Origin of the sequence: Bradyrhizobium sp. 521_C7_N1_3, assembly GCF_052075975.1 — a bacterium.
GTDB lineage: Bacteria > Pseudomonadota > Alphaproteobacteria > Rhizobiales > Xanthobacteraceae > Bradyrhizobium > Bradyrhizobium japonicum.
In genome coordinates this window covers 7,655,378-7,770,425 of the sequence record NZ_CP197232.1, presented here as the reverse complement: position 1 = coordinate 7,770,425, position 115,048 = coordinate 7,655,378, and the positions used below count along the sequence as shown (strand labels likewise).

General features: G+C 61.2%; 103 protein-coding genes and 1 pseudogene (2 of these 104 cut by a window edge). 54 read left to right on the top strand and 50 right to left on the bottom strand.

All coding sequences use genetic code 11. The features are described 5' to 3' along the window. Positions 1-49, bottom strand: partial view of a cyclase family protein gene (locus AB7008_RS36570; protein WP_369525490.1) — the 5' end (the start) only. Its footprint begins 260 nt before the window's first position; the window shows 49 of its 309 coding nt (coding positions 1-49); it begins with the start codon at positions 47-49; its stop codon lies off the left edge, out of view. A gap of 665 nt (positions 50-714) precedes the next feature. Here AB7008_RS36570 and AB7008_RS36565 point away from each other — a divergent pair. Then, positions 715-2,178 carry a catalase gene (locus tag AB7008_RS36565; RefSeq protein ID WP_304490944.1) on the top strand — a complete coding sequence of 488 codons (1,464 nt, stop codon included), beginning with the start codon at positions 715-717 and terminating at the stop codon, positions 2,176-2,178. Between the two features lie 19 nt (positions 2,179-2,197). Next, positions 2,198-2,650 carry an MFS transporter gene (locus AB7008_RS36560; RefSeq protein WP_304490943.1) on the top strand — a complete coding sequence of 151 codons (453 nt, stop codon included), beginning with the start codon at positions 2,198-2,200 and terminating at the stop codon, positions 2,648-2,650. Between the two features lie 151 nt (positions 2,651-2,801). On the opposite strand, the gene AB7008_RS36555 is transcribed toward AB7008_RS36560, so the two are convergent. Further along, a complete protein-coding gene (locus AB7008_RS36555) occupies positions 2,802-3,059 on the bottom strand; it encodes a DUF3551 domain-containing protein (protein ID WP_441261271.1) in 258 nt (85 codons plus the stop codon). A gap of 1,900 nt (positions 3,060-4,959) precedes the next feature. Between AB7008_RS36555 and AB7008_RS36550 the strand changes: the two genes are divergently transcribed. The 5 genes from AB7008_RS36550 to AB7008_RS36530 all read left to right on the top strand — a co-directional run bounded on the left by AB7008_RS36550 (position 4,960) and on the right by AB7008_RS36530 (position 8,471). Further along, complete coding sequence (locus AB7008_RS36550; RefSeq protein ID WP_441260366.1) at positions 4,960-5,703, top strand: gluconate 2-dehydrogenase subunit 3 family protein; 744 nt, start codon at positions 4,960-4,962, stop codon at positions 5,701-5,703. 12 nt (positions 5,704-5,715) lie between these two features. Further along, the gene (locus tag AB7008_RS36545; RefSeq protein ID WP_441260365.1) at positions 5,716-6,345 is read left to right on the top strand and encodes a hypothetical protein; all 630 of its coding nucleotides are present in this window, start codon (positions 5,716-5,718) and stop codon (positions 6,343-6,345) included. Continuing rightward, complete coding sequence (locus AB7008_RS36540; RefSeq protein WP_441260364.1) at positions 6,308-7,471, top strand: GMC family oxidoreductase; 1,164 nt, start codon at positions 6,308-6,310, stop codon at positions 7,469-7,471. Before AB7008_RS36545 ends, AB7008_RS36540 begins: the two co-directional genes overlap by 38 nt. A 49-nt stretch (positions 7,472-7,520) precedes the next feature. Next, positions 7,521-7,901 carry a c-type cytochrome gene (locus tag AB7008_RS36535; protein ID WP_248879250.1) on the top strand — a complete coding sequence of 127 codons (381 nt, stop codon included), beginning with the start codon at positions 7,521-7,523 and terminating at the stop codon, positions 7,899-7,901. A 96-nt stretch (positions 7,902-7,997) separates the two neighbouring features. Then, complete coding sequence (locus tag AB7008_RS36530) at positions 7,998-8,471, top strand: GlcG/HbpS family heme-binding protein (protein WP_304490940.1); 474 nt, start codon at positions 7,998-8,000, stop codon at positions 8,469-8,471. A gap of 528 nt (positions 8,472-8,999) precedes the next feature. On the opposite strand, the gene AB7008_RS36525 is transcribed toward AB7008_RS36530, so the two are convergent. Both AB7008_RS36525 and AB7008_RS36520 read right to left on the bottom strand, forming a co-directional pair. After that, the gene (locus tag AB7008_RS36525) at positions 9,000-9,509 is read right to left on the bottom strand and encodes a cupin domain-containing protein (RefSeq protein ID WP_304490939.1); all 510 of its coding nucleotides are present in this window, start codon (positions 9,507-9,509) and stop codon (positions 9,000-9,002) included. A 20-nt stretch (positions 9,510-9,529) separates the two neighbouring features. Beyond that, entirely contained in the window at positions 9,530-10,405 is an 876-nt protein-coding gene (locus AB7008_RS36520; protein ID WP_248879248.1) for an SDR family NAD(P)-dependent oxidoreductase, read from the bottom strand. 59 nt (positions 10,406-10,464) lie between these two features. On the opposite strand from AB7008_RS36520, the gene AB7008_RS36515 reads away from it, so the two are divergent. The 3 genes from AB7008_RS36515 (at position 10,465) to AB7008_RS36505 (ending at position 13,375) form a co-directional block, all read left to right on the top strand. Then, complete coding sequence (locus AB7008_RS36515) at positions 10,465-11,730, top strand: Rieske 2Fe-2S domain-containing protein (protein WP_304490938.1); 1,266 nt, start codon at positions 10,465-10,467, stop codon at positions 11,728-11,730. A 68-nt stretch (positions 11,731-11,798) separates the two neighbouring features. Continuing rightward, the gene (locus tag AB7008_RS36510) at positions 11,799-12,155 is read left to right on the top strand and encodes a Rieske (2Fe-2S) protein (RefSeq protein ID WP_304490937.1); all 357 of its coding nucleotides are present in this window, start codon (positions 11,799-11,801) and stop codon (positions 12,153-12,155) included. Continuing rightward, positions 12,152-13,375, top strand: coding sequence for an NAD(P)/FAD-dependent oxidoreductase (locus tag AB7008_RS36505; RefSeq protein ID WP_304490936.1), 1,224 nt, complete (start codon positions 12,152-12,154; stop codon positions 13,373-13,375). The genes AB7008_RS36510 and AB7008_RS36505 overlap by 4 nt, the downstream gene beginning before the upstream one ends. 18 nt (positions 13,376-13,393) lie before the next feature. On the opposite strand, the gene AB7008_RS36500 is transcribed toward AB7008_RS36505, so the two are convergent. After that, positions 13,394-13,987 carry a MarR family winged helix-turn-helix transcriptional regulator gene (locus AB7008_RS36500; protein WP_304490935.1) on the bottom strand — a complete coding sequence of 198 codons (594 nt, stop codon included), beginning with the start codon at positions 13,985-13,987 and terminating at the stop codon, positions 13,394-13,396. A 217-nt stretch (positions 13,988-14,204) separates the two neighbouring features. Here AB7008_RS36500 and AB7008_RS36495 point away from each other — a divergent pair, with 217 nt between their 5' ends. Further along, entirely contained in the window at positions 14,205-15,389 is a 1,185-nt protein-coding gene (locus tag AB7008_RS36495) for an ABC transporter substrate-binding protein (RefSeq protein ID WP_304490934.1), read from the top strand. Positions 15,390-15,888: 499 nt separating this feature from the next. Here the strand turns inward: AB7008_RS36495 and AB7008_RS36490 are convergent, their stop codons facing one another. After that, on the bottom strand, positions 15,889-16,305 hold the full coding sequence (locus AB7008_RS36490) for a hypothetical protein (RefSeq protein WP_441260363.1): 417 nt from the start codon (positions 16,303-16,305) through the stop codon (positions 15,889-15,891). A gap of 692 nt (positions 16,306-16,997) precedes the next feature. On the opposite strand from AB7008_RS36490, the gene AB7008_RS36485 reads away from it, so the two are divergent. Then, positions 16,998-17,624 (top strand): response regulator, encoded by a 627-nt coding sequence (locus AB7008_RS36485; protein ID WP_248879240.1) that lies wholly within the window; start codon positions 16,998-17,000, stop codon positions 17,622-17,624. A gap of 246 nt (positions 17,625-17,870) precedes the next feature. On the opposite strand, the gene AB7008_RS36480 is transcribed toward AB7008_RS36485, so the two are convergent. From AB7008_RS36480 to AB7008_RS36465, 4 genes are read right to left on the bottom strand one after another with little or no spacing between them, the layout of a single operon-like run. Further along, on the bottom strand, positions 17,871-18,356 hold the full coding sequence (locus AB7008_RS36480; protein WP_304490932.1) for a DUF992 domain-containing protein: 486 nt from the start codon (positions 18,354-18,356) through the stop codon (positions 17,871-17,873). Beyond that, positions 18,357-18,956: a hypothetical protein gene (locus AB7008_RS36475; RefSeq protein ID WP_441260362.1), complete on the bottom strand. Its 600-nt coding sequence runs from the start codon at positions 18,954-18,956 to the stop codon at positions 18,357-18,359. Then, positions 18,953-20,089: an AI-2E family transporter gene (locus AB7008_RS36470; RefSeq protein WP_441260361.1), complete on the bottom strand. Its 1,137-nt coding sequence runs from the start codon at positions 20,087-20,089 to the stop codon at positions 18,953-18,955. Before AB7008_RS36470 ends, AB7008_RS36475 begins: the two co-directional genes overlap by 4 nt. 51 nt (positions 20,090-20,140) lie before the next feature. After that, entirely contained in the window at positions 20,141-20,377 is a 237-nt protein-coding gene (locus AB7008_RS36465; protein ID WP_248879236.1) for a hypothetical protein, read from the bottom strand. A 503-nt stretch (positions 20,378-20,880) separates the two neighbouring features. Between AB7008_RS36465 and AB7008_RS36460 the strand changes: the two genes are divergently transcribed. Next, positions 20,881-21,591 carry a Bax inhibitor-1/YccA family protein gene (locus tag AB7008_RS36460; RefSeq protein ID WP_014493396.1) on the top strand — a complete coding sequence of 237 codons (711 nt, stop codon included), beginning with the start codon at positions 20,881-20,883 and terminating at the stop codon, positions 21,589-21,591. A 90-nt stretch (positions 21,592-21,681) separates the two neighbouring features. Here the strand turns inward: AB7008_RS36460 and AB7008_RS36455 are convergent, their stop codons facing one another. Genes AB7008_RS36455 through AB7008_RS36430 form a run of 6 tightly spaced genes read right to left on the bottom strand, consistent with a single transcriptional unit; the run spans position 21,682 to position 25,827 of the window. After that, positions 21,682-23,454: a complex I subunit 5 family protein gene (locus tag AB7008_RS36455; RefSeq protein ID WP_441261270.1), complete on the bottom strand. Its 1,773-nt coding sequence runs from the start codon at positions 23,452-23,454 to the stop codon at positions 21,682-21,684. Further along, complete coding sequence (locus AB7008_RS36450) at positions 23,454-23,795, bottom strand: NADH-quinone oxidoreductase subunit K (protein WP_028156575.1); 342 nt, start codon at positions 23,793-23,795, stop codon at positions 23,454-23,456. The genes AB7008_RS36455 and AB7008_RS36450 overlap by 1 nt, the downstream gene beginning before the upstream one ends. Then, positions 23,792-24,736 (bottom strand): Na(+)/H(+) antiporter subunit B, encoded by a 945-nt coding sequence (locus tag AB7008_RS36445; protein WP_441260360.1) that lies wholly within the window; start codon positions 24,734-24,736, stop codon positions 23,792-23,794. Before AB7008_RS36445 ends, AB7008_RS36450 begins: the two co-directional genes overlap by 4 nt. After that, entirely contained in the window at positions 24,733-25,026 is a 294-nt protein-coding gene (locus AB7008_RS36440) for a cation:proton antiporter (protein WP_441260359.1), read from the bottom strand. Before AB7008_RS36440 ends, AB7008_RS36445 begins: the two co-directional genes overlap by 4 nt. Further along, positions 25,023-25,313 (bottom strand): monovalent cation/H+ antiporter complex subunit F, encoded by a 291-nt coding sequence (locus tag AB7008_RS36435; RefSeq protein WP_441260358.1) that lies wholly within the window; start codon positions 25,311-25,313, stop codon positions 25,023-25,025. The genes AB7008_RS36440 and AB7008_RS36435 overlap by 4 nt, the downstream gene beginning before the upstream one ends. Then, the gene (locus AB7008_RS36430; RefSeq protein WP_028156578.1) at positions 25,306-25,827 is read right to left on the bottom strand and encodes a Na+/H+ antiporter subunit E; all 522 of its coding nucleotides are present in this window, start codon (positions 25,825-25,827) and stop codon (positions 25,306-25,308) included. Before AB7008_RS36430 ends, AB7008_RS36435 begins: the two co-directional genes overlap by 8 nt. A 366-nt stretch (positions 25,828-26,193) precedes the next feature. On the opposite strand from AB7008_RS36430, the gene AB7008_RS36425 reads away from it, so the two are divergent. Together AB7008_RS36425 and AB7008_RS36420 are read left to right on the top strand one after the other, a co-directional pair. Then, a complete protein-coding gene (locus tag AB7008_RS36425) occupies positions 26,194-27,297 on the top strand; it encodes an efflux RND transporter periplasmic adaptor subunit (RefSeq protein ID WP_439711324.1) in 1,104 nt (367 codons plus the stop codon). Continuing rightward, entirely contained in the window at positions 27,294-30,359 is a 3,066-nt protein-coding gene (locus AB7008_RS36420) for an efflux RND transporter permease subunit (protein ID WP_304490925.1), read from the top strand. Before AB7008_RS36425 ends, AB7008_RS36420 begins: the two co-directional genes overlap by 4 nt. A 6-nt stretch (positions 30,360-30,365) precedes the next feature. Here AB7008_RS36420 and AB7008_RS36415 read toward each other — a convergent pair whose 3' ends face one another. The 7 genes from AB7008_RS36415 to AB7008_RS36385 all read right to left on the bottom strand — a co-directional run bounded on the left by AB7008_RS36415 (position 30,366) and on the right by AB7008_RS36385 (position 42,097). Continuing rightward, entirely contained in the window at positions 30,366-32,195 is a 1,830-nt protein-coding gene (locus AB7008_RS36415) for an SLC13 family permease (protein ID WP_441260357.1), read from the bottom strand. 52 nt (positions 32,196-32,247) lie between these two features. Next, positions 32,248-34,077 carry an SLC13 family permease gene (locus tag AB7008_RS36410; protein WP_441260356.1) on the bottom strand — a complete coding sequence of 610 codons (1,830 nt, stop codon included), beginning with the start codon at positions 34,075-34,077 and terminating at the stop codon, positions 32,248-32,250. A gap of 54 nt (positions 34,078-34,131) precedes the next feature. Beyond that, positions 34,132-35,514 carry a M20/M25/M40 family metallo-hydrolase gene (locus tag AB7008_RS36405; RefSeq protein ID WP_304490922.1) on the bottom strand — a complete coding sequence of 461 codons (1,383 nt, stop codon included), beginning with the start codon at positions 35,512-35,514 and terminating at the stop codon, positions 34,132-34,134. A 94-nt stretch (positions 35,515-35,608) separates the two neighbouring features. Continuing rightward, entirely contained in the window at positions 35,609-37,267 is a 1,659-nt protein-coding gene (locus tag AB7008_RS36400; protein ID WP_441260355.1) for an MFS transporter, read from the bottom strand. 72 nt (positions 37,268-37,339) lie between these two features. Beyond that, the gene (gene glsA / locus AB7008_RS36395) at positions 37,340-38,338 is read right to left on the bottom strand and encodes a glutaminase A (protein ID WP_441260354.1); all 999 of its coding nucleotides are present in this window, start codon (positions 38,336-38,338) and stop codon (positions 37,340-37,342) included. Positions 38,339-38,541: 203 nt separating this feature from the next. Continuing rightward, positions 38,542-40,101, bottom strand: a complete 1,560-nt coding sequence (locus AB7008_RS36390) for an AbgT family transporter (RefSeq protein ID WP_441260353.1) — start codon at positions 40,099-40,101, stop codon at positions 38,542-38,544. 409 nt (positions 40,102-40,510) lie between these two features. After that, a complete protein-coding gene (locus tag AB7008_RS36385) occupies positions 40,511-42,097 on the bottom strand; it encodes a DcaP family trimeric outer membrane transporter (RefSeq protein ID WP_441260352.1) in 1,587 nt (528 codons plus the stop codon). A gap of 522 nt (positions 42,098-42,619) precedes the next feature. On the opposite strand from AB7008_RS36385, the gene AB7008_RS36380 reads away from it, so the two are divergent. The 3 genes from AB7008_RS36380 (at position 42,620) to AB7008_RS36370 (ending at position 45,658) form a co-directional block, all read left to right on the top strand. Beyond that, entirely contained in the window at positions 42,620-43,837 is a 1,218-nt protein-coding gene (locus tag AB7008_RS36380) for a sensor histidine kinase (RefSeq protein ID WP_441260351.1), read from the top strand. Between the two features lie 313 nt (positions 43,838-44,150). Next, positions 44,151-44,786, top strand: a complete 636-nt coding sequence (locus tag AB7008_RS36375; RefSeq protein WP_028152046.1) for a response regulator transcription factor — start codon at positions 44,151-44,153, stop codon at positions 44,784-44,786. Between the two features lie 338 nt (positions 44,787-45,124). Beyond that, entirely contained in the window at positions 45,125-45,658 is a 534-nt protein-coding gene (locus AB7008_RS36370; protein ID WP_304490916.1) for a methyltransferase family protein, read from the top strand. Between the two features lie 237 nt (positions 45,659-45,895). On the opposite strand, the gene AB7008_RS36365 is transcribed toward AB7008_RS36370, so the two are convergent. Genes AB7008_RS36365 through AB7008_RS36350 form a run of 4 tightly spaced genes read right to left on the bottom strand, consistent with a single transcriptional unit; the run spans position 45,896 to position 49,874 of the window. Next, positions 45,896-46,903, bottom strand: a complete 1,008-nt coding sequence (locus AB7008_RS36365; protein WP_304490915.1) for a Gfo/Idh/MocA family protein — start codon at positions 46,901-46,903, stop codon at positions 45,896-45,898. Then, complete coding sequence (locus AB7008_RS36360; RefSeq protein WP_304490914.1) at positions 46,893-47,939, bottom strand: Gfo/Idh/MocA family protein; 1,047 nt, start codon at positions 47,937-47,939, stop codon at positions 46,893-46,895. The genes AB7008_RS36365 and AB7008_RS36360 overlap by 11 nt, the downstream gene beginning before the upstream one ends. 10 nt (positions 47,940-47,949) lie before the next feature. After that, entirely contained in the window at positions 47,950-49,098 is a 1,149-nt protein-coding gene (locus AB7008_RS36355; RefSeq protein WP_304490913.1) for an N-acetylglucosamine-6-phosphate deacetylase, read from the bottom strand. Beyond that, complete coding sequence (locus AB7008_RS36350) at positions 49,095-49,874, bottom strand: glucosamine-6-phosphate deaminase (RefSeq protein WP_304490912.1); 780 nt, start codon at positions 49,872-49,874, stop codon at positions 49,095-49,097. Before AB7008_RS36350 ends, AB7008_RS36355 begins: the two co-directional genes overlap by 4 nt. A gap of 128 nt (positions 49,875-50,002) precedes the next feature. Between AB7008_RS36350 and AB7008_RS36345 the strand changes: the two genes are divergently transcribed. The 5 genes from AB7008_RS36345 to tenA all read left to right on the top strand — a co-directional run bounded on the left by AB7008_RS36345 (position 50,003) and on the right by tenA (position 55,223). Beyond that, the gene (locus AB7008_RS36345; protein WP_028156896.1) at positions 50,003-51,040 is read left to right on the top strand and encodes a LacI family DNA-binding transcriptional regulator; all 1,038 of its coding nucleotides are present in this window, start codon (positions 50,003-50,005) and stop codon (positions 51,038-51,040) included. Positions 51,041-51,153: 113 nt separating this feature from the next. Continuing rightward, complete coding sequence (locus AB7008_RS36340) at positions 51,154-52,497, top strand: extracellular solute-binding protein (protein WP_304490911.1); 1,344 nt, start codon at positions 51,154-51,156, stop codon at positions 52,495-52,497. Between the two features lie 65 nt (positions 52,498-52,562). Beyond that, the gene (locus AB7008_RS36335; RefSeq protein WP_304490910.1) at positions 52,563-53,450 is read left to right on the top strand and encodes a carbohydrate ABC transporter permease; all 888 of its coding nucleotides are present in this window, start codon (positions 52,563-52,565) and stop codon (positions 53,448-53,450) included. Next, positions 53,447-54,307 carry a carbohydrate ABC transporter permease gene (locus AB7008_RS36330; RefSeq protein ID WP_014493426.1) on the top strand — a complete coding sequence of 287 codons (861 nt, stop codon included), beginning with the start codon at positions 53,447-53,449 and terminating at the stop codon, positions 54,305-54,307. Before AB7008_RS36335 ends, AB7008_RS36330 begins: the two co-directional genes overlap by 4 nt. 241 nt (positions 54,308-54,548) lie before the next feature. Continuing rightward, positions 54,549-55,223 (top strand): thiaminase II, encoded by a 675-nt coding sequence (gene tenA / locus AB7008_RS36325; RefSeq protein ID WP_248879216.1) that lies wholly within the window; start codon positions 54,549-54,551, stop codon positions 55,221-55,223. A gap of 178 nt (positions 55,224-55,401) precedes the next feature. Here the strand turns inward: tenA and AB7008_RS36320 are convergent, their stop codons facing one another. The 5 genes from AB7008_RS36320 to AB7008_RS36300 all read right to left on the bottom strand — a co-directional run bounded on the left by AB7008_RS36320 (position 55,402) and on the right by AB7008_RS36300 (position 57,713). Next, on the bottom strand, positions 55,402-55,782 hold the full coding sequence (locus AB7008_RS36320; RefSeq protein WP_244464182.1) for a hypothetical protein: 381 nt from the start codon (positions 55,780-55,782) through the stop codon (positions 55,402-55,404). Between the two features lie 8 nt (positions 55,783-55,790). Next, positions 55,791-55,964, bottom strand: a complete 174-nt coding sequence (locus AB7008_RS36315) for a hypothetical protein (RefSeq protein ID WP_193375691.1) — start codon at positions 55,962-55,964, stop codon at positions 55,791-55,793. Positions 55,965-56,210: 246 nt separating this feature from the next. Next, positions 56,211-56,615 (bottom strand): baeRF12 domain-containing protein, encoded by a 405-nt coding sequence (locus tag AB7008_RS36310; RefSeq protein WP_014493429.1) that lies wholly within the window; start codon positions 56,613-56,615, stop codon positions 56,211-56,213. Positions 56,616-57,053: 438 nt separating this feature from the next. Continuing rightward, a complete protein-coding gene (locus AB7008_RS36305; protein ID WP_038958464.1) occupies positions 57,054-57,467 on the bottom strand; it encodes a cupin domain-containing protein in 414 nt (137 codons plus the stop codon). 105 nt (positions 57,468-57,572) lie between these two features. Further along, complete coding sequence (locus tag AB7008_RS36300; RefSeq protein ID WP_441260350.1) at positions 57,573-57,713, bottom strand: hypothetical protein; 141 nt, start codon at positions 57,711-57,713, stop codon at positions 57,573-57,575. Between the two features lie 659 nt (positions 57,714-58,372). On the opposite strand from AB7008_RS36300, the gene AB7008_RS36295 reads away from it, so the two are divergent. From AB7008_RS36295 to AB7008_RS36265, 7 genes are all read left to right on the top strand, one after another. Then, positions 58,373-59,014 carry an ATP-binding protein gene (locus AB7008_RS36295; protein WP_441260349.1) on the top strand — a complete coding sequence of 214 codons (642 nt, stop codon included), beginning with the start codon at positions 58,373-58,375 and terminating at the stop codon, positions 59,012-59,014. Positions 59,015-59,169: 155 nt separating this feature from the next. Then, positions 59,170-59,856, top strand: a complete 687-nt coding sequence (locus AB7008_RS36290) for an antibiotic biosynthesis monooxygenase family protein (RefSeq protein WP_441260348.1) — start codon at positions 59,170-59,172, stop codon at positions 59,854-59,856. A 420-nt stretch (positions 59,857-60,276) separates the two neighbouring features. Next, on the top strand, positions 60,277-61,212 hold the full coding sequence (locus AB7008_RS36285; protein ID WP_304490907.1) for a LysR family transcriptional regulator: 936 nt from the start codon (positions 60,277-60,279) through the stop codon (positions 61,210-61,212). Next, complete coding sequence (locus AB7008_RS36280; protein ID WP_304490906.1) at positions 61,209-61,946, top strand: peroxiredoxin-like family protein; 738 nt, start codon at positions 61,209-61,211, stop codon at positions 61,944-61,946. Before AB7008_RS36285 ends, AB7008_RS36280 begins: the two co-directional genes overlap by 4 nt. A gap of 260 nt (positions 61,947-62,206) precedes the next feature. Beyond that, positions 62,207-62,782 carry a cytochrome P460 family protein gene (locus AB7008_RS36275; RefSeq protein WP_212097329.1) on the top strand — a complete coding sequence of 192 codons (576 nt, stop codon included), beginning with the start codon at positions 62,207-62,209 and terminating at the stop codon, positions 62,780-62,782. A gap of 178 nt (positions 62,783-62,960) precedes the next feature. Next, entirely contained in the window at positions 62,961-63,494 is a 534-nt protein-coding gene (locus AB7008_RS36270; RefSeq protein WP_304490905.1) for a DUF1993 domain-containing protein, read from the top strand. Between the two features lie 233 nt (positions 63,495-63,727). Next, complete coding sequence (locus tag AB7008_RS36265) at positions 63,728-65,068, top strand: MFS transporter (RefSeq protein WP_441260347.1); 1,341 nt, start codon at positions 63,728-63,730, stop codon at positions 65,066-65,068. A 203-nt stretch (positions 65,069-65,271) separates the two neighbouring features. Here the strand turns inward: AB7008_RS36265 and AB7008_RS36260 are convergent, their stop codons facing one another. Beyond that, complete coding sequence (locus tag AB7008_RS36260) at positions 65,272-66,627, bottom strand: MFS transporter (RefSeq protein ID WP_304490903.1); 1,356 nt, start codon at positions 66,625-66,627, stop codon at positions 65,272-65,274. Positions 66,628-67,177: 550 nt separating this feature from the next. On the opposite strand from AB7008_RS36260, the gene AB7008_RS36255 reads away from it, so the two are divergent. The 6 genes from AB7008_RS36255 to AB7008_RS36230 all read left to right on the top strand — a co-directional run bounded on the left by AB7008_RS36255 (position 67,178) and on the right by AB7008_RS36230 (position 72,090). Continuing rightward, a complete protein-coding gene (locus AB7008_RS36255) occupies positions 67,178-68,107 on the top strand; it encodes an NADP-dependent oxidoreductase (RefSeq protein WP_041958926.1) in 930 nt (309 codons plus the stop codon). A 90-nt stretch (positions 68,108-68,197) separates the two neighbouring features. Beyond that, entirely contained in the window at positions 68,198-69,634 is a 1,437-nt protein-coding gene (locus tag AB7008_RS36250; protein ID WP_441260346.1) for an MFS transporter, read from the top strand. A gap of 88 nt (positions 69,635-69,722) precedes the next feature. Beyond that, entirely contained in the window at positions 69,723-70,136 is a 414-nt protein-coding gene (locus AB7008_RS36245; RefSeq protein ID WP_304490901.1) for a cupin domain-containing protein, read from the top strand. 93 nt (positions 70,137-70,229) lie between these two features. Further along, on the top strand, positions 70,230-71,183 hold the full coding sequence (gene egtD / locus AB7008_RS36240; RefSeq protein WP_304490900.1) for an L-histidine N(alpha)-methyltransferase: 954 nt from the start codon (positions 70,230-70,232) through the stop codon (positions 71,181-71,183). 68 nt (positions 71,184-71,251) lie between these two features. Next, positions 71,252-71,710, top strand: coding sequence for a DUF3788 domain-containing protein (locus AB7008_RS36235; protein WP_304490899.1), 459 nt, complete (start codon positions 71,252-71,254; stop codon positions 71,708-71,710). Positions 71,711-71,823: 113 nt separating this feature from the next. Beyond that, on the top strand, positions 71,824-72,090 hold the full coding sequence (locus AB7008_RS36230) for a hypothetical protein (protein WP_304490898.1): 267 nt from the start codon (positions 71,824-71,826) through the stop codon (positions 72,088-72,090). A gap of 66 nt (positions 72,091-72,156) precedes the next feature. Here the strand turns inward: AB7008_RS36230 and AB7008_RS36225 are convergent, their stop codons facing one another. The 4 genes from AB7008_RS36225 to AB7008_RS36210 all read right to left on the bottom strand — a co-directional run bounded on the left by AB7008_RS36225 (position 72,157) and on the right by AB7008_RS36210 (position 75,222). After that, complete coding sequence (locus tag AB7008_RS36225; RefSeq protein ID WP_041959139.1) at positions 72,157-72,702, bottom strand: carboxymuconolactone decarboxylase family protein; 546 nt, start codon at positions 72,700-72,702, stop codon at positions 72,157-72,159. 34 nt (positions 72,703-72,736) lie between these two features. Further along, positions 72,737-73,372: a nitroreductase family protein gene (locus tag AB7008_RS36220; protein ID WP_028150422.1), complete on the bottom strand. Its 636-nt coding sequence runs from the start codon at positions 73,370-73,372 to the stop codon at positions 72,737-72,739. A 171-nt stretch (positions 73,373-73,543) separates the two neighbouring features. Beyond that, a complete protein-coding gene (locus AB7008_RS36215; protein WP_304490897.1) occupies positions 73,544-74,461 on the bottom strand; it encodes an NADP-dependent oxidoreductase in 918 nt (305 codons plus the stop codon). A 269-nt stretch (positions 74,462-74,730) separates the two neighbouring features. After that, entirely contained in the window at positions 74,731-75,222 is a 492-nt protein-coding gene (locus AB7008_RS36210) for an OsmC family protein (RefSeq protein WP_304490896.1), read from the bottom strand. A 464-nt stretch (positions 75,223-75,686) separates the two neighbouring features. On the opposite strand from AB7008_RS36210, the gene AB7008_RS36205 reads away from it, so the two are divergent. Beyond that, positions 75,687-76,220, top strand: a complete 534-nt coding sequence (locus AB7008_RS36205) for a peroxiredoxin-like family protein (protein ID WP_304490895.1) — start codon at positions 75,687-75,689, stop codon at positions 76,218-76,220. A 57-nt stretch (positions 76,221-76,277) separates the two neighbouring features. Here the strand turns inward: AB7008_RS36205 and AB7008_RS36200 are convergent, their stop codons facing one another. Continuing rightward, positions 76,278-76,508, bottom strand: coding sequence for a hypothetical protein (locus tag AB7008_RS36200; protein ID WP_441260345.1), 231 nt, complete (start codon positions 76,506-76,508; stop codon positions 76,278-76,280). Positions 76,509-76,667: 159 nt separating this feature from the next. Here AB7008_RS36200 and AB7008_RS36195 point away from each other — a divergent pair, with 159 nt between their 5' ends. The 3 genes from AB7008_RS36195 (at position 76,668) to AB7008_RS36185 (ending at position 87,737) form a co-directional block, all read left to right on the top strand. Then, positions 76,668-77,891 carry an efflux RND transporter periplasmic adaptor subunit gene (locus AB7008_RS36195; protein WP_441261269.1) on the top strand — a complete coding sequence of 408 codons (1,224 nt, stop codon included), beginning with the start codon at positions 76,668-76,670 and terminating at the stop codon, positions 77,889-77,891. Continuing rightward, on the top strand, positions 77,888-81,067 hold the full coding sequence (locus tag AB7008_RS36190) for an efflux RND transporter permease subunit (protein WP_441260344.1): 3,180 nt from the start codon (positions 77,888-77,890) through the stop codon (positions 81,065-81,067). Before AB7008_RS36195 ends, AB7008_RS36190 begins: the two co-directional genes overlap by 4 nt. A 784-nt stretch (positions 81,068-81,851) precedes the next feature. Continuing rightward, on the top strand, positions 81,852-87,737 hold the full coding sequence (locus AB7008_RS36185; RefSeq protein ID WP_304490893.1) for an AAA family ATPase: 5,886 nt from the start codon (positions 81,852-81,854) through the stop codon (positions 87,735-87,737). On the opposite strand, the gene AB7008_RS36180 is transcribed toward AB7008_RS36185, so the two are convergent. Further along, a complete protein-coding gene (locus AB7008_RS36180) occupies positions 87,732-88,124 on the bottom strand; it encodes a response regulator transcription factor (RefSeq protein ID WP_304490892.1) in 393 nt (130 codons plus the stop codon). The genes AB7008_RS36185 and AB7008_RS36180 overlap by 6 nt on opposite strands. Positions 88,125-88,346: 222 nt before the next feature. On the opposite strand from AB7008_RS36180, the gene AB7008_RS36175 reads away from it, so the two are divergent. The 5 genes from AB7008_RS36175 (at position 88,347) to AB7008_RS36155 (ending at position 94,100) form a co-directional block, all read left to right on the top strand. Then, on the top strand, positions 88,347-88,982 hold the full coding sequence (locus tag AB7008_RS36175) for a response regulator transcription factor (protein WP_304490891.1): 636 nt from the start codon (positions 88,347-88,349) through the stop codon (positions 88,980-88,982). Positions 88,983-89,345: 363 nt separating this feature from the next. Further along, positions 89,346-90,236 (top strand): LysR family transcriptional regulator, encoded by an 891-nt coding sequence (locus AB7008_RS36170; RefSeq protein WP_212454043.1) that lies wholly within the window; start codon positions 89,346-89,348, stop codon positions 90,234-90,236. A gap of 382 nt (positions 90,237-90,618) precedes the next feature. After that, complete coding sequence (locus AB7008_RS36165) at positions 90,619-91,020, top strand: SPW repeat domain-containing protein (protein WP_038935461.1); 402 nt, start codon at positions 90,619-90,621, stop codon at positions 91,018-91,020. Between the two features lie 242 nt (positions 91,021-91,262). After that, positions 91,263-92,858 carry a GMC family oxidoreductase gene (locus AB7008_RS36160; protein ID WP_441260343.1) on the top strand — a complete coding sequence of 532 codons (1,596 nt, stop codon included), beginning with the start codon at positions 91,263-91,265 and terminating at the stop codon, positions 92,856-92,858. Between the two features lie 84 nt (positions 92,859-92,942). Then, positions 92,943-94,100, top strand: a complete 1,158-nt coding sequence (locus tag AB7008_RS36155) for an adenylate/guanylate cyclase domain-containing protein (RefSeq protein WP_304490889.1) — start codon at positions 92,943-92,945, stop codon at positions 94,098-94,100. 49 nt (positions 94,101-94,149) lie between these two features. Here AB7008_RS36155 and AB7008_RS36150 read toward each other — a convergent pair whose 3' ends face one another. The 4 genes from AB7008_RS36150 to AB7008_RS36135 all read right to left on the bottom strand — a co-directional run bounded on the left by AB7008_RS36150 (position 94,150) and on the right by AB7008_RS36135 (position 98,547). Beyond that, positions 94,150-95,166, bottom strand: a complete 1,017-nt coding sequence (locus AB7008_RS36150; protein ID WP_304490888.1) for a helix-turn-helix transcriptional regulator — start codon at positions 95,164-95,166, stop codon at positions 94,150-94,152. A gap of 236 nt (positions 95,167-95,402) precedes the next feature. Then, positions 95,403-97,610, bottom strand: a complete 2,208-nt coding sequence (locus AB7008_RS36145) for a molybdopterin cofactor-binding domain-containing protein (protein WP_441260342.1) — start codon at positions 97,608-97,610, stop codon at positions 95,403-95,405. 4 nt (positions 97,611-97,614) lie between these two features. Further along, positions 97,615-98,070, bottom strand: a complete 456-nt coding sequence (locus tag AB7008_RS36140; RefSeq protein ID WP_014493466.1) for a (2Fe-2S)-binding protein — start codon at positions 98,068-98,070, stop codon at positions 97,615-97,617. A 132-nt stretch (positions 98,071-98,202) separates the two neighbouring features. Continuing rightward, positions 98,203-98,547, bottom strand: coding sequence for a hypothetical protein (locus AB7008_RS36135; RefSeq protein WP_304490886.1), 345 nt, complete (start codon positions 98,545-98,547; stop codon positions 98,203-98,205). Between AB7008_RS36135 and trpC the strand changes: the two genes are divergently transcribed. Beyond that, positions 98,537-99,382, top strand: a complete 846-nt coding sequence (gene trpC, locus AB7008_RS36130; RefSeq protein WP_304490885.1) for an indole-3-glycerol phosphate synthase TrpC — start codon at positions 98,537-98,539, stop codon at positions 99,380-99,382. The genes AB7008_RS36135 and trpC overlap by 11 nt on opposite strands. A gap of 588 nt (positions 99,383-99,970) precedes the next feature. On the opposite strand, the gene AB7008_RS36125 is transcribed toward trpC, so the two are convergent. Together AB7008_RS36125 and AB7008_RS36120 are read right to left on the bottom strand one after the other, a co-directional pair. Further along, positions 99,971-100,231 carry a hypothetical protein gene (locus AB7008_RS36125; RefSeq protein ID WP_028156861.1) on the bottom strand — a complete coding sequence of 87 codons (261 nt, stop codon included), beginning with the start codon at positions 100,229-100,231 and terminating at the stop codon, positions 99,971-99,973. Positions 100,232-100,413: 182 nt separating this feature from the next. Then, a complete protein-coding gene (locus AB7008_RS36120) occupies positions 100,414-101,202 on the bottom strand; it encodes an SGNH/GDSL hydrolase family protein (RefSeq protein WP_304490884.1) in 789 nt (262 codons plus the stop codon). A 116-nt stretch (positions 101,203-101,318) separates the two neighbouring features. On the opposite strand from AB7008_RS36120, the gene AB7008_RS36115 reads away from it, so the two are divergent. The 6 genes from AB7008_RS36115 (at position 101,319) to AB7008_RS36090 (ending at position 107,272) form a co-directional block, all read left to right on the top strand. Further along, the gene (locus AB7008_RS36115) at positions 101,319-102,551 is read left to right on the top strand and encodes a hypothetical protein (protein WP_441260341.1); all 1,233 of its coding nucleotides are present in this window, start codon (positions 101,319-101,321) and stop codon (positions 102,549-102,551) included. A 5-nt stretch (positions 102,552-102,556) separates the two neighbouring features. Continuing rightward, positions 102,557-103,141, top strand: coding sequence for a protein-S-isoprenylcysteine O-methyltransferase (locus AB7008_RS36110; RefSeq protein ID WP_441260340.1), 585 nt, complete (start codon positions 102,557-102,559; stop codon positions 103,139-103,141). A gap of 209 nt (positions 103,142-103,350) precedes the next feature. Further along, entirely contained in the window at positions 103,351-103,548 is a 198-nt protein-coding gene (locus AB7008_RS36105; RefSeq protein ID WP_014493472.1) for a hypothetical protein, read from the top strand. 88 nt (positions 103,549-103,636) lie between these two features. Then, positions 103,637-104,323: a hypothetical protein gene (locus AB7008_RS36100; RefSeq protein ID WP_441260339.1), complete on the top strand. Its 687-nt coding sequence runs from the start codon at positions 103,637-103,639 to the stop codon at positions 104,321-104,323. Positions 104,324-104,992: 669 nt separating this feature from the next. Further along, complete coding sequence (locus AB7008_RS36095) at positions 104,993-105,439, top strand: Rap1a/Tai family immunity protein (protein WP_441260338.1); 447 nt, start codon at positions 104,993-104,995, stop codon at positions 105,437-105,439. A 216-nt stretch (positions 105,440-105,655) separates the two neighbouring features. Beyond that, positions 105,656-107,272 (top strand): B12-binding domain-containing radical SAM protein, encoded by a 1,617-nt coding sequence (locus AB7008_RS36090; protein ID WP_441260337.1) that lies wholly within the window; start codon positions 105,656-105,658, stop codon positions 107,270-107,272. Here AB7008_RS36090 and AB7008_RS36085 read toward each other — a convergent pair. The 5 genes and pseudogenes from AB7008_RS36085 to AB7008_RS36065 all read right to left on the bottom strand — a co-directional run. Further along, a pseudogene (locus AB7008_RS36085) lies at positions 107,252-107,794 on the bottom strand (lipid A biosynthesis lauroyl acyltransferase); the annotation flags it as partial. The gene AB7008_RS36090 and the pseudogene AB7008_RS36085 sit on opposite strands and share 21 nt — an antisense overlap. Before the next feature lie 340 nt (positions 107,795-108,134). Beyond that, positions 108,135-109,109 (bottom strand): HlyD family secretion protein, encoded by a 975-nt coding sequence (locus AB7008_RS36080; protein ID WP_441260336.1) that lies wholly within the window; start codon positions 109,107-109,109, stop codon positions 108,135-108,137. Continuing rightward, the gene (locus AB7008_RS36075; protein ID WP_304490878.1) at positions 109,096-111,426 is read right to left on the bottom strand and encodes an ABC transporter permease; all 2,331 of its coding nucleotides are present in this window, start codon (positions 111,424-111,426) and stop codon (positions 109,096-109,098) included. The genes AB7008_RS36080 and AB7008_RS36075 overlap by 14 nt, the downstream gene beginning before the upstream one ends. Further along, a complete protein-coding gene (locus AB7008_RS36070; RefSeq protein ID WP_304490877.1) occupies positions 111,423-112,484 on the bottom strand; it encodes an HlyD family secretion protein in 1,062 nt (353 codons plus the stop codon). Before AB7008_RS36070 ends, AB7008_RS36075 begins: the two co-directional genes overlap by 4 nt. Before the next feature lie 203 nt (positions 112,485-112,687). After that, entirely contained in the window at positions 112,688-113,716 is a 1,029-nt protein-coding gene (locus AB7008_RS36065; RefSeq protein ID WP_304490876.1) for a hypothetical protein, read from the bottom strand. Between the two features lie 373 nt (positions 113,717-114,089). Here AB7008_RS36065 and AB7008_RS36060 point away from each other — a divergent pair, with 373 nt between their 5' ends. Both AB7008_RS36060 and AB7008_RS36055 read left to right on the top strand, forming a co-directional pair. Further along, complete coding sequence (locus AB7008_RS36060) at positions 114,090-114,656, top strand: hypothetical protein (protein ID WP_304490875.1); 567 nt, start codon at positions 114,090-114,092, stop codon at positions 114,654-114,656. A 116-nt stretch (positions 114,657-114,772) separates the two neighbouring features. After that, positions 114,773-115,048, top strand: the start of a protein-coding gene (locus tag AB7008_RS36055; protein WP_441260335.1) for a hypothetical protein. Its footprint extends 627 nt past the window's final position; only the first 276 of its 903 coding nucleotides appear in the window; its start codon is at positions 114,773-114,775; its stop codon lies beyond the right edge, outside the window.

Below are 115,048 nucleotides of genomic sequence, written 5' to 3'. Positions count from 1 at the left end.
CGAAACTGCCCCCGGGCACGCGGCCGTTCTTGCGCTCCCATGCGCGCAGATCATCTAGCGAGAGGGCGTGGTTGGGATCCTTAGCGAAATATGACGTGTCGTCGAGCCGATGAGTGGCAGGATCATCTGCTTGAGCGGGTTCTTGTCCATCGTGGCCTCATGCTCGTCAAAATGTGTGTGCCGTATTGCCCGACCATCTCGTAAAAGGTGGTTCGAAAGCCGTCGCTGGGAATGGTGTATGGCCGCTTGGTCGTGGGACCGACCGCTGGCGTCATCTTGGCCTGGCCGAACCCGGCCCAGACCGGAGTGTCCGTTCCAAAGCTGTGGGTCAGATCGACGAAACGTGCATTCGAGATCGTCTTGTAGATTGTGTCGAGCGATGCGGCCGTCGCACCCGTGGTTGTGACACAGCGGATGCAAGCACCAGCGAGCAGGCGAAAGATGATGGTGGGTGAGCTTGGCTGCATGGTCGGTTCAAGAATTGCGCTTTGAGAAAGGTGCCTCGAGTAGATCGGGGATCTTGTTGCGGATTCGCAAGAAGCGCGATCCGGCGACTGCATCCCGTTCATCCGGCGACTGAAAGCATTTCACTTCCGCATTTGCTCGAAGCTAAGCACACTGATGTCAACGCGATTGGTGCACGGCGGGCCCGGACGCACGCAGGGTATTGCATCATGCAGCCAATCCGCGTCACCATAACCAGCGAGGCTGCCAATGACCGACCGCGCACACCCTTTAACTCATGCCACGGGGTCACCCGTCGTGGACAACACCAACATCCAGACGGCTGGTCCGCGCGGGCCCGCTTTGTTGCAGGATATCTGGCTGATCGAGAAGCTGGCGCATTTTGACCGGGAGGTGATCCCGGAGCGTCGAATGCATGCCAAGGGATGGGGTGCCTACGGGACCTTCACCGTTACCCGTGACATCACCCGCTACACCAAGGCCAAGATATTTTCCAAGATCGGCAAGACGACGCCGATGTTCACTCGCTTCTCGACAGTGGCTGGAGAGCGAGGCGCCGCCGACGCCGAGCGGGACATTCGCGGCTTCGCGCTCAAACTCTATACGGAGGAAGGTAACTGGGACATCGTCGGCAACAACACGCCGGTCTTCTTCTTCCGCGATCCGCTCCGCTTCTCCGATCTCAACCACGCCATCAAGCGCGACCCACGCACCGGTCTGCGGTCGGCGGACAACAACTGGGATTTCTGGTCGCTGCTCCCGGAGGCCTTGCATCAGGTTACGATCGTCATGTCGGATCGTGGCATCCCGAAGAGCTTTCGGCACATGCACGGCTTCGGAAGCCACACCTTCTCGATGATCAACGCTGCCAATGAGCGGGTCTGGGTCAAATTCCATTTCCGCACCCAGCAGGGCATTGCTAATCTCACCGATACCGAGGCAACCGATCTGGTTGGCCAGGACCGGGAGAGCCACGGCCGGGATCTGTTCGAGGCAATCGAACGCGGCGACTTCCCGCGCTGGACTTTATTCATCCAGGTGATGACCGAGGCGCAGGCCAAGGCCTTTCGTTTCAATCCGTTCGACCTAACCAAGGTGTGGCCGAAGGCCGAGTACCCGCTGATCGAGGTCGGGGTCATGGAGCTCAATCGCTATCCCGACAATTATTTCGCCGAGGTTGAGCAGGCCGCCTTTTCGCCGGCCAACGTGGTACCCGGCATCGGCTTTTCGCCCGACAAGATGCTGCAGGGGCGGCTCTTCTCCTACGGCGACACCCAGCGCTACCGGCTCGGGGTGAATTTCAACCACATTCCGGTCAACGCGCCAAGGTGCCCATTCCTCAGCTACCATCGCGATGGTGCGATGCGCACCGACGGCAATCTCGCTGCTACGCCGACCTATTGGCCGAACAGCAAGGGCGCATGGATGGATCGCGATGTGAGCTTGATCGAGCCGGCCCTGCCGATCGAGGGTGACGCGACATACTGGGACCATCGGGTCGACGACGACCATTACGAACAACCGGGAAACCTGTTCCGGAAGATGAGCCCGGTCCAGCAGAAGCTTCTGTTGGCGAACACGGCGCGCGCCATGGGTGACGCCCGCATCGAGGTGAAGCGGCGTCATATCGCGAACTGCACGAAGGCGGACCCCGCTTATGGTGACGGCGTTGCACGAGCGCTCGGTTTGACATTAGATCCCGCGGCCGGGTGAACGACGCATCCGCACCGCCATGATGGAGACGATGGATCGCTCGGAATTGACGGCTCCTGCATCTGATGCGTTCGGCGGAAAGCGTTTCCGCGTCATCTTCGCTGCGACGATTGGCAATCTGTTGGAGTGGTACGACTATTTTCTCTACGCAGTGCTCGCCATCACCATGGCGAAGCTCTTCTTTCCTGCCGAGAATGAACTTACCTCGCTTCTCTTGTCTCTGGCCACCTATGGGAGCGGACTGGCGATGCGGCCGGTGGGAGCGGTTGTCCTCGGAATCTGCGCCGATCGTGCTGGCCGTAAGGCCGCGCTGTGGCTGGCGATGGCTTCCATGGGGCTCGGTACCGGCTTGATCGCGTTTGCTCCGACCTACGGGTCCATCGGAGTTGCCGCGCCGCTCGTAATCCTGCTCGCGCCAATACCCGGCGTCGCCATAGGTTCGCGATCGCGGGTGTTCGCTCAAGAGCCCTAGCCAGGGGCGAAGGACAATCCGCCAGTTCGGTATCCTTGAACAGCGCGGGCAGCGCCAGAAAGCGCGGCGATGAGACGGCATTCGCGGAGGATGGTCGTTTTCGGAGAGCGCTCGTTCCTGGGCAGCGCGGTCATACAGCTTTGAGTCCATTCTACCTGCGCCAGTGACCCATCACCATCGTGCGCGACGTCCATGGCGCAGAGGCGGAAGACACGGCGAAAAAAGGATCGCGCCGACAGTAGCCGCCGCGTCCTAACGCCGCAGCTGAGCATTGCTCCATGTTCGAATAGCTACAGTTCCACATGTCACTAGAGGCGTCCCTGCGGCAGTACTCCGAGCCGTTCGCTGCGGATGAGGCAGCGGCTACAAAGAGGATTGAGAATAACATCGCGGTTGCATACGCGGCCATGATCGTCTGACGGTGCTTCATATCATTCTCTCTACTTTGGCCTCTGAGTGCGATTGCTATGGCTCGGAGCGCGATCAAAGTCGGGGGGTGGGGATCACCTACGAGCTTGCGACTTCCGATATATATTTGGCTTGGTCGAGCAAGCGCGGAAGTGAAACGATTTCAGCCGCAAGATGAGAAGGCTGCAACTCGAGTGTCGACATGTTCGCTCTCGAAGAAGTTCTACTTTAGACAGGTGATCCGCATCTGCCGAGCGATGTGGCCGAGCAAACCGTCTCGATCGCCGCGCCGTCGTCTCCAGCCTTTTGAAGGTTCGCAAAGGTGCGATCGCAATTGGTGGATGGTGCGCATCCACTTACGACATGGCAGCTGCTGGCGGTCATCCGAGCAATTTCGACCTCTGGCGCCGAATGGGCGGCGCCGTGATGATTGGGCTCGCGTGATGCTGATGGGGATCGAGAGCCTTGCCATCCGTCGGCCTGTAGAAGCCCGCCAATCTCACGATCGTCGTCCTCGACAGCTAGGCCTATGGCGAGACCGCCGAACAGGCAAGCCACACGGCCTCCGTGGCCGATCTGGCCGGCGTCGCGAAATCCTGCGGCATTGCGAACGCCCAGACGCTCGAGATCATGTCAGAGATCGATGCGTGCGCCGTACCCGCAGGACGTCTCAGTCGGTCCGCGCTTCGCCAGCGTCAAAATCGCCGCAGCGAATCTTGAGGGCGTGCTTGCGAACCGTGACGGGGCGTTCATCCTGAACCGCGTGCGCGGGGACCTCGGCTTCGGTCCGGCATGCCGAAAGCGAAGACGGACGGCACCGGGTTCGACTTTATCTGTCCTTCTTGTTACGTCGCTCGCAGTCGCAACGCGATCCTGGGCAGGTGCGGACTTCTCGTCGTTGAGTTGCCGTTCCAAGTCCATCCCGAGATTCCCGCCGAAGGCGTCGCCATCGGGCCGCGGTCTGGTGAGGTGTACTTGTGCCCCTCGAGCAAGAGGAGCGCGACGCGAGCCTGCCAGCTCCGCTGGCCGTCACGGTTGCCAAATAGCCGTTACGCGGTGGCGGTCGTTGAATGGGGCCGTCGCCATCATCTGCTCGGATTTGATGCTCTCTCTCGCCAGCTTTTCAAGAGCCATTTCGAATCGGGAGAGGACATTGGCGACGTTGCTCTCGTCGACCGCTACGCGGCGCTGGTTGACGCCGATACCGCGTTGATCCCTCAGGCCACGTCGCGCGGAACGCGAACGCCGCACTCGAAGAGTCCGAGTTCGCCGCCCGTCTCGCCGGCATTGAGGGAACACCGGCCTGGCTTGTGGAAGCCCGGTTGATCGAGGGGTTGCAGCCGAGGGCGTTGTTTGAACGGATCGGAAGTGGGATCGCGCACGGCGCCCAATAGTCATCATGGACACGACATTTAACGATGAAGTTGTGCAGCCATGAGCAAGCGAGGACATGACGGCGTTGTGTAGCGACCGCAAGAGTGGCCGGGCACTGCTTAAGCATCGAATTTGATCATCGCCATAGTGATGATGCAGACGATGCACTTACAGCGCGACCACTTAAGTGGTGATCAATAAGTGCCCAGTTGGGCGTTTTCTCCTTGACTTAACTGCTCGCCGTGCTCTGCGCGGCGGGCATTTTTGAGCATCGCGATGCGGTGTTTCCGTCAGCAATCGAAAGTGCAGGAGCTGTGCTGAGCGATGTGGTGGCTATGGGTGTCGCGGAGCCGGCGCGGTTGGACTCAGCGAATGTTCGAAATGCAGAGTGCTCATCTGGAAATTGAAATCGTTTCACTTCCGCAGACGTTGTTGGCTGTACAGGATGCGATTAGTTGCAGACGACGCGCTGCGATCGACGCCGAGTCTACCTCGCGATCATCAAGCCGAATGCTTCGGAGAAATCAATGAACGATAACGCTCACAACAAGTTCGGTCGGCGCGGATTTCTGCAAGGGGTTGCTGCGGTTACAGGTGCTCTTTCCTTGTCGCCCCCCTCGACCGCGGGCGCCGGGCACGGCATGCCGGCGGCCGGAGCAAGTGATTTTCGGAGCCCGCCAGTGCCGGAATCGGGCTATCAGTCTCTTGGCCCCGATGAAGCCGGGTTCGTTGAGGCACTCGTAAATGTGATGTGTCCGGCTGACAGCTTCACTCCAAACGGGGTCGACTGCGGGCTTGCGATTTACATCGACCGCCAACTCGCCGGCGGCTTTGGGAAGGGCGAACGTCTCTACATGCATGGCCCGTGGAAGGCAGGAAAACCTGAGCACGGCTACCAGTTGCCACTAACTCCCGAACAGTTCTTCAAGGCTGGAATCGCCGCCGCCGACGAGGCGGCGCAACAGAAACTCGGTCGCGGCTTCGCCGATCTGAAGTCGGAAGAGGCAGACACATTCCTGCAAGATATTGCCGCCGGCAAGATCCAGGACGCGCGTTTGCCGCTTGATTCCTGGTTCAACGAACTGATCTATCCGCTGTTCGTTCAGGCCTGTTTCGCCGATCCGATGTACGGCGGCAACGTAGGCAAGGTGTTCTGGCGGATCATCGGCTACCCCGGCCTGCCCGCGGTCCACGCCGACGATATGGTTCAGTCTCGCGGCAAGCCATATCCCGCTGCCGGACATCCGAAATCAATTGGCGATTTCAGCTGAGGGGAGAAGCTGATGGTCAAAATATTGAAGTCTCGTACGGTCGTGATCTGCGGCGGCGGATTTACAGCAGGCCTGATCTCGAGGCAACTGACGGCAAAGGGAATTGACGTCCTCGTCCTCGAGCGGGGAGGCGATCACACCGGGGCCGCGGAGGCCAAGTTACCAAATCAGCGCGACGAGTTGCGATGGGACGTACACGCGGGACTGGTCCAGGACTGGTCGATCGAGACCTATTCTCTGCGCCACGCGAGCAGTGAAGAAGCCCTTCCGGTTCGGCGCATGGAGGCATTTCTTCCGGGCGAAGGAATGGGCGGTGCCGCCAATCATTGGAATGGCCAGACTTGGCGCTGGGCTGAATATGATCCGGTCCTTCGGACCAGACTGGAGTCGAGGTATGGCAAGAAGGCGATTCCAGCAGAACTGACCGTGCAGGATTGGGGCGTCACCTATGGCGAGCTCGAGCCATATCACGCGCTGTGGGAAAGATTATTCGGCATTTCGGGAAAGGCCGGAAATATCCGAGGCCGCATCCAGCCAGGCGGCAATCCATTTGAGGCGCCGCGCCAGGATGAATATCCGCAGCCCCCCTCCCACCGAGGCCGGCTTGATCTTTGCGAAAGCTGCCGAGAGTCTCGGCTATAAGCCGTTTCCGATGGCGGCAGCAAATTCGCCGAGCCCGTACACGAACCCAGATGGTATGCAGCTCGGTCAATGCCAGTTCTGCGGCCACTGCGAGCGCTTTATCTGCGAGGCCAATGCCAAGGCAAGCCCACAGGTTTTGCTCTATCCGATGCTGCAGAAGCGGAAAGGGTTCGAGCTCAGGCTCCATTCGCATGTGACCAGGATCGACTACGATAAGAAGGCCAGGCGAGTTAGCGGCGTTCGCTATATCGATCGGCTCAGCGGCGAGGAGTACGTGCAGCCGGCCGATATCGTCATTCTCGGATTGTTCACGATGTCCAACACCAGGCAACTGCTTTTGTCGGGTATCGGCAAGCCATACGATCCAAGGGCCGGTACGGGCGTTGTCGGCAAGAATTTCTGCCATCAGACGATGTCAGGAGTGAACGTGCACTTCAAGGATCGGTGGATCAACCCGTTCCTCGCCGCCGGTGCCTCACAGACCTGCATCGACGAGTTCAACGAAGACAATTTCGATCATAGCGGCCTTGGCTTTTTCGGCGGTGGATACATCTATTCAAATATCACTAGTGGCCGTCCGATCACCAAGCGCATCGTGCCTCCCGGCACGCCGCAATGGGGAAGAAAATGGAAGCAGGCAAACGCGGACTGGTACGCGCACAGCTTCAATATCTACGTCCACGGGAGCTGGTATCCCCATCGCGAGAACTATCTCGACCTTGATCCGACATATCGGGACGCCTACGGCCAGCCGTTGCTGCGCATGACCTTCGATATCCGCGAGAATGAATTACGTATGTCGGAGTATCTCACGAAAAAGACCGTGGAAATCGCGCGTGCCAGCGGCGCCACTATCGTGGGAACGCCTTCACCGCGGAAAGGGCCCTACGATTCGCGAGTTTATCAGACCACACATGTTACTGGGGGGACCATCATGGGCGCCGACCCCCGCACCAGCGTGGTATCGCCGCATCTTCAGCATTGGGATGCGCAGAATCTGTTTGTCGTGGGCGCGTCGGTTTATCCCTTCAACGCCGGATACAACCCAACAGGTCCCTTAGGAGCGCTTGCACTCAAGCTTGGGGACGATCTCGTCCGCTACGCACAGCGTCCACAGATGCTTTAGGCACTTGAACCTGGGCCAAATCCCGCCAGAACTTCAAAGGAAGTCGAATATGCGTGTCGTCGATCGAATGCTCGCTACAGCAACTATGATCCTCCTGATCACCATGCTCATCAATAGCGCCAATGCGGCCGGCGACCCGGCCAAAGGCGAGGTGGTGTTTGCCAAATGCGCGTCCTGTCACGCTAAGGACAAGAGCAACCGGATGGGGCCAGGATTGCTCGGAGTCGTGGGAAGGCAGGCGGGTTCGGTGCAGGGATTCCACTATAGCCGGGCAATGAAAGGCGCCAACATCGTTTGGGACGATAAATCCCTCGATGCCTTCGTTGCCGCACCGCAAAGAGCCGTGCCGGGTACGGTAATGCCCTTCGCCGGAATTGCAGATCCACAGCAGCGAACCGATCTCATCGCCTATATCGAGACGCTGAAATGACCGCGCAGCTCGAACAATCAGTGCCACCGAACTTGGTCAGACCGATCGGTACCTGCGTTATAGCAAGGCGAACCACTGACTTGAGGAGACTATTCCATGAGGAAATCGATCCGACTTGCGTTGGCGGCGGTTCCAGTCGCGGTTGCGCTTCAGACCCAGGGGGTGATCGCCCAATTCCTGGAGAAGAAAGTTCTGACGTTGGCGACCGCTGAGAGAATCGTAGCGGCCGGTATAGCGGAAGCTGAACGCAATCGACTAGCTGGCGTAATCGCCGTCGTCGATGATGGCGGCTGGCCGATCCTGCTGGTGCGGATGGACAACGCGGCCTATATCGCGAGCGTCGAACTGGCGCAGGGGAAAGCGCGGACGGCCGCGCTGTTCAAGAAGCCGACCGAAGCGCTGGAGAACGCAATCAATCAGGGCCGGTTCGAGAACAGGGCCCGCGCCATGGGTGATGCTCGCATTGAGGTGAAGGAACGTCACCTCGTCAACTGCACCAAGGCGGATCCAGCCTACGGTGCCGGCGTGGCGCGAGCGCTTGGTCTGACATCGGATTCCGGAGCTTTGTGAACGGCGCATGCGCTCCGTCATGGTAATTCCTGGGTGGCACATCTAGGCCCTGCTCGCCATCACTACGGCAACGCGCGGACAGGCGAGCCGTTTCCTCAGCGAGCGACTATCTCAGCTGAAAAGATCACTCGCCTTGCGTCTCAGGACTAGGCTTGGAGGGGAGCCACCGCGCTAGCTTGGCTGGCGCGGTGCATTTTATTGCCGGGACATGTTCGATCTAATGATTGCGGCGTGATACGTGATTGGCCCTGCTCGGATGCCGAAAGATTACAAGGGATCTCGACGATAGCCATCTTGTAGATCACGAAGAAGCTTGATGCCGTCGCGTCAGCGGAATCGGTTGTCCCGGCTAGCCGCGGTTCTACGAAACAGATTCGTGTCCCCGCGCAGGGCTTCCGGTTAAGGCGATCGGTCCTAACAAATCCTGCAACTGGTTTGCTCCATGTTCTGTGTTGGCCGGTCGCACATGCAGAAACGGGCGTTCGGATGCTCTATCGTGATCGAATCGGCAACATTGAACGCTCGCAGCTAACGGGCGAGGAGAGTCGTCAGCTCCGCACCCTCGTCGGCGACGAAGACAGCTATCAGTTCGGCAGGTTCGGTGTTGCTTGCGTTGGCGGAAACGAGATGCGTCGCTCCTGGGGGTTCAAAGAATGATTGCCCGACCTCGAATGTCTCTAGCGGGCCGTTCTCGAGCTGTGAGCGTACCTGGCCCTTGGTGATGTAGGCCGTGACCGATCCGCCGTGGCGATGCGGTGGCGTGAAGCCACCTGGGCCGTAGCTCACGCGGACCACCGTGACCCTCTTGCCCGGGACATTAGGCAGTGCGTGCGAGGTGATCACCTCGACTCTGTTGAGCGATGAGTCCGGCGTATTGTCGGCGCACAGCGGCGCTGGAACAGCCGATATCGCGTCCATCGCAACCGGCAAAGTTCTCGCGATGGCTACCGCGCAGGCGAGACCGGCCACAACAGCCAGCGACAGCCGGCGCCAGTTGTAATCCGCAAGCTGCGTCATCGTTTCCAATGCAACGGTCATTGGCGTCTCCTGTTTGATCTTCAAGTGGCCGCCGAAGGGACGAATACTGAAAGCGGCGTAGGATCGCGGCTCGGCGGAGGTGGGACTTTCCCATCGATGTCGGTGAAGCCATATTCTTGGGCCAGTTCCGAGGCGAGCAGGATCTGACCGGTCTTGGTGATCACATCTGGATCGGCGGCCAGTGCCGCAATCGCGCGACCGACAAAGACTGGCGTCTCACCTCTCTCGGCAATCAACTTGGCGAGCGCCGCCGGCACCCGGTCGGGCTGCGCCGAAAGCTTCTCGCTCTTGATAAAGCCGGGCCAGATCGAGATGGCGGAAATGCCGAACGGCTTCAATTCATGCGCCATGTCGCGCGCCATTCTGTCGACACCCGATTTCTGTACGCCGAACGGAACGTTGAACGTGTATCGGACGCCGCCGCCTGACGATGTATTGACGATCAGGCCGCGCCTCTGGGGCAGCATCAGCGGGACGGCTAATTGGCTGGCCACGAAGTGCGAGCGCAAGCCGACGTGATGCAAGGTGTCCCACAGCGAGGTCGGGAGCTGCCAGAAGGGCACGTTGACCGGCATGACGTTCGGGGCTGCGAACACATTGTTCACTAGCACATCCAGACGTCTGTAGTTGCGCCGGATCAGATCGTAGACATCCCTGACCGAAGCGTCATTAGAATGATCGCAGAGGATGCCGACGCCATTGCCGCCAGCGGCGTCGATTGCCGCCGTGGTCTCGTCGAGAGAACCGGGCCATTCCGCGCCGCTGCTGCTACGGGTGCGTGCGGTCACTATAACGGTGGCTCCAGCCTCAGCGAGGCCGATGGCCACGCCCTTGCCGACTCCGCGGCTTCCTCCCGTCACCAGCGCAACACAGTCCTTCAAGCGTCGCTCGGCCATATGCCCTCCATTATATCTTTCTTGGAAGATGTATTGACAACAATCTTCCTAGGAAGATAATGGGCCTGACGACGAAACGTGTCAACCAGGAATGGATCGCCATGGTCACCAGGGAAGAGAATGAATTACTGTGCCGCGTCACCGGTGACGCGCCGATGGGACGCATGCTGCGCCAGCATTACTGGCTGCCGGCCGTCCTCTCGGTGCGCGTGCGTAAGGGCGAGGCGCCGGTGCGCGTCAAGCTGTTCGGCCGCAACTTCGTGGCCTTCAGGGGCGGGGATGGGATTGTCGGCTTCCTCGATGAAGCTTGTCCGCACCGGGGTGCCTCGCTCGCGCTGGCTCGGGTCGACCATTGCTCACTGACCTGCCTGTTCCATGGTTGGAAAATCAGTGCCGGCGGCGAAGTACTTGACGTTCCCAACGAGCCAAACAACCCCAAGGAGTTCGCAAAGACCGTGAAGGCGAACGCCTATCCGACGCGCGAAGGCGCGGGCCTGATCTGGGTCTGGCTCGGCGAAGGCACGGCGCCACCCGCGCCTGACTTTGAATGGATGGATCTACCGCCGGACCAAGTCTACGCGGCCGGCATCGAGCTCAACGCGAACTGGTTGCAGGGCGTCGAAGCGACTATCGATTCCTCACATGTCGCTCTCCTGCACCAGAGCTGGACCGCAAGCTCGGCAACGGACTTCGGGGCAACACGGGTCAATACCGAAGTCAGCTACCAGTTTGACAAGAAGCCGTATGGATTTCGGGCTGCCGCGCTTCGCTCGGGCCCCGAGGGATCATGTCTTGCGCGCGTGACCGAGTTCGTGATGCCCTACTACGGGTTGATCGCGCCAATTTTCTCTGGGCCGCAGCAGGATCGCACTGCGATCATTGCCGTACCGATCGACGATGAGAACCTGATCCAGTGGTACATCTACTACAATCCAGAGAAGCCAGTGGATTCTTGGCGCAAGGTGCAGCGGGCCAATCAGTGGCCGATGGCCGGCGGTCTCCTGGGTGATCAAGCCAATAATTGGGGACAGAACCGCCAGATCATGGATGCCGGCAACAGCACCGGCTTCCACGAGATCGTCATCGAGGATTTCGTGGTGATGGTCAGCATGGGCCCGATTGTCGACCGGTCACAGGAGTACCTCTGTTCGGCGGACCAGGCGATCGTCAGGGTGCGTCGCCAGTTGCTTGAGGAAGTACGCGGCTTCATGGACGGTAAGCCGCCGAAGAGCGGCCAGAGCGAGACCATGTCCTATAAGGACATCCGTGCAGTCGGCGGCCGGCTGGCGTCCGCTGCCGAAGATTGGCGGCAGATTCCCCGCTGATGGGATTCGAGGCGTCGGGCGTGGACGTCCCGTCCGCGTCCGTGCGCCGGTTCTGGAGATATCGTGGCATGACCTGGAAGCATTTGTGCGCCGCCTCGAAACTGTCGGACGGAGAGCCGCTGGGTTTCGACGTCGGTGACCAGCGTGTCGCGCTCTACAAGGTCGACGACGACATTTACGCGACGGACGATGTCTGCTCGCATGCCTTCGCGCTGCTCTCGACCGGCTTTCTCGAAGGCCATGTCGTCGAATGTCCGCTGCATGGTGCGATGTTCGATGTTCGCGACGGAAAGTGCCGTTCCGGTGGTTACATGGACATAAGGGCATTCAAGGTCGAGATTCGCGATGGCGAGGTTTACGTGAATCTCGACGAGAACGCTGCGAATGGGAGAGCCCCCGATCAAGCGCTGGATGCCGAAGCGTGAGCGGGCTCGTCATCATCGGAGCATCTTATGCCGGTGTTCAGGCGGCGCTGAATGCCCGCCAAGCCGGTTATTCCGAGCCGGTGACTATGGTCGCCGACGAATATTCGCTTCCCTATGAGCGGCCGCCGCTATCGAAGGAGTTTTTGCTCGACGCGGCCGGCGAGCAGAATCTCGTCCTGCGCGACGGTGCGTTCTTCGCGCGCGAGCAAATCGATCTGCTGTTCGGGTACAGCGTAATCAAGATTGACCGGGGGGCAAGGCGGATCGCGCTGGCGGACGGCACGCGGCTGGGCTTCGACAAGCTTGTGATTGCCACGGGATCGCGAGCGCGGCGGATCTCAGTCCCCGGGGCTGAGCTCGATGGGGTCTGCTATCTCAGAACAGTCGCCGATGCCATCGATCTCAAGGCTCGCTTGGGGCGGACGACTGAAGTCGTCATTGTCGGCGGCGGGTTCATTGGACTTGAGGTTGCTTCGTCGGCGGCGAAGCTCGGCAAGAAGGTCACGTTGGTCGAGGCCGCCTCGCGGCTGCTGGAGCGGGCGGTGTCCCCAATCGTCTCGCGCTTCCTGCTCGATGTTCATGCGCAAGCGGGCGTCGATGTGAGGCTTGGCGAGACGGTCGTTTCGATGACCGGCGATGCCGGTCGAGTTGCGGGAATTGATCTTGGCCGCGGCGATCGACTGAGCGCGGAGCTCGTTGTCGTCGGCATCGGCGGAATCGCAAGCGATGGACTCGCCAGTGACGCCGGGCTGAACTGCTCGAATGGAATCGTTGTGGATGAGCATGGCCGCACCGACGTGCCCGGCGTCTATGCGGCTGGCGACTGCGCAAACCACTACAGTCGGTTTGCGGAGGGGTGGCTTAGGCTAGAGTCGGTCCAGCACGCCCAGGACCAAGGCAGGGCGGCGGGGCTCGCGATCGCGGATCGCCATCAGCCCTACGACAGTGTTCCCAGATTCTGGTCGGATCAGTACGACCTCAAGCTCCAGATCGTGGGGCTCTCCGGTCGTTGCGACCAGATGGTGACGCGTGGCTCGATCGATGAGGGCAGATTTTCCGTGTTTCATTACAGGCGGGAGAGGCTTGTCGCGGTCGACAGTATCAATAAGTCGGGCGACCAGATGGCGGCGCGCCGCCTGATCGCGGCGGGCATTTCGCCGACGCCGCAACAGGCGGCAGACGGCGCGTTCGATATCAAAGCACTGCTGAAGACAAGCTAGTCTGGCTGGGCCGCGATCCTAGCCTGTCGCCGCAAGCCGGCTCGTTTTCTTCGTCGCCTTCACCGTCTTCACAGACAAAAGCTTGCGCAAGCATCGGTCGAGCATCGCAATCTCGACCTTGGTCAGGCCACTGGCCTCGGTTACGCTTTCCACGACCTTCGCGATCTCGGTGATGCCGCGGTCGGCGGTCGCAAGGCCCTTCGCGGTCAGGCGGACCAATTCGGAGCGACCATCGTCGTTCGCGGAGACGCGGAGGATAAAGCCTCCCTCCTGCAGCCGTGCCACGCGCTTGGTCATGGCACCGGACGTGACGAGCAGGGCACGAAACAGATCGGTCGGGCGCAATTCATACGGCTTTCCCGAGCGCCGCAGCGCGAGCAGGACGTAGAGTTCGCCGGTCTGCAGGCCAATAGTCTTGGATATCTCCTGCAAGCGTACTTCATGTAGCTGGTTGGCCCGTTCCAGTCGCAACAGGGTGCAGGCTGCGGCCAGGTCCAGGTCGGGGCGCTGCTCGAGCCAGGCGGCTTCGATATCGTCGTAGAGGCCATTATCGAGCTTGGACGTAGCTCTGCCGACAGGCACTGCGCCGCCCGGCACGTTCTTCTTCCGCATTCCTTCCTACTCACCTTGGTCCGCGCCAGAAGGCGCCGCATCATACGCTGGTTCAATCTAACACTCTCGACGTTACGTGTCGCGCGGCAAGTTCCCGCGATTGGTCGAATATCTGCTTGCGGCGCCGATACGGGGCCATTTGCCGCCGCAGTACGATATTGACAATTATCTTCCTAGGAAGAATATTCTAGGTAAGAAATAGAGATGGGAGGACAATATGCGGGGACTTGGCTCGGCATTCCTTGTCGCAGCTTCACTGATTGCCTCAAGCGCAGCCCTGGGTGGTGAAGAGGAACTTATCCTCGGCCAGACGATGCCCTATAGCGGTCCAGCCTCGGCGCTGAGCGCGGTCGGCAAGGTGCAGACGCGCTATTTCCAGATGATCAATGAGCGCGGTGGAATCAACGGCCGCAAGATCAAGCTGATCTCGCTCGACGATGGATACAGCCCGCCAAAAGCGGTGGAACAGACCCGAAGGCTGGTCGAGAGCAATGAGGCTGTCGCGATCTTCGGCAGCATGGGGACGGCGCAGAATGCGGCAGTCCAGAAGTATCTCAATAGCCGGAAGGTGCCGCAGCTCTTCGTCTTTGCCGCAAGCGATCGTTTTGCTGATCCGAAGACCAGCCCCTACACGATCTCGGGAATGACGCTGTTCAGCACCGAGGCCGCGATCTATGCGCGCCTCGTGTCCGAGAGCATACCGCGGGCGCGCATCGCGGTGCTCTATCAGAACGATGACTATGGACGCGAATATCTCCGCAGCTTCAAAGCCGAGCTGGCGCGACTCGATCCGCAAGCCGAGATAGTCGCCGCCTCGCCGTACGAGGTGACGTCGCCGACGGTTGAGTCCCAGGTCGTCTCATTGGCCAGTACCAATGCCAATGTTTTTCTGAACGCTTCGACCGGCAAATTCACCTCCCAGGCGATCCGCAAGGCCGGCGAACTCGGCTGGCACGCGCAACAGTTCTTACCGATCGGAAGCAACTTCGTCGCGACGATTCTCAAGCCGGCGGGGCTCGAAAACGCCAAAGGTGCGATTTCGGCCACGCCGACGAAAACGGTGGGCGATCCTGAATGGGCAAGCGACCCCGCCTATCTGGAGTGGTTGGCTTTCATGAAGAAATACTATCCCGAGGGCGACATTGAGGATCAGCTCAATTTCACGGGGTGGAACGTCGCTGTCCTCATGGCCAGGGTACTCGAGGCTTGCGGGACGGATTTCTCCCGGCAGAACATCATGAAGCACGCCACTGCGCTGAAGAACGTTGCGCTTCCGGGCCTGATTAGCGGCATCACCGTGAACTCCACCCCTGACGATTACCGTCTCATCAAGTCACTCCGGCCGCAACGCTTCGATGGTGAGCGCTGGGTCCCGATGTCCGGCACCATGGCCGCGCGATAGAGGCGAAGCGTTTTTGGTTCGGTAGCGGGCCGCTGACTTGAGCCGCCGATCGGTCGGATAGGCCAAAATGGTTCAGTGAGATCAGAAGGTGACCCCGATTGACCACCGAAACCCCAGAACAAACGGCGATAACGATGGTCAATCGCTAGCGAATATCACTGTCTTTGTTGATCTTTTCGGTTACTACTTACGTTCGGGACGTAAGGGTCGCAGGTCAGCAAAAACGCCGATTTGCGATTTACATTTCGGTTGTAACCTATTGATCTATATAGGCCCTTTGAGACGGTCTTTTACAGCTAAATACTTGTAGTTGCTCGTAGACGATCAGCCTCTTAATCGGCGGGTCCCAGGTTCGAGCCCTGGTGCGCCCACCATATCGAAAGCCCTACTAGCCCGGGGTTTTTCCATTTCAGGCGACAGAGCAAAGCGCGTGTCGTGCGACGCTTCTGGTGTCGGACATCGCACCGTGCGTCGACTTGGCGGTGTTCGCGAGATGTTCTTACTGGTTCGCATCACCGTCGCGCTCGTCATCTCGCATGGTCGCCAGTATCGTCCATGACTTCACGCACGCCCACAAGAGCGTCGCGTTTCGTCGCAGTTGTGACGTTTCGCTGGCCGACGTCGAGGATGTCCCTGGCGAGATAGGCGCACAAAAACGCCGCAGCGCCGTGACCATCATGTAGACCGGGACTGGCCAGCTTGGGCCGCCACTCCACTGCACCAGCAGCGTCGAAATCAGTGGCGTAAAGCCGCCGCTGACAGTGCCGCTGACTTCTTTTGCGAAGACGAGACCAGTGTAGCGGATCCGCGTGTCGAACAGCTCCGAATAAAAAGCCGCGATGGATCCGGAGATCGATGCGACGCCGAACGACAAGCCGACGATGCCTCTGTTGATTTCCGAATTACGGAATTTCAAAGAGGCGGCCCGGGCGGAATATGGAAAGACGTCTTACCTAAACAGCGGCGGACTGTTTTGCGGCGCAACACCCTCGCCGGGCCGCTCGATTGCTGCCGCCGCCGTCAAGCGGGCGATGACACAGCGCGCAGATTGACGGGCGCGTCTTCATAATCGCGTTTTCGACGACCCGCATGCTGCTCCTTACCTGCAGCTCCTTGATTTGAATCAGGGAGCATCGCGCCAAATTTGGGATGCTCGGCACACGACGGGGATTGGCTGCCTAGAGGATTTCTACGTAGTGGTTATACTGATTGTGTGGTCGGTGTGTCGCGGCGGTAGGCTAAATTTATCGGAGAGTTGTCTGCATATGCCAGGAAACCAGCGGTTCGAAAGTTAGCACTGCAGGAAGGCGAGTGTATCATGTCCCTTCAGGAGACACCGGTCAGCCGACATGTTCGAAATGCCTCCGGGGGATCGAGGCATGCGCGCAAGGCGAATTCCGAACAGTTCGCTCTGCAGGAAGAAGTTCATCGTCAAATTGCTTCGGAGCTTCACGATTCAACGTGCCTGCAGTTCGCAGCCCGAACGCCGCTGAATAATGAGGTGCTCTTGCGCGCGAATGAGATGGCCCGGTTGGAGATGCTGCTCAAACGCAGAGCCCATAGTTCGTCCAGGTTCTCTCGCGACAAGATCATCGGGGCAGCCCTCTCATGAAACGTATTCTCATTGCTGATGATCATGATGCTGTTCGATCCGGGCTGCGGGCGGTCCTCGAGCAGCGGCCGGGTTGGATGATTGTCGCCGAGGCGTCCGACGGAAAATCGGCATTTGAGGCCGCTCTCAAAGAGCGGCCCGATGTTGCGATCGTCGACTTCTTCATGCCGCGCATGACGGGACTGGAAATAACTCGAGGAATAAAAAAACATCTCCGCGAAACTGAGGTGCTGATCTTTACCGCGCACGAATCCGGAGTGCTGGCTCAAGAGGCGCTTCAAGCGGGTGCGCGCGCGTTCCTGGTCAAGTCGGACGCAAACAAGCTACTGCTGGCTGCCGTTGAAGCGCTAATGGCACGTAAGCCATTCGTCGGCGGACGATTTTGTGGTCAGTCGGATCGAGAAGACGAAGCTGGCGAGGGGCATGTGAAGCTGTCTCCGCGAGAGCGGCTCGTTGTCAAGCTCGTGGCCGAGGGGTACAGCAACAAGGGTATCAGCGCGATGCTGAGCTCAAGCGTGAAAACCACGGAAACGCATCGGGCGTCGGCCATGGGAAAACTGGGGGTCAATTCGATAGCTGGACTGGTCCGCTACGCGATCCGAGCTAAATTGATTGAAGAGTGAACGAAAGCAGCGGCTGCCGGCCCACCGCGCTTCGCAACCGATCGCTGCGGTGAAGCAGAGCTGATCGCTGCGGAAGCACAGCTCCGTCCTTCCCCGTCCGCGAAGGGATCGCGAACGGTCACCTCCACCGCCACCCGCAATGGCGACGACCGCGATGCCACCAGCAAACCCAACGGCGCCTGCGCGGTCGCGGCCGCCCCCAACCGGGGCCATCCGCTCCCTGCTCCCGGGGGGCGGGACAAGCCGCTATCCCGGTCCGCGCGGGCCGAGTGTCAGGTTCGTAACTCCCGCCGCAAGGTTCAATCCGATCGATCGCTCGATCGACAGAGGCTGGAGCGCAATCGTCCGGCGAGAGCCTCCGATCAGCACGTTCGCTCCGAGACCGGGGCCGAACGCGACATTGCCGCTCGCCCCCACGTAGTTCCCGCGCAGCGTGCCGGGGCCGACGCGCGAGTTCCTGGCGAAGACGGCCCACGAGAGGGTTCCTGCGCTGGTCACGCCGATGTCGAGACCAACGCGCCTGATCCGTCCGTCGTAGACGTACTGCCGGGTCGAGCGTCTCGTGATGAATACACAACGAAGCTCCTGCGCGGAGCCGAGCACCAGCCCAACGCGCGGAGTGCTGGTGCACACGAGCCGGCCGACCCTGAACGCCTCGGCGCGTGCGGGGAGGGCGTCGACGCACATCAAGGCGGATCCGCAGATGATTGCAAGAAGCAGGTTAACGCGCATTCAGACCTCCGTTTGACTTCCGGTGTTGGTGGGCGAACTCCCTGGGCTGCGATCCTGGCGAAGCCAGAACGTGATGCCGAGGCCGATCAGCAGGACGGCGCCCAACAGGAAGAAGATGATGGATTGCTGTAACCAGGATATCGCCGGAACCGTGATGCCCATCGCAAGGCCGAGGAAGGCAATTTGTGGCGACAGAAGACTGACACCCGCGAGGAAGGTGCCGAGCGCAAGTAACGTGAGAAGGACGAGGCTGGTTGCCGGTGTCGGCAACAATTGCTGAACGCCTGACACCAGCATGATGTTCATCGTGACCAGGACGGCAATCCAGTGCAGCGCCTGGGTCCAGATCAGTCGCCACCGGGCCTCCTTGCCATCGACCTCCGGCCATTTGTTGATGACGCACACAACGCCGATGGCCAGCGCGAGAAATTCCCAATAGCCAACGAGAGGCTGGTGAGAGGCGTTGGTATAGGCGACGCCCGCGACGGCGAGCACCAGTGCAATGATGTAGGGAAGTTGCTGCCACAGAAAACGTGTCATCCGCGCGTGCGCCGGGGATGGCTCCATTCCATTGTTCCGTTCGGCCCGAATCTCGCTCATGGCGCTCCCATTTGCGATGGTCCCTTGTTGGACATGCGCCCGCTGTTATCGCCAAGGTAATCCTCGACGTAGAATCTAATGATCGCGACCCGGCCGACCGCGACCAGCGGCATGGCGAGTGCGATACCCATCACGCCCAGCATTGCGCCCAACAGCACGATCGCGACCAATGTCCATGCGGGAGGAATTTCGACCGCCTGGCGCTGGATCAACGGGCCGATCACATAGCCCTCGATCGATTGAATGATTGTGTAGATGACGACGGCCCAGATCAGCAGCGATGCGCCGAGCGGCATCGCGACGAGCGCGATCGGGATCGCGGCAAGGATCGGCCCCAGATACGGAACGAAGTTGGAAAGACCCGCCTGCAGCCCAAGCACGAAGGGACCGGGAAGCCCGATCAGATAGAGCGCGACCCACACGCACAGTGTCATCAGGATGATGCGGATCAGCTGTCCGACGAACCACAGCCGCAGGACGTTTCCCATCTCGTTCATTACGGCGCGTATTCGGGCGCGATAGGAAGGCTTCGTCAGCATCACGAGACTCTCGCGATGGCTGGTGGGATCAAAGGCGAAGAGGATGCCGAGGAACGCGATCACCAGCACACCGGTCAGGAAGCTCGACGCTCTGCCAAGGACGAGCTGGGCGTGGCTGAAGAACCGGCCTTGATCGGACAGCAGCCATTGCGCAAAATCGCGCCCCCATTCCGGACCAAGCAGATCGATGCCGTAGGTCAAAAGGCGTTGCTGCAAGACGTCGAATTGGATGTCCATGACCTCCAGCAGGATGCGTGTTTGCTGCGGCAGCTTGCCGCCTCCCCAAGCGAGGCCTAGTCCGACCATGGTGCTGAATAGCAGCAGCACGAATGTCAGCCGCCAGACACGATTGAGTGGAATTATTAGCGCCAGTGCGCGTGCGGCGGCATCCAGAAAGGCAGCAAACAGCACGCCTGCGAAGATGATGAGAAGACTCGAGGCCGTTTGCCATACGAGGAAGAGAGCAACGCAAATGGCGAGCAGGGCGAGACCCGTTGCGAGAAAGCCGCGCCGCCTGTCGGTCATGCCCTGGTCTGGAGGCTCGCGGACCACGACCTCGCGCGGTTGCTCTTGTCCTGTCCTCACGTCGCTCATCGATCGGGTGTCTCGGCGGCGGATTGCAATGACGAACTGTCGCGCCGGGGCTCAGGTGCGAACACGGCGGCTGCCATAATGGGGATGCGAGCCGCCGCGATGACGCCAGTAGCGATGCTTGGTGGGGTTCGTATTCGTATTTGGCGCGGCGGTACTTGGGGCAGGTGTCGTGACCTGCTTCGGCACGGATGCGGCCGGATCGGTCGTCTGCGCCTGGGTCCTGGTCGACTGCGCGGTTGCAATCGATCCGGCAAGGATCAAGGCACCGCAAAAGGTCCGGACATTCATGTTTGTCTCCAACTGACCCACAACACTTCAGATCGAGATTGCGCCGACGGCCAACGCATAGACGCGGACGCGTGCAGCGAGCCCTCAACCCCGGAGATGAGGTGGGCGGAAGGGTCGAATTTGAACGGGGTAGGTCGGCCACCCCCGGTTACGAGACTAGAGGCAGCTTCTCGGTCGGCGCATCAGGGATTCTATGTAGAGGGCGAGGCAGGAAATCGGTCGACCGCCTCTCATGAGGACTTGCCGATCCGGGCGCAGCGGCCGGCGCGACCAACACGAAGCTCGCGCGAAACAACTCGCCTGCCTTAGCGCGTTCAGTCGCGATATGCCTGGCGTGCAGAACGGCAGCGTCATGGTCGGTTTCGGTAAGTCGCTCTGGCGGGTACGGGTATCCCGAGATAGGGTGATATATCTTCCGGCGCTCGGGTGACCATCCGATGTTCCCGCAGGGGCCGGACCGCTAGCTTCGTTTGTTCATGCGAACCAATCCAAGGAGGCAAGCGATGTCGAATTATGATCCGAATCTGACTGCCTCAGGCACTGGTGGCGGCGCGCTTGCGATCGATCCCGGATTGCGCGCCTACATGCTGCGCATCTACAATTATATGGCCGCGGGCGTGGGCCTGACTGCAATTGTGGCGTGGCTGACGTATCAGCTCATGGGTCCCGCATTGCTAGAGAGCCCGTTGATGTGGGTTCTCATCCTGGCGCCACTCGGGCTGGTGTTCTTCATCGGGGCGCGCATCAATACGCTGTCGGTGGAAACGGCGCGCATTCTGTTCTTCGTCTATGCCGCGCTGGTCGGCGTCTCGCTCTCGACGCTGCTGCACATCTACACCAGCGCCTCGATCACGCGCGTGTTCTTCATCGCGGCCGCGATGTTCGGGGCACTTAGCGTCTTCGGCTACACCACGAGGCGCGACCTGTCCGCGGTCGGCAGCTTCCTGTTCATGGGCCTGATCGGCATCATCGTCGCAAGCCTGGTCAATATCTTCCTGAGGTCGACGGGGCTCGATTGGTTGATCTCGATCGTCGGCGTCGGCGTCTTTGCGGGACTCACGGCCTATGATACGCAGCGGATCAAGGCGATGTACGAGAGCAGGGACGATGCGACGACGGCAGGCCGCAAGTCGGTGATCGCGGCACTGTCGCTCTACCTCAACTTCCTCAATCTGTTCATGATGCTGCTGCGCCTGCTCGGCGGCAGGCGGTAGAAAACCCTTGGGCGCGGGAGAGAATGTTCCGGATCATTAGAGCAGGGGAATCCCTCGGCCCGATCTGCGCGATCCGGCTGTTCTGAGTCTTCAATTTGCTGCTAACATCGACGCGGCGAGCAGCAGCGACACCAGGAGCAGGGAGATGCCCGCGGCGGACCATTGACGGAGAACTTCGTCGCTTCTTTCGACAAGCCTGCCGAATCTAAGACAGCCGCGCCGGAGCGGACCGACCACTCTCATGAGCGCTTTCCAGGCCGCGGATGAGCCCAGCGGGTGTGGCCACGGGCTGAGCAGGATCGCGAGCGCCGCCCCTCCCAGCACCGGCAGGAGCAATTTGGATAGCGCGTCGATGCCGAACAGCTTCGATGTCGCATCATACGGGACCGGCAAATACGAATCCCAGGGCAGCAAGCCAAGGAACAAAGAACAGAGGGCCAAGGCAAGTGCCGCGAGGTCGCGGCTGAGCGGTGCTGGGCCGACGAGGGCGATCGGCTGGTCCGATGGCGCGAGCGCATGGGACAGGACCAGCACGACATAGGCGGTCGTGAACATTCCGCCCGCCTGGAGCACTATGGCCCACCACCATTGTCCTGTCCTCGCGGTCTCCTGGAGCAATAACTCCTTCGCGAGTGACGCTCCGCTCGGTTGAACACCCATCAGGGCGATGCCGCCAATTGCGAATGCCAGGACGCTCAAGGGCAGGGCGCGCGCGACACCGCGCAGCCCGGTGATACGATCGTGGCCGAGCCCGGTGTAGATTGATCCGACGGCCATGAACATCGCCGCCTTGGCAGTCGCATGGGAAACTGCCTGCAACAAGCCGCCCGCCAGGGCCTGGTCACTTTCGAGCTTCCCGGACGCGCCGAACGCAAGAGGAAAGATCAGGAACAGATATCCGATCTGAGCCAGCGTCGAATACGCAATCAGGAGCTTGAGGCGCTCCTGCCGGAGAGCGACAACGCTTCCGAACAAGATCGCTCCGGCTCCCAGCGTCGCGAGCAATTGTGCGGCAGCCGAGCCGGGCAAGCCCGGCATGACGTCGAACCAGAGCCGCACAAGGATGAAGAACGATCCCTTCACGACTAAGGCGGACAGGATCGCGCTAGCTGCGGCCGGTGCGCCGGCGTGAGCGGGCGGCAGCCAGAGGTGCAACGGAAAGAGTGCAGTTTTTGCGAGGAGACCGGTCGTCATCAAGGCTGCCGCGATGAGCACGCCGGAGTCCGCGCTCACGCGATGCGACAACAACTCGATATCAAGGGTGCCGTAGAGACCATAGAGCAGCGCGGTGCCCATCAAGTAGAGGACCGAGCCGAGCAGTGCGAAGAGCAGATACCGCAACGCGGCCCGAAGCGTCTCCGCGCGACCGTCGAGAGAGACCAGAGGCACCGCGGCGAAAGTCAGCAATTCCAGCGCGACATACAGCGTGAAGAGGTCTCCCGCGACGAAGATCGTGTTCAGCGCGCCCCAGATTGCCAGAAGCAGGATCCAGAATGCGAAAGGTGCGCGCGCTTCGACAGATTGGGGACGAAAATCGGTTGCGGCAAAAATGGCGACCGCGCAGATCACGACTGCCGTCGTCGCGAGCATGACCGCCGACAATCCGTCCGCGCGGAGGGCTACGCCGAGCGGGGGTGGCCAGGCGCCGAGCAGGTAGACGAGCTGGCCGTCGCTCCGAGGCAAGAGCACGAGAACGGCGAGAGCAATCGCCGACCCGACCGGTACGACCGTGGAAGCAACCTGCCGGACGTAGCGCTGGCCGAGAGCGAACGCCAGCAAGACGCCCGCGACCGGCACGACGATCGACAGCACCAGCAGGAAGCCGCCGGCGGTGGTCACCAGCGCGGGCGCGGGGGGCAGCATCACTGACCGGACGGATCGGAGCGCGGGCTCGCCGCCGCCCGACTGTTGAGCGTCGTGGAGCCTGCGATCTGAAAAAGCCGCAGCAACAAGGCGATCGCCAGAGCCGTTGCGGAAAACGCGACCACGACTCCTGTGATCACCAGGGCCTGCGGCACCGGGTCGTTGCCAAAGCCCGCTGCGGCGCCTCGTCGCCCGACGATGCCGAACAGAAGAAACACGCCGCTGCCGAGCAGGTTGAATGCGATGATCTTGCGAAGCGGTTGCGGATTGGCAATCAGGCCGTAGAGCCCGAGCCCGACCGCCGCGGCGGCGCATAGTCCGAACACCGTCACGGCGCTCATCGTTCAGCGCTCCTTTCAGGTGCACCGGCGAGCAGCAGGCCGAGGGTCGTCGCGATCGTCAGGAGCATCGCGACCTCAATGCTCAGAATTAGCGGCTTGGCGAACGCAACGGGATAGGCAAGGAACGCCGACCCAAAACAGAGCCCGCCAAGGCCGACGGCAAGGAATAGGCCGGGGCCGGCCACCAGGATAAGACGTAGCCATCGACGGCGCACGGGCGGGGTATCGACCAGCCCGGCCATGATCACCAGCAGCCACATCGATGCGAGAACCGCGCCGCCTTGAAATGCTCCGCCGGGGTGATCAGCGCCCGTCCACAGCATGTAAATGCCGACGACGATGCCGGCGGGTGGCAACAGGCGCGCAAGAAAGGCGAGAACACCATTTGGATCAGCCTGGTGGCGTGGTCCGGGACGACCGCCCCAGGCCTGGTCCGACGCAAGCGACCAGACACCGACGATGGCGAGCAGGAGCACGACCTTCTCGAGCATGGTGTCCATTCCGCGGAATGCCATGAGCACGTTGGTGACGGGGTTGGCCATTCCGGTCGCCCCGGCATTCGCGACGACGGAGGGCGCGAGCGTTGGCGCCGGATCAGGCAGCAGCAGGATCGTGACGGCCAGCGCTGCCGCGATCGACGCGGACAGTATGGCCGCGCTCAAGCGCACGATCAGGCTGGGCCGTTCCGTTGTCATCGCCTCGGTATCGCGCAGCCGGGCCGCCGCACCCAACAGCACGACGCCGCCCAGGCCTCCGCCAATTGCAGCCTCGGTCAGCGCGACATCGACGGCGTCAAGACGGACCCAGATCAGTGCAACCAACAGTCCGTAGGCGATGAAACCGACCGTGGCCGAATAGGTGTCGGGGACGGCGATCGTCCAGATGGCGAGGCCCAGCACCACGGCGGCGAGCGCGATCTCGAACACTGTTGCGATGTTCATTCGCCTGACCCGCTCTGACGTGCCGTGCGCGCGATCAATTGGGAGACGGTGGCGCCCGCGAGCAGCACGAGCATCCAGATGCTGATCAGCTTCAGTCCGTCGCGCAGGCCTCCTGTTTGGGGGAGCAGCCCGAGCACGACGAAACCCAGGCCGAGGTTATCGGCCTTGCTGAGCGCGTGCAGACGAGTGAGGGTGTCGGGAAAGCGAAGAAGGCCGACGGTGCCGGCGAAAAAGAAGAATACGCCTGCCGACACTCCCGCAACCGTGATGATGTCGCGTGCGACGCTCATCTGTCCTTCCCCGGATCAGCCCCATCGGTTTCGAGGCGGGAAAGCCCTTTCTTGACGAATGCGATGGATGCGAAAGTGGCGAGCAGTGCCAGTATCAATGCCACGTCGACGGCCGCCGGCACGCCTGTCACGATGCCGAGCAGCAGCAAGACGGCAATGCCGGCAGTCCCGATCAGTTGTGCCGCCATCATCCGGTCGGCATCTGTCGGGCCACGCAAGATGGAGACCAGCCCAAGCCCCAGCATCGCCAGGATCAAGCCGACTGCGGCAGTGAGGAATTCAGTCATTGTAGAGGGCCCGAACCAACGCCGCTTCCTCCGCGGCAAGTTCGGCAACGACCGGTTGCTCGACGTCGAGACAGTGATAGACGAGCTGCCCGCTCTCCTCCCCGGCTGGCACAGTGCCAGGCAAAAGGCTGGTGAGTGTCGTGAACACGTTCCGTTGCATCCCGCGTGAGAGGCCGGTCGGATAGAGCACAAATCCCGGCCGCAGCGGCAGCCGGGGATCGAGCGCGCGGCGTGCGACGTCTACGCCGGCGACCACCGATTGGTATAGGAAAAGCAGCGCCAGGCGGACCATGGCAGGAATTGACCGCCGGGATCTGCTCGGCTCCAGCAGGTGCAGGCTTGTCCAGGTTGCTGCCGCGATTGCTGCCGCGGCGGCAGGAATATCTGTCGGATTGGCGCCGGCGAGCACGAGCCAGAGGCAAAGGAAAAATGCAGCTCTGAAAGTGGCAGTTCGCCACGATCCTCCAACCGCGACGATGGCACGCCCGTATCGATCACCTGAGGACCCTGTCATCCCGGTTTCCTCGGTTGCTCCCGGATTGTGTCGTCCGGGTCTGCCGTGCTTTGAGGAAGCACGTCTGCGCCCCCCAGACGAGAATTCAAACGGCGGAGCCGCGGCAGGGGTCGCGACTGCTTCACCTGACGATCGCATGATGCGTCGTGGACGGAACCGGCGACATCGGGTGATTGCCTGATCATGTCTCAGGAATCTGCTGATGGCCGAGCACGGATTCCATCCGGCACCAACGAGTAGATTTACCGATGTTGACGGCGGACTCCTTCGGCAAAAATGCGGATGGCGGTACCGGGGAAAATGCGACTGCGGACCGAGCAATCCTCCCGGCAAGATCCCACTCCCGGAACGGAACAGGTCATGTTCATGCACGGCAGCCGATCTGCGTCCCGAAACATCCTCACATCGACGCTGGTGACGGCGTTCTCGCTGATGCTGGCAGGATGTGGACGGGAAACCGAAACCAAGGACGCATCTCCGCCGCGGATCGTACGTACAGCGACCGTAGAAAAGCGCAAGGTCACAACGCCGCTGACATTCTCCGGACGGGTCGAGGCAGAAGACGAGGTGAATGTCGCATTCCGGATCTCGGGACGATTGTTGAGTAATGACACCAAGATAGGCGACCGGGTCAAAGCCGGCCAGGTGCTGGCACGATTGGAGTCGCAGAATGAACTGAGTGCGCTGCGGCAGGCGCAGGCCTCCCTTGCCGCAGCTCAGGGGCAATTGACCCAGGCGCGCAATCACTTCGATCGCCAGGAGACACTGCTGGCCCAGGGTTGGACCACGCGCGCCAACTATGATGCCGCAACCCAGGCACGGCAAACCGCGCAATCGCAAGTCGATGCGGCCGAAGCGCAACTGAGTTCTGCACACGACCTCGTTGGTTTCACCGAACTCAAGGCTGATGCACCCGGTGTGATAACAGCCACAGGTCCGGTCGCCGGCGAGGTCGTCCAGGTCGGGCAGATGATCGCCAGGATCGCACGGCAGGGCGGTCGCGATGCGATCTTCGATGTCCCCGCTCAATTGATCAGGTCGGCCTCCACCGATCCAGAGATTACCGTCAGCTTGGCTGACGATCCGTCGATAACGGCGCAAGGGCGCATTCGCGAAGTCGCTGCGCAGGCCAGTGCTGTGACCCGAACCTTCGAGGTCAAGGTCGGCCTGACGGATCCGCCAGCCGCAATGCGGTTGGGTGCGTCAGTGATAGGGCGAGTGAGCACCACTGCAGGGCCGATGATCGATATTCCATCTTCCGCGCTGACCAGGATGAACGAGCAGCCCGCCGTATGGGTCGTCGACCCGGCCACCGCCACGGTCGCGGTGCGCAATGTGGACGTGCTGCGATTCGATGAAGCGCAGGCCATTATCTCCCAGGGGCTCGACATCGGCGAAATAGTCGTCACCGCCGGCGTTCAGGCGTTACATCCGGGTCAGAAGGTCCGGATTCTTGGATCCGAGCCATGAGCGGAATTAATCTTTCCGACTGGGCTCTGAAACACCGTTCGCTGGTCGTCTATATGATGATGATTGCGGTGGTCGGGGGGGCGCTGTCCTATTTCCGGTTGGGGCGCAACGAAGATCCCGCCTTCATCATCAAGACCATGGTCGTCCAGGCCGCGTGGCCCGGCGCAACTGTGGAAGAGACGATGAAGCAGGTGACTGAACGCCTCGAACGTCACTTGCAGGAAACGCCGCATCTGGACTTCCTGCGGAGCTTCACAAGGGCCGGTGTCGCGACCGTCTTTGTAAATCTGAAGGGGAGAGCGAATGCGAAACAGGTGGCCGATACCTGGTATCACGTACGAAAGACGATCGGAGACATGCGTCATACACTACCCGCAGGCGTGATCGGGCCGGGGTTTAATGACGAATTCGGTGATACATTCGGCATCATCTATGGCTTTACCAGTGACGGCTTCACTCAGCGCGAGTTGCGCGATCGGGTCGAGGATATCCGCTCAAGGCTGCTTCTCGTACCTGACGTGTCAAAGATTGAGCTTCTGGGCGAACAGGACGAAGTGATCTTCGTCGAGTTCTCCACGAAGGAGCTCGCGGCCCTCGGAATTGATCGGTCCGCTCTTATTGCGGCGCTCCAGTCGCAAAACATCGTGCGTCCGGCGGGAACGATTCAGACCGGCCTGGAAAGCATCTCGATTCGGGTATCAGGCAGCTTCCAGTCGGAGCAGGATATCGCCAACATCAATTTTTCCGCCGGCGGCCGCATGCTTCGCCTGAGCGATATTGCGCAGGTGCGACGCGGCTACACGGATCCGCCCCAGCCGATGTTTCGGATCAATGGCAAACCGGCAATAGGCCTTGCGATCGCCATGCGGGATGGCGGCGACATTCTCGCGCTCGGCGCCAATATCAGAAAGGCAATGGCGCAAATCACCGCGGATCTCCCCATCGGAATCGAGCCCAGCCTGGTCGCTGACCAGCCCGTTGTCGTCGACCAGGCGATCCGCGAGTTTACGGTCTCGCTGATGCAGGCGATCGGCATCATCATGGTGGTGAGCTTCATCAGCCTGGGCGTACGACCCGGCCTGATCATCGCGCTGGCCATACCGTTCACGCTGGCGATTGTGTTTCCGATCATGGGACTTCTCAGCATCGATATGCAGCGAATATCGCTTGGCGCGCTCATCATTGCGCTCGCATTGCTGGTCGACGATGCGATGACCACGACCGATGCGACGCTCAGTCGGCTCGCAGAGGGCGCCAGCAAGATCGAGGCGGCAACTTTCGCATATCGGACCCATGCAATGGCGATGCTCGCGGGCACGCTGGTGACGATCGCGGGCTTTATACCGGTCGGCTTTGCCGCGAGTTCCGCCGGTGAATACACGTTCTCGCTCTTCGCCGTGGTCACGATCGCACTGCTGGTTTCCTGGTTCGTTGCGGTCATTTTCACGCCACTGCTCGGAGCAGCGATCCTTGTTCCACCGAAGCAGGCAAGTACGGCGGATCCGGGCAGGATCTTCCGCATGTATCGGAGTTTCCTGACTTTCGCGATGCGCGCGAAATGGCTGACGATCGCGATCTCCTTGGCGCTGTTCGTTTGTTCGGTGCTTGCGCTGCCGCTCATCCCGCGACAGTTCTTTCCATCGTCGGACCGTCCCGAGTTGCTCGTGGACCTGAGCTTGCCGCAGAACTCGTCAATCCACGCGAGCGAGGCTGCGGCAAAGCGCCTGGATGCTGCCCTTTCGACCGATGCCGATGTGGCGCGGTGGAGCACTTATGTCGGGCGCGGCGCCATCCGCTTCTATTTGCCCCTTAATGTTCAGCTCCCGAACGATTTCTTCACGCAGGCCGTGGTGATCGCCAAGGATGTCGCTGCACGCGAGCGCCTGCATTCCAAGCTCGAAAAGCTGCTTGCGCAGGAGTTTCCTAGTGCGATTGCGTTCGTTTCTCCGCTTGAGCTCGGACCGCCGGTTGGATGGCCGGTGCAGTATCGGGTCAGTGGGCCCGACGTGGAACGGGTGCGCGAAATCGCGCTCAAAGTCGGACAGATCGTAGCCTCCAGTCCGGACACCAAGCAGGTGAATTTCGATTGGATGGAACCCAATCGCCAAGTGCGTATTCGCGTGGACCAGAACGAGGCTCGCCTTCTCGGCCTCAGTTCGCAAGCGATCGCGACAGCCCTGAATACGGTCATATCCGGCACACCCATTACCCAGGTTCGCGACGATATCTATCTGGTCAATGTGGTGGCGCGCGCGACCGACGAGCAGAGGGGCTCGCTGGACGGTCTGCGCAACTTGCAGGTGGCGCTGCCGGGTGGGCAGACTGTTCCTCTCAGCCAGTTCGCCTCCTTCGAATATGACCAGGAGTTTCCGCTCGTCTGGCGGCGCGACCGCATTCCGACCCTGACGGTTCAGGCCGCCATTGCCGGTAACAAGCTGCCGGAGAGCGTGGTTACGTCGCTCTCGATGGCGATCGAGAACTTCAGAAAGAGCCTTCCTTCGGGGTACAGCGTCGTCGTGGGCGGCACCGTGGAGGAAAGTCAGAAGTCGCAGGCGTCTGTGCTGGCAGTGGTGCCGGTGATGCTGTTGGTCATGTTTACCGTCCTCATGGTGCAGCTCCAGAGCTTTCCGAGACTGTTCATGGTGCTCAGCGTGGCGCCGCTCGGCCTTATCGGCGTGGTTGCAGCGTTGATGCTGTCCGGCAGGCCCCTGGGTTTTGTCGCCATTCTCGGCGTGCTCGCGCTGCTCGGCATGATCAGCAAGAACGCGGTCATTCTGATCGGTCAGATCGACGCCGAACGCGCTTTGGGCAAGACGGCCTGGGACGCTGCGGTGGATGCCAGCAGTTCCCGTTTTCGGCCGATCATGTTGACGGCCGTATCGACTGTTCTCGGGATGATTCCAATCGCGCCAACAGTATTCTGGGGACCGATGGCATTCGCGATCATGGGCGGACTCCTTGTCGCCACCGTTCTGACGCTGGTCTTCCTGCCGACGCTGTATGTAGCCTGGTTTGCGCGGGACGAGAAAGAGCAACCGCCCGGGGGATCGCGCCCGGCCTGACGGCCGCTAAAATCGGAGCAGCCAAGGCACCAGCGCCAGGGTCGTTACCATTACGACGACGGTAAAAGGGACACCAATCTTCAAGAAATCGCCGAAACCGTAATTGCCCGGTCCGACCACCAAGGTGTTCACCGGCGAAGACACAGGCGTCATGAAGGCGGCCGAGGCCGCGATGGCGATAGTCATCGCGAAGGGATACGGCGAGGCGCCGATGTCCTTCGCGACAGCGAGCGCTACTGGCGCCATGAGCACCGCGGTCGCCGTATTCGAGATGAACAGGCCAAGGGCAGCCGTGATCACGAAGAGCAGCGCCAACAGGACTCGCGGTGATGCCTCGCCCGCAAGATGCGTCACCGCGTCGGCGGCAAAATCAACGCCACCGGTTCGTTGCAGCGCCAGCGAAAAGGGCAGCATGCCGACAATAAGAACCAGGCTCTTCCAATTGATCGAGGCATAGGCACTGTTGAAATCCACGCAGCCCAGCAACCCCATCAGCAAGCAGCCGATTAGAACCGCATGCGCGTTCGGCACCACACCGCTGACCATCATACCGACCGTCAAAGCCAGCACCGCCAGAGCCTGAGGTGCGAGGTTCGCGGCCGGCAGAACCTCTTTGTGCTCGGTCGGCAGGTTCAGGACGACAAGATCCGAGAATTCGGATCGCAGCTTGCGGATGTCAGACCAGAAGCCGGTCAGCAGAAGGGTGTCACCGACCTTCAAGGTCTCATCGAGCAGCTCCCGGCTGACGACCTTGCGACCGTGCCGCAACCCCAGCACCGTCAATCCCATTTCGCTGCGCACCCGCGCTTGCAAAATGCTCTGGCCAATCAGCTTGGATTCCGCCGGGACGATGACTTCGACCATGCCGATCTCCTGCGAACGATCGGTGAAGTAGCCGCCATCGCCCAGAGGAATCTTCTCGACTTTATAGTCACGCAGCATCCGATCGGTCTCGGCATCGGGCGCGATGACGTCGAGGAGCAGGATCTGCCCGGCGGCCAGTTCGGTCCGTGCATTCGGGCGGCTCACGTCGGTCCCAAAGCGGCCGGGGAGCTCGATGGCGAGCAGATTCACGCCACGGTCCCGGAGCGGAAGCTCTTCCAGACGCTTGCCGATCAGCGGCGAGTCGGTCAGCACGCGAACGCGCAAGGCGCGATCGGCGAGGCCATACTGCGTCACCCAATCAAGCAAGTTCGGCTGACGGCGCTCGCCGTCCACACGCTTGGCCGAGACGGGCAGAAACCGCCGCGCGATCAGCATATAGGCAATGCCGAGCGCCAGGAATGTGAGCCCAAAGGGCGTGAAGCTGAAAAAGCCGAAGCCGGCCGCACCCTGGCGGATCAGCTCGGCGTTGACCACGAGATTTGGCGCAGTCGCGACCAGGGTGAGCATGCCACTGATCAGGGCCGCAAAGCTCAAGGGCATCATCAACTGGCTCGGCGCGGCGCCCGTGTTCTGACAGATGCGCAGCACGACCGGGATGAATATGGCCACTACGGCCGTCGAACTCATGAATGCACCGAGCCCGCTGACCGCGAGCATCAGCAGCACCAGCATGCGCGTCTCGCTGCTGCCGGCGGTCGCATTCAGCCAGTCGCCGAGGCGACGCGCGACGCCGGTGCGCACCAGCCCTTCTCCGATCACGAAGAGGCCCGCGATCAGCACGATGCTGGGATCACTGAACCCCGCCAGTGCCTCGTTGATGGTAATCACCCCAGTAAATGGCATGATCACGATCATCAGCAGCGCGACCGCATCCATGCGCGGGCGATTGGCCATAAACATCACGATCGCGGCCGCAAGCAGCAGAAGAACCAAAGCAAGATTGGTGTTCATGCGGAAATACCCGGTCGGTTAAGACGCAAACCAATCATCCTGCGCAAACTGCTCATCCTGCGAATGGCCAGAGCATGGGCACGAGAAACGTGCCTACCAGGAAGAACCAGAGCAGCAACGGTAGACCCATCCTCCAGAAATCGCCAAATCGATAGCCGCCGGGGCCCTGCACCATGAGGCTCGCTGAGGCGGCGATTGGCGTAAGAAAGGAAGCGGCCGCAGCCACCGCCACAGTCACCAGCGCGGTGCGCGGCGAGACACCGACGGCTTCCGCGGAGGCAATCGCTATCGGAATGACGATGAGTGTCGTCGCCGTGCTGCTGATCAACTGGCCGATGAGCGCCGTGAGCAAAAACAGCCCCGCCAGCAGCGCATACGGGCTCGCATTGCCGACAATGGCAACGAGTGTATCGGCGATGAGATAGGCTGCACCCGTCTTGTACATGGCGGTCGAGAGCGGGATCAGCGAGGCGACCATGATCAGCACATTCCAGTTAATCGCCCGATAGGCTCGTTCGATCTTGAGTACGCGCAACAGGATCACCGCGCAGGCCGCCGCCAATCCAGCGACGACTCTTGGCACGACGCCCGTCGCTAGCAGCGTAACCATGACAGCGAGAATGACAATGGCGCGCATGGAGCCGGTGCCCAGGGGCCTGGCCTGGCTGCGGATCATGTCAGGGGCAGCAACGACGAGCACGTTGGGATCTCGCCCGTACTCCTCAAGCGCTTCCCAACGGCCTTGCAGCAACAGCGTGTCACCCGCCGCAAGAACGGCTTCGCCCGGTCCGAGATTCTCGCCGCCGCGTTGAACGCCCAGGATAATCAGATCGCCACTTTCGGTGACCATGCCGGGGAAGACGGTCTCACCGATCAGACGAGAGCGGGGCGGCAGCACCACCTCGGAAAAGCCATGGCTGTCGTTGAACAGTGCCTCCCGCATTTTGCCGATCGTCTCCTGGCAGGGCGTCAGGCCATGCTGCTCGGCGAAGGCGTCCATTGCCGCCTGCTCACCGCGCATGATGAGCCGATCGCCTTCCACCAGAGAATGTTGCCACGAGATGCTGTTCTGGCGGCGAGGGCGAATAGCGATGAAGCTGAGCTCCGGGTGGTTCTCGCGCTCCAGCCGCGATTCCAGCACCGCCTGCAACGTGCCGCGATAGGGCGAGGCGGCGGTGATCTCGAACTGGTACACCTGGTCAAACAGCTTGTACTGCTCGGTCAGCATGCGCGAATGGTGGCTCAGGTCCTCCGGCATCTCCCGGCTAGTGCGGACCGGCAGCAGCATATCGCCGAAAAGAATCACGATGGCCACGGTGCCTGCCAGGAGCGGTACGCCGATCACCGTCATCTCGAAAAAGCCGAACGGCGCGAGGCCGACATCGCTTGCCGCGTCGGAAAGCAGCACGTTCACAAGGCTTCCGGTCAGTACCAGCATCGAACCCGAATAGGAGGCGAAGGCGAGAGGCATCATGAGTTGCGCAGGCGGACGCTTGAGCCGGACGGAGACGATCACCAGCACGGGCAGCAGGGCGGCCACTGCGCCACCCGAGCCGATCAGCGCCGTGAGAAAGGCCACGAGCAACATCGACAGCACCAACAGGCGTGTCCGGCTTTCGCCGGCGTAGCGGATCAGCACCTGGCCTGCCCACGTGGTGACGCCGGACGAATCCAGGCTGGCACTCACCACGAAGAGCGAAGCAATGAAGAGTATCGTGGTGTCGCCGAAACCCGCCAGCGCCTCGGAGAGCTCCAGAATGCCGGTCGCGTAAAGCACGAGTGTCGCACTTAACGCCACGACCGCGACCGGCACCCGGTTCGAGACGAACAGCAGCACCATCGTGGCGATGATGGCGAAGGTAATGAGTATATGCGGCGTCATCGCACCTCGCGAGGGCGGTCTGGTCTGGAGCCAGCGCTGCGTGCCCGTGCCGCTCTACCGCGACAGCGCTTCCAGAATACGTGCCCAGGAGCGGATGCCCTTATGGAAGCTCTTGAGATTGTACTTCTCGTTCGGGCTGTGGATGCGGTCATCCTCGAGGCCGAAGCCCGCAAGCACCACGTCCATGCCCAGCGATTGTTTGAGCTGATGGGTTACGGGAATGGAGCCGCCACCGCCGATGAAGACTGCGGGCTTGCCCCATTCGGCCGTCAGTGCGTCGCGCGCCTTGCCGAAGGCCGGGGCCTCGATCGGGAAGCGGATCGCCTGGCCCGCGCCATGCTCCAGGAATTCCACACGGCAATCGGCCGGGACGCGTGCATGCACATGCTCCCGGAAGGCTTTGCGGATGGCATGGGGGTCCTGATCGAAAACCAAGCGGAAAGACACCTTTGCCGATGCCATCGCGGGAATCACGGTCTTGAATCCGGCTCCCTGGTAGCCGCCGCCCATGCCGTTGATTTCGCAGGTCGGGCGCGACCAGACCATCTCCAGCGCGTCGCGGCCCTTCTCGCCGGCGGGAATCGAAAGCCCGATGGCGCCGAGGAAGGACTTTGCGCTGAAGTTCAGGCTGTCCCATTGCTCGCGCAGCGCCTTGGGAAGTTCCGGTACGCCGTCATAGAAGCCGCGCAGCGTGACGCGTCCGTTGTCGTCGTGCAGGTCAGAGAGGATGCGGGCGAGAATGCGGTTCGGATTGGCCGCGGCCGAACCATAGAAGCCCGAGTGCAGGTCGCGATCGGCGGCGTGTATGATGACCTCTTCACCGCAGAGTCCGCGCAGCATGGTCTGGATCGCCGGCGTCTCGTGGTCCCACATGTTGGTGTCGCAGATCAGGCCGATATCTGCGCGCAGCTCCGCGGCATGGGCATCGAGAAAGCCCGGCAGGTTCACGCCACCGGATTCCTCTTCGCCCTCCAGCAGGATCGAAACCGGAATCGGCAGTTTGCCGGTGACCGCCTTCCAGGCGCGGCAGGCCTCGACAAAGGCCATGAGTTGGCCTTTGTCGTCCGCGGAGCCGCGGCCCGTGATGATCTTCGCGCCATCGGGCATCGTCTGGATGGACGGGTCGAAGGGATCGCGCTCCCAGAGCTCGAGCGGATCGACCGGCTGCACATCGTAATGGCCGTAGAACAGTGCCGAGGGACCAGGCACGCTGCGGTCATGTGCCACGACCATCGGGTGCCCCGGTGTCGGGCGCACCGAGGCGTCGAAGCCGATGCTCTTGAGGTCGGCCACGTGCCATTCGGCATTGGCCGTACATTCGGCCTTATAAGCCGGATCGGTCGAAATCGACTTGATGCGCAGGATCGCGAACAGACGCTCGAGAGCCGCATCGAGATTTGCGTCGACGTTGGACAGGACATCATCGAGCTTGGTCATTGAGCCCTCCGGAGGGTCTTCTGAGCCGTTGGTCAGTACGCGGGCGCGATCGCCACATTGTCCGTCGTAGCAAGCGCTGTTTCTTGCCAGGAGGTTACGATTGCTGTTCGTTCCTTCCGCGCTTATGCGGCGCCGGGTCGGGAATTTCGCCTGGCAGGAAGTTGGGCAGCTTCCCTGCCGGGAAAATCGCAAGCAAGGCAATGCCAGCCATGATGACGAGGCCAATTTTCAAAGCGCGCAATCGCACGACAGTGTTGACGCGCACCGCTTCCGCCACTTGAGCCGGAGAGGCCGTGGTTTGCTCCATCACGCTCTGCAGCCGGTCATTGCTGATAAAGGTGATGTTATCCAGGTCCAGCTGCGCCTGTATCTCAGGCGGCAATTTTGGATTTTCGGCGATGGTCCGCAAAACAGCCGCGCTTAACAGGCCGACGAGGAGTGCCCCGGCCACCGCTGTGCCGACGGCCGCGGCGAGATTGTTGGTCGTGCCGCGCAGCGAGCCGACGTCGCCTGCGAGCTCTTTCGGCGAAGCCGTGACCAGCACGTTGAACAGCAGTGTGACCAGCGATCCCTGTCCAATGCCGAAAATCACCAGCCCAAGGAGAACCGGGACGGCGCTCCAATCATTCCTCACGACAAAGGCGAGCCAAAGGAGCGCCACAGTGCAGAGTATGAAGCCATAGCGTCCGATCTGCCTCGGCGTGAACCGACCATAGAAGCGCACGATCAGCATCGCAGCGAAGAAGACGGTGAGGTTGAAGGGCATCATGGCGATTGTTGTCGCCAGCGGCGTGCGCCCCTGCACGATCTGGATGTATAATGGAACCGAGAAATTGAGCATCGCTTCCAGCGCTACGACAGCAAACATCGCATACACCGCCGCCCGCTCCTGCGGGGAGTCGATCACCTCGAGCGCAAGAAGCGGCGTCTTCCCCGCAGCCTGCTGTCTGTGGGTCCAAGTCAGAAAGCCCTGACCGAGCACGATACCCACCACGATCATGATCGGGGCGGGAGATACGCCAAAGAGGTCGAATGGCGCATTGGGCCCCGCCAATCCCAGCCCCCACCGATTGAGGTTGTTGAAACCGAAGCTGATCAGAATGATGGCTGCGGCAGCGAGAACGACACCTACGAAATCGATCCGGACCTCCGGACGCGCCTCATCGGGCTTGAGACGAAAGCTCAAAAGGAAAACCACAGCCGACACGGCGATCAGAATCCCGAACGCAGGGCGCCATCCGATGAATGTGCCTAGAGTACCGCCGACGACAAACGCCAGAACGCCCGCAGCGGCGCGCGCGGAACCCAATGCGCCAACGGCTGTTGCCTGCTGCCGCCCCTTGTAGTTTTCCGCGATAAGCGCGACCAACGACGGTACGATCACCGCACCGGCCGCGCCGGACAAGGATTGCGCAGTAATCATGAGATCCGCGTTTGGACTGAACGTCATTAACGCCTGCGCGGCGCCGAACACGGCAACGGCAACGCGGAATACGTGCGTCGCTCCGTAGCGCTGTGTCAGCTTCGCACCGAGCATGACGAAGCCGGCAACAAGCATCGAATAAGCCACGATACCGGTGGCGACAGTCGTGGGCGGAACGCCAAAACTGTTGACCATCCCTCCCAGCGCAACTGGCAAGGAGGCGACGTTGAAGGACATGATCATCTGGCCGAGGGCGATGGTGATCATCGGCACCCAGGATGCATTCTCTTCTTCAACGGAGTGAACCGTCGTCGCAGATGCCATCGTCATGGCGTGTCCCCTGTCGTTTTTTCTGAAGTCCAGCCACAGTCGGTGCGGGCTGAATCTCCGACAATTGCAAACCTACGCTTCCGGGTTGGACATGAACAAATCCATGCCCAGCCGCTGCGAAAGATACTTCGCTACAAGCTGTCCCTTGACGCTGTTTCCGGCGCTGTCGAGCGGCGGCGCAAAGGTCCCTAGACCGCCCTTTCCCGGGGAGACCGTGACGATTCCGCCGCCGATGCCGCTCTTGCCCGGTAGCCCGACATCGTAAAGCCAATCGCCAGATGTCTCGTACATTCCGGCAGTCGTCATGACGGCCAGTGCGTAGTGGCAGACCGACGGATCGACCACGCGCACTTTAGTGATGGGGTTCACGCCGCCGTCCGCCAAAGTCGCACCCATCACCGCCAGATCCTTGGCACTCACATTCAGCGCGCATTGTCTGGTGTAAAGATCGGTCGCCTCTGCCGGATCGCAGTAAATCCGTTCGAAACTCTGGAGCAGGCGGGCGATGCTCTGGTTTCGGAAGTTGGTCTCCGTCGCCGAGGCATAAACCTCGTTGTTAAGCGCAAGCGGGCGGCCGGCGAACTGCGACAATCCCTCGTAGATGAACTTCCATTTCGCATCAGCCGTCGCTCCCGGGACGAGGCTTGTCGTCGCAATCGCGCCCGCATTCACCATCGGATTTGTGCGGCCATCGGGGCTGCGTTCGACGGCAGCGAGCGAGTTGAACGGAAGGCCGGTCGCGTTCGCTCCGAGCTTCTGGCGTGCCTGCGCCGCGCCGAGGGCCTGACAGACCAATGCAAAGATGAACGGCTTGGAAACGCTCATGATCGAGAACTCGTATTCGGCCGCCCCCACAGCGTAGACCGCGCCGTTGGTGCCGACCACGCAAACGCCGAACAGGTCGCTCGGCACTTCGGCGAGCGCGGGATATACTTGGGAGTTCCTGCCGTCCGTATTTGATTTGTAGCGCGCGTACACCTCGTCGATCAGCGAGATGACTTCCGCTTCGGCCGGCAGGTGTCCGGTTGATACGTAGGAATAGTTGTTGTCGGCATCGGCGTTCGCATTCATTGCGCGTTCCAAGCCTCCATAATGAGAAGCACCGAGGGAGCCCCGACATGTGTCGGGTCAAACGTTCCTCACTCGCCGTTTTCGTTCACTGCCTTTAGCGAGGCACAACGGACCGTCATCTAACGTTGATTTTCCTCGGTGAACAATCAGGCCATTTACCCGGACGTCTCGGGGTTTTTCCGGGTTAGCGCTGCCCTTGCGCCTCATAATCCCCAAGGCAAGCCGAGCAGGTACCAGACAACGAACAGCACGGTCCAAATGATGGCCATCCAGAGAGTGTACGGCAGCATCAGCGCGACAACCGTCCCGACGCCCGCATTCTTGTCGTAAATCTGGGCAAATCCGACCACCATGGCAAAGTAGGCATTGAGCGGGGTAATCGCGTTGATCGGCGAGTCGCCGACGCGGTAGGCGGCCAGGACGGCCGCGGGATCGACGTTAAGCTGCACGAACACCGGCACGAAGACCGGCGCGAAGATGGCCCATTTGGCGATCGCCGGCGTGAACACGAAGTCCAGGATCATGACGACAATGATGAAGCCAACCAGCAGCCACAGCGTGCCGATATTTGCGCTCTTCAAGACATCGGCCATCGTCAGGGCCATCAACGTTGGAATGTTGCTATAGTTGAAGTAGTCGACGAACTGGCTGATGACGACGAAGAGGAGGATGGTGCCGCTCAGCGAAGCCACCGCCTTGGTCATGGCCGCGATGACGGCCGTAGAGCTATTCACCGTCTTCGCGCCGATGCCGTATGCGATCCCGGTTGCAAGGAACAGCACCATGATGACCCCGATCAGGCCGTTCATGAATGGTGAGTTGCCGATCAGGACGCCCGTCGTCGGATTGCGCAGGGGCGCGCCCGACGGAACCGTTAACAGAAGGAACAGGATCACGACCCCGAGCAGCGCAAAGGCGCTGTACCTCAGCCCACGCGACTCGTCGGCGGAAAGCTGCTCTCCGTCCGGCTGAGTGTTGGCGGTCTTTTCGGCCTGGTACGCGCCCAGCCGTGGCTCGATGATCCGGTTGTTGATGAGCGCGATGACGATGGTCAGGACAAGAACGGAGGCGATCGAGAACGAGACGTTGGCGGTCAGATCCAGCGACGTGGTGGGATTGACCATGTGGATTGCGTCATTGGTGATTTCCGTCAGAACGGCATCAAGCGGCTTGATGATCATGTTCACGGTGAATGCACCAGCGACTGCGGCAAATCCCACGGCGAGCCCGGCGAGAGGATGCCGGCCAACGCTCAAGAAGGCGGCGCCGGCCAACGGGATCAACACCACATAGCCGGCGTCTGCGGCAATGCTGGACAAGATGCCGACGAACGCGACGATGTAAACGAGTGCCCAGCTCGGAGAGACGGCCACGAGTTTTCTGATCAACGCGTTGATCAGGCCGGCTTCCTCGGCGACGCCGACGCCCATCATGGCGACGATCAACAGCCCAACCGCGGTGAAACCCATGAGGTTTGGCACGAGCCGGGTGTAAATATGACGAATTCCATCCGCCGTCAGCAGGCTATTGGCGGCAGAGGTCGCGGTCTCGATCTTGTGAGTATCCGGATTGATGACCTGATAGGTGACGCTTGCCCCCAACATGTAGAGTAAGTGAGACAGCACCAACACGATGGCGATGAGGATCAGAAATATCACGACCGGGTGCGGGACGCTGTTTCCGACACGTTCGACAGTGTCGAGGGCTCTTTGCGTCATCGTCTTCGATGGCGGCGTGTTCGTGGCGTCACTGCGCGCGCTCATGTCGGAAATCCTCCCGCTCCATTAGCGACGGCTGGAGCAGCGCTGGTACCATGATGATCCATGCTCTGAGCAGCGACGACGGACCGGACGCCGATGCGCGCTCGAAGCCGCTGATCTCGTAATCAACGCGACGACCCCGCTACTCCTCTGACGAAGATGCCAGCGTCATCGCCGCGAGTGCGGCGACGATCTGAAAGGACCATGGAGACACGGAGGCCTCTCGCGAGAGGATTGCTCATCCTTTCGCGATCTGTCCGTTCACACGCTGCCTTACGAACAATCAATAAGGCGCATCAAAATCCGGCTGAATACCGAATGCGCCTAGATTGTTCCGGGGCAATTACCGACCCGAACGAACATCTGTGTCGGCAAGGCCTCCATGTCTGCCTGCGAAGCAACAAGGCTGTCTTCAGAACCGCACAGTGGCCGAGCCAAGGATGCGATTGGCGGTACCAGAGCCGATGCTGACCGGGGCTGTTGCTGCGGTGCCGCCGTACACGTCCCGATGGGAGTAGACATATTCAAGACCGACGTCGAGCCATCCGGTCCCGACGCTGTTGCCACGAAGCTCGGCGAACGGGCTCCAGATCAAATTGACGATCCCCTGCTGCATGGTGCTGTTCAACGACGTCGCCGAGGCAGATCCCGGCACGAACAATTGCGCATAGGACGGATATTGCTGCCATGCGTAGGAGTAGACGAAATTGCTGCGCAATTGCGGTGTCCAGAAGCGGCGGTAGCCTGCGCTCGCACCATAGGTCGGCAGGGCGTCGAGGCTGGGATCGACAACGCCGGGCAGGCCGATGTTGGACAGCGCATCCTGGCCGAAGGTATTGCCGCCGAAATAGCGCCCGATGCCTTGGCCGTAATAGGCCATGCCAACCAGCTCGTCCGGACCGAAAGCTGGTGACAGCCATCGCATTGGGAAGCGACCGCTACCTGCGACACCCCAACCGGCGGTATTGCGCTCGACCGCCGGCGGCGCCGCCGCGGTACCAGCCGTGCGGATGGTGAGATCGCGGAGCAGGCCGCGCAGGTCGAGGCCCAGGCCATCGTTCCGGTATTCGAGCCGGCCGAGCAGATCGGGCACGGAGGCAAATGACGGACTCAATCCACCAAAGCCAGCCGGGGTGCTGATCTGCGTGAATACGCCGGCCGCGGACGTGTACTGCGTATCCGGCATCTCGATCGAAACGTGCCCGGTCAACCCCGGAGCCAATGTCGCGGTCGCCCGGACCTGCGCCTGGCGCACGAATGACTGGTTGAGATTGGTCGAGAAGTTCAGGGTTTCATAAACGCCCTCGTTCCACAGGCTGTTCGCCCAGCCGACCAGGACACGAAACTGTTCGGTGCCGACCTCGCCCCAGGCCTGACGGAGCCGAAAGACCGCATTGGGTGAGGCTGCCGTGCCCCCGCCGAAGTCGCCTTCCACGCGGGTTTCCAGAGTGCCCCAGGCGGTCGCCGTGCGCGTATCCATACCGATGCGGCTGAACCGGGCGGACAATCCGGTATCGCCTCCCTGGATGTCGGCGGGGCTTCCGGACAGCGGAATGGTTTGCACTGTCGGCGCATCGGACTGATTGCGGCCATTGAAGTCGTGATAGCCATTGACGTTCGCGAAACCGTAGAATCGCACCTCGGACTGCGCACCCGGGATGCGCAAGGACAAACCCGGGAGATCGGAACGCAGCGCGTCCTCGCCTTCGCCGTCGAACTGACTGCCCATCGGTTCGGGCGGACGCAGGCCCGGAATGGGCGCCGCCGCGGCCTGTGGAGGGACCGCAGCATTCGCAGTCATTCGCGGCTCAGCCGACGCAACCGGAATCGCAGACGGCTTTTGCCCGGCGGTCGGTGCGACGACGTCACGACGCGCGGTGGCGGCCTGGGACTTCGAATGCTTATCGCGCGCTTCGAGTTCGTCGACGCGATGGCGCAGCACGCTGATCAGCTTGTCACCTTCGGTTGCGCGGGCTTGCAGCGCATCGAGACGGCGCATCAACTCTTCCATGGAAGGTTTCTGCTCCTGGCTGGCGGGTGTCTGTGCCAAAGCCGGACCGGAAAATATTGCGATTGATGCAACGCCGCAAAGCGCTCGGAATGTTCGCACGCAAGCCTCCTGTTGGCACGTTCGGGGCACATCGAGTTTTGCGCTTGATTCCAGCGATCGCAAGCCAGCTCCATCGAAGGTCGAAATTTTCGGCAGGATTGTGCTATTTCGGTTGTACCGCAGCGCGGTTGCATCGCGCTCGGTCGGCTCAACATCATCCTGCAGCGCAGAAAGCGATCGCTGCGCTGCGTCCCGTATCGTCGCGTCTTGGGTGTCGCCGCCATATTTGCGTGGCACGAACTGCATAGTCATATGCCGGAATTCATGCCAGTCATGCGAGGTTTTGGTCTTCGGAGAATACAACCTGCTGGCTGAGGGTAAGATCGAGCGTATAATCCGATCTATTCCCTAGGGCGTTTCCTGTAGTCCGGTGATCGATGCTGGGACGACTGGAGAGGGGAGCTTTCGAGATTGAGCGTTGAGTTTGACCTCGAAAACGACCCGGAAAGTTGGGTGCGTACCGTGAAGCCACACAGTTCTCCTGCTTGCGAGCCGGCGCGTCCCTTTATCGACGATGACCTGATTGGCCAGGACGCAATTGGCGATCGCTCATATTGGACACACTCCGAAGAGCTCCTTTTCGCGGTCCGCCCCTCACGTGGCGGGCGCTTCGTGTACGAGGCAATCAATCAGGCCTTCGAGGCTCTCCTTGGAATGTCGCAGCGGGAGGTCCGAGAGCTGGACGTCTTCGAATGTCTTGCCAAGGAAGACGCCGAGCGTCTTTGTGAAATCCTCCAGGCATGTCTTGCGGAAGGAACCGAGGCCAAAACCCAGCACAGTCTGATGCTCGGCGGCTTGCTGCGGGATGTCGAGACAACCGTTGTTCCGATCTTCCATCCCATGGCCGGCAACGCGACCCGGTTGATTGGCGGTCATCGGTTACTCCACAAGGAGGGGCTCGACGGTGTGACTGAAGAGGCTGCTTTCCTTCACAGGGACGTCAGCCTGATGTCCATCCGCGAGGACATCCACCAGCGGATCGCATCGGAGCTTCATGATTCGACATGCCAGGAGCTGGTTGCCGCCAGTCTTGGTGTGATGCGTGTCCGCACTTGCCTCGATAATCCGCGCGGCGTCGAGCGGCTTTGCGATGATATCGACGCGTCGATCGACGCGGCACTCAAGGAAATCCGTTCCCTGACCTATCTGCTCCACCCCCAGGATCTGACGGACCGGGGACTCAAGGCGACGATCGAGCAGCATGCCATGGGGTTTGGTGCACGTACGTCGTTGCGGGTGAGCACGAGGATACCCGCCGCCGTCGATAAGCTACCTTACGCGAGCCAGCTCTCGGTGCTGCGGGTCATTCAGGAGGCGCTCACGAACATATTCCGCCACGCGAAGGCGACGGAGGTCAGGATCGTCGTCGAGGCGATCGAGGGTCACTTCCATCTGACGATCAGCGACAACGGCCGCGGTTTTCCGGTCGATCACACAAAACGTGGCAACCGTGCGATATCGCCCGGTGTCGGCATTCGCGCCATGAGAGCGAGACTTAAGCAGCTTGGGGGCACGTTCGAAATCCGGTCCGATCTTGCACCGCGACATTCCGGCACGACGCTCTGCGCGGTGTTCCCGCATGGTCTCATGACCAAAAGGCGCAGCCGGCGCGCGTCACTGAAATCATAAGCCAGCGTGTGCACGGAATGACGGAGATCAGGGACCCCGAGGGCAGGCAGTCTCTGTCCGTCGGTTCCCGGAGTTCCCTCCACGAAACGAAGGCTGATCGACGATAGTCGTGTAGCGGTCCGATTTGGGCTGCGCGCGGGCAAGACCCGTCGATATCTGATTGGAAACGCCGATGTTTGGTACATCCGCCCGGAGATATCAGGGTTTTGTAGGATAACCCATTGGAGGATAATCGGTAGATTGGCACACCTGACTGCTGGAAATCTCCATCCATTGCCCGACAGGTTCTGGGCCCGCATACGGGAACGACGCCGTGAAACGCATCGTGATTGCGGATGATCATGAAGTCGTACGTTCCGGGCTCCGAGCGATCGTTGAGACCCGTTCAGACTGGATCGTCAGCGGAGAGGCGACCAACGGCGAGCAGGCTGTTGCCGTGGCGGTGGAGACGCGTCCGGACGTCGTGATAGCCGACTATTCGATGCCGCTGATGAACGGACTTGAGGTCAGCCGCCGCCTCAAGTCGATGCACCTGCGCACCGAAGTATTGATCCTGACGATGCACGAGAATGAGGAATTGCTGACAGAAGCCATCCTGGCTGGCGTTCGCGGCTTCCTGTTCAAATCGGACGCCAGTAGGCACCTGATCTTCGCGATCGAGGCCTTGCTCGATGGCAGACCTTACTTTACGGGCGTTCTGTTGGAGAAGTTGCTCCACGAATACCAGGCCGGCAAGCAGAATACGTCCGACATGCTGCTCACCGCGCGCGAGCAGGGCGTTGTCCAGCTTATTGCAGAGGGACACACCAACAAGTCGATCGGCGTCATCCTGAAGCTGAGCGTAAAGACCGTCGAGACCCACCGCGCGTCAGCGATGCGCAAGCTCAGAATGTCATCGACGGCCGAGCTGGTCCGCTACGCGGTTCGTAGAAAGCTCGTCAATCCTTGATGGAGCTTTCAATACGAGTCGCCGCCTCGCTAGTGGTCAGCGACAACGCGCTCTCCCGTTGGAAATGCCGCGATTTTCGCTGGAGCGACAGCGGTGCTGCCAAAGGTCCGGACTTGGGCAGACCCACTCCAGGAGCATCCGGGCATTTCCTTCCAGTGGCCCGAGGCTCGAAAGCACGACGTTGATCTCCCGAATTCGACGATACAACGTCGAGCTCGGCACACCTGGCTGACCGGCAGCCGCCGTGGCATTCTGGCTTTGGTCGTGCGCGGTTTCCTCTTTTGGGATAAGGTGCCGGCACCCGGATGACGACGGGAAACCATGAAGGGGAGCTTGGAATGAGCTCTCAGCCAGTGTCGGGAACCGTGGTGCAACGAACCATTGCCGTCCTGGGCTCGGCGGCTTTCTTCGTGGTCGCCCCATGTACGCTGGCGGGGCTCATTCCATGGTCGATCACGGGTTGGCAACTCCGGCCGCCGTTCCTTGGTCTGGAGCTGACGCGCGGCATCGGCGCGATAATGATTCTCGCAGGCGTGCCTGGGCTCGTTGACGCATTTGCGCGTTTCGCGCTGCAGGGTCTCGGCACCCCCGCGCCCATCGCGCCGACCCGGAATCTCGTGGTGACCGGACTGTACCGTTATGTGCGTAATCCAATATACGTCGCGGTCGTTGCCATCATCCTGGGTCAAGCGGTGCTGATGGGCGATTCGCGCCTCATCGTCTACGGCGCGCTGCTCTGGCTCTTCTTCCACGTCTTCGTCGTGGCGTACGAAGAACCCACGCTCGAGCAGACGTTTGGGAGTGAGTACGAGACGTTCCGCGCCGCCGTCCCGCGCTGGATACCGCGGATGACCCCATGGCGGTCGAAATGATCGGTGGCCCGCGGTTGTGCGAGCCGCTGCTCGCGACCGCTTCACCGGCGCCGCGAGCAGGCACGCTAACGGCCCTCGGAAAAGAACATCTCCCCATCGGCGAAGCGGTTGGGTTTCAGGGGCATCCCAACGCGATACGACAAACTCGCTCGGAACTAGTTCTCAGCCCTGTGCCTCGGGCGCGCGAATGCGCTTCTCGTCCTGGCTGAGACGCTGCGAGCAGCAGCTCGCCATTGGCTAACTCCATCGCATGGGTTTTCCGCCGTTGGCCGCACTCTCCTGAGCAAGTATTGCGATGCGCGTGGCGCGCAGGGCCTCGTTTGCCGCAATCTGCAAGGTCTCGCCGCGCGCGAGATGATCAAAGACGAAGCTTGCGGGCGAGGCGCCCACGGGCAGGTCGATTTCGCGCCGGGGTCTCGTCGCCGTCTCGACGAGCAGTCGATTTTCCGCGAACAGAACGTCAGCACGACCCTTTGTCCCGGAGATCCGCATGGCATAGTCGCCGTGCCGTGGCGATGCTTCGGGCTGGATCCAGTCGACTTCGATCGCGAATTCCGGTCCGCCATCGCAGGCGAGAATAGCACGCCCCAGCGCGGGAAAGTTCGTCGTGCCGGCAGCCGGGGTCGACGAAATCCAGCCGCTGATCGTGCCGCTGGTGTATCCCGTCAACCAAAGGGCCAGATCAATATCGTGGACCGTGAGGTCAGCGAGGATGCCACCATAGGTTGATGGTTCGAACATCCACGCCGGGCGTCGGCTTGGGACCAGCTTGTGCGGCCCGGTTGCAGTGATGGATACAATGTCTCCAAGTTGGCCGCTGTCGATCACGGATCGGAGCGCGAGCGTGACCGGATAAAACCGCTTCTCGAGCAGAAGGGTGAGCAAATTGCGCCCGGCGAGCGTCTCCTCGATAAGCGCGAGCTGGGCCAGGGTCACGGCCATGGGCTTATCGGCGATGGCGAAGATGCCGCGGCGTAGAAGTTCGACGACGATTGGAGCGCGAAGACTGAATTCAGTGAAGACTGCTGCGGCCCGAACCCGATGCGCATCCAGAAGCGCATTCGGGTCGGCGTAGCCGGGCGTCTTCGTACGTCGTTCGAGCTCGGTGCGCCGCGCTGGGTCATGGTCGGCGACGGCCACGACCCTGACGTCGGTTCTGACAGCGATCTCTGACAGCACGTATTCGACATGCGGGTGGGCTGCGCCGATGATGGCGATGTCGAGCACCTCGGAGCTAGCTGGCATGAATGGCCTCCGCTGCGATCTCATTGGGGCTGACGGCGCGACCTTCGGCAGCCGAGCGATAGACGGCGTCAACCAGTCTCGCAGCTTCGAACCCATCCCTGAACGTGCTCGCAGGCGGCCGTCGCTCCCGGACGGCTTGAACGAAGTCGCGCCATTGCGCGACATGTCCTTCGATCCCGATCGCCTTGGGATCGCTCGCGGCGCTCCCAACCCCGGCGGCGCTTGGCGGCTCGGCAACATCAGCAAAATCCCAGCGCACGATGCTGTCGTTTGCGAGCTCGCAACTGCCGCGATCGGTGAACAGTCGAAGCACGGCCGGCCGTCCTGGAGGCAGCGCCGTGCTCGTCACGATCACACCTAACGTGCCGGACGCGAAGGAGAGCAGCGCCGCCGTCGTGTCCTCGACGGCGTGCGTGTGTCCGAGCGTCGCCGTCTTGCCCTGAACACTGTCGACGGCTCCGAATAGCCAGAGCATCAGGTCGAGATTGTGAACGCCCTGATTGAACAGCGAGCCGCCGCCATGCTCGGCTTCGCTGCGCCACGGCTTCTCCGCATAGTAGGCGTCGGAGCGGTACCAATGGATCGCCGCCTCGATCAGGCGCGGCTGTCCGAGCCGGCCAGTGTCGAGCAGGGTCTTGATCGCCTGGTGCTGCGGTTCGAGACGGCGCTGCGAAACCACGCCACAGGTCAGCTGCGAGCGCTCGGCGGCACGGACCAGGGACGCCGCCTCGGCCGGATCGACGCAGAGCGGCTTCTCGACCAGCACGTGCCGTCCCGCCTCGATCGCAGCAAGCGCGACGTCATGATGCGCGCCGCTTGGGGTGCAGACCACGACCGCGTCGATCCCGGCATTGGCCAGCATCGCCTCGGTGGTCGCGAATGCCGGGACGTCTTCGCCATTCTGGCACGCCGCAATTTGCTCAGGCGTGCCGCCGGCGATCGCGGACAAGACGGTATCGTCGAGCGCCCGTATTGCCCGCGCGTGTGTTTCGCCGATCGCTCCCGGACCGATCAACCCGATGCGAAGCCGGTTCATGTCTCAGTCCTCAAGAGTTGCAGCGATAGGGTCGGCCCGCGACATAGACGGTCTCGGGCGCGAGCGACCCATCCTCGCCGAGACGGAAGCGCAGCAGGTCGGCCGGTGCTCCCACCGTCAGCGCAGGCAGGTTGAACGGCAGACGCGGATTGACCGTCGCGAGCCTCAACGCCTCAGCCAGGGTCAATCCGGCCATGCGTCTGGCCGTGGCTACTCCGAACACGAGGCTGACGGCTGCGCCCGCCAGAAAGGATGTGCCGACGACTTCCAGCCGGCCGTTCGCCTTCAACTCGACCTTGCCGCCGATCGGCGCGTCGTAGATTCCGGGTGCGCAACCCGCGAGCGCGGCGGCATCCGACACCAGGATCGATCGCTCCAGCCCCTTTGCGCGCAGCATGGCCTTGAAGGTCTCGCGAGGAAGGTGATGACCATCGGCGATGAAACTCGCCCACAGCCCGTCCTCGGCCAGTTGCGACCAGATCGGGTTGGGATGTCGCGGCAGCGTGGCCGCGATGCCGTTGCCAAGATGCGTCGACAACATTGCGCCCGCCGCGACGGCGGCGGAGATCTGATCCGGTGCCGCGCTTGTATGGCCGAGGGCAACACGGACGCCGCGCGCATGAAGGCCGCGCACATAGGCGTCCGTTTCCGGCCAATGCGGCGACAACGTCACGAGGCCGACAAGATTTCCGCAGGCCGCCTGCCACGCGTCAAACTCGTCGAGGCTCGGGGGCCTGACATGTTCGGCCGGATGCGCACCGCGCGGACCATCTTCTGGCGCGATGTGCGGGCCTTCGACATGCACGAAGGGCATTGCGTGCTTGAGAAACGGATCGCTGTCGCGCGCCTGCGCAATGGTGCGCAATGCATCGATAATCGCATTATGCGATGCCGTGATGAGCGTAGGGGCAAAACGCGACACGCCGCTGTTGTGGACGGCCGTGACGAGATCGCGGACCGTCTGGAGATCAGGACGGCCATTGAGATCGCAGCCCGCAAAGCCGTTCAATTGCAGATCGAACAGGCCGAGCGACAGCCACAGTCCGTCATCGTCACCGCCGGGAACGATGTCCGTGATCCGGCCGTCCTGAATAACGATGGTGCGATTCTGTCCGGTCTCCGGATCGCGGCCCGAAACGCGCGTTGCCGGATCTATCATGCGCGCACCGGTGTCAGTGAGAGCTGCGGCGGCGTTGAATCCTGGTCGAGATACAGCGCGCATCGCGGATGCGTGCGGAGCGCGCTCGCCGGGCACTCGGCCCCGATCGGACCGTATAGCGATCGCTCGACGGCGGCGCGTTTGGACGCGCCGGGCACGACGCAAAACAGCCGGTCGGCATCCAGCAGCCGGGGAATCGTCAGCGTGATCGCATGTGTCGGAACATCGCCGAGCGTCGGGAAGCACTCATCGTCAACCTGCTGCTGCCGGCACACTGCGTCGAGCTCGACGATCTTGACCGACTTGGTGTCGTGCAGATCGGCGACCGGCGGGTCATTGAAGGCGAGGTGACCGTTCACGCCGATTCCGAGGCAGATGATGTCGATCGGGGCTTCGCCGAGAAGGGCCGCATAGCGTGCTGCTACCCGCTCCGGATCCGGCTCCTGCCCGATCAGGTGAACCGCGCCGAAAGCGATGCGCGAGAACAAGTGACGCGTCAGCCAAGCCCCGAAGCGCTCCGGCGCGTCCGCGGGAAGTCCGAGATATTCGTCCATGTGGAAGGCTGTGACGCGCCGCCAGTCGATATCGCGCTCGCGAGCAAGGGCATCCAGCATCTCGGTCTGGCTCGGTGCCGCCGCGAAGATCATCCGCACGTTGCTCTGTCGTCCGAGCTGGTCGCGGAGCGCAGCAGCGACGTCCGCGGCGGCCGCCCGGCCCATCGCATCCCGCGTTTCAAACGTCGCGATTGAGGGAGTCACCGAAGCCGTCATGCTCATCCATGGTCTGCCGGGCCTGCACCTTACCCTCGAGCGGAATGTGATGCAACCGGTTGCATGTCAAGCTTGCGCCCCGGGCCCGGTCGGGGCATGTCTAGGTGAAGGGTATGCAGAGGAGGCGGCCTGCGGTGGAGCGCGATTCCGATAGCGGCGGGGAGGGACGTCCATCGGTCGTGCCGACGATCAGTCAGGTCGCGAAGGCCTCCGGGGTCTCGCGCGCCACCGTATCGCGCGCCTTCTCGCGGCCGGAGATGCTGACCGAGGAGACCGTCCGGCGCGTCAAGGAAGTCGCGGCCAAGCTCGGTTATGTGCCGAACCAGGTCGCGCGTGCGCTTTCGACCGGACGCCACGGCAACGTCGCGCTCATCGTCTCGGATGTCGCGAACCCGTTCTTTCCGCCGCTGATCAGGGCGGCGCAACTGCGCGCCGACCAGGCCGGGTTGTGCGTCTTCCTCGGCAATTCGGACGAGGATCCCGCGCGAGAGGAGTTGCTGGTCGGCCGCTTCATCGGCCAGGTGGAGGGACTTGTCCTCGCCTCGTCGCGCCTGGACGAAGAGCGTATCCGCCGTCATGCGACGCGCCGGCCGCTGGTGCTCATCAATCGCGATATCGAAGGCATTACGCGGGTCCTGATCGACACCGCGCCGGGCGTGGCGGCCGCGATCGCGCATCTGGCCGAACTGGGGCACCGGCACATCGCCTATGTCAGCGGCCCCACGACGTCGTGGTCGAACCAGCAACGGCGCAACGCCGTCCGGCGCGAGGCGGAGAAGCGCGGGCTCAAGGTGATCGCCGTGCCCGCGCGTCCACCCTCCTACGACACCGGCCGTCTGGCGGCCACGCAGATCGTCGCCAGCGGCGTCACCGCGGCGATCGCGTTCGACGACCTTGTCGCTCAAGGCTTGATGGCAGGGTTGGCTGCGCTCGATGTCGAGGTGCCCAAATCGTTCAGTGTCGTCGGCTGCGACGACGTCCTCGGCGAAACTACCTACCCTCCGCTCACCACCGTGTCGGCGCGCTGCGCCGATGCCGGCGACGTCGCGGTCGGTCTGCTGCTGAGCCAGATGAATGGCGGCGTGTCGGGCGAGATCCGCCACAAGCTGAATTCCCATCTCGTCATTCGCGCCTCGACCGGGCCTGCGCCTTTGAAGCGGCGAGGCCGCTGACGATTTCATCAATGGCCTTCGAAAGCGGCAACGGATCGCAATTGACACGCAACCGGTTGCATGCGAGCTTTTTCGCAGGATTTGTCCCATTCTGTATTGCGAGAATGACCCTCATGATGAGACCCGTCGGCAGGTTCGGCTACATCACGCGTTCCGAGGACAACATTCGCCCGGCGAATTCGGGGCGCCGGTCATGGATATCGGCCGCGCTGTCGCTGGCGCTCGCTGCCGCCGTGCCGGCGTTTGCGTCTCCTGCTTCGGCGGAGAAGCTGACCATCTGGAGCGGGTGGCCTGATCTGGCCCCGTTCTACAAGCGCGTCGGCGACCAGCTGAAGAGCAAATATCCGGATCTCGAAATCAGCGTTGAGGCCATTGCGCTACGCGAGCACGAGAAGCGGTTGGCACTTTCGCTTCCATCAGGCGCGGCCGGGGACGTCATCGAGATGGAGGTCGAGGCGGCACGGTATCTCGAGGCCGGCCTCATCCCGGAGCCGCCGGCGTCGATCGTCGATTTCGTCAAAGCCAATTACGACATGACGCGCGTGAAGACCGCCATGTACGAGGGCAAGATCTTCGGTGTGCCGTTATTCCAGGGGCAGGGCGCGCTGTTCTACAACACCGAGATGTTCGCCAGGGCCGGCCTCGACGGTCCGCCCAAGACCATGGCCGACTACACCGCTTACGCGCAGAAGCTCGCGCAGCGCGATGCGTCCGGCGTGCCAACGGTGAGCGGATGGAGCTTGCGTCTCAGCGGCGGCGGTTCGGGCATCGCCGAGAAGTACTGGACCATCCTCTATAATCACGGCGGAACGCTGTTGCAGGAGAAGGGCGGAAAATGGCGCGCCGCCTATGCGAGCGAGGCCGGCCGCGCCGCGCTCATGCAGTATCTCGACAACGTCGTGGTTTATCGGACGGTGACGCCCGAGATGAAGGCCGATGCGGAGGCCTTCGAGCTCGGCCAGACCGCGATGTTCATCCGGGAATCCTGGGTGATCGGCGACGTCGCCAAGAAGGCGCCCAATCTCAAATACGCCACGGCTCCACTGCCCAAGGGCACGCTGATGGTCCCGGTCGATCTCTACGTGCCGAACAAGGGACCCAAGAGCCAGATCGCCTGGGATTTCGTGCAAAAGGCCAACGAGCCGGAAAATCTGCTCTGGCTGCTCGAGAACACGGCCTGGGTTCCGAACCGCAAAGGCCTCGACTACTCCGCCGTGCTCAAGAAAATCCCGCAGCTCGACGCCTTCGTCAACACGCCGCCCGGCCACGTCTTCTTCACGGTCCCGGCGATCAGCCCTGCCAGCGAAATCCTCACCCGGCTCGCGGCGCGGCTGGAGAAGGCGTTCACCGACAAATCGCTGGCCGGCAGCGACGCCGCGATCGATGCTTTTCTGAAGGCCGCGGCCGAGGAGAGCGACAAGATCCTGGCCCGGGAAGACCTGCTGGCCAAACCCTAGACTCCATCGACAGGGACCCACTCAATCCAGGCGCCGGTGGCTGACCGGCGCTTGCCGGAGGATACATGCGCACTACGCCGAAATGGCTGTTTCCAGTTCTGGCGTTGCTTCCGGTCCTCGGCCTCTATGGCTGTATCCGCGTCTATCCGATCATCGAGACGCTGCGGCTCAGCCTCTTCCAGTGGAATATCATCTCGCGGCGCAAGCCGTTCGTCGGTCTCGCCAACTTCGTCGAGCTGGCGAGCGATCCGCTGTTTCTCGAAGCGATCTTCAACACCACCATCATCGCCTTTAGCGTCGTAGCGATCACCATCCCCGTCGCGCTTGTGCTCGCCGCCTTGATCAACACCCGGCAGGCGCTGCGGCGCAGCGGTGTCTATGAGGCCTCAGTCTTCCTGCCGCACGTCGTCTCGCTGGTTCCGGCGGCGATGGCCTGGAAATGGATTTTCGACGCCCGGCTCGGACCACTCAACGCCCTGATCAGCCTTGTCGGGATTCCGGCCCAGTCATGGCTGTTCGACCCTGTCCTGTCGCTGGTGTGCCTGATCGTCCTCTGCTCCTGGCAAGCGATCGGCTATGCCGTCTTGATCTTCCTGGTCGGGCTGAAGAACGTCCCGGAGGCGCTCTACGAGGCGGCGCGCCTCGACGGCGCCTCGTCGTTTCAGGCCTTCCGCTACATCGCCGTGCCGCTGCTAAAGCCTGTCATGCTGTACGTGTCGGTCATCACGCTGATCTCGTCCTACAACATCTATGCGCAGGCCTTCGTGCTGGCATCGGATGTCCAGGGTGCGCCGGGGCATCTCGTCCGGGTGCTCGTCCTCGACATGCTTGAAAACAGCTTTCGTAACTACCGGGTCGGCTACGCTGCCGCCGAAGCCGTCGTCCTGCTTGTCATCGTCCTGATTTTGACCAGTGCGCAGTTCAGGCTGTTCCGCGACAGGAGCCGCGCATGAGCGAGCACGAACGCGAGCATCCGTCCGTCGTTGGTCAGAACGGTGTCGTCGGCCTCGTGATCGACGCCGTTCTTGGCGCCGTCAGCCTGATGATGCTCCTGCCGCTGGTCTTCCTGATCAGCAACGCGTTCAAGACGCCGCCGGAGCTGCTGGCGTGGCCGCCGACCGTCATCCCGCACCAGCCGACGCTGGACAACATCGTCAGCGTTCTGCGCGAAACGCCGCTGTTTCGCTGGATCGGAAATTCGCTGATCTTCGCGACACTCTCGACCGCGAGCATCGTCTCCACATCGGCGATCGCAGGTTATGTGCTCGGCAAGTTCGATCTGCCGGGGATCCCGGTCATCTTCGGCGTGATCATCGCGACGGCGGTCGTTCCCTTCGAAGTCTACATGATCCCGCTGTATCTCAACGTCCAGTCCGCCGGACTGTTGAACACCTGGCCCGGGCTCCTCGTCGGCTATCTCATCATGAGTTTCGGCATCTTCCTGGTGCGGCAATATGTGATGACGTCGATCCCTGACGAACTGCTGGAGGCTGCCCGGGTGGATGGCGCGGGCGAGCTCTGGATCTTCCTGCGGATCGTGCTGCCGCTGATGCGAGGCCCGTTGGGCGCCCTTGCCGTGCTGGCGTTCTTTCAGGCCTGGACTGCCTTCGCGTGGCCGCTGGTCGTCATGACCAACAAGGAAACCTATACGCTCGAGGTTGGGCTCGCCTTGTTTCAGACCGGCTTCACCGTGGACATCGGTCGCCTCAGCGCGGCCGCGGCGCTGGCGCTGGTTCCGAGCGCACTGTTCTTCTCGCTGATGCGTCGAAATTTCGTGCGCGGCGTGGCCTCCAGCGGCCTGAAGGAGTGACGGGTTGGTTCTGGGCGAAACTGGTGCGGCAGGTCTGCGATCGAAACTTGAACTTGGCGCATTTCGTTCCGTCGGTGATAGTGTGACTACGCCAGTCATTCCCGGCGACCGACGGCAAGCGAATTTCCATTCGCATCCTGCCGGCTAGTCGCCGCGGTCTGCCAAGGTCAGCGTCTTGGTTCGCGTTGACTGGAAGTGAGTAAAAAAGTTCATAGGAAAGCAAGCCAGGCGGGAATGGATCGTGAGTTTCTTCGAGCGTCTAAAGACAGAAGCATCTGCTGAGTGGCGGGCCTACACCGAGCATCCCTTCACGAACGGATTGGCAGATGGCTCGCTCCCTGAAGCCGCATTTCGTCACTACCTTGCTCAGGACTATCTGTTCCTCATCGAGTTTGCGCGCGCCTATGCGCTCTCCGTCTACAAGTCGCCCAAGCTTGCCGACATGCGTGAAGCTGCGGCCGGCCTGTCGGCCATCCTTGATGTCGAAATGAGCCTTCATGTGAAGCTGTGTGCCGGTTGGGGTCTATCCCCGAGTGACCTTGAACAAACTCCTCCGGCGGTCGAGATGCTGGCCTACACACGCTACGTGCTCGATGCTGGAATGCGCGGCGATCTGCTGGCACTCAAGGTGGCGCTTGCCCCCTGCGTGATCGGGTACGCGGAGATCGCAACGCGGCTCGCCTCGCGCCCCGATGCGGACGCCGGGACGAACGCCTATCGGATTTGGATCGACGAGTACGCTGGCGCGCCATACCAGGAGGTCGCGGCGAAAGCGCGTGCGCATTTGGAGCATCTCGCCGATCTCTACGCGACGCCGGCTCGCGAGGCAGAACTGATTGCCATCTTCAAGGAAGCCACTCGGCTTGAGGCAGACTTCTGGGAAATGGGCTGGCGTGTGGGCCAGCGTGTCGAATAGCCCTTCGGCAATCGTCAAGCTCATAACCCGAAGGTCAACCAGTCAATCGCATCGGGGCAGGCTGCTATTGGTCTTGGATTGCGAGACCACTTCAATACGTGAACGAGGTCCCCGGTGCGCAAGCGCTGTCCTCGCCAACGATAGGCGAGATGCAGGATCGCCAAGTCATTAGTATTGTTCAGTCGCGTGCAGTGTTGGAGATGGAGATCCTGGCACGCCATCGCTCTTCAAACGTGTCGGAGCCCTCTTTCAGCGCCAACGCTTGTGCATCGAGAGGATTGCCGGGCTTGTTAGCAATGAGGATACCTGTAGCTTCCCCGCGAGAACCGGGTTGGGGACGCTGCTCTGTAGGCCATTCCAGCAATGCTTTCGACAGCATGGGTTTGCCCGCGTACCAGCATTTTCGTCCGTCGATGATACGGTAGGACCACCATTGCCCTTGCGGATTTGGCGGCATTGCGGCGCTGCATTGTTGCTTGGCATGCAGACTGGTCGTTTCGAACGATGAGAGCGCAACAATGCCAACGGTTAAAGAAAACGCTTGGAGTGGTTTGCGCATGGGCGGGCTCAATTGCCGTGTTGCTGCAAACGACTTACAGCAACGATTAAAGCGGGCCGCTCGAGAACTTCCACCAACTCTTCAAGGATACGCGCATGGTCCTTGGGACGGGGCTGAAGGAACTTTTCCAATATGAGTTGCGCGTCGCTAATCGCTTCCAGGGCTAATTGCTGATCAGTCATCACTACTTACTCATCAATTAGTTGCGCTGAGAAAGTCAGCGAAGGGAGCGATCAAGTCAGCTTTGAGGAATATCCCCGGTCTTCTCTTCACTTTTTATTTCAAATCTCGCGGTGTCACCTCGGTCAATGTGCGAAATAATCCCACTAGACCGTAGGTAGCCCTCTCCCGCTACCAATTCCCCCGAGGGCGTTCCGAGCCTGCCATGGTCACGAAGGGCGAAGTTCGCTCTACGGTCGGCGGTGGCGTCAGGCGTCGGCGATCAGTGAGGCGATGTCCTCGATCGGACGCCGGCTAAAGTCCTTCACGAGCTCCCCTAAGATCTTGTCTCTCAGGTCGCGATTGAAGTGCTTGCGCATCTCTCCCAGGGTTCTGGGGTCGGAGACGACGACCAAGTGTTCTATGGTCCCGTCCAGGCTGAGCTTGTTCAGGAAAGCGGCCGTCGCTGCCGCGAAGTCGTCCTCGACGAGCCGCCTCCCGTCGGGGTTGGCAGAGCCGGTACGATGCCGCGCACCCGAGCCCGAGTGGGCGGACTGAGGCGGAGCCGCCGTGATCTCGACCAAGTGCACTCCAGGTTTCACGCCCGTATTGTGGAACAGGCGGATCGTCTGGCCGTCAGCGACAGCTACCGTCGCACCGGTAGGCAGAATCATCGAAAGACCTCCCGTTCACGATCCCGCACCAACACGGCGGGCAATGTACTTGTCAGCCGGCGTCTTGCTGCGGCTCTTAAGCTCCCGGCACGAGAAGTCGCTGCGTTGGAGAACGCCTTCCCGGCCGGTCGACGATCGCTCGAAGATTGAGTCCATGGCGGTCGAAAGCAAAATCACCTCTCGCTATGGAGTCGATAGCCGACCGTTATCGGAATGACTGAAAGACGCTTGGCGCCGCGACGGGACTACGGCGCTTCCCTCTGCCGGCGTTTACCCGGCGTCGTCTCGACGCGGGTCGGCTACGTCGCGAACGCCACCCACCGCAACCGCGCCACGCACGCGGCAGCGATGGAGATCGCGTCCGTTTCGACCAGGACGAGCTTTAGCGATCGGCAAGAGTTCTTCTTCCAGATGTCCCGCGCGCCATGGTCGGCGCCCTTAGGGGAACGTCAGGCCGAATGCAGCCGGATCGGGCTGCTCGCCCTTCCGGGGGACCAAAAAGCGCTCCAACCCACCCGGCACGAAGCTGAGCAGCAGGGTCGCCTGGTCGCCGACCACCTCGATCGTATGCGGCAGACCGCGGGGAAGAGCCGCGTAGGCGCCTGGCCCCACCTCGATACGGGTATCGCCGACCCGGGCGATTAGCTTCCCTTGCACCACGTATAGCAGTTCGTCCTCGCGCGTGTGTGTGTGCAGCGGCGGTTCTTCCCCGGCCCGCACCGTCCACAGGACAGTGCCATATTCGCCTCCGGACTGACTGCTCTCCACCTTCATCTCGACGCTCGAGCCTCCGCTCGAGGTCACTGTCTCGCCGCCGTGCGGCGCCGTGAGAACCGGCTTGTGAACTGACATTGTAACCTCCTGATTGCGCGTCGGATGAGCCCGGCACCGTGCAAGCATGGAATTCCGTGCGGCGAATTGGAAATGACGTCACGCCATGAAATCAATAGCCGCGCGTCATGATGGCGGCTCGCTTCCCGCATCGGACTCGCGTGCATCCGACGTTGACTGCTCGAGCAGATCGGTCAGCATCCTGATGGCCTCCGTTGGCTTCAGGACTTCGCTCTCACGCAGCTGTTCGATCTTCTCATGCAGCAATCTGAGCTTCGCCCGACATTGATCCGGTACTTGTTCTCCGCGGCCTTGCATCGATATCTTGCTGCTCGTTCCGGCTTATCATGGTGATCAGCGCTGCGTTGCCGTCTGGGCGCCGCGGCGTGCCGATAACGGTCGGCTATCGACTCCATGGCAAGAGGTCATTTTCCATTTTTCGGTGCTGGACCCAATCTTCGAGCCATCGTCGCCCGCCCGCGTGTACGGGCCGAGCTTGGCGTCCCGTTGGACAATCGCAGGCCAGGAGTTCCCCAGATGCTGATCAAATATTCATCCGACATTTCCTTTCCCGGCGAGGTCGAGAGCCATCTGCCGGAGGATGTAGTCGTGCTTGCGGACAGAGCCGGTGTCGCGCTTGGGGTGCAGCGCCCACTCCGTGTGAGAGTGCGGAGCGTCAGCGATCACGGCAGCGGTGTTATCGCGTCCAGACGCGTGGAGATTCCGCTCGTCGGGGGCGACGGCGAGATCTCCGGGGTCCTGTTCCGGACCGCCCCACGGTCCAGCACGCGCGGCGTGGCCTTCGCCCGCGGTTCGGAGGGGGAGAGGTCGATCGGGGACGCGGCGCAGTTCGTCGTCCACGACATCAACAACCTTCTCGCCGTGATCGGCGGCGCCTGCGGCTGCTCGAGTGCCAGAGCGACGCAGTGTATCGAAAGGCGATCGTCGGCAAAATGCAGGAGGCGATTGCGCGAGGCGTGTCGCTCAGCCGTCAGCTCCTCGATACTGCGCGACCATGCCGCAAGTCGATCGACGGCTTTATCGCAGGCAGTCGTCTCGCAGCGATCGCGAGTACGCTTGACTGGGCGTTGCGCCCGGACATCACTGTCCGCACCGAGATCGCGCTTGACTTATGGACCTTCAACGCCGACCCGGAAGAGCTGTACTTTGCGCTCCTGAATCTCTGCCGAAACGCAGACGATGCTATGCCGGCCGGTGGCACGATCACCGTCGCGGCGCGGAATGTCGAGCCATTTAGCGCGGACCGCGGGTTCGTTGAGATTGTCGTCGCCGACGAGGGGGAGGGCATGTCTGAGGAGGTCCTGTCGCAGGCGTTCCTTCCGTACTTCACGACAAAGGCGGCCGGCGGCGGCAGCGGCATCGGACTCGCCCAGGTACGGGGCTTCGCCGAAGGACGGAGCGGTGCGATCAGCATAGAGAGCGAGCGAGGTGGCGGCACGCTGGTTCGCCTCTTTCTCCCGTGTGTCGATGATGCGAGGGGCCGGAGCAGCTTTATCGGTACGCGGATCACGCGCACGCCGTCATCAAAAACTCCCCGCGGTCAGTGACTACTGCTGCGTGGCAGGAAGGCCGGATATGCGGAAAAGCGGGAACGTGCCCGCGGGGCTTCTCATCCGGCGAATCACCGTGAATGCGACGCATGGTCGGGCCACTTCGACATCGAATCGACCACATCGCGGCGCTCTAGGAATGAGATACAATTATGTTTTCCGTGATCTTCGAAGTCCTCCCCCATGAAGGGAAGTGCGATAACTACCTCGACAACGCCAACATCCTGCGCCCCGAGCTGGAGCAGGTCGAGGGCTTCGTCGACAACATCCGCTACAAGAGCCTGACACGCGAGGGCTGGATCCTTTCGCTCTCGAACTGGCGGGACGAGAAGTCGCTCGTCCGCTGGCGCATCCGCATGCGCCATCACGAGGTCCAGCAGAAGGGCCGCGATGAAATACTCGCGGACTACCACCTCCGCGTCGGTCAGATCACTGCCGACAATAAGGTGCCCGTGGGTCACGCCCTCATGGAGCAGCGGCTCGATGAGACCGAAGTCGGGGAGGGGATGACGGTCACGCTGATCAACGCGACGCGCCCCGCGGAGTGGAAACAGACCAACAACCCGTACGGCTGCGCGGAGTGGCTCGGACTGAACCCTTGGGCCGCCGACTTCACATCGTGGGACATCTTCGAAGCAGTGCTCACGCCTGGCGACCTGATTCTGCTCATGTCCTGGAGGGACGCCGCCGCAGCGCAGGCTTACGAGGACGCTTCCGCGCCGAATGACAAGGCAAGGGTTCGTAGAGTGCGGATCGTGCGCGACTACGGGAAATACGACCGTCGCGAAGCACCTCAATACTTCGAAGATGCCAAGGGCGGCGAGACCCTCCATGCCTGACGCCGCTCCGTCGGGAAGGGCCATGCTGCGACGGGAGTTCGCCTCTGGGTTCGCAGTGCCGCCCGGTCTCTCGTTTGCCGGGCTTGGCAAGAAACAGACGGTTGGCGGTTGACGAATTATCGTAGAGGCTTGCTCCGCTAGCTGTCGCACGATTGATTTCTGCACTGACGAAGCTGACGAACATGGGTACGCGACGGCGGCCGCCGCCCGTCCGGTTCTCGGCCACCTCACATGCACTATCCCGGCTCTCAGAAACTCCTGAAAGCGTGTCCGTGCGTCCTAATCAATAGGCTCAGCCGTTCCAACCTGCGCATACAAGTCGCATCTACCCCCCATGATCGCGACGTGCCTGTCACGCCGTCGCTTTGCAAAGGCTCGTCTCTATCGACAGTCGCACCTTGACGGAGAACATAATAACCCATGGAGCTTCATCAGGTTCGCTACTTCCTCGCCGTCGCGTCCACCCTCAACTTCACCCGCGCGGCCGAGCAGTGCAATGTCACGCAGCCGGCGTTGACCAAGGGGGTGCAGAAGCTCGAGCAGGAACTCGGCGGCCAGTTGATCTACCGCGAACGCCATCTCACCCAACTCACCGATCTTGGAAAGGAAGTCCTTCCGATGCTGGAGCGCACACTGGCCTCGGCAGAGGCGGTGCGTCGCCGAGCCCAGGAGTTCCAGCGCAAGGACGTTGCGCCACTGAAGATTGGCCTGGCCCCCTCCATCTCGGCGTCGCTCGTCCTCGATCCGATCGCGGAGATCGCAAAGTTCGTCCCTGGACTTCACGTCGAGCTGCGCGAGGGCGCGGCGAAGGAGCTCGTCGACCTCTTGCTCGAGGGCGAGATCAACGTCGCAATGGTCGGCGACGTGCAGGATGTACCCGCCCGCATCGACGACTGGTCGCTGTTCGAGGAGCGCTACGTTGTGGTTCTTGCGCCGACGCACCGGCTCGCAAATCGTCCCTCGATCGGCATCGACGACCTCCGCGAGACCATCTTGCTGGAGCGCGCCGACTGCGACGTGGCCCCGAAGATCCAGAAATCGTATTTCCCCGAGAGCCCGCCCCAACTTGGCCACTGCAGCGGTCACGACCTGCACCTGCAGCACATGGCCGCGGCCGGCCTTGGCGTGATACTCGCGCCCGAGCACATGCCGCGCCTTCCGACGCTCAAGACCATCCCGCTCGAAGGCAACCTGGTTTCACGGGAGGTGCGCCTACTGGCTGTGCAAGGGCGCCGCTACTCCCCGGCGCTAGACGCATTCGTCAAGGTCGCGCGGCTTCGCGACTGGTCGGTCGAAGCCCCCGACCGGGGCGTGCCGCACGCAGCGGTCCCGGTGGTGTCGGGGGCGCCCGCATGACCACGACAAGCACGCCGACGGCCAGCCGCTTCCAGCCAATCGATCCTCAGCTCGATGACTCCCAACCGATGTTAAATCAGACCAACAAGACACTCGCCCGGATTCGCGCCGAGCTGTTGACGACGTTCAGCGCCACGGATTGGGAGTCATACAACCACCTCGTGCGCTGGCTCCGAGATACCGACGTGGCATCGCACGCTCTGAAGGTTGGAGACGCCGCGCCGAACTTCCTCCTGCCGGACGCTGACGGCCGTCTCCACTCCTCCGAACGGCTGCGCCGCAAAGGACCCCTCGTGCTGAGTTTCTTCCGAGGCGGCTGGTGTCCGTTCTGCACCGCTGAGCTTTGCGCCCTGCAGGCTGCAAAGGATGAGTTCGAGAGCATCGGTGCGACCCTCGCAGTGGTGACACCCGAGACGAGGGACTTCCCGCGGCAGCTCAAGCGGAGCCTGGGCTTGGACCTGAAGGTGCTCTCCGACGTCGACTATGGCGTTGCCATATCGTATGGCGTGCTGTTCCGGGTGCCGGACGAGACCAAAGCGCACTATTCCAGGCTAGGATTCGACTTCGGCGCTCGGCACGGATCACCGGAGTGGATGTTACCTATTCCCGCGACCTATGTGATTGACGCGGACGGCCAGATCCGCAGCGCCTTCGTCGAGCCGGACTTCACGATACGAGAGGAGCCGACGCAAATCCTGGCCGCGCTGCGCCAGGCCGCTTCCACGTCCGAGTGAGGGCAGCAGAAGGTGGAGAGCAACCTTCTCGACGGCTGATCGCAGACGGACGGGGCGCCGACGGCGCCATTGTCCGACGATACCTCCTGCCTATCGAATACATGTCCAAAGGGAATTTCTAATTTCGTAGGCCGCGTCCGATCTTCCGGAGTGCCCGGCCCGGCCGAACACGCGCGGTCGGCCTCACAGCGATTGAAATGGTGATTTGAAGCCGTCGCGCTGAATCACTGTGCAACCCGCGAGCGGTAAAGGAGATCCCCATGAAATTATCGAAGACTATCGGCCTCGCTGTTGCCGTCTCGCTGGTCACCGGCGCCGTGGCAGCGCTCGCGCAGATCAACGGAGCGGCACCGGCCGGCCCGACCGCGAACGTGGTGGACGGCGCTGGGCACCTGCGCGTGCCGGCGGACTACCGAACCCTCTACCAAGCGCTCGGCACCTGGGCGATTGCGGCTGAGAGCGGCCAGGGCTCGAATGAAATCCACGCCGTCTATGCATCCCCAGGGGCGATCGACGCCTACCGGAAGACGGGGCATTTTCCGGACGGCGCCGTTCTGGTGAAAGAAGTCTTCGCGACTTCGACCAACGAGATGACCACCGGCACGGTAAGCCACGCTGACAAGCTCAAGGGCTGGTTCGTCATGGTGAGAGACAGTAAGGGCACGCACCCCGGCAACCCCTTGTGGGGCGACGGGTGGGGATGGTCGTGGTTCGACGCGGACAAGCCGCTCAAAACCACCTCGACGGACTACCGTTCCGATTGCCAGGGGTGCCACGTGCCTGCCACGGCCACGGACTGGATTTATGTGAATGGATATCCCGTGCTGCGTCACTAAGCGATCGTATGCGTGGGGGCTTTCGCCCTGTCGCAGCTTCGCGGAGGCGACCTCTAATCCCGCCGGCTGGTGCGGCATGCGAGAAGATTGAAGAGCCTATTGTGATCAGTCGGTTCGATTCTCGATTTTCCGGGTCCGACCGACGTTCAGAGTACAAACCGAGCCGATGGAGTTCGACGTGTCCCTCTCGGTCTATGACATCACGGTCCCTGTCATGGTGCACGGACTGAACGTGATGGATGACTATCTCGACCACGCCCAAGCACTCGAGCGGACCAGGGGGTGTGAGCCTGGAAGGATCCTTGGCGAGCGGCTCGCGTCCGACATGCTGAGTTTCGGAGAACAGTTTTCTGTAAGCTGCAACAAGGTCGACGCCCACATGGCGAAGCTGATGCAGCGCGATGCGCCGGCTCCCCGCAACACCCTCATGATGTACCCGGCACTGAAGGGGCGGCTCCTCGAGACGCGCGGCTTCCTGCAAAACCTGCAGCCGGGCGAGATGGACGGCGCGCAGTCCCACACATACGAACTGACACCGCCTATCGTGCGCGGGTGGTTCGGCGGCGACGACTACATCCGGCACCTGGTGCTACCCGACTTCTTCTTCCACATCGCGATTGCGCACGCGATCCTTCGGCACCTCGGAGCGAAGATCGGGAAGCGCGACTACCTCGGCGACCTCAGTCAGCAGAGCGGAGGTGACTATTCGTGAGCGGCAGGCGCGGTGCGCTTTTAAGATTGTTGTTGTCATGGCCGGAATCACGCGTACGCCGCACCTGATCTAACGAGAGAGTTAACGTTGAAGAGAATACCAGTCATGGGTGTGCATTTGTGGTCGACCCAACGAGGCTGCTCGCTCGAGATCAAGTATCGATCTACGGAATCCGCCATTGAACATTTGCGCAAAGTCGGCCGTCCAAAGTTCGCGCCGGACATTGCATACTGATGGGTGGCGTCGACGGTCTGACGGCGGCTCAGCGCCGCTGGGTAATGCTCTGCATCTTGCTTGGACTTGGTCTAAGTTCCCTCGGAAGCGCGATCGTGAACATCGCCTTGCCAAACATCTCGCGTTCATTCGCAACCAGTGACGCCGCGACCGTTTGGGTCGTGAATGCCTATCAGCTTTCGGCAACGGTCTGCTTGTTGCCCGTTGCAAGTCTTGTCGAATCACTCGGTCTGAAGCGCGTTTATACCGCCGGCCTGGCTATTTTTGTTTTCGCATCGTTGGGCTGCGCTTTCGTTCCAACATTACCGATGCTGGTGAGTGCGCGCTTGATTCAGGGTGCCGGGGCAGCCGGAGTTTCTGTGGCCGGCATGGCATTTGTACGCGTGATTTATCCGCATCACATGGTCAGCAAGGGCTTCGCGTTGGTCGCATTAGCGGTGGCGATACCTGGAGCATTGGGCCCCACCATCGCGGCGGCAATACTTGCCGTGGCAAAATGGCCCTGGTTATTTTTGGTGAATGTGCCATTCGGCCTCACTATTCCGCTATTTATTGCCGCCGCACCACCAGACGTTCGGGTTGCGCGCTCTCTCGATCTGATCGGGACCGCTCTCAATGCGCTGGCGTTCGGACTTTTCGTCGTCGGTGTCGGCACGCTGGGTACTGGCGATGGGCGCATTGCGACGGGAGAGATCGTAGCGGGCCTCTTCTATCTTGGTCTCTTCGTTCGACAACAGCTCCGGCACCCGATGCCAATGTTGCCATTCGATCTTTTCCGTATACCTCTGTTTACCCTATCGGTGTGGACCTCCGTCTGCTCCTATGCAGCGCAAATTCTGGCTTACGTCTCCTTGCCGTTTCTATTTGAGACGAGGATGCATCTTTCGGCCGTGGAAACAGGTTTTCTTCTGACAACGTGGCCGTTCATGACTGCCGTTACGGCCCCAATTGCCGGCCGCTTGACGATCCGCCACCCCGCTTCGGTGATCTGCAGCATTGGTTTGGCGTTATTGGCGGTCGGTTTGCTCCTGATGGTCTTCTTGCCGACAACTCCGGCGAGATGGGATGTCGTTTGGCGACTGGCTCTTTGCGGTATTGGCTTTGGTCTTTTTCAGACCCCGAACAACACGGCGATGATGACGGCTGGACCCGTAGGGCGCAGCGGGGCCGCAAGTGGGATGAATGCCGCGGCTCGCTACATCGGATGGTCACTTGGTTCCGCGTTGGTCTCGCTGATCTTTGGCTTGGGCGGGGACCAAGGCGCTGTCTTTTGTTTGGTTGCCGGAATGGCCTTCGCTCTGACGGGAGTCGCTACCAGCAGCGCTCGTCGGTTCAGATAGCGTCCGAATGCGGGACGCGGCACCTCGCCGGCGATATCTGTGCTCGTTGCTGCAGACAAACGTAGCTTGTGACAAGCCGCCGCAGAACTCGCGGTTCTAGAATCTACGATCAGCCATGACGCGCCGTTGAACACGGCTTCCGGTAGGTTCGGGGTGTCTGCCAGATCTAATGAAATATCGGATTCGGTTGAATTCCGTGCTCTCTAAGTTGCGTCCGCTTTCGCCATGACCGGTGTCAGGGTCATCGAAGCGGCAAAGGCGCCGCCGATCGAGGTCGCGGCGGCTATGGCGAGCCCGACTTCGTAGCCGGACGAGAAAGACGCGACGCCGGCAGCCAGTGCCACCCCGGCGAGCTGCGCAATCCTACTCGCCGCATTGTTGATGCCGGAGGCGAGTCCTTCGTCGGGCTGGTCCACACTTGACATGACCGACGCGGTGAGCGGCGCCACGAGCACAGCGAAGGACAGGCCCAGCAGGGTCATAGGTCCGATCACGCCGAGCATCAGGGATTCTTTCTCGCCGAGCGCCATCAGGATATAGGCGAGTGCCGCACCCAGCGGTCCCGCGATGAGCATGGCCCGCGTGCCAATCTTGTCGGCCAGCCGGCCGAACAGATTCGACAAGAGCCCCACGCCAAGCGTGAGGGGGAGGAATGCCAGCCCGGCGTCGGTTGACGACAGGGCGCGGCGATCGATGAGCTCAAAGGGCAGCAGGAAGAACATGATCGAAACCCCCGCATAGACCATCAGGGTGACAACGTTCAGCCCGAGGAAGGCGCGGTTCCCCGCCAAGCGAGGTGGCGTCATCGGGTGCTCGCTTTCGCGCTCCCAGAGCGCGTAGACGGCGAGCCCGGTAATGCCAAGCCCGGTGACAATCACGAGCACTGTGCCCGACGGGCGGGAAGCGTCCGCGGCGGCCTGAACTTCACGGGGGCCGATTTGGCTAAGCGCCCAGGCAAGCGCTCCGATCGCCGAAGCGAGGATCGCGGCGCCAATCACGTCGAATCTGCGCTGGATGCGACCATCCTTCGGCGCAAAGACCAGCAGAACTCCCACCGCCACGAGCGCGAGCGGCGGGTTGATCCAGAACACGGATGGCCAGCCAAAGGTCTCGGTGAGCCAGCCGCCCAGGACAGGACCTCCGGCGGTGGTGAGAGCCGACGCTGCGGCCCATACGCCGATCGCTCGGTTCCGCTCTGCGCGCGGATAGGTGGCCCCGATCAGGGCGAGGCTGGCGGGGGTAACGATCGCTGCGGCTGCTCCCTGCGCGACGCGGGCAGCGATCAGCCAGGCGGGCGAAGGCGCCATCGCGCAAGCCGCGGATGCCAGACCGAACAGCACGCAGCCGAACCCGAGCATGCGCGCCTTGCCATAAACGTCCGCGAGCGCGCCGCCGATCAATGTCAGCGAGGCGAGCGCCAGCATATATCCGTTGAGAACCCATTGAACCGAGGCGAGGTCCGCCGCCAAATCTGAGCGCAATCTCGGTAACGCAACGGGCAACGCTGTCGCATCGATGAACGCCATCGAGGACGCGAGCACACAGGCCGCGAGCACCATGCGCCGGCACCGAGGCGGAGCTTCCCGACCGAGCTCTCGCGGGCAGGGTTCTGCGTCGATCACGCCACGGCTGCACCCCTCTACAAACGGCTGTGCCTCGTTGCGACACGCTCCCCGTCTCTGGTTTGCAGGATTGGTCATTCGCAGTCTTGTTTCGGGTTGAAGCTGGTTCCGACAGCCGTCTCATACGGTGGCGGTCGGACCCCGGTGAAGGAAATTATCTCTCGCCATAGAATCGATAGATAATCGTTATTGCCTTGCCGCGCGGCGGCATGCCGTCGCGGCGTGCGCAACTTGCCTTGATTGACGAATGGCAGTGAAGACCGTCGCAGCACTATTCCCCGCTGCAATGGAAACCATGCATGCCGGCTATTGGAGAATGATACTCCGCGCTGCCATCAATGGGTACCGCTCGCGGATTTTGTCGAGTGCTGGACAGCTGAGATCGTGAAGGCGCCGTCCCCCATGGTCGCTGGCAAGCGATGCCGGACGGACTTTTTATCGCTGGAACCTATCCGGCAAGGAGAAAATAACTGAGGAGACAACTCACATGAAGGCAATCGCCGTAACGGAACAGGCCACGGGAACGGCCGGGATGAAGCTGGTGGAGCGGCCCGAACCGCAGCCAGCGATAAACGACGTCGTCGTTCAAGTTCATGCATCGGGCTTCACTTGGGATGAGCTGACGTGGCCTCCGACGTGGACGGATCGCCTCAATCGTGACCGAACACCGTCGATCCCTGGGCACGAGCTGGCCGGAGTCGTCACCGCTCTCGGCTATGGCACGACGGGATTGTCAGTGGGACAGCGGGTGTTCGGCCTCACGGACTGGTATCGCGACGGCACCTTGGCGGAGTATGTGGCCGTCGAGGCACGCAACCTTGCGCCGCTGCCGGGCGACGTCGACTTCACGGTGGGCGCGAGCCTGGTGATGCCGGGTCTGACTGCGTGGCAGGGACTGTTCGTGCACGGCCACCTTCAGGCGGGGCGGAGCGTCCTTGCGCACGGCGCGGCCGGCGTCATCGGTTCGATGGTGACGCAACTCGCACGTGAGGCCGGCGCCTATGTCATCGGTACTGGACGAGCCGGCGACCGTCAGGCGGTGCTCGACTTCGGCGCGAATGAGTTCGTCGACCTCGAGAACGACGCTCTAAAAGACGTCGGTGGCGTCGATCTGGTTTTCGATATCTTCGGCGGCGACATCGCGAAGCGGTCCGCAGGCCTGATTCGAGCGGGAGGAGCGCTGGTGACCATCGCCGGGCCGACCGAGGCGCGGCCTGCCGGCGGTTTGGCGGTCGACTTCGTTGTCGAGTCCGATCGCGCCCAACTGGGTGAGATCGTCCAGCGTGTGCGGGACGGACGACTGCGGACGAACATCGGCACCGTCTCGACCCTCGATGACGCCATCGCCGCCTTCAATCGGACCGAGCGACGCAAGGGGAAGACAATCGTTCGCGTTCGCCCGTGTTGCGAAAAGTGATCCGTGAACGGACACGCCAGTTCGGCTTCGGGCCGCCGCCCAATGATCCCGCGCGCCGTGAAGCGCGCGACCTGACATGACGGGTAGGTCGTGAGCAGCGCGTCCCTGATCCTGACCGATTGCGGCCTGGCGCTCGCCGAGCCTAAGGCCGCCGGCGCGCATGGGAGCACCAAGGTGCTCGCTGCGTCGAGCCTGGGCGGCTGCCTCGTGTTCGTCAGCGGCGCCGTCGTCACGGTCGCGCTCGCGGCGATTGGCCGAGATATGCGCCTTTCGCCACTTGACCTGCAGTGGGTAATGAACGCCGAACTCCTGCCACTCGCGGCCCTGACCTTGGGCGCCGGCGCTCTGGGTGACCGGTTCGGACAGAAGCGGGTTTTCCTCGCTGGGATCGCCCTCTACGGTCTGGGCGCGACCGCAATTGCTTTCGCGCCGAGTTTCGCGCCCCTCATCGGCGGCCGCTTCCTGCAAGGCGTGGGCGAAGCTGTGATCCTGCCCAACGGCCTTTCCGTGCTCGGGCGGGCCTTTCCCGCCGACAAGAAAGCCCGTGCGATCGGCATCTGGTCCGCCGTCGCTGCGGTCGCAAGTGGCATCACGCCCGCGATCGCGGGCGCGATCATTGATCACGGGTCCTGGCAGACGGCCTTTCTGATGCTCCTGCCCATCGTCGCCAGCGCGCTGGCCTTCGGCACCGCGTGGATACCCAAGGACTCCCCGACCAGCTACGTCCGGATCGACGTCTATGGCGCGGCCCTTTCGACAGTCGGGCTCGGCTCGTTGGGCGCGGGGCTGACGACCCTGACCAACGGTTCCGGTCCAACCCTTTGGGTGCTCATCACTCTGATCGTCGGTCTGGGCGGCTTAGCCGGCCTCATCGTCACACAGCGGCGACTAGGCGAGAACGCCATGCTGCCCCCGTCGCTCTTCGCCTCGCGGTCGATCGTCGGCGCGAACCTGTTCACCGCGCTCCTCTACGGTCCGTTCACGGTCATGCTAACCTTGATCCCGTTCGTGATGATCCGGGGCGCGCACCTGCCGACGCTGGTGGCGGGCCTAGCCTTCATTCCTCTGCAAGTACTGATTACGGTCGTCTCGCCGCTCGCCGGCATGCTCTGCCGCCGGTTCGGCAGGCGCTTACCATTGTTCGCTGGCAGCGCCGTCGTCGCCTTGGGCTGCATCGTGGCGCTCCGTATCGGTCCGAACGCGACCTATTGGGCGGACATCTTTCCCAGCATCCTGTTGCTGGCGCTGGGCATGAGCCTTGCGATCGCGCCGTTGACGACCCTCGTCCTCACGTCTGTCGAGTCCGATCGAGTCGGAACCGTGTCTGGCGTCAACAGCGCAGTCTCACGCGCCGGGTCGCTGTTCGCCATCGCATTGCTCGGCGGTGTGCTGCAGCAAGGCGGTCCTCAGCTGTTCTGGGGATTCCACATGGCGATGGTTGTCGCCGCCGTCGCCTGCGTTCTCGCCACGCTCGCGGTGTTCATCATCGAGCCGGGGCCCCACGTCGACTTCATCCCGCGAGACTGACCGTTCGGTGTCGGCGATCAGCAGACCGGCAAGGTCGAGAGGGAGCAATGAAGAACGAATACCAACCTCTAGGCAGAAGGAGAAACTCATGAAGATCCGGACCATTGTCGCCGTCACCTGCGCCGCCTTCTCGATGGCCGGCCCCATCCGCGCCCATGATCGCGAAGCGGAAACCGTCGCGAAGAAACTCGAGGCGGCCATTCCCAATGTCTCTGGCAAGTCGCTGCTCGCCCTGGAGGTCGACTACGCGCCGGGCGCGGCATCCCCGCCCCATACCCACGCGAAGTCGGCGTTCATCTACGCTTACGTCATCTCGGGCGCGATCGAGTCGAAGGTGAACGACGGCGAGAAGCGCATCTATCGGGCAGGCGAGGGCTGGTCGGAGCCGCCGGGTGCAACCCATTCGATCAGCCGCAATGCGAGCAAGACAAAACCGGCGAAGCTGCTCGCTGTCTTCGTCCTCGACACCAATGACAACCCGCTGACGACACCTCTCAAGTAACGTATTCAATGAGCCTGGCACGAATTCACGGTGAAGATATCGGCCACGAGTTTACCTCGGCCGTTATCCGCCGTGGCACCGAAAGCGGAAAATATGCTTCACGTGAATGACAGCATCGAAGCTGTTGAAAATGCATTTGCCCGAGACGTCGTCGGCGGCTTATCCGCTGATGTGAAGACGCTGCCGAGCCGTTGGTTATACAACGAGCGTGGATCTGAACTCTTCGAAGAGATAACGAGGCAGGATGAGTATTATCTGACCAGAGCCGAAACGTCGATCTTGCGAGAGCGGCAGCGGGACATCGCCAATTTTGTAGAGCCTGGCGCGGTTCTCATCGAGTATGGTGCGGGAGCCGGCGTTAAGACGGAGCTTATTCTGGCAGGCCTGCGTGACCCGCGAGGCTACGTGCCGATCGATGTCGCCGATGCTTTCCTTGCAGAAACGTCCAGGAGGATCGCTTCGCGCTTCCCGTCGCTCTGGGTCCGTCCCATCGAGCGCAATTTCCTGGATGTATTTGAGGTTCCGTTTGATGGCTCCAGCGGCGGCAGGACAGGATTTTTTCCTGGCTCGACGATGGGGAATTTGAACACGAGCGAGGCGAAAACCTTGCTTATGCAGATGGGGCGACACTTAGGCAAAAACGGACGTGCCATCATCGGTGTCGATCTCCAGAAAAACGTAGATACGCTTCTGCGCGCTTACGACGACAGCGCCGGTGTGACTGCCGCTTTCAACCTCAACCTCCTTGAGCGGATCAACGCCGAACTGGGCGGCGATTTCCGTTTAGAGCGGTTCAAGCACGTGGCGCGCTGGAACGAGATCGAGAAAGCAGTAGAGATGCATCTGGTCAGCATGTGCAATCAGCGCGTGACCCTCCGCGGACGGACGTTCAATTTCAGAACGTCGGAAACCATCCACACCGAGAGTTCCCGAAAATATACCGCGGAGTGCTTCGAGCGGCTTGCCCGCTCGGGCGGATGGAAGGTTGTCGAGCTTTGGCAGGATGCAGACGGGCTATTCGGCCTGTTCGGGCTCATTCGCTACTGAAGGGCGATGACGCGGCCCACCAGGTCTTCCGAAACAAACGTGAGAGTTGCGGTGTAAAGGAAAGCGGCATGGAACAGTCCCCCCAGATCGGCGACAGGATCACCGACAAGTCAGCGTCGCCCGACGACAGCACTGTCCGAGACTGGATCGGCCCGAAGGCGTTCGGGCATTGGGCCGAGCTGCGAAAATGGATCGAGGCATACTACCCCGGTGTTTTCGCGCCGGATTGGCTCTATCGTGGCAAGAAGCGTGGTTGGTCCCTGCGTTACAAGAAATCCAAGGCATTCTGCACCTTCCTGCCGGAATACAAGCTGTTTTCGGTCGAGGTGGTCTTGGGGGCAGCAGAGCGAGAGAAGTTTGAGGCGCGGCGTTACGGATGGCGCTCGCAGCTGGTGAAGCTCTACGATGAAACCCGAACATACCCTGACGGAAAATGGCTGAAAGTTGCGATCTCATCCGCAACCGATCGGCATGACGTGACTGAGCTTCTAAGTCTGAAGCGCCCTCCCTCGCGATCACGCGGTTGAGATGCCCCCGCCGTCGTGTTTCAGATGAGATAGGCGCGCGCATCGAACATCTTCCTGCGCGGCGGAACGACGTCGTCGTCCTCGCGGGCGATCTGGCGGCCTAGAGCGATCCCTTGAGTACTCCGTCGAAGAGCTTCGACGCCTCGGCGTCAAATGACGGCGCATGGGAGACGTCGGTCATCACCTGCCTGTCGGCCATCGCTTCTTTGAGCCGCGACGCACTCACATGCGCCTCGTCCGCCGGTGACGGTGTTGCCGCACGCTTTCCGCGACGCGATCACTTCGTGACCGTCTTGGCGAAGAACGGCGACAGTATTCGCGCCAACAAAAAAGCCCGGACACGTTCCCAAGAATCCTTCCTGGGTGCATCCGGGCTCTAGCGTTATGCTCGCATCACAAGAAAACTCAGAGCGTCCTCAGAGATCGTCGATGCGAATGGGGTGAGTTCAGATCGAGCCAGCCGGCGCAACGGCAGGAAAGTCCTTCTCGGGATCGAACACGTTGTTGAAGAAGTTCGTCAGAGAGTACATGGCCACCAGCGCGACTATCTCGATGACGTTCGCATCCGTGTAGCCTGCATCGCGGACGACTTTCAGATCGGCGTCACTGACCTTGCCGCGGGTCTCGATGACTTTACGCGCAAACTGAATGGCGGCGTCCCGCTTCGGGTCGCTGGCATGGCCCTTCCGGGCGAGAGTGATTTCATTGGCGGGCAGCTTGGCCATATGATTGGCCGTAAAGCTGTGAACCGTCAGGCAGTAGTCGCAGCCATTCACTTCGGAGACAGCGAGGCCGATGCTGTCGCGCGTCTTCACGTCTAGCGCCTTGCTCAAGGAACCAAGCAGGGTGGCCCATGAGTTGAACGCGATCGGGCTTGCCGCGAAGGCCGCCATCATGTTTGGGGTGAACCCGATGTTCTTGGTGAACATATCGAGGGTCGGTTTCGAATCGGCCGGCACTTGGTCCGGCTTCAGAGCTGCAATTCTTGGCATCATAATCTTCGCAAGTTGCTGGGTTCACAGATAATCAAACGAGATCCAACACGTCAGCCACCGGACGGCGCGGCTTTTGCGGCCAGTTTCCCGGGCGCTCGGCGCCTACCGACAACAACATGACCGGTACTTCGTCCTCGGCCAGTCCAAAATCTCGGTGCACCGCTTCGGCATCGAAACCGATCATCGGCGTCGAACCTAGGCCTAGCGAGCGGGCCGCATAGATCATGGCGGCCGCGCCGAAGGCGCCGGTGCGTACTGCTTCGTCGCGCTGGCGCTGCGGGTAGTCCTTATAGAGATCGCGTGCGGGGATTTCCCAATCCGGTATCAACTTTGCCGGCATGATACCCGCCTCCACCACCGGCGCCAGGCGGTCCGGAATTACACTGGAATCAGCCAACTGGCCGCAGATGATAAAGGTAACGGCGGCTTCAGTGATCGCCGGCTGCTTCCAGGCGATCGGGCTCAACCGAGCCTTGGCTTCGGGCGTGCGTACCGCGATGAAGCGCCAGTTCTGCAAATGGAAGGATGTCGGCGCAGTGGTGCCAATTCGTACCAGCTCGCGGATTTGGTCATCGCTCAAAGTGGCGGCAGGGTCGTAGTATTTGGCGGAGCTGCGGCTCAGGATACATTCGATGACAGCGTTGGTCATGGCGATTCTGTTGGTCATGGTGATTCCTGTGCGTTAGGGGATGAGATAGCGAGTGCTTTCGCTCTCTTTGCTCGATATGCCGCAGGGATGGAGCCCGGTTGGCATGTCATGCCCGGCGGCCGTGGTGGTTTCCTGGGTTGCGGCGTGTCTGATAGGACGTGACGGCCGCGTGCATCGAATGTGGGTCGTTCACGGACGAACGCGGATGATCGTCTTCCCGCCGATCCGCTTTGTCGGTTTGAGGGCGGCGACGGCATCTTCGAGCGTCGTTACGTGGCCGATGTTCGTGCGCAGTCGCCCGTCCCGAACCCGCCGGACGATCTCAACCAGTTGGGCACGATCGGACTCGACGACGAAGTCGACCGCCAGGCCATCGGCGGGCCGCGCCTCGGCCGGCCCGACGATGGACACCAGCGTTCCTCCGGATCGAACCAGGCGCGCGGAGCGCTTCCCGATGTCGCCGCCAATGAGATCGAACACCAGATCGACCGGGCCGGTGTCTTTTAGAGCGTCGTTCTCCAGGTCGACGAAATCATTCGCGCCGAAGTCGAGCGCCTTCTTACGGTCGGCGGCGCGTCCGGTGCCGATGACATAGGCGCCGGCCTCACGCGCGAGTTGCGTCACCATCGACCCGACTGCGCCGGCCGCGCCGTTCGCGAGGACGCGCTGCCCCGCCTGAAGGCGGCCGTGTACGAACAATCCCTGCCACGCGGTCAGACCCGAGACCGGCAGGCTCGCGCCCACCGTGAAGTCAACGTCGCCCGGCAGCGGCGCGAGGTTGCGTGCCTCGATCGCCACATACTCAGCCAGTGTGCCATCGCGATACCAGTCTGCGAGGCCGAACACCCGCTGCCCCACCGACAGGCCCGTCGTGCCATATCCGAGAGCGGTGACCACTCCGGCGAACTCATGCCCGGGAATCGACGGTGTTCGGTCACGATCAAGGCGATCGGTCCACGTCGAAGGCCACGACAGCTCGGTTCCAACGAATCCTGACGCATGAACCTGAACGACGACGTCGTTTATTGCTGGCCGCGGTTCGGGTCGCTCCACCAGCTTCATCCCGGCCGTTCCCGCAGCTTGGTCTGCCACGACGATTGCCCTCATCGCCAACCTCCTCGTGTGTGGTATGTCGTCATCTTCCGATTTGCCTCGCGGGCGAACAAAAATACGATCACGAAATTCGATGGTCCAATGACCTGTGGCTATGGAATCGATGCCATCGACGCGAAAGATCAAAGCGCGTCGGCAGTGACCGTCGGAACGAGTGCCCCACGATGGAGGATCTCCGGGCACTGAGGACGCAAGAAAGAGCTGCAATGCGGGTTTGATAGGCTGCGATGCGACGGTACAGTGACCGACGGCACCAGAGACGCTCAATCCGGAGTGATATTCGGGATCGGGAGTTGAGCCAGATCATCCTCGTAGCTGGCCTGAGTGCCTGGGCTGTGGCCGGAAGCAGTAGCGTCCAGGCGCGTGTTGATAGCGGCACCGATGCCCAGAATCCTGCCGACGGGACAGAGGTTTGCGGCTTCCAGCAGGAGCGTGCGCTGATGCGCATCGAGTTCTCCGTCCAGCACGAGGGTGCGTGCGAACGAATCTCGTTCGCCCTGAGCGCCATGGCGGAAGCTGACGCCCACTTCCAGCCGCTCCAGCGGAAGTCTTTGGCGTCGAGCCTGAAAACGAATGCTCATAGCGGTGCATGCGGCGAGAGATGCGCTAAGCAGGTCGTAAGGATTGGGACCAGAAGAAATGCGGCCGCCGCCATCCGGGCCGCCGACAGTAAACTGAGAGTCTCCGACACGGCATACCAATGCACCATGATTGGTGGGGTCGCTTACGACAACAACTTCGCGGATCTTGGTCATGACTAGGTTCCGATTGTTCGAATGATCGACTACCGGCTTCGACGAGCGTGAACGCCAGCAAGCATCGCAGAACGAGTCTTGAAGATAGTGCGAGGTCTCAGCGCGGCGTCCGCTCCGGTCGGTGCGTTCAGCAACTAGATCCGGCGACCATTCGGGTAAAGCTATCATAACCATAACCGCCGGGAATGCCTCGGGAGTCGGTGCCGAAGCTCCGCGACGAGGAAATCCGTGAACCCGCGCGCCGGGCTTGACGGTCTTCCGCTCGCGACAACGCATTGACTTCCATCGAGGCGAAGTCTCGGTCGGAGAAACAACGCGCGGGAATGGAAATCATAACGGTCGGGCATTTCTCAATTGGAGGTCGGCGACGTAGTTTCAACCTGCAGGGGCGGCGTGATGGCTCGTGGGCGATCAGTGGGTGCCGGAATTCCCGACGTACTTGGGAAAACACTGCGGAGAAGAGAATGCTGCTGCCTCGTCGATCGGTTCCCGAACTGCGCGTGCCGACCCTTGCTCATGGCGACTTTGATCTTGCCGCCGACGCGCCGAAGCTGTTTACGCTGATATGCTTCTATCGCGGACTCCATTGCCCGGTCTGCCTCAAATATCTGCGCGAGCTGGAATCGCTCATACCCGAGTATGAGCGTCGCGGTACAAAGGTCATCGCTATCAGCTCTGACGTTCGCGAGCGCGCTCAGGAAATGGCAAACAAGGTCGGCGCCAGCTTGCGATTCGGATATTCTCTGCCGCTGGTGGTTGCTCGCAAGTGGGGTCTCTATATTTCGTCGTCGCGTGGAAAGACATCGATCAACATCGAAGAGCCGTCACTGTTTTCGGAGCCCGGCGTATTCCTCATCCGACCGGATGGCACTTTGTATTACGGTGCGGTTCAAACAATGCCGTTCGCACGTCCGCTGTTCTCGGAATTGCTTCAGGCGATCGATTTCGCTATCGCCAGGGATTATCCGGCGCGTGGCGAGTATGACGGCCCTCTCTGAGCGGCCATCGGCTTAGCTACCGGCACAGCCGTGAACATGAATGTCGCTGCGCGCTAGCTACTGTGTGATTTTCTGTTCGGCCCGGTTGTTTCGTGTCTGTTTGATCTTGCCGGCTCTGACCGAGCCCGACTCGGAATTCTCCGCAGAATGAGACGTCGCGGCTTCGAATTCCATGCGGCCCGCGGCATTCCTCGCTACGGCATCGCGCTCGCGCGGCGAGCGGCAATAACGGCCGTTTATCGAGTCCATGGCGAGAGGTGATTTCCGTCGCCGGAATTGCAAGGCCATTCTCCAAAGCATCGTCGAGCTTGAACCTGCGGTTCTGTGATCAAGGCGCGGACCACGATGAAGGCTCGAGAGCGCAGTGAGTCGATATGCGAAGCAACGACGTAATCTAGATCATCGCGCTGGGTTCGCGGAGAGGCGGAAGTGAGTATGACTGATAGAATGGTGCATCCGGCTCCGGTACCTCAGCTCGATCGCGGTTCGTTTTATCGCTTTCCACGATACTGTGTCGCACCGATCGGTCTGCTGTTCGCGCTGGCGCTCGCCGGCTGCGACAAGAAGGCACAATCACAAGAGGCTGCGCCTACGCCGCCGCTGGTTACAGTCGCGCAACCAGTCAAGCGCACGGTTACTGACTGGGACGAATTCACCGGCCGCTTTGAGGCGATACAGGAGGTTCAGGTCCGTGCCCGTGTCGGTGGCTTCGTCAACAGCGTCGAGTTCACAGACGGTGCGATCGTTCATGCCGGCGATCTGCTCTACATCATCGATCCGCGCCCGTTCGAGGCGGTCGCCTCACAAGCGCAGGGCCAACTCGACGACGCGCGGGCCAAGGCAGAGCTTGCCAAGCGTGAACTCGACCGTGGGCTGAACCTGGTCCAGACCAGCGCAGTTTCAGTACAAGTCGTCGATCAGCGCCGTCAAGCCTTACAGGCGGCCTATGCGGCCGAGACGCAGGCCGAGGGTGCGCTGAAGGCCGCGCAGCTCAATGTCGAATTCACCCACGTGCTGGCGCCGATCACCGGCCGCGTCAGTCGCCATCTGGTGACCCCCGGCAACCTCGTGCAGGGCGCCGATAGCGGTGCGACGTTGCTCACCTCGATCGTGTCGCTCGATCCGATTTACATCTATTTCGACGTCGACGAGGCGACCTATCAGCGCAACAGCCGACTGTGGTTCGAAGGCAAGCGGCCGAGTTCGCGCGATACGACAAATCCCGTGCAGGTGACGCTGACCGGCGAGATAAAGCCCTCGCATGAGGGGAAGATGGACTTCCTCGACAATCGACTGGACATCTCGACTGCGACGCTACGCAGCCGCGCGATTGTCCCGAACAAGGATCTCTCGATCCTCCCGGGGCAGTTTGGCCGCGTCAGGATCATCGGCTCGTCGCCCTACGAGGCGCTGCTGATTCCAGACACCGCTATAGCCACCGACCAGTCGCGCAAGATCGTGTTCGTGGTCAAGGCAGGCAACACGGTAGATGTAAGGCCGGTGATGCTCGGGCCGCTCGATGGGGGGCTGCGCGTGATTCGCGAGGGCCTCATGCCGGAGGATCAGGTCATCGTCGACGGGCTCCAGCGTGCGCGCGTCGGCGCCAAGGTGACACCGAAAAGGGCGCAGGCGCCGGCAGACGACAAGGCTCCGGCAGGTGCGAAGCCATGAATCTTGGAAAGCTTTCGATCAACCAGCCCATCCTGGCGATGGTACTGTCGATCGTGCTTGTGATCGTCGGCACGATCGCCTACCAGACGCTGCCGGTCTCGGAATATCCGCAGGCGGTGCCGCCGACCGTCACCGTCACCACGCAATATTCCGGCGCCTCCGCGCAGACCGTATCCGACACGGTGGCAGCACCGATCGAGCAGGAGATCAACGGCGTCGAGGACATGCTGTATCTCTACAGCCAGGCGACCTCGAACGGCCAGCTCACCATCACCGTCACCTTCAAGCTCGGTACCGACCTCGACAAGGCGCAGGTACTTGTGCAGAATCGCGTCGCGATTGCGCAGCCGCGGCTGCCGGACGAGGTGCAGCGCAACGGCGTCGTAACCCGCAAGAACTCGCCCGACATCCTGATGGCCGTATTCGTGCTGTCGCCCGACGACTCGTTCGATCAGCTCTACATCTCCAACTACACGCTGCTGCAGGTGCGCGATCAGCTTTTGCGGCTCGACGGCGTCGGCGACATCCAGATGTTCGGTGCGCGCGACTACTCGATGCGACTGTGGCTCGATCCCGACCGGATCGCTGATGTCGGTCTGACATCGGGCGAGGTGCTGGCGGCGATCCGCGCCCAGAACCTGCAGATCACCGGCGGACAGATCGCTGAGCCGCCGATCGCCGATCGCGCACTCCAGCCGAACCTCGTCTTCACTGGCCGCCTCAAGGATATCGGGCAGTTTGAGGACATCGTGGTGAAGGCCGGTTCCGACGGCCGCACCGTACGTCTGCGCGATGTCGCCCGCGTCGAGCTCGGTGCGCTCTCCTACGCCACCAGCAGCCGCATACTGCGCAAGTCGGCCGTCGCAATGGTGGTAACGCAACGGCCCGGATCGAACGCGCTCGCCACGGCGAAGGCAATCTCCACCACCATGGCGAAGCTGAAGGAAAGTTTTCCGAAGGGCCTCGACTACAATATCGGCTACAACCCCACCGAATTCATCGCCCAATCGGTCCATGAGCTGATTAAGACGGTGTACGAGGCGATGGCGCTCGTCGTCATCGTGGTGCTGGTGTTCTTGCAGGGATGGCGGCCTGCGATCATCCCGATCATCGCGATCCCGGTGTCGCTGGTCGGCACCTTCGCGGTGATGGCCGCGCTTGGATTCTCGATCAATAATTTGACGCTCTTCGGTCTGGTTCTCGCGGTCGGAATCGTGGTCGACGACGCCATCGTGGTTGTCGAGAATGTCGAGAGACATCTCCAGCACGGTATGAGCCGGCGCGAGGCGGCGCTCAAGACCATGGTGGAAGTCGGCGGCGCGCTGGTCTCGATCGCGCTCGTGCTTTGCGCCGTGTTCGTGCCAACAGCTTTCCTGGGCGGTATCTCCGGGCAGTTCTTCCAGCAATTCGCCGTCACCATCGCAGTCGCGACCGCGATCTCCTGCTTCTGCTCGCTGACCCTGTCGCCGGCACTGGCCTCCCAGATCCTTACTCCACACGAGGAGAAACGACCGCCGGCGCGCTGGAACGTTATTGCGCGCGGCTGGGACGGCTTCACCGCGCTGTTCAACCGCATCTTCGATCGCCTAGCGCGCGGTTACGCGGCCGCCGCCGACTTCGTGATCCGGCATACGATGGTGATGCTTGTGATCTATCTCGGGCTGATCGGCAGCGCCGGCTGGCTGCTCGCCACCACCTCGCAGGGCTTCATTCCCGCGCAGGATCGCGGTTACCTCATCATCTCGGCGCAATTGCCAGGTGCCGCGTCGCTGGCGCGGACCGCTGCTGTGGTGCGCGAAATCGAGCGGATCGCGCTGGATACGCCAGGTATCGTCCGGGTCGGGGCGTTCAGCGGGTTCTCCGGCGCGACCCGCACGCAGGCCGGTAATGCCGCAGCGTTGTTCCCGGTGTTCGACGAGCCCGAGGCGCGGCAGAAGAAGGGATTGTCGGCCAACGCGATCACGGCCGATCTACGCAAGCGGTTGTCGGCGATCCAGGGCGCCTTCATCATCGTCATTCCACCGCCCGCGGTGCCAGGCATCGGCACCGGTGGCGGCTTCGCCATCCGCATCCAGGATCGACAAGGGCGCGGTCCCGAGCTGCTCGCAGCGGCGACCGACGAGCTCGTCGCCGCCGCCCGTAAGTCGCCAAATCTGACCTCGGTGTTCTCGCCTTTCACGGCGAATACGCCGCAGCTTTTTGTCGATATCGATCGTGTCAAGGCGCAGAAGCTCGCGGTCCCCATCGCCAACATCACCGACACGATCGAAACCTACTTCGGTTCGACCTATGTCAACGACTTCAACCTGTTTGGGCGTACCTATCACGTCACCGCGCAGGCCGATCTCCCATTCCGCAAGGAGACTTCCGATCTCGCGCGGCTGCGTACCCGGAACGCGGCCGGCGACATGGTGATGCTCGGCAGCGTCGTTGACTTCAAGGACATCTCGGGGCCCGATCGTGTGGCGCGATATAATCTCTACTCGACGTCCGAGGTGCAAGGTGAGCCGGCGACGGGCGTAAGCTCGGCCACAGCGCTCAGCACCATCAAGCGATTGGCCGACGAAACGTTGCCGAGCGGCTTTTCTCTCGAATGGACCGATCTGTCCTATCAACAGGTGATGGGGGGCAATGCCGGCCTCTATGTGTTCCCGATCTGTGTGCTGTTCGTCTATTTGGTGCTGGCAGCGCAATATGGCAGCTGGACGTTGCCATTCGCGGTGATCCTGATCGTGCCGATGTGCCTGTTCGCGGCCACCATCGGGGTGCGCATCATGGGGCAGGACGTCAACATCCTAACCCAGATCGGCTTCGTGGTGCTGGTCGGACTTGCGGCCAAGAACGCGATCCTGATCGTCGAGTTCGCGCGCGATATCGAGCTTGAGGGCAAGTCGCGGCTGGAGGCTGTCATCGAGGCCTGCCGGCTCCGCCTGCGGCCGATCCTGATGACCTCGTTTGCCTTCATCCTCGGCGTGCTGCCCCTGGTGGTTTCGACCGGTTCGGGCTCGGAGATGCGCCAGGCGGTCGGCGTCGCGGTGTTCTTCGGCATGCTCGGCGTCACGCTGTTCGGCCTGATCTTCACGCCGATTTTCTATGTGGTGGTGCGCAACCTCGCGGAAGGCGCGAACGAGGGCAGGCCAATTCAACCGAACGCGGTCGCGGCCGCGGCGGAATGAGCCGCGTTGACCGCGGTGCGCGATGAAGCCGGGACACTCGCGCGACTACTTGAGAGGGCGGATCAAGAACGCCGACGATGTGCGGGGGCGGCCTCGCGCGAAGCCTTCTTGACTCGCCGCTCGTGGTCGTCGGCAAGAGCCCTAAGCTGAGCCGCAATCACTTGGTCCGTCATGGCTTTGGCAGAGCGAAGCAAGGTCTTCGCAGTCCTCAAATATTCTTTGCTTCGTCGTGAGATCTGAAGCGTCATGACGCCCTCGCGCGGTTTTCGGGCGACTGGTCGAAGCGTGTTGGAACCAGCCCATCCAATTGTGCTCACCCTGGTGGCGCGCCGTGAAGCGATCGACGCACCTTGGACCTCCTGGCCTGCGATCGTTCAACAGAACGCCGACTTCGGCCGGCATCGAGGGCGGGGGCGATTGGTTGCAGATTGAGTTCAAGCCAGTTGAAAGGAAAGTCACCTCTCGCCATGAAGTTGATAGCCGACCGTTATCGGAATGGCTGGGGCGCGCCTGGGATTCTGCGGCGAGACAGCGGCGCTCGTTCCACGAGGATTTCGATCGAGGGGAACTATCGATCCATTGCTTTACCGGCAATTTTCACGGCAACAAGGCCGGCTTCTGCGAGGAGGATCCCTATAGCCGTATCCGGTTGGACCGGGGATCGGCTGGCATTTTTCGGGCGACGGAGTACGATTTCTCCCGGCGGGGGAGAGACCGCGCGTGTGGCGCGCGAAGAGCTTGATTGGCCGACTTCAGGCCGAAGCCCGACGCCGGAGTTTGACAGATGGTGCGGCAGTCGCTGAACGTCGCATACTCGGATGGCAGTTCCCAGGTGTTGTGGGAGGATGGCGAGCGCGTGTTTAGCCGCGGCTGGCGAGTGGACGACAATGGCAACCGGCTCGCCGTCCTGCTTGTTGCTCCTGCCGCCGATCACCCGTCCCGGTCAAGACTCGATCGTCTCACGCACGAATACGAGCTGAAAGATGAACTCGGCGGGGCATGGGCGGTGCGGCCGCTGGCCCTCATGCGCGACGCCGGTCGGACCGTGCTAGTGCTCGATGATCCAGGCGGCCAGCCGCTCGACCATTTGCTCGGTGAGCCCATGGAGGTAGCGCGGTTCCTGTGCCTGGCTATCGCCGTTACCTCAGCCTTGGGCAAGCTTCATCAGCGCGGGCTCATCCACAAAGACATCAAGCCAGCTAATATCGTCGTGGACTGCGCGGATGGACACGTGCGCCTCACCGGGTTTGGCATCGCATCGCGCCTGTCCCGCGAGCGGCAGGCGCCCGAGCCGCCCGAGACCATCGCCGGTACGCTCGCTTACATGGCACCCGAACAAACCGGGCGGATGAACCGCTCGATCGACGCCCGCAGCGACCTCTACGCCCTCGGCGTCACGCTGTACCAGATGCTCACGGGCGTGCTGCCCTTCACGGGGGCCGATCCGATGGAATGGGTGCACTGCCATATCGCAAGACGACCGGCGCCGCCCAGCGAGCGGTTAAAAAACCTCCCAGGCGCGGTCTCCGCGATTATCATGAAGCTTCTCGCCAAGACTGCCGAGGAGCGTTACCAGACGGCTGCAGGTGCCGAGAGAGATTTACGGCGCTGCCTTGCTGAATGGGAAACCCGAGGCGATATCGAGGAATTCCCGCCCGGGGAACATGACACCCCGGACCGGCTGCTGATCCCCGAGAAACTGTATGGTCGGACAGTCGAGATCGATACCCTGCTTGCCTCCTTCGACCGTATCGTTGCCGGCGGCAGGCCGGAGTTGGTCCTCGTTTCCGGATACTCCGGCATCGGTAAATCCGCGGTCGTCAGCGAGCTTCATAAACGACTTGTTCCGCCCCGCGGTCTTTTTGCGTCGGGCAAGCTTGATCAGTACAAGCGCGACATCCCCTACGCCACCCTTGCGCAGGCCTTTCAGAGCCTGATCCGCCCTCTCTTGAGCAAGACCGAAGCGGAGCTGCGGATATGGCGGGAGGCGCTGCTCGAGGCGCTCGAGCCGAACGCTCGGCTCATTGTCGATCTCGTTCCGGAATTGAAGCACATCATCGGCGAACAGCCACCGGTCCCCGAGCTGCCGCCACAGGACGTGCAAGGTCGCTTTCAACTGGTGTTCCGGCGATTCATCAGCGTATTCGCGCGGCCGGAACATCCGCTCGCCCTGTTCCTTGATGATCTCCAATGGCTCGATGCAGCAACGCTCGATTTGCTTCAGGATCTGTTGACCCGGCCGGATGTACAGAACCTGTTGTTGATTGGCGCTTACCGCAACAACGAAGTCGATCCCGGCCATCCGCTGACACGCAAGCTTGAGGCGATCCGCCAAGCCGGAGCGGTACTACAAGACATCGTATTGGCGCCCTTATCCTGTGAAGATCTGGGACAATTAATCGCGGATTCCGTTCACAGCGGATCGGAGAAAATCGCGCCTCTGGCACAGCTGATTCACGAGAAGACAACCGGCAATCCGCTTTTCGCTATTCAATTCATTTCTGCGCTCGCCGACGAAGCATTGCTCACTTTCGATTATGACGAGGCGCGATGGTGCTGGGACCTGAATCGCATTCACGCCAAAGGTTACACCGACAATGTGGTGGACCTTATGGTGGGGAAACTGAACCGTCTGTCCGCCGAAACCCGGAGCGCATTGCAAAAGCTCGCCTGCCTGGGCAACGACGCAGGGGCCGCCATGTTGCGGATCGCCTACCAGGACTCCGGGGAGGAGATGCACGGCCGGCTTTGGGAAGCGGTGCGAGCAGGGCTGATCTTTCGTTCAGAGGATTCCTACAAGTTTCTCCACGACCGTGTCCAGGAAGCGGCCTACTCCTTGATTCCGGAGGAATCGCGTGCCGAAGCCCATCTCCGAATAGGGATGCTGCTCGCAGCGCAGACCCCTCCAGAGAGGTTGGACGAGACGATCTTCGAAATCGTCAATCAGCTCAACCGCGGCTCGCATCTCATCACGTCAATTGAGGAGCTTGAGCGGGTCGCCGAGTTGAATTTCATTGCGGGTAAACGCGCAAAAACCTCGACAGCATATGCCTCGGCGCTGAACTACCTGGTCTCCGGCGTAGCACTGCTGCCAGGAGACTCCTGGGAACGCCAGCACGACCTGATCTTTGAGCTGGAGTTGCACCGGGCCGAATGTGAGTTCCTCACTGGTGCACTGGCGGAAGCCGAGCAGCGCCTGGCGATGCTGTCGGCCCGTGCCGCAACGACGATCGAACGAGCCCGCGTCACGTGCCTGCAGGTGGATCTTTACACGACCCTGGATCAGGGCAGTCGCGCGATCGCAGTCGGTCTCGACTATCTCCGCCACCTGGGTGTTGCCTGGTCGGCGCACCCGACGGAAGACGAGGCAAAGCGCGAGTATGACCGGATCTGGTCCCAACTCGGCTCCCGCGCGATAGAAGCCCTGATTGATCTGCCTTTGATGAGCGATCCCGTATCGCTCGCGACCCTCGATGTGCTGACGAAGCTCGGGCCGCCGGCCCACTATACAGATGCGAAACTACGTTCGATGGTCATCTGTCGAGCAGTCAATCTCAGCCTCGAGGGCGGCAATTGTGACGGGTCGTGCTACGCCTATGCAGTGCTTGCCAGGCTTGCTGGACCGGAATTCGGCGACTACCAGGCGGGACTTCGATTCGGCCGTCTCGGCTATGAACTGGTCGAACAGCGCGGGCTAAAGCGCTTCCACGCCAGGACCTATTTAAACTTTGGATATTTACTCATGTTCTGGACGAGACATGTCCGGGAAGGTCGTGATCTGCTGCGACGTGCGTTTGAGACGGCAAACCAGATAGGTGACCTCACTTTTGCGGCGTACTACTACACCCACCTGAACACGTATCTTCTCGCGGCGGGCGATCCGCTCGATATCGTGCAGGTCGAGGTCGAGCATGGTCTCGCGTTCGCGCGGAACATGCGGTTCGGCTTTGCGGTTGACTCCATTGCCGGCCAGCTAGGGCTGATCCGGACGCTCCGCGGCTTGACGCCGATTTTCGGTTGCTTTGACGATGGGCAGTTCAACGAACTCCTACTGGAGTCCCGTTTCCGCAAGAACCCGGATCTGGCGTTGGCCGAGGGCTCGTATTGGACCCGCAAGCTGCAGGCACGTTTCTTTGCCGGCGATTATGTGGGTGCCCTCGAGGCCTCATTGAGGGCGCAACAGCTGCAGCCGACATCGGCGTCTTTTTTCGAATGCGCAGAATATCACTTTTACAGTGCGCTCTCCAGAGCGGCATCCTGCGAGTCCGCGGCGGCCGCCCAACGGCAGGAGCATGTCGAGGCACTGGCTGCGCACCACCGACAACTCGAGGTCTGGACGACGGCTTGCCCGGAGAACTTTGAGAACCGCGCCGCACTCGTCGGGGCGGAGATCGCACGGATCGAAGGCCGCGCGCTCGATGCCGAACATCTTTACGAGCACGCTATCCGCTCGGCACACACGCATGGCTTGGTCCACAACGAGGCGCTCGCCAACGAAGTCGCCGCACGGTTTTATGCCGCTCGCGGGTTCGAGAAGATCGCACATGCCTATCTGCAGGACGCGCGGTACGGATACATCCGCTGGGGAGCCGACGGCAAGGTGCGCCAACTCGACGAGTTGTATCCGCACCTCGGGAAGGAAAAGCCGGTTGCCGGCCCCACAAGCACGATCGGGGCACCCGTCGAACAACTGGATCTATCTACTGTTATCAAAGTCTCGCAAACCGTGTCCGGCGAGATCGTCCTGGAAAAGCTGATCGACACGCTGATGCGCACAGCGATTGAGTACGCGGGTGCCGGGCGAGGTCTGTTGATCCTTGCGGTAGGTGATGAGTACCGGATTGAGGCGGAAGTCACGATCAGCAATGATATGGTGACCGTCGGTCAGCGACAAGCCGGTGTAACCGCCGCAAATCTACCGGAGTCCATTCTACACTACGTGATCCGGACAAAAGAGAGCGTTCTCATCCACGATGCCGCTGCCGCGAACCCGTTTTTCGCCGATGAGTACATCCGTAAGCATCACGCCCATTCAATTCTCTGCCTGCCGTTGCTCAAACAAGGCAGACTGGCCGGGGTACTCTACCTAGAGAACAACTTGGCGGCCCACGTTTTCACACCTGACCGCGTCACAGTCTTGAAGGTGCTCGCGTCGCAGGCGGCCATCTCGCTCGAAAATTCGCGGCTTTATGACGACCTCGCGGATCGGGAAGGGAAGATTAGGCGTTTGGTCGACGCCAATATCATTGGGATCCTCATTGCCGATCGCGAAGGACGGATCCTCGAAGCTAATGACGCGTTTCTACGCATCGTAGGGTATGACCGTGAGGACTTGGTTTCGGGCCGCGTGCGCTGGACCGAGCTGTCCCCGCCCGAATGGCGCGAGCGGGACATACTGACTCAGGCGGAGCTGAACTCAGCCGGAATAATTCGACCCTTCGAGAAGGAGTATGTTCGGAAGGACGGCAGCCGCGTTCCCGTGCTTATTGGCGCTGCTCTGTTCAAGGAAGGGGGCGACGAGGGCCTTGCATTCGTGCTCGATTTGACGGAGCGAAAGCGCGTCGAGGAGGCGCTTAGCCAGGCACAAAGACTCAGCCGCACCGGCTATTGGATCTACAACGCCACAACGATGCGTTACCTCTATTGGTCGGACGAGAGTTACAGGATCTGGGGGTTTGATCCGTCGCAGGGCCTGCCTAGTCGGCAAGGTATTTGGGAACGTATCCACCCAGAGGACCGCGACAGAGTGTGGGGCGCGGTTCAGGAGGCCGTGCAACAGAAGAGAGACTTCGTGGCCGAGTTCAGACTTCTCCTACCCGATGGAACAATCAAATGGGTCGAAGGAACCAGCTATCATGTGTTTTCGCCCGGGGGCGCGCTGGCTGAGGTTATCACCACAGCCGTCGATGTGACGGAGCGAAGGCGGGCACAGGACGAACGTGAAAAGCTGCGTCAGTTCGAACTGGATTTCGCCCACATGAACCGCGTGAGCATGATGGGAGAATTGGCGGCCTCGCTGTCTCATGAAATTCTGCATCCGATCGCTACCGCTCGTAACAACGCCCGTGCAGGGATGCGCTTTCTGGAGATGAAACCGCCAAATCTGGATGAGACCAGGGAAGCGCTCGCTTGCGTCGTGAGGGACACGGACCGCGCCAAGGATATCGTCGGACGGATGCGTGATCACATCAAGAAAGCGCCTCTGCGAAAGGAGCGTTTTGATCTCAATTCGGCTATCAACGAAGTGATTGTACTGGCGCAAAGCGCAATTCACAGGAACAGCGTTTCGGTCCAAACCCGGCTCGCGGATGAACTTCTTCCGGTCATGGGGGACTGCGTTCAGCTGCAACAGGTATTGCTGAACTTGATCCTGAACGCGGCCGAAGCGATGGGCTTGGTTGAGGAAGGGGCGAGAGAGCTATTGATCAGCACCAGGGAGGATCAGACCGGCGCCCTCGTAGCCGTACGGGATTCGGGGCGGGGCATTGATCCGGAGCATTTCGATCGAGTCTTCGACGCCTTTTACACCACGAAGTCCGGTGGAACAGGGATGGGGTTGTCGATATGCCGTTCCATCATTCAAGCACATGGAGGCAAGTTGTGGGCGGAAGCGAACGAACCTCGCGGCGCCGTATTTCAGTTTACGCTGCCGGCGGACAACGACTCATGAATTACCTTCAATCGGCGTACCCGACCGCAGAGCCGAGCGCACGCATCGCTCGAGAATGTCATCGTCCACTGGCTTGCTAAGATAGCAAACAACCCCGTCCTTCAGAGCCTGATCCCTGACAACCTCATCGGGGTAGGCGGTAACAAGGATCGTTGGGATTGCATACCCTGCATCGACCAAACGCCTGTGCAGCTCGACTCCGGTCATTCCGGGCATGTTAACGTCAGTGACCAAGCAGGCGGTTTCAAGCAGAGCCCGCGATGCCAGGAAATCGGCCGCCGACGAAAACGCTTCGACAGTATAGCCCAACAGCATTATTAACTTTCGCATTGACTCACGATGGGGCTGATCGTCGTCGACGACGGATATCAGTGTACGGTGCAACATAGCGGCTTCCAGGCACTTCCGCCGGCCGGCGAGGCAGCGCCTCGCGCTGCATGCAACGTAATGTCACGGACATCCCTCAATAACGCAACGTCGGCGTTCCTAAGCGATGGTTTAGGCGTCCGGCTATCCGCTCAGGCAAAATATTCTGTTCATCTCGATAGATTGTGCGTAGGGTGTGCAGGGCTAGGCAGGAATGCGCTTCCCCAACGCAGGATACCGGGAATGGGTGAGGCAAATCCCAGTGTCTTGGTTATCGATGATGATCCCGAATTTCGCGATTCGGTCGTGCGACTGTTGCGGACGGTCGGCTTGGATGCCCGGCAATTTTCGTCTGTTCCCGATTTTCTCGAGGCCGATCCGCCGGATGGTCCTACTTGCCTGGTGCTCGACGTAAGAATGCCGGGGCGAAGCGGTCTCGATCTTCAGAGCGAACTTGTCGCCGCAAACAGGCAAGTGCCTATCATCTTTATCACAGCCTACGCCGACGTGCCGATGACTGTGCAAGCAATGAAGAGCGGTGCGATAGAGTTCCTTACAAAGCCATTCCGAGATCAGGATCTGCTTGACGCCATCGATGCCGGACTCACTCGCGATCGTGCCCGACGTGAGAGTGACAGGGTGGTGGCTGCAATAAGGCGGCGCCTTGACACGCTCAGCCCCCGCGAGACCGAGGTCATGCTCCATGTCGTGGCTGGTCGCCTGAACAAGCAGATTGCCAACGATATCGGCATAGCCGAGTCCACGGTGAAAGTGCATCGCACTAACCTGATGCGGAAGATGAAAGCGCGTTCGGTCCCGGAACTCACCCGGATGGCGGACTGCCTCAATATAAAACTACAGCAGCTGCAGAACTTCTGAGCCCGAAAGGCGTGCCATCAGTGCTTCCGTGCGAGGGTGCCGTCAACTCGCAAATCGCGTCCACCTCATTTCGCCGCGCCGCTGATCCTCTCCTTTAGGGGCCGGTCCGGCCAACGGATTCGCGGCGCGAGGTTTCCGCTCTCACTTCTAAGCGATCGCTTAGCACAAGCAGCGACAAGCGAACCTCATCATACCTCCGCGTAGTCGACCGAGGCGCCCCTATCCGTCAAAATACGGCCGTTGACGGTCACCGAGTTCGCCTTCCCCTTCTTGGTGAACGACCACGAGCGCCCGAATCCGGGCAGGGCGACGCAAGGCCTTTCGGTAGAGACAGCCGCACCTTGACGGAGAACATAGCAGCCCATGGAGCTTCATCAGGTTCGCTACTTCCTCGCCGTCGCGTCCACGCTCAACTTCACCCGCGCGGCCGAGCAGTGCAACGTTACGCAGCCCGCTCTGACCAAGGCGGTGCAGAAACTCGAGCAGGAGCTCGGCGGCCAATTGATCTACCGCGAACGCCAGTTGACGCAGCTCACCGACCTTGGAAAAGAAGTCCTTCCGATGCTGGAGCGCACACTAGCCTCGGCAGAGGCGGTGCGTCGTCGAGCCCAGGAGTTCCAACGCAAGGAAGTCGCGCCACTGAAGATCGGCCTCGCCCCATCCATCTCGGCCTCGCTCGTCCTCGATCCGATCGCCGAGATCGCAAAGTTCGTTCCCGGACTTCACGTAGAGTTGCGCGAGGATGTGACGGAGAAGCTCGTCGACCTCTTGCTCGAGGGCGAGATCAACGCCGCAATGGTCGGCGACGTGCAGGACGTACCCGCCCGCATCGACGACTGGTCGCTGTTCGAGGAGCGCTACGTCGCGGTTCTCGCACCGACACACCGGCTCGCAAACCGTCCCTCGATCGGCATCGACGACCTCCGTGAGACCATCTTGCTGGAACGCGCCGGATGCGACATCACTCCGAAGATCCAACGGTCGTATTTCCCCGAGGAACCGCTCCACCTCGGCCACTGCAGCGGTCATGACCTGCACTTGCAGCACATGGCCGCCGCTGGCTTTGGCGTGATCCTCGCGCCCGAGCACATGCCGCACCTTCCGACGCTCAAGACCATCCCGCTCGAAGGCGACCTGGTTTCGCGGGAGGTGCGGCTACTGGCAGTGCAGGGGCGCTGCTACTCGCCGGCGCTGGATGCGTTCGTCAAGTTCGCTCGCCTTCGCGACTGGTCGGTCGTCGCTCGGACGGCGTGAAATCGTCGAATGCGTCCAGCGTCCGGAAGAACATGCGGCGCATGCGTTCACTGCGGTTGGTTCAAAAGCCATCCAAATGCGCGACGCGAACAATGCTGCCTTCCCAAGCTGTCCCTGACCTCGACAGCCGGACACTGAGCCACCACCGTCGGACTCGCGGTCGACGCGCCACGCTTACCCGCTTCCGTGGCGCCCGACGACTGGAATGGAAACGATAACGACCGGGCATTTCCAATGGTTGACGTGCCGGCCTACGCCTATTGCTCGTCTAACCAGAGTGCTTGCCGGCACAGGATTGCGTAATCTCTCTCTCTCTCTCTTGGGTGGATGCACTTTCCGCGTCGCAAGGACCTGCTCAAGTAATCGACCAGAGGAGTCCCCGATGTCGTTTCGCTTCATCACCAAGTCTATCCACGCCTACCTGATCGACTATCCTGTCGCGGTCGTCTTGATCGCCGCGCCGTTCGTGCTGGGGCTCGGTCAAAGCGGACCGGTTGCAGTGGAGCTTTCGGTCGTCGCCGGTGTGGCCGCGCTGCTTTTGGCCTCCCTGACTGACCATCCCACCGGGATCGTCCACATCATTCCCTACTGGCTGCACCTTTGGGTCGATCGGGCCGTCGGGGTGGTCTTTGTCATCGCACCGTTTGCCTTCAAATTTACAGGGCTCGACGCCTGGTACTACTGGGTCCTCGCTGCGGCTGTCCTGTTCACGACGTCAGTCTTGAACGCGCCTGAGAAGCCAGTTGCGATCCGTCCGGAATTGGGCAGGCGCGCAGCCGGCTGAAAGCTGCGATGGCGTCGTCGAGACGTCGCCGATGTTCGTCTGCAGCCGTCCACGGGACCTCGGAAAGCGACAATAACGATCACCTATCGACTCTATGGCGATAGGTGATTTTGCCGCCGGCATTGCAGGATCACTCTCCAAAGGCATGGTCCGATCAATCTCAGGATCAGGAGCTGCGATAGCGCCACGTCAGCGACGGATGCTGATTGAACGATGCAAATTCTGTGAAAGAAAAGACACTGATGTCCCACGAAGCCTACGATATTGTCATTGTTGGTGCAGGCGCAGCCGGCTGCGTCGTCGCGAGTTATCTCGCCGAATGCACCGATGCGTCGATCGCGCTGATCGAAGCGGGCGATATGGATCGCGATCCGTTCATCCACATCCCAGCGGGCTTCGCCAAACTTCTGGCCCACGACCGGCACGTCTGGAAATACGAGACGATTCCCCAGCACGGGACGAAGCGAGCATATCGCTCGGGCAAGGTACTTGGCGGCGGCTCCTCGATCAATGCGATGTGCTACGTGCGTGGTCAGACTCGCGATTTCACCGCGTGGCAGGACGCGGTCGGCGACACCGGAAAATGGTCGTATGACGACCTGCTTCCCGTCTTCATGGCGCAGGAGGACAACGACACCTTCCATGACGAGTATCACGGCATAGATGGTGGCCTGGCGGTCCAGTTGCCCAAGGGTATCAATAAACTGAACCAATATTGTCTCAAGGCATTCCAAGAATATGGGGTTCCCTATAATCCCGACTATAACGGCAAGAGCCAGATCGGCGTCTCGCCGGTGCAGTCGACGGTCGGAGACCAGCGCCGATGCAGCGCGGTCGACGCTTATCTGCGTCCGCACCTCACTTCGGGCCGCGTGGTCCTGCTCACCGGCAAGACCGTCGTTCGCGTCCTCGTCGAAAACAAGCGGGCTGTGGGCGTTGAGTTCATGGACACGAGCCTGAAGAGGATCATGGCGAACGAAGTTGTGCTGTCGGCTGGCGCAGTCCATAGCCCGACGATCCTCATGCACTCAGGCATCGGGCCGGCCGAGCAGCTGCGCCAACACGGTATCGCGGTGATCGTCGATTCTCCGGAGGTAGGCGAAAATCTCCAGGATCACCCGATGGTACCGGTCCGTGTCTATGTGAAGGGTGATCTCGGCTATCAGGCTGCCGCGCAGGGCCTCGGCAGCGTGAAGGCGGGCCTGCGCTATCTCGTCACGAAGGACGGCCCGGCGTCGGGTAATGGCATCGAGACAGTGACACACTGGAATCCATCTGATTTCACCGCCGAGCCCACGATCCAATGCTATCACGCTCCTATCGTCTTGAACGAGCAGCTCGGCCCGGCGGGCGACCGCTCGGGCATCACTTTCGAACTCGTGGTGCTTCAGCCTAAGAGCCGCGGCTGGGTGCGGTTGGCCGACAGCGACCCGACGTCAATGCCCCTCATCAACCCGAATTTCGTTGGCGAAGAGGAAGATCTGAGGGCCGCGGTGGAATCAGTGCGCGCGATCCGCAAGGTCATGGCCCAGGAATCGTTGGCGCCGGTGATCGAGGAAGAGATGGACCCCAGCCTGCATATCCAGTCGGATGCGGAGATCCGCGAATGGGTGAAGCGCGTCGTGACGACAATGTGGCACCCGGTCGGTACCTGCCGGATGGGCCAGGATGCACGAGCGGTGGTTGACGCGAGGCTCAGGGTCCGCGGCGTCGACGGCCTCCGGGTAATCGATGCCTCGATCATGCCGAACATAACCAGCGGCAATACCAACGCTCCGACCCAGGCGCTTGCGCGCCACGCTGCGACGATGCTGGTCGAGGATCTGAAACGCACCTAAGGAGGCGCGAGCAGGCGAGGCCGGCCTCCCGCCCACGCCGACCGGGAAGCCGCGCGGGAGCTGACACCGGGCCATGAGCGTCCAATGCGCATAGAAAGGTTCAGGTACCTGGCTCCCGCAGCCGTACTCGCCATCGGCATCTTTCTGGTCGATACCTTGTCATCACTGCAGTTCGCGGTCGCCTCGCTGTATGTTGTCGTCGTGTTGGTAGCTGCCCGGGATCTCGATCGTGGAGGCGCTGTCGTCGTCGGCATAGTCTGCGCACTGCTTACCATCCTCAGCTATATTCTTACGCACGGCTTCGTCCCCAATGGAACCGCAGCGTTGCGATCCAGTGTTAGCCTGATCGCGCTCTTGGTCACGACAATGCTTGTGCTCCATCGACTTTCCGCTAACCAGCGCGTCAAGAAGGTAGAGCGCGAACGTATGAACCTGGCGCGCTTCTTCCCGCCAGGCATCGCTGAACAGCTCATCAAGGCGCAGACCCCTCTTTCGTTTACGCGTTGTCAGCGTGCAGCAGTACTGTTTGTCGACATCGTCGGGTTCACTGAATTCTCATCCAACCGGCCGCCGGATGTCGTCGTCCAGACGCTGCGACACCACTTACGTATGTTCAGTGACGTGGTGTTCTCCCATCAGGGCTCGATCGACAAGTTCATGGGTGATGGGTTGATGGCCTTTTTCGGCCCGCCATTGACCAACCTGCGCGACGCGACGAACGCTGCGGCGTGTGCGATCGAGCTTATCAAATCCGTCGATTCCTGGAACCGGCGCATTGAGGCGAGAGACCAGTCGCTCCGTATCGCCGTCGGTATCCATTACGGCGAAGTCATCTATGGAGACGTCGGCAATGAAAGGAAATTGGAACTCACCCTGATCGGTGACACCGTAAATATCGCTAGTCGGGTTGAAGCCCATTGCCGGGTATTGGAGGCTTCTTTGCTCGTCACCGGCGAATTCATGGATGCATTGTCCGCGGAAAGGAGCGCGGAACTCGCCGCCGCGTTTCGCGACGAAGGCGTACACATGTTGCGTGGCCGAAGAGATCCGGTCCGTCTCTTCAGTATTGGCAGGCCGTCGTGCGCGCAGGCCAACTGCGCTTGGCGGTTGCCTCGCCAGCGGAACTCATTGAATCACGGTGGGAATCGGCAAAACCAGGCCGACCTGTCCGGCCGCAGAGCCTCTAGAGGTCGTGGGGGGACCGGTGGACCCCGCTTATCGTACAGGAAGCGCGATGCTTAGGGTGTCCATCGTAGAGCGCATAGCGTCTAAGATCAGATCGACCTCGTTCTCAGATATCCTTCCGGACTTCGCCCTCCTTGGCCATCCGCCGATGGTCGCTGGGATCTCTATTGTACGCCTTTCGGAAAGCCCGCACAAAACTCGAACGGCTCTCGTACCCCGCATTAAGAGCCACTGCGTCGATCGACATCGTCGTTGTCGTCAAATCGATCGCAGCCTGGCGCATTCTCAAGTGTCGCAAGACAGCCATCGGGGATTGTCCAAAGATGTCCGAGAAGCGCGCCATGAACGCCGAACGACTCAATCCTGCACTATGTGCCAGGCTTTGAACTGAATGGGCGGCTCCCGGCCGCGCCACCATATCGGCAAAAGCACGGGTGACCTGCCTGTCGGCAAGTATCGAGAACCGTTCAGTCCACCGTCGGGATGACTTGAGCGATCGTCGTACCAACGAGACAACGATTTGCCTGAGCAGAGAAGCTGTCATGGCTCCAACGCCGACCTCTTGCTGTAGCAACTCGTTCATGGCTTCGCGAAGTTTGAGATCGATCCTGTCCGCCGGCTCGAATTGCTCGATGACCGGTTCGCGGAGTTCTCCGAACAGCCGCACGGACTGACCAAAGGATGCGTTAAAAAAGCCGCATATCTGGACGATCTCTGGTTGCTCTTTCGGCACTGCGACGCGGAGGATGCCTTCTTGACGAGTCCAGCAGTCTCTCGAAATGAGCTTCGGAGGGCTACTTCCACCGTCAACCTCGATCATGAGTGGAGTGTTTGGCGGCACGATGATGAGTAAATGAGGGCGCAACGGTATCGTCGGCCCGCCATCAATTGATAGACGTCCCATGCCACTTAAGTTGTAGTGGATCCCGGGTACGTCAATCGTCCCAAATTCGACTCGATGGCCTCGCGGCACCAGAATCTCGGTCATGGCGATGACATCTATGTCGAGCGCCTGCATCAAATTGTTGAGGTCTGTTGTAGACAATTTGACAGTGGCGCCCGCGGGCGGCGAAACACTCTGCCCGACGAGAGCCTGCTTTGGAATCGATTTCGAATTATGCATGACTGTGGTGGCTCCTGCTAACGGCTACCAGCACCGATAGTGCTCCGAAATCTGTTCTCCGAGGATCAGCGGGGGCGTCGCCATGCCGTTCGTACCACTGAACCTTGCCTCTCGCCACTAGGCGAAATTTGGACTTGCGGAGAACGCGAATGCTCCAATAGCCATTATGCTCCGGGACTTTAGTTCCCGACCGTCATCCCGTATGCGCTACAACGCGCGCGGGATGATGGGAATGATTAAGACGACGACTTCAACGAATTTGTATCGATCGGCAGGCTGCGCACACGCTTGCCTGTTGCGGCGAAGATCGCATTGGTCACTGCAGCACTGACAATGGCCGTCGGAGCTTCACCAACGCCACCCGGAGCCTCCGCGTTCTTAATCAGGTATGTCTCCACCACCGGCACCTCGTCGATACGCATCGGCAGATAGTTGTCAAAATTGCTCTGCTCGACCCGACCATCCTTGAAGGTGATTGACCCATGGAGCGCGGCGGTGAGACCGAAAAGCGTTCCACCCTGAACCTGCGCTTCGATTGTATCCGGATTAACGTACATTCCGCAGTCAAGCGCACAGACGATCCGCTTGACTTTGACGGAGCCATCGGCCGCTACTTCGACCTCGGCGACCTGCGACGTGTAACTTCCGTATGCGAATTGTACTGAAATTCCGCGGCCATGCCGCGCGGGGAGGGGGGATGCCCACCCCGCTTTTTCCGCCGCAAGCGATAAAACAGCGAGTGCTCGCGGATTGTGGCCAAGCAATCCCTTGCGGTAGGTGACGGGATCCTGCTTCGCGGCATGAGCGAGCTCATCTATGAAGCTTTCGACCAGAAAGACATTGTGAGTCGGTCCGACGCCGCGCCACCAAGACGTCCGGACACCAGGGGGCTCGACCCGGACAAAGTCGACGTGGATATTGGGCAGCGCATAGGGCGGCTCGGCCGCCGCTTCGACGGCATCGGGGTCCAATCCGTCCTTGACGTAAGGGGGATAATAGCGAGCCATGACTGAGGAGCCGGCGATCCGATGCGTCCAGGCAACCGGCTTGCCGGCCGCGTCAAGTCCGGCCGACAGCCGATCGAGATAGTACGGCCGATACATATCGTGCTGGATATCTTCCTCGCGACTCCAGATCACCTTCACCGGGCCATCGACGTGCCTGGCGATCTTGACGGCCAGCACCGTGCCATCGGCCTCCAGCCTTCGGCCGAAGCCACCGCCAATCAGATGATTGTGAATTCTGATGGCCTCCTTTGGCAGGCCGGTGAGTTCGGCCACCAGAGACTGCGTGATCGTAGGCGCCTGCGTCCCGACCCAGATGTCGCAGCGATCCTTCTGCTGGTGGACCGTGCAGTTCATCGGCTCCATCGCCGCATGGGCCAGGAAAGGCACCTGATAGGTGGCGTCAACCCGTTGCGCCGCGGCCGCAAGGGCCTCCTCGGCAGCACCATCGTTACGGGCAACCGCGCCTGGCTTCTTGGACGCCTCCTCCAACTGCTTGACGATATCGGCGTTACTGACGTTGCCGTTCGGCCCATCGTCCCACGTGATGGCAGCGGCCTCGAGCCCCTTCTTCGCCGCACCCATATGATCCGCCACCACGGCAACAGCTTCATCGATGTTGACCACCTGCCGGACGCCCTTCACCGCCAGCGCGGCTTTCTCGTCGACCGTTTTCGCTTTGCCGCCGAGCACGGGCGAAATGGCAACCGCTGCAACCTTCATGCCCGGTAGTCGCGTATCGATGCCGTAGAGCGCACGCCCATCGACCTTGATCGATGAATCCACGCGCCTGGCACGCGTGCCGATCAAGGTGAAATCCTTCGGCTCCTTCAATTTGACGTTTGCCGCCGGCGGCACAGGCAATTTCGCCGCGGCCGTCGCAAGTTCGCCGTAGCTCAAATGCTTTGCGCCTGACGCATTGAAGACGATGCCGTCCTTGGCGCGGCAGGTCGCCGGCTCGACGTTCCAGCGCTTTGCGGCCGCCCCGATCAGCAGATTGCGACCTACTGCGCCTGCCTGACGCAGCGGTGTCCAGAACGCTCGGACCGAGGCAGAACCACCTGTATTTTGAATGCCTATGATCGAGTTGACGTAAAGCGCGTGATTTGGCGGCGCATGCTGAACCTGAATTTGGTCAAGCTTCACCTCCAGTTCTTCAGCGAGAAGCATCGAGAGCGACGTGTAGACCCCTTGTCCCATCTCGACCATCGGCATGACCAGCGTCACGGCGCCCGTTGGATTGATCCGTATAAATCCATTCGGAGCAAAAGTACCCGTGACCTCGTTCTCGACGACCTGCGAAGTGGGCGCCGCGAAGACGGAGCTCGTGCTGGCGCCGGTCAGCGAAAAGCCGAGCAGCAAACCTGTGCCCTGAAGGAAGGCGCGCCGTGACATGCCTGTTTCCTCGGCGACCTGCTCGCTCAAAATTGGCCCATTCATGAACTCAAACTCCAGCAGCCAGCCTGATCGCGGCGCGGATGCGCTGATAGGTGCCGCATCGGCAGACATTCCCCGACATGGCGGCGCCGATGTCGTCATCCGTCGGCTTCGGCATGTCTTTCAGGAGCGCCGCCGCCGACATGATCTGGCCGGATTGGCAGTAACCGCACTGCACCACCTCGAGCTCCAACCACGCTTTCTGCAAGGCTGCGCCCTGCGGCGTCCGCCCGATCGCCTCGATCGTGGTGACCGCGCTGTCTCCAACGCTGTCGATCGTGGTCTGACAGGAGCGGACCGCCTGGCCGTCGACATGCACAGTGCAGGCGCCGCACAGCGCCTGGCCGCAGCCGAACTTGGTTCCGGTCATGCCGAGCACATCGCGCAGCACCCACAGCAGCGGAATGTCACCGTCGACATCGACTTCATGGGGGGTACCGTTGATTTTCAACGTAAATGCCATGCGTGCCTCCTGAGCGCGTTGGGAGTGAGGAGTGAGTGGACGGGCGCCCACGCATTGGTAGCCCTCGACAGGATCAAGTCGCCCGATACGGCCTATTCCGGCAGATGCGACGGATTGAGGTTGCGCGGGGCGTTACTCGATGAATCTCCGATAGCGACACCCATTGATCGCAGCGCGGGACAAAATCTTCCAATAGCCGGCATGTATGGTTTCCATAGCAGCGGGGAATACTGCTGCGATGGTGCTGTCCGCCAAAGGCATCGCACTGCGCGGCGAGCGGGCGCGGGCTGATTCAGCTTCGACAATTGCTTCCAAGAGCGAAAGTGACGCGCGCATTTGGCGCATCCACCAACGCGAAGGGCTAATAAAGAGGAAGTGAGTAAGCGTCGATAATGATTGATTTGTACCGACCCGTCGAAACAACGCAGATGGTCGATCGACAAGTAGGTCCACGAACAGGTCAGTGATGTCAGACATCTTAAAGAAAATCGAAGCCTATAAGCGCGAGGAGATTGCCGCGTCCAAGCGTGCTCATCCCCTCACGAGCATCGAGGCACGCGCCAAGGCGGCGGCGCCTCCGCGCGGCTTCGTCCGCGCGATCAAGGAAAAGCATGGCGGCGGTGACCATGCGCTGATTGCTGAGATCAAGAAGGCTTCGCCATCGAAGGGACTCATCCGCGCCGATTTCGATCCGCCGGCCCTGGCAAAGGCCTATGAGGCCGGGGGCGCGGCCTGCCTCTCGGTGCTGACCGATACTCCGTCGTTCCAGGGGCATCTCGACTTCATGGTGGCGGCGCGCGCGGCGACCAATCTGCCGGTGCTGCGCAAGGATTTCATGTTCGACACCTATCAGGTCGTCGAAGCCCGCGCTCACGGCGCGGACTGCATCCTGATCATCATGGCCGCGCTCGATGACGCCGCCGCCAAAGATATTGAGGACGCCGCCATCGCGCTTCAGATGGATGTGCTGGTCGAGATCCACGACCGGGCCGAACTCGAGCGGGCGCTGAAACTCCGCTCGCCGATGGTCGGCGTCAACAATCGCAATCTCCGTACCTTCGAGACCACGCTCGCGACCAGCGAGGCGCTAGCGCCGCTTATCCCGGAGGAGCGGCTGATGGTCGGGGAAAGCGGTATCTTCACTCCGGACGATCTGGCCAGGCTTGAGCGTGTGGGAATGTCGACCTTTCTGGTCGGCGAGAGCCTGATGCGCCAGCCCGATGTGACGGCGGCAACCCGCGCGCTGCTGGTGCGGGACACGCCGGCGACGGCGGCGGGAATACGTTCCAGCCGAGTCGCGCCATCCTCTTAATAAGCGACTGCATAAGGCCGCGCTGGAATGCCTGTGCGCCTTCCGTCGATCATCTGCAACGCCGCATGACGGCGCCCTGGCCCCGCGCCTTAAGCGCGGCGGCCAGAAAATCGATCGTTTCGCGAACGCTGGGTAACATGCCGCGCCGTGATGGAAAGACGAGATGGATGATGCCGTCCTTGGCGCTCCACTCCGGCAGAATGCGGATCAGCTGTCCATGCTCTAACGTCCTAGTACTCGCCGGACGCAAAGCATTCTGATTTCGTTAGTTTGGTGTAGTTGCTCAGCACTCGGGGGATCAATGGAGCCGAGAGTCTTGATACTAAACTTTGCTTCCAACTCTGACGCCATGCAGACGCAAATCTGCAAGCAAGCGTCCGTCGAAAAGCCGCTTTGCTGCGCGCAACCGTTTCGGCACGCTGAGAGAAACTGCGGTCGCCATTCTGCAGCCGTGGCGATTGTTATGAAGTTGACAGCAGCTATCGTCAGAGCAGGGAGAAACGCGGACATTGCTTCGCTTCCCTTTTTTAGTTTGCTGAGGGGCCGCTCTAGTTCGACTCCATCTTTTTCGCCTCTGGCAATATGTAGCTATTTGCGTAGTTGTCCCCTGAAGCGGAACCACAAATGACCGATCAGTGATAGGACTATGGCGGTCAGAATTATCGGGAGCCAGATCGACGTGGTTATGATGAACAAGGATATGATCACCACACGTCCAAAGACCGATTCGGTGACCGGATTCTTAAGACGAGCGAAATAGGCGTAAATAATAAAGATGGTGGCCGGCACCATCCACGCGGCGACAAGCACCAGTAACAGGTCAACAAGTTGGCTGGCATAATGGTGCATGAGAGCACCTCCTGACAGCGTCGGCGCGAATTGCTGTCACCGCTGCGAGAGATGCGGTGATTGTCGACGATAATTGGTCTTTGTTCGCGTTGGTGGACATCTGCACGCTCGGCATCGCTGTCACGGTCGGTGCCCAAACTCTTGCGAGCCCGCAGCCTTCGATTCGCCTGAGCTAGGACCTCTCAACGCGCACTCGTTGAGATTGCTCGGGCAAGGGCTCGTCCAATGCAATCATAACCATCCGCGGTGTTGTGCAATCCGTCCCACGTTACAAGCGCGCTTTGCGCAACTCCGGCACTGACCGAGTTTCGCATCAGCGCAAAACGAGAGAATAGCCCGACCCGTTCCTGTTTTGCGACATCGATGATGATGTCCTCCATCGTCGAATAGCCAGCTGAGGCGAGCACCTGAGGCGCATATTGCAGATCCATCAACACGACATCGGCAGAGCCCGCCTTAAGTGCCCTTACCCCTTCAACAACGTTTCTTTTGAGCCCTTGGTCCGGCCGGCCACCCCAGGCGACGTCATTGGTACCTAATTGCCAGATAACGAGATCAGGCGTGTGCGCGAAAACGTCGCGCTCGAACCGCGCGATGTTGTTCGGAATCGTATCGCCGACTCGACCGCTGTTGATGACGTCGATCGTGGCGTTGGATCTAAGCCTGGAGAGTTCTCGGCGCATCACCTCCGGATATGTGGCCGCGGACCTAAGTACCCAGAGTCCCACCGTCGACGATGATCCGATCGCGACAATCTTTAGCGGCGCACCAGATCTCAAACGCGCCGCCGTGCGGGGCAATTGTGCGCCCAGCGAGACATCCAAATTTGCAGCAAGGCATCTCTCGCCAGATGATGCCTCGTTCTGCGCTCGAGAGGGCGCCGTGCTGGACAAACCGACAATCACGGCAGCACCGATCGACGCTATTGTTCGAGCGGTTCGGCTTACGCATGGCAGAATAATTCGACCCATGTTCCCCAATAACTGGTGGATTCTCTCTTGACAACCCTTGGCGTCAAACGTCTGTTTTTGATTACAGGTCGATTGAGGGGGCGGCGAGCAACACGCATGAGTCCGGGAATAAGACAATGTCCGGCAAGCCTGTAGCGAAACGGTTGGTATTCCATATCGGCGGCTACGATCCAATCACGTCGCATACCAGCGCGCAACGACGCTTTGTGCGCGAAATTGCGAGGTTCCAACGGACCTGGTCAGTGAAAGCGGCCGTTGATGGTTTGCATGAAACCGCCGACCAGATACGATGGAATGTGAGGACAGCTGGTCCCGATTGGCTCGTCGAAACCGATTACCGTCTGGTCCGATGGCACGATGTAATTGAGGCCTTCGGGCGTCGAAGCATCGGCTCACGCATTTCCGTCGGCATTCTGACGTTTCTGGATTTCGTTTTGACCGGCACTCTTTGGCGTTACTTGCAGACCAACTGGCGCTACGCACTTTTCTTTCTCTATCCATTCGTTACGTTCGGATTGCTCATCGCGGCCGGCTTTTTGATTGGCGTGGCTGCATTCAAGATCACCGGATCAATTCCCATTGCTACCGGTGGCGGCCTCTTCGGGCTCACGGCCGTGTTGGCGGGTCCGTGGCGCTGGCTGCACCTGGGCGACTTGTTCGACGATTGGATTTTTTCTTGCGAGTACATTCGATTCGGTAATTCGGAAATAGAGCAAAGGCTGGACAGATTGGCCGCCGAGCTCGTGGCTGCGGCGAGCAACTCTGCCGCAGACGAAATCTTGGTCATAGCGCACAGTCTTGGCGCCGTACTTGCGGTTGATCTGCTTGATCGCGCCTTGAAGCAGGACCCTGAACTCGGCCGGAATAAAACTCCCGTCACGTTCTTGAGCGTTGGATCATCCATACTCAAAGTAGGCCTGCACCCGAAAGCAACGCGCTTTCGCGTGACGATGGAGCGCGTCGCCAGGTCGCGCGCGATCTTCTGGGGCGATTATCAGGCCCTCGTCGACCCGTTGAACTTTTACAAGAGCCGGCCGATGGCCGAAATGGGCTTGCCGACAGAGAACGAAGCGACCGTCAGGGTCGTGAGATTCAGTCGAATGCTCGACGACGAGATCTATCGACGCATCCGCTTCCACTTCTTCCGTTTGCACAACCAATTCGTCAGCGGAAATGACAAGCGAACATCGTATGACTACTTCATGCTGACTTGCGGACCTATTCCAGCCAAATCCCAGACGCTCGCCCCGGATGGCGCATTGTCGATGATCGCTGACGACGGAGGACTGATTGCGAGCGCGGCGCCGTCGGAGGGCGAACTGCCAAGTCGTCCGGGCGCGGCGGCCTAATTCAAATGACGCCCACTATTTCGAAAATCATTTTCGTTGCCTTGGCGATCGGCTGGTACCTCATACGCTACAAGTACGCGCGGCGTTCCCGCCGTGCGAGGATTGTGCGGAGCGCTCGCGGCCCGCTGGAAATTGCCCTCCTGCTTATATCTCTTTCGGGACTCGGACTTGTTCCGCTTGTCTACGTAGCGACAGGAATGCCTCGTTTCGCAGATCACAGCTTTTATCCCTGGTTGGCTTGGCTGGGGGCTTTCTTTGCGATCGCGGCTTTGAGCGTGTTTCACCTGACACATCGTGCACTCGGCCGGAATTGGTCGGTAAGTCTCGACGTACGGGAGAACCATGAACTCGTGACGGAAGGGATTTACGGGAGAGTTCGACACCCGATGTATTCGGCATTTTGGCTGTGGGCTATCGCCCAGGCATTGCTGCTGCCGAATTGGATTGCCGGTTTGGCGGGCCTGGTCGGCTTCGGGGTCTTGTTCTTTGGCCGCGTCGCAAGGGAAGAGCGAATGATGTTGCAGACGTTTGGCGACAGCTATCGCGATTATATGGCGCGGACCGGTCGGGTCTTCCCGTGGATCCTCTGAGGTAGGCCCGCCACGTCTCGACCTGTGGTACCCACGAGACTGATTTGGAACCAGGCGCCTCAATTTGCGTGCTATTTCCGCAACATACGGCAGAAAAAGCGGTCGGAACCGCCGACTCCCCGGTCTATTCGTTGGTGCCGTGGCGAGTGTCGGGTTATTCATATGCCTGTCAGGTGAATCCAATCGTTCCCGAACAATGGTGAGAACCGATGTTGAAATTCGTTGTCCTTGGAATCGCTACTTTGGCTTTCGTGGGAACCGCAGCTGCTGCGGACCTGCCACGGCCTCAGCCGGTTGCCGCCGCGGCGCCGGTTGGCAAAGCCCCGATCGGCAAATATCCCGTGGGTAAGAGCCCCGTGGGCAAATACCCGGTCGCTGCGCCGGCTCCGTTGGTGACCAAGGGTTGATCTGACTATCCATTCGTACGCCAGCGGCGTTCGTTTGGGGTAGCAGGCTACCTGTGTCATCGGATCTTGGATCCAAGAGGATTCGAAGATGGGAGTGATTCGGAAATATCCGGGTCTAAAGCTTCTTGCAAAGGCCGCCATGCTGGCGGCCTTTGTGGGCTTGGGGGCCGGGGTCAGTGACGCGCAACCACTCGTGGCGCGTACCGACCAGCAGCAACGGGACGCTCTCCCCAGCTCGGCGACGAAGCATGCGGCGAGCATGGCTGCTGCTACGCCGTCGATATCCGATGTAAAGCCAGCTCGAAGAGCTGCCGCCACGGGTCCCTACTACGTTGATTTTCGTGCCCGCACGGCGGCAACGTACGGTCATGCATTCGTCTGGTACGGAAAGACGAGCGAGAAGAAGGTCGAGGTCGCTGGTCTGGCTCCGGCCGGCGACGAGGTGCCCTATCTCCTGGGACACATCATGTTTGTCCCTTCTGAGACGGGTGCGACCTACGGTGATCTTGACGAGCAATATCTGACGGCCAGTTATCGCGTCTATTTGTCTGAGGCAGACGCCAAGAAGGTCTTTGCTTATATCAAGCGCCAGCAGGAGTCTTCGCCGCTCTGGAATGCAGCAACGACAAACTGTACTGCCTTTATCGGCCGCATAGCGACGTTCATGGGCCTAAACGCTCCGTTTCATCTGCTGAAGCCTGAGGAATACGTCAACAAGCTCAGAGATCTGAACGGAGGGCGAAAAACGGTGCAGCTTGAACCCGGTCGGGGCTAGAATCCTCGGGTTGAGTTCATCCGGTTTTCCGCGCGTCAGGATGGGTGTGAGGTCTTCAAGACATTCAAGCGGGCTTGCAAGCGAGCTTGTTCTTTGAGGATGCGGTTCGATACGACCAACATTCGTGGGCTACCTCGCCTGGTTGATGAATAGGCCGGGAGATCATGGGAACGTCCGTGGCGCTGTGCGGCAAGGCAGCTCCACGTCCGCTTGATCGTAGCTAAGCTCTTGTTGGAAGCCGTTCTGAGGGTGAAGTCCTCCTTGGCGTAGTTGAGGAAGGTTCGCAGAACTTGTCGTCGCAGACGAAGATCACCACTTAGGCCACGGTTCTGCGTCCAGGCCGAGCATCAACATCGACCAGTGCACGTCGCGTACACGGCGGGATAATAGACGCTCTCCGTGCCGAATCGAGATCTGTACCATCAGCACGCTTGTCGCCGCCTATGGCGATCCGCGATCATGATCGCGGTGTAGCCGACCTTTGCAGCGGTCACGGCGCGGGAAGCTGCGTGTTATCAAGTCGAAAAGCGCTCCTTCAGCTCTGTGGAAATGGAAGAGCTGAGTTCACGTCGCTCGTATTCGAGCGCCATGGATCAGGCGCATTTTTTGAGCTAAGCCGTCTGAGCCGCCTGGAACGGCGCGGGCGGCCGCTCTCTTGCAGCATACTCAATGCCTGCAAACTATCGCGCCGGTATTCGGGGGACGCGGATGCGGGTCCATATGATTGTTGCCGGCCTTATCCTAGCGATCATGGGGAAGGCCAGTGCCACGGTTGTCGACAAGGGAACCGACGCGCAAAAGTCTTGCGAACTGCTGGTCAAGAACTCGCTTCGCAATCAGGACGAAGCTCGGTCCGCAGGCGCATGTGAGGGGATGATCGAGACCGCGATGATCTTTTCGCCTAATCTGCCCGCTGACGTGCGTGCATGCCCCCCCGCGCAAGGCAGCCCTTTGCAAAGTGCGAAGGTTTTTCTGCAGTATCTTGATAACAATCCGGATCGAGCGAATGAACCGGGGATCACCGTCGCGATCGAAGCATTCAGGGATGCTTGGCCCTGCCGCGGGGACGATGCCGGGACTGGACTGAAAAAGCGTGCCCCAAAAAAATCCAAATAGAACGCGTATCTGCGGATACTGATACTAACCTTGCGGCCGGCGATGTTCGCGTCAGGCCTGATTGATTCGCAATGAACTACCGCCGAGGGTGCGCGAACTGAACCGCAGTGCACACCTCCACGATCAGCATTCAACGCCTTATCGACGAGCGAAGCGAACCCTTGAGCCCCGATCAACAGCGGGGCATTGTGCCATCAACGCCCGGGCTGGAACACCATGACAATCCCCTGCCGCGTCCTGATGATCTATCCGAAGTTCGTTCCGAATTCGTTTTGGAACTATGCGGAGGCCTGCGAACTCGTCGGCGCGAAGTATCCAACGGCGCCACTCGGCCTGATCACCGTCGCTGCTATGTTGCCGCAGCATTGGGACATCCGGCTCGTCAACCGCAATACCGAAGCGTTGACAGATGCGGACCTCGATTGGGCCGATCTTGTGATGATCGGCGGTATGCTCAACCAGCAGCCTGATGCCATCTACCTGATCGATCTCGCCCACCTGCGCGGCAAGCCAGTATGTGTTGGTGGGCCGGACGTCTCCTCCAGCCCGCATCTTTACGCAGACGCGGACTTTCAGGTGATCGGCGAGGCCGAGCATGTCATCGAGCAGTTCATCGCCGCCTGGGAAAGCGGCGAACGCAAGGGCGTGTTCGTCGCCGAGAAATTCAAGATAGATGTCACGCTGAGCCCGATGCCTCGCTACGATCTGCTCAACTTCGATCACTATCTATACGTCGGCTTGCAGTATTCGCGTGGCTGCCCGTTCACCTGCGAGTTCTGCGATATTATCGAGCTGTATGGTCGTGTGCCGCGTACCAAGACCAACGATCAGATTCTCGCGGAGTTGCAGGCACTCTACGATCACGGTTATCGCGGGCATGTCGATTTTGTCGACGACAATTTCATCGGCAACAAGAAGAACCTCCGCACCTTGATGCCGCGGCTCAAAGCCTGGCTGGAAGATCACGATTATCCGTTCGAGTTTTCAACCGAAGCCTCGATCAACATCGCGGACGATAGCGAGCTGCTGCAGGCAATGAAGGATGCGAACTTCTTCGCGATCTTCGTCGGCATCGAGAGCCCGGATCCCGAGACGCTCGTGCAGATGAAGAAGAAGCAGAACACCAAGCGCAACATCGCCGAGTGCATTCACAAGATTTACGGCTACGGCATGTTCGTCACCGCTGGCTTCATCGTCGGGTTCGATAGCGAAAATGCCTCGATAGGACAGGCAATGGCCGACCTCATCGAGGAGGCGAGCATTCCGGTCTCCATCGTTGGACTGCTTTATGCGCTGCCTGGGACGCAGCTTACACGGCGGTTGGCCGCGGAAGGTCGCTTGCACCAGGGCCATGACCTCATGAACGTCGAGCAGATGGGCGATCAGTGCACGCTCGGCTGTAATTTCGATACTAAGCGTCCGCTTCGTGACATCCTTGCCGATTACAAGGCCGTGCTCGGGCACGTCTACAGTCCGGCAGCATATGCGGGACGGCTGTCGCGTCTCGCAGCCATGCTCGACCGCTCCGACCGGCGACGCGATCTCCCGGATGGCGATGTGCGCAAGAGGCTTGGCGGGATCGACAGCGTACACAAGATCATGCGGGCCCTGCCGAAGGTTCGCGAGCCGTTCTGGAAGACCTTCGTCGAAGTCGCGGAGACCAATCCGGGCGCGCTACGGTACATCGTGATGCTGATGGCGTTGTACATGCACCTCGGGCCGTTCTCGGAACGCGTGATCGGCGAGATTGACCGCCGCATCGCCGAGTTGGACGATGTACCTCCACTAAGGGCGACCGCAGTTAGTCAAGTGCTACCTCCAGCGACGGTGTAGCCACAGCCACTGATCGGGATATTCGCGGATCCAGCCCTCGATGACCGACGTGACCGCTTGCATCGTTCCCTGAATGTCGATTTGCCCGGCTGCATCGCGGACCGGCTTCACTTCTTCGGACAATTCGCCACGAAAGCGCTGTCCGGGCGGACGGATGATGCGCACGCCGTGAATTGGGCACTCAATCTGCCGTAGCAGTCGGGCAAGCATCGGATTGGCCCGGGTCTTGCGGCCGAAGAAAGTGACCTCGACGCCGTTGGTCAGATACTGATCGACCAGCATTCCAAAGTGCTGGCCATTTTTAAGGGCCTCGGCAAGTCTTAAGGGCGCGTCACGACCCGCTGGAATGAGCGTGCCCATTTTCACGGTGCGCAAATCCTGGATGATGCGGTCGGCGGACGCGATCTTGGGTCGGCGATACAGGATCGCGGTATCCAGCCCGTGCGCGACGGCTGCCAGGGCCGGAAGTTCCCAGTTGGCGAGATGACTCGCAAAGATCAGCGCCGGCTTTTCGTCGAGCCGCGCCCACCGCCGCTTGGCCAAGGGGCTTGGTCACGTCGCGAAGTTGGGGCCTTGTCCGCATTGCAACGACAACCTTGGCATACACTTTCGGCTTTCCGCAGGCTTCGGCCCGCATCATCATACCGCCGATACGCGATGCGATCAAAAATACCGACGAGTTGCGCAGGGCGCGCCTCTCGAGTCCGCCTGCAACGGAAGATGAATCGTGCGGGTTCGATCGAGTGCTTCGCGCGTAACCTTGAGCGTACCCAGGCTTGGGGTGCGGTCCAATCGCGACATCAGCTCCGAAGCCGATTGAGACTTGAGCAGCCGAAGCGATACTTCGGAGCTCGGGTCCTCGCTAGTTCTCAAGCCAGACACTCATGCCCGGCTCAAGGTCTGTCGACCTTCCCTTGGGATCGAGGCGCAGGCGTAGCGTGTTGCGGTCATGATCGCCAATCACCCGCTCGGCCTGCCAGGTGGCAAACACGCCGAGTGGCCGGAGTTCGGTGATGACGGCCTTGGTCGCGACATTGGCGCCTTGCCGCATCACATTCGCCGTTTCCCCCATCGCGAGACGATCGAGATGATCCTCTCGGACGTTGAATGAGAGCCATTGCCTGCCCGCGGCCTCGACCATCAGGATCGGCTGGCCCGCGCGAACGTTCTCGCCGACCTCGGCGGCGATGACGCTGACCACGCCGTCGGCCGGCGCGCGCAACACCATCTTGTCGAGGCGGCGCTCGAGCACGGTGACCGCGGCGGCCGCGGCCTGCACCTGCGCGTCGGCGATCGCGCGCTCCTCCCGGGTCGGTCCCGCCACGGCCGCATCGTAGTTGGCCTGGGCCTCGGCTACGCCGGCACGCGCGCTGGCAACGTCGTTTTCAGCCTGGTCGAGCGACTGCTGCGATTCAAAGCTCTGGCGCGCCAGCATGCTGGTCCGGGTGAGCTGGGCCTGCACGAAGTCGAGGCGGGCGCTGGCCTTGGCGATAGCGGCTTTCAGCGAATCGACCTGTTCGCGACGGACGCCGGCATAGACATTGTTGCGGTTGGCGGTCGCCGACGCGAGCGCTGCACGTGCCTGGTCCGCCTGCGCCGTCAACTCCACCGCCGAGAGCCGCGCCACGACGTCGCCGGCCTTCACGGAGGCTCCCTTCTCGACCGCGATCGAGACCAGCTGGCCGTTGACCTCCGGCTCGACCCTGATCTCGGTCGCGCGCACGACGCCGATGATGGCCGCGGGCGGCGCCCGATGTCGGATGACATAGAGCAGCACGCCCGCCGCGACCAGCGCGAGCGGAATGGCGATGAAGGCGGCAGGTCTAAGGTTGGGCATATCCCTGTCTCCTCCTGACGGCAAATGCCGAGATCACCGCGAGCGCGAAATAGCCGAGCGCCAGGCACCACAGCGCGAGCCAGTCATGCGAAACCTCCCAGATGCCGGCGCCTAATTGGTTGATACGCACGAGGCCGTCGATCGCGGAGTCGGCCGGGAACAGCCGGCCGAACGCAAGGGCCACATCTGGAATCGCTTCGCGCGGCCACGCGAAGCCGGCCATGAAGAACTGCGGGAGGCTCGTCGCCAGCAGCAGGATGGTTGCGTTCTCAGGCCGCGTGAACCAGGCCCCGACGGCCTGACCCATGAAGCTCGTTGCGAGCAGAAAGACGCTCGCGAGCGCGAGGATCTGTGGAAGATGGCCGAGCGTCGAAAAACCGTAGATGCGGGGCAGCACGATGACGTAGAGCGCGAGCGCAGGAAGGTAGACGGTCAGATGCGCGATGCCGCGGCCGAGCACGCCGGCAAAGGCTGAGCCTCCACTTGCTAGCGCAGTGCCGGTCAACATCGCCGCGCCGATCAGCAGAGTTTGCTGCAGGATCAGGATGAACGCCGCCGGAACGACGTAGCTCGCATAGCCGCCGACCGGGTTGAAGATCGGCTGCAGCAGCACATCGGCCGGGCTCGACGTCGCAAGCTTCGCCTTGACGAGGCTGCCATCCGAGCGCGCGCCGCGCGAAACCAGCTCGGACGTCAAGGTTCCGATGGCGGTGGCCAACCCGCTGGCGCTCGTTCGGAAGATGAACAGATAGGTTGCGTCCGCATAGACGGGTATGTGAGCGGTGATGCCCTTGAGCACGTCGCGTTCCGTGTCGGGCGGAAGCTCGACGACGGCAAAGGCCTGCCCGCGATCAATCGCGCTGCGTGCTTCGGCCAGTGTTCGGGAGCGAACCGTCACGCTCAATGCGCCGCTCGCATCCAGCGTTTCGACGATCTGCCGGCTGAGATCGCTGAGATCGTTGTCGACGACCGCAATCGGAAGCTTGCGAAGGATCTGGTTCAGATAGGGTTGGGGATAGTAGATGCCGTAGACCAGCGGGGCGACAAACAGGAGAGTGAAGGCGCTCCGCGTTCCCAGCACGCGCCGCCACTCTGCCGCGAAGGCGCCACCGACGCCGCGCGGCGTGTCGCTGGCCTCGGATGGCTCGGCAGCCCGCGCCGTCGCAAACCAGCCCTTGCGGGTGACGTTCGCCATGCGCAGCCATGCCAGGCCGGCAAACAGCAACGCCAGGCCCGCAAGCGCCGCGAAGGGAATAGCGGAATCCGCGACCGGCAATCCCCGCGCGGCTTGTCCCAGCAGGACGGCCATGTACCAGCGAAGCGGCAGGATCGCACCCCATGTCTGCGCAAAGGCATTCATGCCGATGGTGGGAAAGCCGACGCCGGCATAGCCGAATGCGGGTGAGGCGATCAGGCCCGCAAGCCCGAGTCCGGTGGCGAGATCGCCGACCAGAAGCTGGAGCAGGGCGCCGAGCGACAGATAGGCGATGATCAGCAGCGAGGCCGCCGCGATCATCAACGGCAGATTACCTTTGAAGGGGATATTCAGCACGCCTTCCAGGAACAGCGGCTCGGCCAGCATGATCAGGACGAAGATGCAGAACAGCGGCGCGAGCTTGCCGGCTAGCGCGACAAGCGGATCGCCGCCGGCGCTTTCGAGCCACGCCCGCGCGTCGCGGCGGCGGAATTCGGAGCCGACGGAATAGCCGGCGGCAAGGGTCATCACCACGTGGATGATGGTCGGCAGCAGCGCGCGCAGCAAGAACTGCGCGTAGTTCTTCTGCGGATTGACGAGCGCCATGGTCTCCGCCTTGAGCGCTCCCAGGGACGCTGGCGCAGGTGCCGCGCGACTGGCGGGAGCGGCTACCGCTGCCGCGGCGGAAAGTGAATCGCTCAGACCCGAGGATGCGATGCCGGAGGGAGTCAAAAACTGCTGGTTATAAAATCCGACGATCTGCGGGCGGCGCGCGGCCTTCAGGTCGCGCTCGAAATCTGACGGGATATGGACGGCCGAGATCGACTTGCCGGAACGTATGTCCTGCACGGCCGTGGACAGCGTGCCGGAGCGATCGACGATCTTCAGGCTCGGCGACGCCGCAATGTATTCGACCAGGGCACGCGAGGCGTCCGACTTGTCCTCGTCGACGACCGTCACGCCTAACCCGCGAATGACCGGATGACTGAACACCGTCGTGAGCACCACGAAGGCGAACAGCGGCACGCCGAGAATCAGCAGCAGCGCCACGCGATCATGGATCAGCCAGCGGCATTCGCGCCGCACGACCATCCAGAACCCGGGCTTGGAGGCCGCTATCATTGCCGCGACCGCCAGTCGAGATAGGCGCTCATCCCCGGCCGCAGCTCGGGCACCGGTTGTACGGGATAGGCGCGGATCGAGAACGTGCGCAGATCGAAATCGCCGGACGCGCGCGTGGCGCGCCAGCTCGCATATTCGCCCTTGGTCGCGATCAGCTTGATCTCGACGGTGATGGAGTGGTCGCCGAGGGCCGGAATGCGGACATCGAAGCGATCGCCGACCTTCAGGCCTTTGACGAGATCCTCGCGCAGATCGAAATGCACCCAGAGGTCGGCCAGATTGATCAAGGTGATGAGCGGGACGCCCGGCGATACATATTCGCCAGGCTCCACGTTGCGCTGATAGATCTGTGAGGCTACGGGCGCATAAACCACGAGCTGGTCGATGATCGATTGAACGCTCTGGATATCGGCACTGGCCTTTTCGACATTGGTCTTGGCAATGGCCCGCTCCTCCTTGGTGTAGCCATTGACCGCCTGCTCATAGGCCGATTTGGCCTGGTCGACGGCGCGCTCGCTTTCGTGCAGCGCATCGGTTGCCTGGTCGAGGCGGGCCTGCGGCGCGTTGCCTTGCTCGGTCAAGGTGTGTGTACGGTCAAACGTCTTCTGTGCCAGCACCAGCGCCGCCTGCGCCCGCTCCATTTCCGCCTTCCGTGCCGCGATCACTTCCACCCGCGTTCCGACCAGCACGTTGGCAAGCTGCGCGTCCGCGACAGCCTTGGCCGCCTTCATCTGCTCGTGCTTGGCCAGCGTCTCTGGATTGTCGATCTGGACCAGCACTGCGCCCGCAGCCACGTTCTGGCCGCGCTCGACGGGAATCTTGCCGACCCGTCCGTCCACGCGCGCCGCGATATCGAGCCGCGTTGCATCGACCTCGCCCTGAACCAGCAAGGGCTCCGGGCGCAACAGATAGAAGACGGAAAGCCCGACGACAGCAGCCGCAACGACACCGACGATGATAGAGGGCGTGCGTGTCGGGTTGCGCGCGGCTTTCGCCGGTCCGTTACTCGGCACGTCGGGCGTGCTTTGAACGTCCTTGTCAGAGCTTGGCACGTCCATGCCTGACTCCCTTTCTGGTGGCCGGACGGCCTTAGCTTATTCGGTTGTCAGGCCCAGCCGCAATCGCGAGGCGATGAATTGTTTTGAGTCAGAGCCGACCATGTAACCTGTCCGTTGCCCACGCTTGGATGTTTGATCCCTGACTTGTTGAAAGCTGCTGCTCTGTCTGGAGCGATTTCCAGCTTCTGTCTGATCTTCGGATGCTAGCCGGGGAAGTCGCGGAACTCCTTGACGAGATTAAACGGAATTTTCCACCCGGCGCCTCCGCCGCGCATCAGCATCTTGATGTCTTCCGCTCTGTTTTCTTTTCCGGTTTTCGGATCGGTCTCCAGCGTGTGACCTTGGCTGTCCCAAGGTTTGGTCGCGCTCTTCGAGTAGTAGCCGAGGAAATGGCCGGATTCATGGGCAGTCGTGTTAGGCCCGCGCTGCGAGCTGATGAGGGCAAGGTCCAGCCCTCGAGCAAACGAGCCATTGGCGGAGCCGCCATTGGACCAAACCTTGTCGACGCAGAAAATGGTTAGATGGGCGCCCTGAACTTTGTGTTTGACGAAGAAGCCCTTCAGTTTCTCGATGTCGATGACATCGGGAAAGGTCGCTAGGCTCGCATCCTTCATGCCAGTCGCATTGGCGAGCTCCTGTTTGATGGCAGCCTGCGAGTCGTCGATCACTAGCCAGTCGCTTGGCACCCGCTCGAAGCGGATGTTGGCCTGCGGCCTCCATATATTGTTCATCGTCAGCAATTCATCTTGCTCGTTGCAGGGCTTCTTGGCGTGAAACGCCGGAGCGCCACCACCCCCCGGAACCATGACATTGCGGAACGCCACCTTGATCTTGATTTCCGGCAGCACGACGACATGGAGCTTGGCTTCGATCTTCCGGCCGGCCGACCGGGCCACCACCTCCAGGCCGGGAAAACCAATCGGCTTAATCCGGCCATTGATTTCGAAAAAACGTGCATCGCCATTGAAGGTAGCGGGAAGCGACGCCGCCCTGAGCTGCGGATCGATATCGGGTTTGGAGAAGGTGTCTCTGGCCTGCATGACGCGTCTAAGGGTATCGGCGCCATCGATCTCCTTGATCCCGAGGGCATGGGCGTTGGGATCGACTTTGAGCTTTCTTCCGGGATCGATCAGCGCCACGATGTTGGAGCCGCCGAACGGCACCACCATGCCCGGCGGGCTGCGGCGCTCATCGATGCCGGAGCGGCGGAAAACCTCTTGAAAGGCGGCCATGTCTGGTTCTCCTGTTTTAGTTCGGTCCGTCAACGCGAAATTTTGCGTGCGGAAATGAGAGCCTCGTTCGGCCCCGGGAACACAATCTGGCCGGCCCCCGCGGCGAGAATCAGAAAGTTTCGGCGGCGAAGTTTCATGGCCAGTCCCTCCGCAACAATTGGGCACGGACGACAATAGGCGTAGCCTACTCCGCTTTCCGGAGAGCGCGGAAGGCCAATCAATGTCCGCTAATGGCCCTGTTGAGGGCGCCCGCACCTCGCCTTTGAACTTCCCCGAGCGTTCACGTCACTACTAGTCATAGCCGTGGTGGGAGCCGACGCTCCCTCCGGCGCTCAGCTTAGGGCAGGCCACGCCAGCAACGGGAGAAATTGCCATGGGACGCGCGCCGCAGCCACTGCCGCAATACACGCCGCCGGGCCCGGTGGAACAGATGCCCAATATGGCGACGCAACCGCAGTGCTCGCCGCTTGCCAAGGTTCACAGCGCCGACGTCTTTCCGTACGTGGCCAATGAAGTCGCGACGTCCCGCACCGAGGTCGGCCATCTCGGTGTGGACGTCAATCTGGTCCCGCCGGCCGGCATCTGCCAATATCTAATCATCTGGGATTTCGGCGTCGACTGGCGGCATCTCAAGAACATCGCCAAGCGCGATCCGCTGTTGGCAGCGCAGCTCATCCGATTCGAGACCGACAAGTCGTTGCAGTTCCAGATCGTCGGATACAGCGACAGCACCGGCGCCGAACGGAACAACATCTTCCTGCGCACGGGCCGAGCCAAAAACGTCTTTCACCTGTTCGGCCCAAGCGCCCGCTCGCGCGTCTTCTCCGTCAAGCCCGCTTCACACTACGAGTATCTGAAGGACAACACGACCGTGATGAACAGGGCCGCCAATCGCGCTGTGGTCGTCGAAATCTTCGCCGGCGGCGGCGGGACGATCTAGCCACCTTCCACAACGCGAACGGAGGGGCGGGCGGCTCCTATTCGTGCGGACAGCGTTTCAGCGCTTGCGGGGCCTAGCCGGACCGCTATTGCTCGACCACGCAAGGGAGATAGGGCATGCCACTGACCGAAGGCGACGTCCTGGACACACTCAGTGACTCGATAGCGCTTGGCATCGAGTTCTATGTCGACAAGATCCATATCAAGGGCGAATACTTGACGACGGTTCGCGATCACATTCGTGCCGGCAACATATTGGTGAAGGGCGGCACTCAGGATCTCGCCTTCTACGATCAGGTAACGGATGTTCTGTTGACGCAGAAGAAGTCGCCGCCCGCAAATGATAGCGATCGGGCGCTGCTCCTGCATGAGTGCGTCCATGCCATGATCGAC

Excerpts from the sequence above, each read along its gene's own strand:
- AB7008_RS36565 (WP_304490944.1), top strand. The coding sequence starts at position 715 with ATGACCGACCGCGCACACCCTTTAACTCATGCCACGGGGTCACCCGTC.
- AB7008_RS36560 (WP_304490943.1), top strand. The coding sequence starts at position 2,198 with ATGATGGAGACGATGGATCGCTCGGAATTGACGGCTCCTGCATCTGAT.
- AB7008_RS36555 (WP_441261271.1), bottom strand. The coding sequence starts at position 3,059 with ATGGCCGCGTATGCAACCGCGATGTTATTCTCAATCCTCTTTGTAGCC.
- AB7008_RS36550 (WP_441260366.1), top strand. The coding sequence starts at position 4,960 with ATGAACGATAACGCTCACAACAAGTTCGGTCGGCGCGGATTTCTGCAA.
- AB7008_RS36545 (WP_441260365.1), top strand. The coding sequence starts at position 5,716 with ATGGTCAAAATATTGAAGTCTCGTACGGTCGTGATCTGCGGCGGCGGA.
- AB7008_RS36535 (WP_248879250.1), top strand. The coding sequence starts at position 7,521 with ATGCGTGTCGTCGATCGAATGCTCGCTACAGCAACTATGATCCTCCTG.
- AB7008_RS36530 (WP_304490940.1), top strand. The coding sequence starts at position 7,998 with ATGAGGAAATCGATCCGACTTGCGTTGGCGGCGGTTCCAGTCGCGGTT.
- AB7008_RS36525 (WP_304490939.1), bottom strand. The coding sequence starts at position 9,509 with ATGACCGTTGCATTGGAAACGATGACGCAGCTTGCGGATTACAACTGG.
- AB7008_RS36520 (WP_248879248.1), bottom strand. The coding sequence starts at position 10,405 with ATGGCCGAGCGACGCTTGAAGGACTGTGTTGCGCTGGTGACGGGAGGA.
- AB7008_RS36515 (WP_304490938.1), top strand. The coding sequence starts at position 10,465 with ATGGGCCTGACGACGAAACGTGTCAACCAGGAATGGATCGCCATGGTC.
- AB7008_RS36510 (WP_304490937.1), top strand. The coding sequence starts at position 11,799 with ATGACCTGGAAGCATTTGTGCGCCGCCTCGAAACTGTCGGACGGAGAG.
- AB7008_RS36500 (WP_304490935.1), bottom strand. The coding sequence starts at position 13,987 with ATGCGGAAGAAGAACGTGCCGGGCGGCGCAGTGCCTGTCGGCAGAGCT.
- AB7008_RS36495 (WP_304490934.1), top strand. The coding sequence starts at position 14,205 with ATGCGGGGACTTGGCTCGGCATTCCTTGTCGCAGCTTCACTGATTGCC.
- AB7008_RS36485 (WP_248879240.1), top strand. The coding sequence starts at position 16,998 with ATGAAACGTATTCTCATTGCTGATGATCATGATGCTGTTCGATCCGGG.
- AB7008_RS36480 (WP_304490932.1), bottom strand. The coding sequence starts at position 18,356 with ATGCGCGTTAACCTGCTTCTTGCAATCATCTGCGGATCCGCCTTGATG.
- AB7008_RS36475 (WP_441260362.1), bottom strand. The coding sequence starts at position 18,956 with ATGAGCGAGATTCGGGCCGAACGGAACAATGGAATGGAGCCATCCCCG.
- AB7008_RS36470 (WP_441260361.1), bottom strand. The coding sequence starts at position 20,089 with ATGAGCGACGTGAGGACAGGACAAGAGCAACCGCGCGAGGTCGTGGTC.
- AB7008_RS36465 (WP_248879236.1), bottom strand. The coding sequence starts at position 20,377 with ATGAATGTCCGGACCTTTTGCGGTGCCTTGATCCTTGCCGGATCGATT.
- AB7008_RS36460 (WP_014493396.1), top strand. The coding sequence starts at position 20,881 with ATGTCGAATTATGATCCGAATCTGACTGCCTCAGGCACTGGTGGCGGC.
- AB7008_RS36455 (WP_441261270.1), bottom strand. The coding sequence starts at position 23,454 with ATGCTGCCCCCCGCGCCCGCGCTGGTGACCACCGCCGGCGGCTTCCTG.
- AB7008_RS36450 (WP_028156575.1), bottom strand. The coding sequence starts at position 23,795 with ATGAGCGCCGTGACGGTGTTCGGACTATGCGCCGCCGCGGCGGTCGGG.
- AB7008_RS36445 (WP_441260360.1), bottom strand. The coding sequence starts at position 24,736 with ATGAACATCGCAACAGTGTTCGAGATCGCGCTCGCCGCCGTGGTGCTG.
- AB7008_RS36440 (WP_441260359.1), bottom strand. The coding sequence starts at position 25,026 with ATGAGCGTCGCACGCGACATCATCACGGTTGCGGGAGTGTCGGCAGGC.
- AB7008_RS36435 (WP_441260358.1), bottom strand. The coding sequence starts at position 25,313 with ATGACTGAATTCCTCACTGCCGCAGTCGGCTTGATCCTGGCGATGCTG.
- AB7008_RS36430 (WP_028156578.1), bottom strand. The coding sequence starts at position 25,827 with ATGACAGGGTCCTCAGGTGATCGATACGGGCGTGCCATCGTCGCGGTT.
- AB7008_RS36425 (WP_439711324.1), top strand. The coding sequence starts at position 26,194 with ATGCACGGCAGCCGATCTGCGTCCCGAAACATCCTCACATCGACGCTG.
- AB7008_RS36420 (WP_304490925.1), top strand. The coding sequence starts at position 27,294 with ATGAGCGGAATTAATCTTTCCGACTGGGCTCTGAAACACCGTTCGCTG.
- AB7008_RS36415 (WP_441260357.1), bottom strand. The coding sequence starts at position 32,195 with ATGAACACCAATCTTGCTTTGGTTCTTCTGCTGCTTGCGGCCGCGATC.
- AB7008_RS36410 (WP_441260356.1), bottom strand. The coding sequence starts at position 34,077 with ATGACGCCGCATATACTCATTACCTTCGCCATCATCGCCACGATGGTG.
- AB7008_RS36405 (WP_304490922.1), bottom strand. The coding sequence starts at position 35,514 with ATGACCAAGCTCGATGATGTCCTGTCCAACGTCGACGCAAATCTCGAT.
- AB7008_RS36400 (WP_441260355.1), bottom strand. The coding sequence starts at position 37,267 with ATGACGATGGCATCTGCGACGACGGTTCACTCCGTTGAAGAAGAGAAT.
- glsA (WP_441260354.1), bottom strand. The coding sequence starts at position 38,338 with ATGAATGCGAACGCCGATGCCGACAACAACTATTCCTACGTATCAACC.
- AB7008_RS36390 (WP_441260353.1), bottom strand. The coding sequence starts at position 40,101 with ATGAGCGCGCGCAGTGACGCCACGAACACGCCGCCATCGAAGACGATG.
- AB7008_RS36385 (WP_441260352.1), bottom strand. The coding sequence starts at position 42,097 with ATGCGCCGTCTCGATGCGCTGCAAGCCCGCGCAACCGAAGGTGACAAG.
- AB7008_RS36370 (WP_304490916.1), top strand. The coding sequence starts at position 45,125 with ATGAGCTCTCAGCCAGTGTCGGGAACCGTGGTGCAACGAACCATTGCC.
- AB7008_RS36365 (WP_304490915.1), bottom strand. The coding sequence starts at position 46,903 with ATGCCAGCTAGCTCCGAGGTGCTCGACATCGCCATCATCGGCGCAGCC.
- AB7008_RS36360 (WP_304490914.1), bottom strand. The coding sequence starts at position 47,939 with ATGAACCGGCTTCGCATCGGGTTGATCGGTCCGGGAGCGATCGGCGAA.
- AB7008_RS36355 (WP_304490913.1), bottom strand. The coding sequence starts at position 49,098 with ATGATAGATCCGGCAACGCGCGTTTCGGGCCGCGATCCGGAGACCGGA.
- AB7008_RS36350 (WP_304490912.1), bottom strand. The coding sequence starts at position 49,874 with ATGAGCATGACGGCTTCGGTGACTCCCTCAATCGCGACGTTTGAAACG.
- AB7008_RS36340 (WP_304490911.1), top strand. The coding sequence starts at position 51,154 with ATGATGAGACCCGTCGGCAGGTTCGGCTACATCACGCGTTCCGAGGAC.
- AB7008_RS36335 (WP_304490910.1), top strand. The coding sequence starts at position 52,563 with ATGCGCACTACGCCGAAATGGCTGTTTCCAGTTCTGGCGTTGCTTCCG.
- AB7008_RS36330 (WP_014493426.1), top strand. The coding sequence starts at position 53,447 with ATGAGCGAGCACGAACGCGAGCATCCGTCCGTCGTTGGTCAGAACGGT.
- AB7008_RS36320 (WP_244464182.1), bottom strand. The coding sequence starts at position 55,782 with ATGCGCAAACCACTCCAAGCGTTTTCTTTAACCGTTGGCATTGTTGCG.
- AB7008_RS36315 (WP_193375691.1), bottom strand. The coding sequence starts at position 55,964 with ATGACTGATCAGCAATTAGCCCTGGAAGCGATTAGCGACGCGCAACTC.
- AB7008_RS36310 (WP_014493429.1), bottom strand. The coding sequence starts at position 56,615 with ATGATTCTGCCTACCGGTGCGACGGTAGCTGTCGCTGACGGCCAGACG.
- AB7008_RS36305 (WP_038958464.1), bottom strand. The coding sequence starts at position 57,467 with ATGTCAGTTCACAAGCCGGTTCTCACGGCGCCGCACGGCGGCGAGACA.
- AB7008_RS36290 (WP_441260348.1), top strand. The coding sequence starts at position 59,170 with ATGTTTTCCGTGATCTTCGAAGTCCTCCCCCATGAAGGGAAGTGCGAT.
- AB7008_RS36285 (WP_304490907.1), top strand. The coding sequence starts at position 60,277 with ATGGAGCTTCATCAGGTTCGCTACTTCCTCGCCGTCGCGTCCACCCTC.
- AB7008_RS36280 (WP_304490906.1), top strand. The coding sequence starts at position 61,209 with ATGACCACGACAAGCACGCCGACGGCCAGCCGCTTCCAGCCAATCGAT.
- AB7008_RS36275 (WP_212097329.1), top strand. The coding sequence starts at position 62,207 with ATGAAATTATCGAAGACTATCGGCCTCGCTGTTGCCGTCTCGCTGGTC.
- AB7008_RS36265 (WP_441260347.1), top strand. The coding sequence starts at position 63,728 with ATGGGTGGCGTCGACGGTCTGACGGCGGCTCAGCGCCGCTGGGTAATG.
- AB7008_RS36260 (WP_304490903.1), bottom strand. The coding sequence starts at position 66,627 with ATGGTGCTCGCGGCCTGTGTGCTCGCGTCCTCGATGGCGTTCATCGAT.
- AB7008_RS36255 (WP_041958926.1), top strand. The coding sequence starts at position 67,178 with ATGAAGGCAATCGCCGTAACGGAACAGGCCACGGGAACGGCCGGGATG.
- AB7008_RS36245 (WP_304490901.1), top strand. The coding sequence starts at position 69,723 with ATGAAGATCCGGACCATTGTCGCCGTCACCTGCGCCGCCTTCTCGATG.
- egtD (WP_304490900.1), top strand. The coding sequence starts at position 70,230 with ATGCTTCACGTGAATGACAGCATCGAAGCTGTTGAAAATGCATTTGCC.
- AB7008_RS36235 (WP_304490899.1), top strand. The coding sequence starts at position 71,252 with ATGGAACAGTCCCCCCAGATCGGCGACAGGATCACCGACAAGTCAGCG.
- AB7008_RS36225 (WP_041959139.1), bottom strand. The coding sequence starts at position 72,702 with ATGCCAAGAATTGCAGCTCTGAAGCCGGACCAAGTGCCGGCCGATTCG.
- AB7008_RS36220 (WP_028150422.1), bottom strand. The coding sequence starts at position 73,372 with ATGACCAACAGAATCGCCATGACCAACGCTGTCATCGAATGTATCCTG.
- AB7008_RS36215 (WP_304490897.1), bottom strand. The coding sequence starts at position 74,461 with ATGAGGGCAATCGTCGTGGCAGACCAAGCTGCGGGAACGGCCGGGATG.
- AB7008_RS36210 (WP_304490896.1), bottom strand. The coding sequence starts at position 75,222 with ATGACCAAGATCCGCGAAGTTGTTGTCGTAAGCGACCCCACCAATCAT.
- AB7008_RS36205 (WP_304490895.1), top strand. The coding sequence starts at position 75,687 with ATGCTGCTGCCTCGTCGATCGGTTCCCGAACTGCGCGTGCCGACCCTT.
- AB7008_RS36200 (WP_441260345.1), bottom strand. The coding sequence starts at position 76,508 with ATGGCCTTGCAATTCCGGCGACGGAAATCACCTCTCGCCATGGACTCG.
- AB7008_RS36195 (WP_441261269.1), top strand. The coding sequence starts at position 76,668 with ATGGTGCATCCGGCTCCGGTACCTCAGCTCGATCGCGGTTCGTTTTAT.
- AB7008_RS36190 (WP_441260344.1), top strand. The coding sequence starts at position 77,888 with ATGAATCTTGGAAAGCTTTCGATCAACCAGCCCATCCTGGCGATGGTA.
- AB7008_RS36185 (WP_304490893.1), top strand. The coding sequence starts at position 81,852 with ATGGTGCGGCAGTCGCTGAACGTCGCATACTCGGATGGCAGTTCCCAG.
- AB7008_RS36180 (WP_304490892.1), bottom strand. The coding sequence starts at position 88,124 with ATGTTGCACCGTACACTGATATCCGTCGTCGACGACGATCAGCCCCAT.
- AB7008_RS36175 (WP_304490891.1), top strand. The coding sequence starts at position 88,347 with ATGGGTGAGGCAAATCCCAGTGTCTTGGTTATCGATGATGATCCCGAA.
- AB7008_RS36170 (WP_212454043.1), top strand. The coding sequence starts at position 89,346 with ATGGAGCTTCATCAGGTTCGCTACTTCCTCGCCGTCGCGTCCACGCTC.
- AB7008_RS36165 (WP_038935461.1), top strand. The coding sequence starts at position 90,619 with ATGTCGTTTCGCTTCATCACCAAGTCTATCCACGCCTACCTGATCGAC.
- AB7008_RS36160 (WP_441260343.1), top strand. The coding sequence starts at position 91,263 with ATGTCCCACGAAGCCTACGATATTGTCATTGTTGGTGCAGGCGCAGCC.
- AB7008_RS36155 (WP_304490889.1), top strand. The coding sequence starts at position 92,943 with ATGCGCATAGAAAGGTTCAGGTACCTGGCTCCCGCAGCCGTACTCGCC.
- AB7008_RS36150 (WP_304490888.1), bottom strand. The coding sequence starts at position 95,166 with ATGCATAATTCGAAATCGATTCCAAAGCAGGCTCTCGTCGGGCAGAGT.
- AB7008_RS36145 (WP_441260342.1), bottom strand. The coding sequence starts at position 97,610 with ATGAATGGGCCAATTTTGAGCGAGCAGGTCGCCGAGGAAACAGGCATG.
- AB7008_RS36140 (WP_014493466.1), bottom strand. The coding sequence starts at position 98,070 with ATGGCATTTACGTTGAAAATCAACGGTACCCCCCATGAAGTCGATGTC.
- trpC (WP_304490885.1), top strand. The coding sequence starts at position 98,537 with ATGTCAGACATCTTAAAGAAAATCGAAGCCTATAAGCGCGAGGAGATT.
- AB7008_RS36135 (WP_304490886.1), bottom strand. The coding sequence starts at position 98,547 with ATGTCTGACATCACTGACCTGTTCGTGGACCTACTTGTCGATCGACCA.
- AB7008_RS36125 (WP_028156861.1), bottom strand. The coding sequence starts at position 100,231 with ATGCACCATTATGCCAGCCAACTTGTTGACCTGTTACTGGTGCTTGTC.
- AB7008_RS36120 (WP_304490884.1), bottom strand. The coding sequence starts at position 101,202 with ATGGGTCGAATTATTCTGCCATGCGTAAGCCGAACCGCTCGAACAATA.
- AB7008_RS36115 (WP_441260341.1), top strand. The coding sequence starts at position 101,319 with ATGTCCGGCAAGCCTGTAGCGAAACGGTTGGTATTCCATATCGGCGGC.
- AB7008_RS36110 (WP_441260340.1), top strand. The coding sequence starts at position 102,557 with ATGACGCCCACTATTTCGAAAATCATTTTCGTTGCCTTGGCGATCGGC.
- AB7008_RS36105 (WP_014493472.1), top strand. The coding sequence starts at position 103,351 with ATGTTGAAATTCGTTGTCCTTGGAATCGCTACTTTGGCTTTCGTGGGA.
- AB7008_RS36100 (WP_441260339.1), top strand. The coding sequence starts at position 103,637 with ATGGGAGTGATTCGGAAATATCCGGGTCTAAAGCTTCTTGCAAAGGCC.
- AB7008_RS36095 (WP_441260338.1), top strand. The coding sequence starts at position 104,993 with ATGCCTGCAAACTATCGCGCCGGTATTCGGGGGACGCGGATGCGGGTC.
- AB7008_RS36090 (WP_441260337.1), top strand. The coding sequence starts at position 105,656 with ATGACAATCCCCTGCCGCGTCCTGATGATCTATCCGAAGTTCGTTCCG.
- AB7008_RS36080 (WP_441260336.1), bottom strand. The coding sequence starts at position 109,109 with ATGCCCAACCTTAGACCTGCCGCCTTCATCGCCATTCCGCTCGCGCTG.
- AB7008_RS36075 (WP_304490878.1), bottom strand. The coding sequence starts at position 111,426 with ATGATAGCGGCCTCCAAGCCCGGGTTCTGGATGGTCGTGCGGCGCGAA.
- AB7008_RS36070 (WP_304490877.1), bottom strand. The coding sequence starts at position 112,484 with ATGGACGTGCCAAGCTCTGACAAGGACGTTCAAAGCACGCCCGACGTG.
- AB7008_RS36065 (WP_304490876.1), bottom strand. The coding sequence starts at position 113,716 with ATGGCCGCCTTTCAAGAGGTTTTCCGCCGCTCCGGCATCGATGAGCGC.
- AB7008_RS36060 (WP_304490875.1), top strand. The coding sequence starts at position 114,090 with ATGGGACGCGCGCCGCAGCCACTGCCGCAATACACGCCGCCGGGCCCG.